Genomic DNA, 90,770 nt, shown 5'->3' on the forward strand with positions numbered 1-90,770 from the left:
GGGACGGCAGCGCCTTCCACACCCAGATAATACACAGTACGCCCATCACCGCCGCCGCGTTAAAGACGTTACGCCAGCCGATGATCCCGCCGAGGAAACTGCCCAGCGGCGCGGCGATCACCAGCGCGATGGAGACCGCGCCGAAGATAACGGACAGCGCTTTTGGCACGGTACGCGCGGGCACCAGGCGCATGGTCAGCGAGGCGGACATCGCCCAGAAGCCGCCGAGTCCCAGCCCCAGACAGGCACGACCGAGCAGCAGCAGGGTAAAGCTTTCCGCGAAGGAAACCAGCAGGCAGGAGAGCGTCAGCAGGACGCTGAAAAGAATAACCACTTTGCGACGATCGATGGTGCCGATCGCCTGGGTGATAAACAGGCTGGCAAACATCGCCACAAAGGCGGTCACGGTGACGGACTGCCCTGCCACACCCTCGGAAATACCCAGATCCTGCGCCATCGGCGTCAGCAGGCTGACCGGCAGAAACTCGACGGTAATCAGGCAGGCGACGCAAAACGCCACGGAGAAAACCGCCGACCAGTTGGGGCGTGAAACCTCTTTGGCCTGCGGTGTGGTCGTGGGCTGAGTATGTTCTGTCATGGCATCACCTGAAGATAAAAACGTGCGGAAAAGTCGCGCAGTTTATCATCAAAAGTGTGACGAATTTAACGTTTCGACAACTTTTGTATTTTTAGTGCAGGTAAAACACGCCCTCTTCCGGCAGGAAGAGCTGGTTATAGCGTAGCTGAAAGGCATTAAGCTCCTGCGGGTCGGGCTCCATCTCGCGCATAAAGCCGAGCGCCAGACGAATTTGCGCATCGGTGATCGGCGCGGCCAGGCGGGCTTTACGCAGCAGACGGTGCCAGGTGTGCAGGTTCTCTTCACTGCCGTCGACGATGCAGACCTGCCAGATGAGCAGCACCTGAGCGGCATTTTGCAGATGCGCCTCGTCGGGGCGCTCAAGGTAACGGATAAACTCATTGCCCGGCGTTTTACCGAACTGGTCGATCATCGACTCGAGCGACACCGGGGTGATCCCCAGCCGCTCGCTTAATCGTTTGATGGCGCGGCGGGAATCTGAAGTCAGGACACGAAATCCCACCACAAACACCACGGCAAGCGTTGCCAGCATTATCCAGACCATGCGTTCTCCTTAGACTAGCCGCTCATCATAGCGGGAAACGCACGGCGTCGACAGCGGGCAAAACGCTATTAGTGCCGTGAAAAGAGGTGGAAAATCATTCTGAAAGCGGATCGCCGCGCTGAAGCCCTTTCAGCAGCGCCTCGTGGAAGCGTGCGGGGTCCTGCATCTGCGGCGCGTGGCCCATGTCGTTAAACTCGACCAGCGTCGCGCGCGGGATGCGCTTCGCCGTCTCTTTCCCAAGCACCGCATAGTTGCCGAGCGTCTTGCGGATCTCCGGCGGGGCGAGATCTTTCCCGATGGCGGTGTTGTCCTTCGTGCCGATCATCAATAATACCGGCATCTTAAGCTCGCTAAATTCATAGACAACCGGCTGGGTATAAATCATGTCGTAGAGCAGCGCCGAGTTCCACGCCACGCGCGCTTTGCCCGGCCCGTTGTTCAGCCCGGCAAGCATGGTGACCCAGCGTTCGTATTCCGGCTTCCACTCCCCGGCATAATAGGTGTTTTTCTCGTACTGACGAATGCCGTCGGCGCTGACTTTTAGCTCGCGTTGGTACCACTGGTCAACCGTGATATGCGGCACGCCGCGCGCTTTCCAGTCTTCCAGACCTATCGGATTGACCATCACCAGCTGCTCCACCTGCTGCGGCCACATTAGCGCGTAGCGCGTCGCCAGCATGCCGCCGGTAGAATGTCCGATAACCGTCACGCGATCGACGCCAAGCGATGCGAGCAGCGCGTGGGTGTTATCCGCCAGCTGCTGGAAGGTGTACTGATAATGCTCCGGCTTGGTGGATTTACAGAAACCAATCTGGTCGGGTGCGATCACGCGATACCCGCTGGCCGATAGCGCGCGGATAGTGCCGTCCCAGGTGCCGGCGCAGAAATTTTTGCCGTGCATCAGTACTGCGGTGCGGCCGTTGGGCTTTTCCGGCTTAACGTCGAGGTAAGCCATCTCCAGAGACTGGTTCTGCGAAGTGAAGGTAAAGTGTTTTACCGGCCAGCCGTAGTCAAAACCTTCCAGCTTTTCGCCGTAGGAAGGGGTATCCGCGGCCATTGCGGGGGACGCCAGCGCCATCAGCAGCGCCAGGCAGGACAATCGTCGGGTCAACATGCAAGCTCTCCGTTAGCAAAAGGAACTAGGGCTGCACGAAAGGCGGCAGCAAAAACACTGTAGAGCATGGAGAGGAGCGGGTGTGTAAAGCGGGGTAAAGGTAGGACGCGCAAATAAAAAAAAGCCCGGCATCACACACCGGGCAAAGAAGTTACCTGCACACTCAGGCCGCTTTTAATTTCTGCGCACGATTCTCACGGCGAATCTTACGTTCTTCCAGCACCGCCACCATTGCCATCAGGACGATACAGCCAATTGCTGCCGCATCCAGCGCCGCAAAGGTACCCGCCCAGCCGGTGAGGCCGAAAATCGGCGTGCCGTCGGCAATCATTCCCAGACCCAGCTTGGCGAAGCTGTCGCCGATCAGGTAAGCGAAGGTGCCTTTAATCCCATCGGCTGCGCCGATCGCTTTTTTCGGTACAAACCCGACCGCCGCCACGCCAATCAGCAGCTGCGGGCCAAATACCAGGAAGCCGAGCGCGAACAGTGACGCCAGGTAAACGTACTGGTTGCTGGCATGCTGGTACACGCCCAGCGTGGCGATAATCAGCGCCAGCGCGACGCAGGCCACCAGCGCGCGACGACCGTTGGCGAGATCCGAGAGCCAGCCCCACAGCAGCGTGCCGACCAGCGCGCCCACTTCAAACAGGGTAAAGCCCTGAATGGCGACCTCTTTAGAAAGCTTCAGCTCCTGGAAGGCATACACCGTCGACCACTGGTCGATGCCGATACGCACCACGTACAGGAAGATGTTGGAGAAGCAGAGCAGCCAGATCACTTTGTTTTTCAATACGTACTCAACAAAGATCTGCCATTTGGTCATCTCGTTTTCTTCAGTCTCTTTGTCCTCTTCGCTGATCTCCTCGCCGAAGAGCTCTTCGGCTTTGCCAAGGCCGTAAGATTCCGGGGAGTCGCTGCCGAAGCGCAGACCGATAAAGCCGACAATCAGGGCGATGATCGACGGGAAGATAAACATGCCGATCACGTGGCCATCGAACAGATAGTTCGCGCCGAACAGCGCCACGCCTGCTGCACCCGCCCCGCCGAGGTTGTGGGAGATGTTCCACATGCCGAGGTATGAACCGCGCTTACGGCGCGGGGTCCATTTGGTGATGGTGGAGTAACTGCACGACCCGCCGGTACTCTGGAAGAAACCGCTCAGGGCATAGAAAGCGATCATCAGGAACAAGCTCACAGAGCCTGCACCCATGCTGGCGCTAAAGCCGAGCATACAGATGGCGGAGAGGATCAGCATAAACGGCAGGAACTGCTTGGTGTTTTTGCCGTCCGCGTAGTAGGAAACGACCGTCTTGCCCACGCCGTAGGTAATAGAGAAGCCCAGGCCAATCATCCCCAGCTGCGTCATGCTCAGCCCGTAGGTCGAGATCATGTCGTTCTGCGCAATGTTAAAGTTTTTGCGGATCAGGTACATGGTCAGGTAGCCGATAAAGACCACCAGATAGGACTGCATGAACGGTTTGAACCACATCTTGCGCCGCACGTCGAGCGGCAGATCCAGGGTCGGCTTGCGCACCTGATTGAGGAAGGCCAGCATGGTTGGTTTACTCCTGAGCTGATTTTTGCAGCATTGTAAAAATCAGCCGGGAGAGATGCCTGAGACAGCGTCCAGGTAAAACCGGGAAAATTTCTTAGTTTTGCGCCACTCAGGGTGAAAAGGTGAGGCGCATCACATCACGCTGGCTTCACGCGGAGCCTGCGCATGCAAAAACGGCAGCAGCAGCAGCGCGGAGATCCCCGCAGCGATGGCGATCGCCGCGAAGAAACCGCTCCAGTGCCAGATGTCGATCACCCGCGCCAGCGGCCAGCCGGAGAGCGATGCGCCAAGATAGGCAAACAGCCCGACAAACCCCGTCGCCGCACCCGCCGCCTCTTTGTGCGAACACTCCGCCGCGGCCATGCCGATCAGCATCTGCGGGCCAAACACGAAGAAGCCGATGGTGAAGAAGCAGGCCGCCTGCATCACGTAGCTGGCGAACGGCATCAGCCACAGCGAACCGACGGAGAGCAATATCCCGGCAGCGAAAATCAGGTTCATCGGGCCGCGGTTGCCGTTAAACAGCTTATCCGAGCCCCAGCCCGCCACCAGCGCACCGATAAATCCGCCCAGTTCGAACATCGTCACCGCCGAGTTGGCGGTGACCAGATCCACCCCGAGCTTCTCTGACATGTACAGATTGCCCCAGTCGTTAATGGCTGCGCGCACCACATATACCAGCACGTAGCAGAGCGACAGCAGCCAGATGTAAGGGTTTTTCAGCACGTATTTGGTGAGAATTTCTTTGCGGGTCAGCCCCGCGCCTTCCTGCTGCTGGGCAATCTCCATCTCGTCGCGCCGCCAGTCGCCCACCGCAGGCAGGCCAACGGTTTGCGGCCTGTCGCGCAGACGCCAGCAGAGGAACAGTCCGGCGACAATTGCGAGGCCACCGGCAATCATCATCCCCGCGCGCCAGCCATAGTGCAGCGCCGCGGCACCCACCACCATCGGGATCAGCGCCCCGCCGACGTTATGCGCGGTGTTCCAGACGGCCCACCAGCCGCCGCGCTCGTTGCGCGAATACCAGGCAGTGAGCAGGCGGGCGCAGACCGGCGCGCCCCAGCCCTGGAAAAAGGCGTTCAGCGCCCACAGCAGGGCAAAAGCCCACAGCGAGGTGGAAAAGCCAAACAGAATATTCACCACGCCGGTGGCAATCAGCCCAACGCCCATAAAATAGCGCGCGTTGGAGCGATCGCTGACGATGCCGGAGAAGAACTTCGACAGGCCGTAGGTGATGTAAAACAGCGTCGCCAGCAGGCCGATATCGGTGCGCGTCATCACGCCGCTGGCGAGAATTTCCGGCGCGGCGGCGTTGAAGCTTTTGCGGGTAAAGTAGAACAGCGCGTAGCCGAGCCAGATGGTCATCAGGATATGGCGACGCCAGTAACGGTAGCGGGCATCGATTTCCGCTTTGTTGCTTAGCGGGGCGGCGCTGGCGGGGGTTTTAAACATGGTGCGTCCTTAACGGCAAACTGACGCTGACGCGCGTCCCGTGGGTGCAGGAGATCGTCAGCGTGCCGCCCAGCGCCTTTACGCGCTCGCGCATGCCCGCCAGGCCAAACCCCTGCTGGCCGGAGCCCGGCGGCAGGCCGCAGCCGTCGTCTTCAATCACCAGCATCAGGCGCTCGTCCTGCTGCCAGCCCTGGATCGTCACCGCGCTGGCGCTGGCGTGTTTGACGATGTTGTTCAGCCCTTCCTGGCAGACGCGGAACAGCGTCACGCGCTGGCCTTCGCTCAGCGCAGGTTCGTTAATGCGCCAGTCGAGATGGCTGACAATGCCACGGCTTTCCAGCTCCATCTCGCGCATCAGGGAGCGTATCGCCTGTTCAAGCGACAGGTCGTCAAGCTGACGCGGGCGCAGTCGCCCTAACAGGCGACGAACGGAATCATAGACCCCCAGCGAAAGCTGTTCGATATGCGCCCCGCCCTGCTTCACGCCCGCGTTTTCCGCTGCCAGACGCTGAACAATGCCCGCCTGAGTGCGGATAGCGGTGATGGTCTGGCCGATATCGTCGTGCAGCTCACGCGCCACCTCCTGCCGCACGCTCTCTTCCGTCTCCAGCAGACGCTCCGCCAGACGGCGGTTGCGCGCCAGTTCGGCTTGCAGAGACTGGTTGAGCTCGCGCAGGCGCTGTATACCCGCGCCGAGCAGCAGCCCGGTCAGGCTTTGAGCCAGCAGGGAAAGCAGCAGGTCCACCGGATGATCGTGCCAGGTCTGGCTGGCAATCAGCGCGATGGCGTTCATCAGCGTGGCGATCAATGCGCCCTGCCAGCCGTAGTGCCAGGCAAGGGCGATGATCGGCAGCGCCAGACAAAACGGCGTGAAGCGTGAAAGCTCTGCGGGCAGGCCGAGCTGGAGCCACAGGCTCACCACAAACAGCAGCAGATACCAGATGAGGTGCCGGGCGCGCCAGTTCACCGGTTGGGAAACCAGCGCCGGGCCGAGCGGCTGCCAGACGGTGCTTGTAAGGTAATGCCAGAAAACCAGGCAGGTCGGGGCCAGCGTCAGGCCGCCGGTGAGCGTCAGCAGCAGGGCGTTGAGCCCCTCCTTTTCACCCACCCACGGCAGGGACTGCAACAGCGCGGCGGCAATCAGCGCCGCTCCCTGACGCAGCAGCGTGCGCCAGTCGCGCTGGTGACGGTAGCGGGAAATCAGGGCGACCGGGATAAGCGTGAGTACGCTTCCGGTCATCAATAAAGGCAGATGCGTCAGCGCCACTTCCTGCGCCAGCCAGATCAGCATCAGCCACTCTGCGCCCAGCAGTACCGGCCAGTAGCCGCGCGGGCATTGCAGCATCAGCCCCAGCCGCAGGCCAAAGGGAAACAGCAGCACCGCCAGCTCCGGACGTTCCACCAGATGCAGGCTGATACTCCACAGGCAGAACCACGCGGCGGAGAAGATAAAAAAGCTGGCGACGACAGCGATCAGCCGCGAAAACAGGGAGTTCATTGCCAGCCGTCAAACATACGGCGCGCCAGCTCGACATCGTTACTGACGTTGAGCTTTTCCATCAGGTTGGCGCGATGAACGTGAACGGTCTTTGGCGACAGCCCCAGCTCTACGGCAATCTCTTTCACGGACATGCCCTGGGCAAGTTTCTCTGCCACCTGGCGCTCGCGTTTGGTGAGCGGATCCTGACGTCCGGCCGCCAGCTTGATGGCGATATCCGGCGTTAAATAGCAGCCGCCGGTGGAGACGGTGCGCACGGCGGCGATCAGTTCGTCCGGGCTACAGCGTTTTGAGAGGAACCCGCGCGCGCCAGCGTTGAGCGCCTGCTCGACCAGCGCCGGGCTGTCGTGGACCGAGAGCATGATCGTCGCCATCCCTTTCGGCAGCTGGCTTAACAGCTCCAGACCGGAGAGATCCGGCATCGAGATATCGCAGATACAGACCTGCACTCCGCGCCCCGGCAGGCCCACCAGCGCTTCACGACCGGAGCCAAACTCGGCCACGACCTGAAAATCGGGTTCGAGGTTGAGAAGCTGGGCAAAGCCGGAGCGGACGATAAGGTGGTCGTCGATAAGCGCGATGGTGGTCATGGTTTGATCCTGCGGTCTAAAAACGCCGGATGGCGCTGCGCTTATCCGGCCTACAAGAGCGAAAGACGCTTACCTTAAGCGATCTACTCGAAAAACACCGCAATTTTGTTAAACATGGTGGGATCGGACTGGTTGCGCGCCACTTTGGTGACATCTTCCAGCTTGTCGATCTGCGCCATCATCTGCTCCAGACGCTGGTCATCGTTGACCAGTAGCCAGATGCGGCTGTGCTCGCTGCCCTGAATCGGCAGACAGAGAATGCCTTCCACGTTAAACGCCCGGCGGGCAAACAGCCCGCAGACGTGGGTCATGACGCCAGGATGGTTGCGGACGGTGAGTTCCAGAATGACGTTTTCATGTTGTTTCTGCATGGTTTATTCCCCCACCATCTCAGTATTTGCCGCACCCGGCGGCACCATCGGATACACTTTTTGTTCAGGGTCGATACGCACGTGGATCAACGCCGGGCCCGGACGCGAAATCGCGTCCTGCAACGCCGCATGGGCATCCTCTTCGGCGTTCAGATCGCAGGTATGCAGGCCAAAACCGGCGGCAATCTGCATAAAGTTAATCATCCCCGGATAGGTCGCCGCAAACACGCCCTGCTTGTAGAACAGACTCTGCTGCTGGTGTACCAGACCCAGCGCCTCGTTGTTCATCAGAATGATTTTAACGTCTAACTGGTTTTCGGCCGCGGTGGCCATCTCCTGAATATTCATCATCAGGCTGCCGTCACCGGAGAAGCAGATTACTTTGCGGTCAGGATTCGCCAGCGCTGCGCCCACGGCTGCGGGCAGGCCGAAGCCCATGGTGCCGAGGCCGCCGGAGGTCAGCCACTGGCGAGGACGATTCAGCGGATACGCCTGGGAGGTCCACATCTGATGCTGGCCGACGTCGGTGGTGATAATCGCACTGTCGTCCACGCAGGCGGCAACGGCGTTGATAAGACCATAGTGGCTCAGCGGGTCGCCTTCGGTTGGGATGGCGCCAGGGAACTCGCGTTGCAGATCGGTTACCAGCTGACGCCAGTCGGCGCGGTCGGCTGCGTCCGTCTGCGGGATCAGCTGCGCGAGCACTTCAGCCACGTCGCCCTGAATCGCCACGTGTGGTTGCTTGATTTTACCCAGCTCGGCGCGGTCAATATCTACGTGGATGATTTTGGCGTTCGGGCAGAACTGCTCCGTTTTGCCAATCGCCCGGTCATCAAAACGAGCGCCCATCACAATCAGCAAATCCGCCTCTTGCAGGATGTAGTTGGTACTGCGCGCGCCGTGCATGCCCAGCATCCCTAAAGACAATGGGTGCGCTTTGGGCAGCATGCCCAGCGCCATCAGCGTCATAGTGGTGGGCAGGCTGGCTTTTTCTGCGAACTGACGAATTTCATCCGCGGCGTTAATTGCCCCGCCGCCCAGATAGAGTACCGGGCGTTTCGCCGCGTTAATCATGGCGGCGGCGTTGCGCACGCTCTCAGCGCTGAATTCCGGCGCGGGGGCACGGTCGCCCGGTTCGGGCAGGACATCGATCTCGATCTCTGCGGTCTGGACATCCTTAGGAATGTCTATCCACACCGGGCCTGGACGGCCAGACTGCGCAATGCGAAACGCATCGCTGATCACCTGAGGAAGCTCGCTGATATCGCGAACTAAATAGTTATGTTTGGTGATGGGGATAGAGATGCCGTAGGTATCCACTTCCTGGAACGCATCGGTACCGATCATCGAAGACGGCACCTGGCCGGTAATGCAGATCAGCGGAATGGAGTCGAGGCGCGCGTCGGCGATGGCGGTCACCAGATTAGTGGCGCCCGGCCCGCTACAGGCCATACAGACCGCCGGTTTGCCCTGGGTTCGCGCCATGCCCTGCGCGATAAAGCCCGCGCCCTGCTCGTGGCGCGCCAGCACGTGGCGGATCTGTGTGCTTTGGCTTAACGCATCATACAGCGGCAGCACGGTTCCACCCGGGATGCCCGCAACCGTGGTGATGCCCTGCCGTTCCAGCAAATGAACGATCAGCTGCGCGCCTGTAAAACGCGTCTTTGTGGATGTTGTGCCCGAACTTGCCATGCTCCAGTCCTTTTCTTCTGGGCCGACTTTCCGGGGAAGGCTCTTAAACGAAAAACCCCGCCCGGTTTGCGCCGGCGGGGTTTTGGATTCGTGTGTTGATCCAGTCCCTACGGCGCATTGCCGACGACCACCACCACACGCACGACGACCACTGCGGCAGGTTGCGCAGTTTTTAGTAGGGTCGACGTGAAGATGGATGAAGTCATTGGGGACCTGTGTTTGGATTCATTGAATGAATTTATACAAACACAGGTTTTCGGATGTGACAATGGAAATATTTTCATCTGCGCAAAAATGCGTCAGGGATCACGTTTCTTTTGTTGGGTAGCTTCACTCAAAAAGTCGGTTTTTACTCACTCAATGAACAGCGCAGGTGATACCCCAAATCTGGCCGCCAGCTTTTTAATATGGTTCAGAGTAAGCTGTCTCTGACCATTCAGAACTCGTGAAACCATCGATTTACTGCCAATTTCATCCTGAAAATCCGAAATGGTCAGTTTGTACTGATCCATAAGGGTTCTTAATACCGCAATCCCCACCGGAACTGATTCCATCTCCTGACGTAAGGTGACAATCTCGGGTCGGTTCGCTTCATAGCGACTTATTCTTGCACATACGATATCAAGCAAAGGACTACCGGGTTCATTCATGAGCAGATACTCAACCAGCTCAAGTGCATTCTGGTAATCTTTCTCGTTCGGATGTTCACCCAGTAAAGGCACAGCCGCGACAAGGGCATGCGTTGCTTTTAATGCATCAGCGACGATCATCATTTCTTCCCCTTAGTGCGTTGTTTCTCCGTGAAACGGTCATATTCCTTATGAGTAAAAACATGGCGCACATAGAACTTTTGGCTTTCAAAGAATATGAGAGCCACTACTCTGAGATTGTTATTTGCAATATCAATCACATAATGCTTATCCAGATACTTAAAGTTATCCAGCGTCGGAAACAATTTTTTCAGCGCAGCAGGTGTCGGGCAATGGATCTTTTCGATAGTGCGACCTAAAAACAGGAGCTCTTCCTTGTGCTGCGGAAACTGTATTACCGCATCATAAATTGCCTTCATAGAGATTAAATGCAAAGTGCATGCCTGCTGCGTCCGTTGCCATTATGGCAACAATATCATGCATTGCCAATGTGTCAACAAACCTCGTTGTGCCGTCTAACGTCTGAAAACAAAAAACCCCGCCGTAGCGAGGTTTTTATCAGGGTTTTGCGGTTGGTTGCCGCAGAACACACTGTGTTACGTCAACGCGAAAAGTATACGCGATCGAAGATGAACGCGCAATTCCGGCACGGATTTTGACGTTTTTGAGTATGGATCGCCTTCCAAATTTTGTCCATAAAATACTGTTCATGCATACAGTATTTATCTATACTGAGGGTGTTCGCAGTGAGCGAGGGGGCCGCAGTTTACCGGCGCAACGAAGTCCTGGCTGAAACGGGTGGTGCCGTCAGTGCCTTAACCCCTGAAGTGAGCACACTGTGTTACGTCAATCCAGGTGCTGGCCACAGGCGGCGGAAAGGTACGCCAGCATCGTGCTCCTTTTAACCAAAAGGAGACGCGTATGAGCGTCGTGGATATGGTCATACTTATCCTCAAACTCATTGTTGCTCTATTGCAACTGCTTGATGCTGTCCTGAAATACGTTAGGTGATTCAGGTTCAAGTCGCACCTGAGAGGGGCGGGCAACCGCCCCTCTTTAATAACGAGGGAATGCTATGTCGCGTCTGTTAATTGAGCCTGTCACGCCCGATGAACCCGGGTATATCGCCCTGAAGGCGGAGAGTATCGCGTTGAATTTCAATATGCTGCGCAGGCTGGAAGAGAACTGGCAGCGGGGTGAAAACCGCTTTAACGCGCCGGGCGAAAAACTGCTGGGGGCGTTTCTTAACGGCAGGCTGGTGGGCGTCTGCGGCCTCAACCGCGATCCGTTCAGCCAGCAGCCGCGCGCCGGACGTATTCGTCATCTCTACGTCAGCGAAAAGTGCCGTGGGCAGGGCATTGGTAAACAGCTTTTGACCGTGGTGATGGCGGATGCCAGCATCTGGTTTGATTTTCTCAATACTCATGCGCCCGAAACCGCGTACGGATTTTATCATCGGGCGGGCTTCAGCCTGGTGTCAGACGAGCCCCGGGTAACGCACCGCCTTTTTTGCGCAGTGTAAGCGGCTGGCAGCATCGACGGGTGAATGTTACAGTTTGATGACATTTCGCCAACCGATACGCCATGACCATCACCGTTTTCTGCATTTTACTGTTCGCCGCACTGCTGCATGCCAGCTGGAACGCCATCGTTAAAGCCGGAACGGATAAGCTCTACTCGGCGATAGGCGTTAGCGGTTCAGCCGCACTTATTGCCCTGATTTTACTGCCCTTCTCTCCCCAGCCGACTGCCGCAAGCTGGCCATATTTGTTCGTCTCCTGTGCGTTACAGGTGGTGTATACGGTACTGGTGGCAAAAACCTATCAGGTCTCCGACATGAGCCAGACCTACCCCCTTATGCGCGGCACCGCCCCGCTGCTGGTGGCGCTGATCAGCGTCCTGGCGCTCGGCGATCGTCTCTCCTGGCTCGCCTGGTCCGGCATCGGGGTGATCTGCCTGTCGATTCTGGCGATGGCGATGAACGGGCGCATGCAGTCACGAAAAGGGATCTGGCTGGCGCTGCTGAACGCCTGTTTTATCGCCGGGTATACGCTGGTGGACGGCACCGGGGTGCGGCTCTCAGACACCGCGCTGGGCTACACGCTGTGGACCTTCTTTATGAACGGTTTTTGCCTGCTGAGCTGGGCGATGGTGGCGCGGCGTCGCGAAGCGTCCAGCTACCTGCGCCTGCACTGGAAAAAAGGGCTGCTCGGCGGCGTCGGGACGATGGGATCTTACGGTCTGGCGCTCTGGGCGATGACCCAGGCGCCGCTGGCAGTGGTCGCCGCACTGCGTGAAACCTCTATTCTGTTCGGGGCGTTAATCGCATTTGTGCTTTTAAAAGAGAAGGTTGCCGGCCTGCGCATCGCGGCGGCACTGGGTATTGCTGCCGGTGCGGTCCTGCTACGCCTGGCGTAATTCACTGGCAACATTAGTTGCCGATATTGTTTACAAATCCTGCCTTCACGTCTTCTGTCATTCATCACAGTAATGCTTAAATTGTCATCTCTCTGTGGTAGATTCCTCGCGCATTTACGGGAATGCGTAGTCACTTATTCTTTATTTATCTCTTTTGGCAAAAGTATTCAGCGACATGAAAAAACAACGGAACGTGAACTTATTGTTGATGCTGGTGTTACTGGTGGCCGTCGGGCAGATGGCGCAAACCATCTACATACCGGCGATAGCCGATATGGCAAAAGATCTGAGCGTCCGCGAAGGTGCGGTACAGAGCGTGATGGCTGCCTACCTGCTGACCTATGGCGTTTCACAGCTGGTTTATGGCCCCCTGTCCGATCGCGTCGGGCGTCGTCCGGTCATACTGGTAGGCATGAGCATTTTCATGGTGGCGACGGTGATTGCCATTACCACGCATAGCCTGACCGTCCTGATTGCCGCCAGCGCCCTCCAGGGTGTGGGCACCGGCGTCGGCGGGGTCATGGCGCGTACCCTGCCGCGTGATATGTACCAGGGCACACAGCTTCGCCACGCCAACAGTCTGTTAAATATGGGTATTCTGGTCAGTCCGCTGCTGGCCCCGCTGATTGGCGGCCTGCTGGACACCGTCTGGTCCTGGCGCGCCTGCTACGCCTTCCTGCTGGTGCTGTGCATCATTGTCACCTTCAGCATGGCGCGCTGGATGCCGGAAACCCGCCCAAAAGACGCGCCGCGCACGAAGCTCATCGCCAGCTACAAAACGCTGTTTGGTAATGGGGCGTTTACCTGTTATCTGTTGATGCTGATCGGCGGCCTGGCGGGCATTGCGGTGTTTGAAGCCTGTTCCGGCGTGCTGCTGGGCGCAGGCCTTGGCCTGAGCAGCATGGTGGTGAGTATTCTGTTTATTCTGCCGATCCCGGCGGCGTTCTTCGGCGCATGGTTCGCCGGACGTCCGAACAAACGCTTCTCCACGCTGATGTGGCAGTCGGTGATCAGCTGTCTGCTGGCGGGGCTGATGATGTGGATCCCGGGGCTGTTTGACGTGATGTCGGTCTGGACGTTGCTCATCCCGGCAGCGCTGTTCTTCTTTGGCGCGGGCATGCTGTTTCCCCTCGCCACCAGCGGCGCGATGGAGCCGTTCCCGTTCCTCGCAGGCACGGCAGGCGCGCTGGTGGGCGGTTTGCAAAACATCGGTTCCGGCGCGCTGGCCTGGCTTTCGGCTATGATGCCGCAGACCGGGCAGGCGAGTTTGGGCCTGCTGATGACGCTAATGGGGCTGCTGATTTTGCTGTGCTGGCTGCCGCTGGCGTCGCGTGTCCCGCATCACGAACAGCCTGTCTAACCGCATGATGGCCCGGTTTCTCGCCGGGCTTTTCACATCCGGGCGCAATCATCGCCTGCAATAGCCGTTCTGGCGCAGGCCGCCACGCCCCCTCTTCCCCGTCATAAAACTGGAAATCCGCGTTAAGCGCATACGGAATTTTCGCCTTTTGCAGCTCGCAGGCCATAAAGGTGGCGAAGGCCATTTGCGAAGCGGTTGGCGTGAGGTGGTTTGACTCCCCCACGCCCCAGCCCCCAACCCAGCTGACGTGCCCGGTTTTTTGTTGCCAGTGCAGCGCGGCGTTGATTCGGTTACGGATAGCCGCTTTTTCAGCCGCGGTTCCGGACGTCCACGGGTATTTGCCGTTCGTTTTCAGCGGACCCCAGGGGAAAATATGCCACTCCGCCAGCAGGTAATTCTGGCTGTGCGCGGGCAGCTTCAGGCTGGATAAATCCTCCGGCGCAGCGCGCAGACGAGGGGCGATAAAAATCATGCGGCTGGCATCAATGGCATGAATGTCCTTGATCGCTTTCTCATACACCCGGTTGAGCGAAGTAACGTTGTGGTTAAGCTTGTCCGCCGGTTCGTAGATCAGGTCAAAGCCCAGCAACGGCGAGCGCTGACCAAAATAGTGCGCCACGGCAATCCACCAGTTGATCACCTCTTTTTCGGTATCCGCTTTCGGGTCGTTTTTATATTCATCGGCCTGATAAGCGATGATGGGAATGACGCCGTATTGCTCGCAGGCCTCCACCAGCTTACGCAGGTGAATCAGTCGCGCTTCCGTCGGTTCGCCCGCCACCCGAATACGGACATGACGTATGCCTTTCACCTGGAAATCACGGACCACCAGCGGATCGAATTCGCGGATACCGCGCTCGGTGCGGGCCCAGTCTACATCCATTCCGACACCCAGCATCTGCGCATAACGGGCAGCCGTCAGCGGCGGTTCAGAGGCAATGGTCCAGCCGGAAGAGATCAGTAACGCGGTAGCTATGAGAGGCTTCAACACGGTTTACCCTGGATAAATCAAAAGCATTACCTGTATTTAGCACGCTTTTTCACATTTGGCGTAGCGCGAAAGCGTAATAATTCTTCAGCCCGCCAGCGCTCTTAGCCAGCCGATAAAGGCGTCAATTTTCGGCCACTGACGGCCGGGAAGCGTTGAGACGTAATAATGCTGATGGCACCTGAGGGTTTTGCCATCAAAAGGGGTAATCAACTCCCCCCGTTCGAGTCGTTTTTGCACCAGCCGCTTTCTCCCCATCGCCACCCCCACGTTATTAATGGCCGCGATAATGGCTAAATCAGAACGATCGAAGCCAATACCTGATGATGACGGCATATCCACCGCGAAATGCTGCGCCCAGCTCAGCCACTCGTCCGTACCGGAATCATTGCTCCAGGCCTGACGGTCGTGCAGTAGCGTGCAGTGGCTGAGGTTATGGGGGTTTTTCAGCAGTTCATGCTCACGGGCATACGCCGGCGAGCAGACGGGCAAAATCTCTTCGTCCATCAAAAAGTGGTGAGAAAGGTGGTTTGGCGGCGTATCGTCGAAATAGAGCGCAAGATCGATGCCGGTTCGCTGCATGTTAACGTACTCATTGCCGGTCAGAATGGTGAGTGAAATCGACGGGTAGCGGCGGGTAAAATCCCCCAGCATCGGCACCAGCCAGCACTGGGCGATCGACGGCCGGGAGTACACCGTTAGCGTACCGGACAGCGCCTGGTTTTTGATATCCAGAATCTCCTGATTCAGGGTATCGAGGGACGATTTCAGCGTCCAGTAAACCCGCTTCCCTTCCTGCGTCAGCTCGACTTTGCGGTGTGAGCGGACAAACAGCTGAATGCCCAGCTCCTCTTCCAGCAGGTTGATGCGGTGGCTCACCGCGCTGGGGCTGAGCGACAGCTCCGCCGCCGCCAGAGCGAAAGACTCATGCCGGGCCGCCACTTCAAAGGTGTACATTTTCGACAGCTGCCAGCCGTTTAACAGCCGGTTTCTTGCTTCATTCGCATCGGTCATCACAATTCTCGCGCGTTATATCTGCGCTCAGCATACCGCTCAAGCATGAATTTATGTGAACCAACGGCAAAATAAGTGCGCTTTTTAGAGTTCAGTCACTCAATTGATCCAATCTGGCTCATCTGAACGCCAATTTATATCGTTTGTCAGCCCATGCCGTTTTTTCGTCCAATACCCCCAGATGACATAAGGGTGAGGTGAGATATGGGATCTCAGGTCTGGGTTGTGGCAACGCTGCTGGTCAGCATTGTGTTGATTGTTTTAACCATCGTTAAGCTGAAGTTTCACCCGTTCCTCGCGCTGCTGCTGGCGAGCTTTTTCGTCGGCGCGATGATGGGGATGAGCCCGCTGAATATGGTGAATGCCATTGAGAGCGGGATTGGCGGTACGCTGGGCTTTCTGGCAGCGGTGATTGGTCTTGGCACTATTCTCGGCAAAATGATGGAAGTCTCCGGCGCGGCTGAGCGCATCGGAATTACGTTGCAGCGCTGCCGCTGGCTGTCGGCGGACGTGATTATGGTCCTGGTCGGCCTTATCTGCGGCATTACGCTGTTTGTGGAAGTGGGCGTGGTACTGCTGATCCCGCTGGCGTTTTCCATCGCCAAAAAGACCAACACGTCGCTGCTCAGGCTGGCCATTCCGCTCTGTACCGCGCTGATGGCGGTCCACTGCGTGGTGCCTCCGCATCCGGCCGCGCTGTTTGTGACCAATAAATTAGGGGCAGACGTCGGGGCGGTGATCGTCTACGGTCTGATGGTGGGCCTGATGGCGTCTCTGGTAGGTGGCCCGCTGTTCCTGAAGCTGCTCGGCGATCGTCTGCCCTTTAAGCCGGTTCCGGCGGAATTTTCGGACCTCAAGGTGCGGGAAGAGCACACTCTGCCGTCGCTGGGCGCCACGCTGTTCACCGTGCTGCTGCCGATTGCCCTGATGCTGGTGAAAACCATTGCCGAGCTGAACATGGCAAAAGAAGGCTCGCTGTATACCCTGCTGGAGTTTATCGGCAACCCCATCACCGCGATGTTTATCGCCGTATTTGTCGCCTACTACCTGCTGGGGATCCGCCAGCATATGGGCATGGGCGCAATGCTGACCCATACGGAGCACGGCTTCGGTTCAATCGCCAACATTTTGCTGATTATCGGTGCGGGCGGCGCGTTTAATGCCATCCTCAAAACCAGCGGACTGGCGGACTCACTGGCACATATTCTCTCGAACCTGCACATGCATCCTGTCCTGCTCGCCTGGCTGGTGGCGCTGGTGCTGCATGCCGCCGTAGGCTCCGCCACGGTCGCGATGATGGGGGCCACGGCGATAGTCGCGCCGATGCTGCCGCTCTACCCGAACGTAAGCCCGGAGATCATCACTATTGCCATCGGTTCCGGCGCCATTGGCTGCACGATCGTGACAGATTCACTCTTCTGGCTGGTGAAGCAGTACTGTGGCGCGACCCTGAATGAGACCTTCAAATACTATACGACGGCGACGTTTATCGCCTCGGTGCTTGCACTTGGCGGCACATTCCTGCTTTCTTTCATTATCTGAGCGCGAAGAGACGTATTATGGAAAACGCAACTATCACTACTTTAACCGCACAGTTTCCTCTGGTTGAGGATCTGATTGCCCTGAAAGAAACCACCTGGCTCAACCCGCGCGCCACCACGCTGGCGGAAGGGTTGCCGTATGTCGGGCTGACCAAAGCCGACGTGGACGACGCGCACGCTCGCCTGAAACGCTTCGCGCCGTATCTGGCGAAAGCCTTCCCGGAAACGGCGGCAACGGGCGGGATTATCGAATCCGAACTGGTCGCCATTCCGTCGATGCAGGCACGGCTGGAGAAAGAATCTGCTCAGTCAATTCCCGGTACGCTGCTGCTGAAAAAAGACAGTCATCTGCCGATCTCCGGCTCAATTAAAGCCCGCGGCGGCATCTATGAGGTGCTGGCCCATGCGGAAAAACTGGCGCTGGAAGCCGGGTTGCTGAGCATCGACGACGACTACAGCATTCTTCTGGAGCCGCGCTTTAAAGCTTTCTTCAGCCAGTACAGCATCGCGGTGGGCTCAACCGGCAACCTGGGGATGTCCATTGGCATGATGAGCGCACGCATCGGCTTTAAGGTCACGGTGCATATGTCAGCCGACGCCCGCGAGTGGAAGAAAGCCAAACTGCGCAGCCACGGCGTGATCGTCGTGGAATATGAGCAGGATTACGGCGTGGCGGTGGAGCAGGGACGCAAAGCGGCGGAAAGCGATCCGAACTGTTTCTTTATTGACGATGAAAACTCCCGCACGCTGTTCCTGGGCTATGCGGTTGCAGGTGAACGCCTGAAAGCGCAGTTTGCCGCGCAGGGGCGCGTGGTGGATGCCGATCATCCCCTTAATGTCTATCTGCCGTGCGGCGTCGGCGGCGGGCCTGGCGGCGTGGCGTTTGGCCTGAAGCTGGCCTTTGGCGATAGCGTGCACTGCTACTTCGCGGAGCCAACGCACTCGCCGTGCATGCTGCTGGGTGTCTACACCGGACTGCACGATGAAATCGCTGTACAGGATCTGGGTATCGACAACGTAACGGCAGCAGACGGTCTGGCGGTAGGTCGCGCGTCCGGCTTCGTGGGCCGCGCGATGGAGCGTCTGCTTAACGGGTTCTATACCCTTTCCGACCAAAGCATGTACGACATGCTCGGCTGGCTGGCGCAGGAGGAAGGGATTCGCCTGGAGCCGTCGGCGCTGGCGGGGATGGCCGGGCCGCTGCGCGTGAAGGCGAATGCCAACACCACGCACCTGGTCTGGGCGACCGGCGGCGGCATGGTGCCGGAAGACGAGATGGCGAAGTATTTAGCAAAAGGCCGTTAATCACAGGCCCGGTAAGGCATAGCCGACACCGGGCCTAAAGGCTTACAATTTGCTGAATATGGGTTACCGCAAACAACAGAGACAGCGACAGCACAGCGAGCGCGATCAGGAACTTATCCCGCACCGCCTTCGGCTGCACGAAGTCATTCTGCACCACGTCCATCAGGTTACGGCTGCGGGTGTAGCGCCATAAAATGATGGCTACCAGCGCCAGCACAACAATGGAGATCCAGAATGGCGCCCCCGTGCGGTGCCAGTTGTGCTTAATGGCAAGAGCGATCAGCGCGCCATACCCCAGCAGCGTGCGCAGCCAGGCCAGCGAGGTTCGCTCCGGCTGAAGCCCGGGGTCCGCTTCCCGCCGCGCTTTGCGGCTATCCGGCATAGAACACCAGTAACATCACTATGCCCGCAACCATCAGCAAAATCGTACTGATGATGAGCAAACCGCGCGTGTAGGGGAGATCCTGCTTCAGACGCATGGCCTTTTCATTTTTCAACCAGCGCAGATAGCCGTAGATCGCCAGCACGCCGGCAATCAGGCACAGCAGCAGAGCCAGCACTTCGCGAATCAGCGGGGTGGCAAAATCGGGAGCGAGCTGATCCAGGCCGACGCCTGCGGCCAGAAAGCCCAGCGCGGTACGGATCCACGCTAAGAACGTGCGTTCATTAGCCAGTGAGAAGCGGTAGTCCGGCGCTTCACCGAGGCGGGAAATGTTCATGAAGGTTCCTTGTCGTACAGCATGCAGGCTTCAGCATAGCGTAATTCAGCCAGGACAAGGAGACCGGCATCAGGCAATGCCGGTCAGAAAGATTAGTGCAGCGCTGGCCAGTAATCCTTATTAGCTTCAATAAGATCGTCCAGAATCGCTTTCGCCACCGTTGCGCTCGGTACGGTTTTCGACAGGGTAATCGCCTGCCAGAGTTTCTGATACGAGCGCTGCTCCCAGGCGTCCACCACCAGTTTTTCTACCGCCACCTGCTGGCTCATGAGCCCTTTCTGGAAGTGCGGAATATCACCTACGGTCAGCGGCTCCGGTCCGTTGTGGCCGACCAGACAAGGGATTTCGACCATCGCGTCGGCGTCAAAGTTATGGATAGCCCCATTGTTAGGCACAATCAGCAGCATGCGTTCCTGGGTATTGAAGGCGATCGCGGTCGCCAGATCGACGATGTACGACGCATGTTCGTCGATTTCCAGTTCACCGGCAGAGGAATGACCGGCTTCGATAATCGCCCGGCATGAACTGAATACATGCTTCTCACGGTGATCCATCACTTCATTGGCGCGGGTACGCTCCGGGTTGGAATGGGCGACCACATAGTCCGGGAACAGGTAATACTTCAGGTAGGTGTTCGGCATCGTGTCCGGATCCAGCGCCTGTACATCTTTGGCCTTGGCGAAGGTATCGTTCCAGCTCGCTTCAGTATGCGCATCTTCCGAAGGCGGAACATAACCGTTTTTCGCCACGTATTCGCGCAGTTTCGGCATCAGATCGTTGCCGTTCAGATCTTCAATCGACGTCCACCAGCCGAAGTGGTTCAGACCGTAATAGCGCACGCGCATCTCTTTGCGGTCTTTCAGGCCGACAATTTGCGCCATACGCCCTTCAATGCCGATCGGCATGTCGCAGATGTTGAGAATTTTCGCGTTCGGACGCAGGCGGCGCGTGGCTTCTGCGACAATCGCCGCCGGGTTGGAGTAGTTCAGCATCCACGCATTCGGGGAGTACTGCTCCATATAGTCTACCAGTTCAAGCACGCCGCCAATGGAGCGCATGCCGTAGGAGATGCCGCCCGGCCCGCACGTTTCCTGGCCCAGCACGCCGTGGCGCAGCGGGATTTTTTCATCTTTTTCACGCATGGGGTATTTGCCAACGCGAATATGCGCCATCACGAAATCCACATCGGTAAACGCCGCTTTCGGATCGGTGGTGTAACTAAATTCAATCTCTGGCGCCTGCTCCCTGAGGATGATTTTGCACGCCTCGGCGATGACCTCCTGACGTGCTCCGTCATTGTCATAGAACTTCAGCGCACGCAGCGGGAAACGGTCACGGTTGGCTAACAGCATCAGGACGATACCAGGCGTGAATGTACTGCCGCCGCCTGCAATAACAACTGAGAATTTTTTCATGATATAGCCTCTGTCAGAGTGGTTTGTTCGTTTGTTAAAGGGGTTTTCATCAGCGATTCCAGCTGGTCGCGCACCTGAGGAACGTGCAGACCGACAATCACCTGAATGCCGTTGCCGCGCCGCACCACACCGTGTGCGCCCAGGGCTTTGAAGACGTCGTCGCTTTGGGTTTTTGTCATATCCATCAGGGCGATACGCAAGCGGGTGGCGCAGTTATTGATACTTTCGATATTTGCTGCACCGCCGAGCGCCTGTAAGAATCCGGCAGCCTGTCCGACCTGCTGGCTGGCTGGCGCCGGGGCGGTGGTTTGCCCGCGTGCGGCCTTATAGTCGGCCTTGTTGTAGAGTTTTATTTCGCTCTCTTCCCGGCCCGGCGTTTTCAGATTCAGACGTACGATTAGCGTCCTGAAGACCACGAAGTAGATCCCGGTGAAGCAGAGGCCGATGCCAATCTGGGTGAATACCGTCGACGCGTGATGATGGAACATCGGGATCCAGTTTTGCGGCAGGAACTGGTCCAGCAGACCGCCCCCCATATTCCCCACCACCCCGAAGGTATACATCACCGTCGCCATCGTTGCGGCCAGCACGGCGTGGATGGCAAACAGCAACGGCGAGATAAACAGGAAGGTGAACTCCAGCGGTTCGGTAATGCCCACCAGCACGGCGGTAAGCGTGGCCGGGATCAGCAAGCCTGCCACTTTGACGCGGTTCTCCGGCGAGGCGGTATACCAGATAGCCAGCGCAATACCGACTGAGCCAAACACCTTAGCGTTGCCGTGCAGCGCAAATCCGCCCTCCGGGAACAGCGTTTTCAGCGGCACAGTGCTCTGGCTGAATTCCTGAAGGTGCTGTGCCCAGTAGACCTGAATGCCGCCTTCTACCGCAGCCGGGCCGAAGATAAACGGACCGTAGACAAAGTGGTGTAATCCGGTTGGGATCAGAATGCGTTCCAGGAAGGTATAAACCCATACGCCCAGCGCGCCAGCGGTACGTAGAAAGGCCTGCAACGACTCAATGCCCATCTGTACTTTCGGCCACCCCAGCAGCGTCAGCCAGGCGCAGGGGATCATGACGAAGAACGCGAGGATAACGACAAACGAGGTGCCCTGAAAAATCCCCAGAAAGACCGGCAACGGCTTGTCGAAAAATCGGTTGTGGAGGGCGGTGACGAGCCCGGAAATGATAATTGCCCCGATGATGCTGGTATCAAGCGTTTTGATTCCGGCAATCATCGCCAGCCCGCTGCCGGCAGTGGGTTCAGCAGAGAAGTCGACGCCAAAGAAGTGACCCCAGGTCATCCCCATCGCATTGATAAAATAGTTCCAGGTCAGGAAGCTAATCAGCACCGCCAGACAGGCGCGGCCCTGCGCCTGCTTTGCCAGGCCAATCGGTAAGCCGACGGCAAAAATCAGCGGCATGTTACGGAACACCGCCCAGCCGCCCTCTTCGATGATGTGAACAATTTGCGCGAACAGATTATCAGGCGCGGTTAAGGCCTCGCCGACAAACAGCGGGTTGCGAAGCATGATGGCGATCCCAACCACGATCCCGGCAAAGGGAAACAGCAAAACCGGGGTGAACATGGCGCCGCCAAAACGTTGTATTTGACTGAGCATTTTTAAATCCTCATGAAACAACCTGTAGGGGATAGAGGCCTTTATGGTTTTTTACTGGCCTGAGGTGAGCATAAGAACTTACTGATGCGGGAACATGGCGTGCCGCTGCGATTCGTGATCGCTTTCATGGTTTTAATTTGAACAATCAGGTCTACTTTTTAAACTAAACATGGACAAGTTAAGACGTATTCCACGCCATGATGTGCGCAGAGAGGTCTACTGGTGATCTACAAATCAATTGCCGATCGGCTACGGCTGCGGCTGAATTCCTCGGACTACAACATCGGCAGTCCGTTACCCGGAGAAAAAGTGCTGGCAAAGGAATTTGGCGTAGCCCGGATGACCATCCGCAAGGCGCTGGATCTGCTGGTAAGCTGGGGGCTGGTTGAACGTCGACACGGCAGCGGGACGTTCGTGGCGCGCAAAGACGTTCATCATGAAACGACTAACCTGACCGGGCTGGTGGAGGTATTGCGCCAGCAGGGGAAAGAAGTGCAGAGCAAGGTGTTGCAGTTTGAAGTGATGCCCGCGCCGCCCGCCATCGCCAGCCAGCTGCGGATTCAGGTTGATGAGCGGATCTATTTTTCAAGGCGGGTGCGTTACGTGGACGGGAAGCCGCTGATGCTGGAGGACAGCTTTATGCCGGTGAAGCTGTTCCGCAATCTTTCCCTGGCGCATCTGGAAGGGTCAAAGTTTGATTACATCGAGAAGGAGTGTGGGATCACCATCAGCGGCAACTACGAGAGCCTGACGCCGGTGCTGGCAGATAAACAGCTGGCCGGCTACATGAACCTGCCGGAACAGACGCCGCTGCTGCGCATCACCTCCCTTTCCTACAGCGACAGCGGCGAGTTCCTCAATTATTCCGTGATGTTCCGAAATACCAGCGATTACCAGGTGGACTACCATTTGCGGCGTATCCACCCGGAAGACGTATTAGCCCATCCCCCAGAACAGCACCGCCAGTAGCTGCGGTGTGATGATGCGCAGAAACATCACCAGCGGATAAACCGTGGCGTAGGACAACGCCGCCGCACCGCTGGTAGCGTGCAGGTTGTTGGCGAACGCCAGCGCGGGCGGGTCGGTCATCGAACCGGCCAGCATGCCGCACAGCGTGAGATAGTTCATTTTAGCGAACATACGCGCCAGTATCCCGACCGTTATCAGCGGAATGGCGGTAATAAATATGCCGTATCCTACCCAGCTCATCCCTTCGCCGTTTATCAGGGTATCGACAAAATCGCCGCCGGATTTCAGCCCCACGACCGCCAGAAACAGCACGATGCCCAACTCTCGCAGCGCCAGGTTAGCGCTCGGGGGCATAAACCAGTAGAGCTTACCGACAGAGCCGATACGCCCGAGGATCAGCGCCATAATGAGCGGCCCGCCTGCCAGACCCAGCTTCAGTGCTACCGGGAAGCCGGGCACGTACAGGGGGATGGAGCCAAGCATGACGCCAAGCCCGATGCCGATAAAAACCGGCAGCATCTGCACCTGCTGGAGTTTTTGCTGGGCGTTGCCCACCATGTCCGCTACGGCATCAATGGATGAAGGACGCCCGACGAGGTTGAGAATATCACCGAATTGCAGGCTGGCATCCTGGCTGGCCACCAGCTCGACGCCGGCGCGGTTAAGCCGGGAGATCACCACGTCATAACGTTCTTTAACCTGCAAGTCGCGTATTTTCTTGCCCAATACCTTCTCATTGGTCACCACCACACGCTCCACGCGCATGTCTGTTCCACGGGTTGAAAGCGAAGTATCCACCTCCTGACCAATCACCAGCCGGGCATTGTTTAAATCCGCCGGTTGCCCTACCAGATGCAGGAGATCGCCGTGTTGAATAAGTGTGTCGGGTGAAGGCACCATCAGCGTGTCATCACGTTTCAGACGGGAACAGATGATGGTCGCGCTGTTCAGAATGGGAACATCCTGAATCGCCATATTGTGCAGGTTAGGGTTCTCGACGCGAATATTGATAGTTTTAATTCGCGCATGGCCGTTGGTTAATGTGCTTTCATGCTCTTTCGCCTCGCGCTCGACGTTAATGCGGAACAGCACGCGCACCAGCCACATTGAGAGCAAAATACCGCAAATGCCAAACGGATAGGCCATGGCGTAGCTCATTCCCATCTGATCGACAACACCAGCAGGGATACCCAGGTCGCGCAGAATTTGCTGGCCCGCCCCGAGCGCGGGCGTATTCGTGACGGCTCCGGAGAAGATGCCCAACACGACGGGCAGCGGAATAGCGAAGAGTTTATGCAGAATGGCGGTCACCAGCCCACCCATTACGACGATGCCGAGGGCAAAGAGATTCAGGCGTAAACCTGAGACGCGCAGGGAAGCGAAGAAGCCCGGCCCAACCTGAATACCAATGGTATACACAAAGAGGATCAGGCCGAACTCCTGGATGAAATGCAGCATATCAGCGCTGAGCACCCACCCAAGCTGATCGGCAAAGTGGCCGACAAAGATCCCGCCGAACAATACCCCGCCTATGCCAAACCCGACGCCGCGGATTTTGATATTACCCAGCCATAGCCCCACTACCGCGACAAGAGCCAACACGCTAACGGTTAACGCGATATCACTCATGATCCACATCCTGTGTATAACCCTGGTTATGCTATGGATTCTCTCAGAGCTGGCTGCGGTTGTATGGGCGATGGCGCACAAAAAAGCCGAAGGTAAAAGCAAAACGGTCACCCGAAGGTGACCGTTTTTAGTGTTTGCACCCTCTCCCTGTGGGGAGAGGGGCGGGGTGAGGGCACCAGCCCGCACACGATTCGTTTTGTAGGCCGGGTAAGGCGTAGCCGCCACCCGGCAAAAACGTGTATTAGCTGTTCAACGCCGGGCGTTCGCTAATGGCGATGCGCTGAGGCGCAATGGCTTCCGGCACGTTACGGGTGAGATCAATGTTCAGTAGCCCGTTAGTAAACGTCGCACCGGATACTTCCATATGGTCTGCAAGGGTAAAGCTCAGGCTAAATGGCTGAGTGACAAGCCCCTGATGCAACCATTTGGTTTCGGTGTCTGGTTTTTCCGGCGACCCTTTCACGGTCAGGCGCGTACCCTCAAGCTGGATATCGAGGTCTTCCTGCCGGAACCCGGCCAGCGCAAGCGTGATGCGGTAGTGGTTATCATCGCTTTTTTCGATGTTGTACGGCGGAAACGTCTGCTGTTCGGTTGCGCTTTGCAGGGCGTTAGCCAGTTTGTCAAAACCGATCCACTGACGCAGCAGGGGGGAAAAATCATAGTTACGCATACTAAATCTCCTTCTGAGAAGCGAGTTCGGCACAGTTTAATTTTGTGCGCAGTTGTTCCTGCAAATCCTGATGGATTCGCATATGCTCCCGTTACGGCAAGCAAGTCTGTGTGGGCCGCTCATGCGACCCGCGTAATTAGTTAATTTCGATACGGCGCGGTTTTTTCTCTTCGGGAATCACGCGTTCCAGTTCGATAAACAGCAGGCCGTTAACCAGGTTCGCGCCCTTAACGTGAATGTTCTCAGCTAACTGGAACTTGCGTTCAAAGTTACGCTCGGCGATGCCCTGGTAAAGGTAGGTACGTTCTTTCTGCTCGGCCGTATGGGAACCTTTCACCACCAGCAGGTTGTCCTGCGCGGTGATCTCCAGTTCGTTTTCTGCAAAACCAGCAACAGCAATCGCGATGCGATAGTGGTTTTCGTCAACCAGCTCGACATTGTAGGGAGGGTAGCCGTTGCTCTGGCTTTGGTTATTTTCTAAATGGTTAAACAGGCGGTCAAAACCAATTGCAGAACGGTATAGCGGAGAAAGATCGAAGTTACGCATAAATAAGACTCCTGAAATCAGCGAGGAATTATTGCCTTCCACCATGGACAGGCCTTTGTGCCCCCCGAACACCCATCAGGCGAGTTCGTTATCGGGTCACATTCTTAAAATGGGTCTGGAACCGGGCTTTTCAAGCCTATTTATATGAGATTTTTTTGCACTTTGCTGGTTGTCGCATAGACTCTGGGACAACAGCACAAAGGGTTAAATTGCGATGACTGCCACAGTGCGGGATTAACGAGCTATCCATTTTGGATAAGGCTCGCTATAACCCTGAGTTGTAGGTCGATGCAGTGCCATTAACGATGACTGAGTGATGATGAAAAATGTTCTGATAAAGCTGACGACGTTCAGCGGGGTTGTTTTACTTTGCGGGTGTTCGAGCGTGATGTCTCACACCGGCGGTAAAGAAGGAACATATCCGGGGACGCGTGCCAGCGCGGCGATGATCTCCGATGACGATACCAACTGGGGCACCAAATCCCTGGTTATCCTGGATATGCCGTTTACGGCAGTCGCGGATACGCTTCTGCTGCCGTGGGATATGTTCCGCACCGACAGCTCAGTGCGCTCGCGCGTTGAGAAAAGCGAGCAGGAAAATCTGGCGACCAATTCTGTTATCCCGCCCGCAGCGATGGCTCCACGCTAATTCTGTGCGGTTTCCGTTAGCCACAGCTGGCGGAAACCGTCCTTCTCTTCCATCCATGCAATAAAACGACCGTCCGGGGAAAAAACCACAGCGTCAGCAGACGGCGGATTGCCGTGATCGGACGTCAAAAACATTACGTCCCCGGTCTGCGCATCGCAGCAGGCAATGCGGCCTGCCAGCACAAATCCCAGGCTGTTTCCGGAAGGATGCCAGTTAAACGCCGACTGAATATCACGCTCAGTGTGGGTTAACTGACGCGGCTCGCCGCCCTCAGGGGAGATAAGCCACAGCTGCACGACGCCGTTATCGTCTCGCATTAAAAACGCAATCTGCGTCCCCTGCGGATTACTGCGCACCCAGTGGCGCGGTACGTTCACCAGCCCCGGATATGCCTTCTGATGGGTGAAGGTGAGGCGTCGTTGCATAACGCCCACAGGCGGCGCGGGCATGGTATCAGGCGTCCCCTGCAACGGCGCATCCCCCGCCCGTTTCCAGCCCTGCTCGTCGTTGGGGAGATCGACAATAAACAGTTCGGGCACTTTCTCGCCTTTCGCAGACAGGGTATCGCCGATAAACGCCAGCCTGTCGTTGCCCACCCAGCCCTCTTCATAGGCGCGGTTGATCTCATCGCTGCCCGGTTTCGGGTTCGGCGTTGTCCGGCTTACCAGTACGCTCCAGAAGGCGCCAGCATATTCACGTGGATGGTTCCCTTGTGGGTTCACCGGACCAAAAGGCGTCGCCACCCCGACGTTACGCAAATCCAGCTTCGGATCGCGCGCGTGCAGCACATGGTCGTTATAGGTAAAGCTGACGAACTGCCCGTTCGGACTAAAAACGTGGACGTGGCTGCCGCCACGCAGCGCGCCTGCCGTGTAAGGTGCGGTGATATCCATCGCATCAAGATTGTTCACCTGACCATTGTGCGCAATCACCCCCTGACGATGGTGAAAATCATACTGCCAGTCTGCATCCGGGTGTTTGGGGCCGTGGATAAAAACATATTTGTCCTGCGTCGGATGAACGGTCACGACGCCGACATGCGCACCGTCAGCGGCACGGTAGATTACCTCCACCTCGCCTGTACTGACGTTCACCCGCTCGATGGTTTCACCGGTAAATGACGCGCCGGACGGGCGCACATCATAGACGAGCCACTGGCTGTCCGGCGTCCAGGCGTTGATGTTGGTGAGCTGATGGTTGCGTGAAGCGAAGGTGATTTGTTTCATGAAAATACCCTGATGCGCGGTTATCGCATCAGGGTAAAACATCGGAAGGGATTAGCCTACTCGTTTCACGTCGCCGACCAGCAGGATGTAGGAGAGCGCACCGATCAGCGCCACGACAGAGATATACACCAGAGCTGGTCCAAAGCCGTAGTCCTGCGCCAGGTAACCGATGACCAACGGCACGGTGATCCCGCCCAGGCCGCCAACGAAGTTAAACACGCCGCCGGTCAGGCCGATCAGACGCATCGGTGCCAGAGACGACACCAGCGACCAGGTAATGGAGGCAAAACCGTTTCCGAAGAACGCTACTGCCATCAGAGTCATGATCCACACCGGATCGTTGGTGTAGTTCGCCCCCATGATGCAGGTAGAGATCAGCAGCCCGCAGATAATTGGCGTTTTACGCGCAACGCCCAGCGAGAAGCCTTTTTTCACCAGCTTGTCCGCCAGCCAGCCCGAGAGCAGCACGCCGAAAAACGCCGCCAGGAACGGTACGGTGGTCATAAAGCCTGCCTTCAGCGCGGTAATACCCTTCTCCTGCGTCAGGTAGTTCGGAAACCAGGTGAGGAAAAACCACAGCGTGGAGGTTACCGCGAACTGTCCCAGATATACGCCAACCAGCTTCCGGTGGAAAACCAGCTTCCAGTCCGCTCTGGTCAACGGCTGGCGCGCCTCTTTTTTCACTGGCGCATCGCCGTCCACCAGGCCACCGCCGTCGCGGATGTAGTCCAGTTCGGCTTTGGAAATGCTTTTGGTCAGACGCGGCGGTTGATACACCTTAAACCAAATTAACGACCAGATAATGCCGATCCCGCCGGTGACGATAAACACCCAGTGCCAGCTCAGCAGCTCCTGGATCCAGATTAACAGCGGCGTCAGAAACGCCAGGCCAACAAATTGCCCGGAGGTGTAGAAGCCGACGGCAGAAGCGCGTTCGTGTTCAGGGAACCAGCTGGTCACCATGCGGTTGTTGGTCGGGAACGCCGGCGCTTCAAACACCCCGGTGATGGCGCGCAGGCCAATCAGCGACATCAGCCCGGTGGCGAACCCCTGGAACAGCGTCGCCACAGACCAGCCTAAAATGGCGATAAAGTAGGTCAGACGCGACCCCACGCGGTCAAGGAACCAGCCGCCGGGGATCTGGCAGAGCGTATAAAGCCAGGCAAACGCCGAGAAGACGTAGCCCATTTCCGTTTTGGTGATGCCAAACTCTTCCTGAATATGGGCCGATGCCACGGCAAGGTTGGCGCGGTCGACATAGCAAATGACCACGGTAATAAAGATCATGATCAGCGTCAGGTAACGACGACGCCCGGTTTTTGCAGCAGTAACTGGAATATCCATCGCAATCTGTCTCCAGATTTTGGGCATAGCGAAGCCGCTCACCATGCCCTGTAATTTACAGAGGGTGTATTTGTTTTTTTTAATTACAAACGTAAACGGAATGCGCTAAATAATTCGTGCTGGGGGAAGGCGGCAAGTTTTCGCATCCCCGGGAGCATACAAAAGTATGTGACGGGGGTAAGAAAACGCTGCCAACGCATCACCAGCGCGAAGTATGACGCGCATTTACCACTCGGCTACGGAACCGTCTTCATGACGCCACAGTGGGTTACGCCAGTCCGGCGCACTTTTACTCAACTCAATGACTTTGGCTTCGTCGATCTCCACGCCAAGGCCCGGCTTCGTTAACGGTTTAAAGAAACCGCCCTCCATGCAGAAGTCTTCTTTGTTTTTTACAAAATCGAGCAGCTCCGCGCCCTTGTTATAGTGAATGCCCATGCTTTGTTCCTGGAACACCGCATTACGGGAGACGAAGTCGACGTGCAGGCAGGCCGCCAGCGCAATCGGCCCAAGCGGACAGTGCGGCGCCAGCGCCACATCGTAGGCTTCTGCCATTCCGGCAATTTTGTAGCATTCGGTGATGCCACCTGCGTGGGAGAGGTCCGGTTGCAGGATCGCAATGCCGCCCGCTTCCAGCACGCGTTTAAACTCGAAGCGCGAGAACATGCGTTCACCCGCCGCGATGGGAATGTGCGTCTGTTCAGCCAGCTTCGGATAGTATTCCGCCTGCTCGGCCAGCACCGGCTCTTCGATAAACAGCGGGCGATACGGTTCCAGCTCTTTGATCAGCACTTTGGCCATTGGCGCGCTGACGCGGCCGTGGAAATCCAGGCCAAACTCAATCTCGTTGCCGAAAGCCTCGCGGATTTGCGCCACGGTGTTCACCGCCCGGTCTACCGCGCGCGAGTTGTCGATAACGCCCATCTCTTCGCAACCGTTGAGTTTGAAGGTGTCAAAACCGATGTTGCGCAGCTGTGTAATGCCGTCGATCACTTCCGCAGGACGGTCGCCACCGACCCAGCTGTAGGCTTTGATCTTGTCGCGCACCAGGCCGCCCATTAATTGCCAGACCGGGGCATTCAGCACTTTACCTTTGATATCCCACAGCGCCTGGTCAATACCGGCGATGGCGCTCATCAGGATCGGACCGCCCCGGTAAAATCCCGCCCGGTACATGACCTGCCACAGGTCGTTGATGCGCGCCGGATCCTGACCAATCAGGTATTCGCCCAGCTCGTGAACCGCGGCTTCAACGGTTCGCGCTCGGCCTTCAATCACCGGCTCGCCCCAGCCAACCACGCCTTCATCGGTTTCGATTTTCAGGAACATCCAGCGCGGGGGTAAACGGTACGTGGTGAGTTTGGTTATTTTCATTTCACTGCCTCTCGGTACGCTTTCACAAATGCTGCCGCCTGCTGTGCGGTACGCTTTACGGACTGCCCGGCACGATAGAGATCGCTGCCCAGCCCCGCGCCCACACAGCCCGCTTTTATCCACTGCTCCAGGTTTTCCGGCGTGACGCCGCCCACGGCAAAGACCGGCACGCTGGCGGGTAAGACCGCTTTCAGCGCTTTGATGTAATCCGGACCAAAGGCCGACGACGGGAAAATTTTGAGCGACTGCGCGCCCGCGTCGAGGGCAGTAAACGCTTCTGTGGCCGTCGCGCATCCCGGACAGACGGTCATGCCGTATTCCACCGCCCGGCGGATCACCTCAGGGTTGATATTGGGTGTGACGATAAGCTTGCAGCCCATCTTCGCCAGTTTATCCACTTGCTCCGGCTGTAATACGGTGCCTGCGCCAATCAGCGCGTTATCACCGAACGCCTCCACCACGGCCGGAATACTTTTTTCCCATTCCGGTGAGTTGAGGGGGATTTCCACCGCGTCGAACCCGGCGTCGATCACCGCGCCAACGTGCGCTAACGCCTCATCGGGGGTAATACCGCGCAAAATTGCGATAAGGGGGAGATCAGTTTGCCACTGCATGAGCGATGCTCCTTATGCCTGCCTGAAATGCCGTGTCGCCTTCCACCGCAGCAACATCCCGTCCGATAGCGTGGAACGCCTGGCGGTAACGAGACATCAGCGATGAACCCGCGACGAGCGTGATGGCCTGCTGCCCGACGAACGCGTCGCTCAGGGTGGCGACTTCTGCGCCAATCAGCAGGCCGGACAGAAATTCGCTGACCTGTTCGCGCGGAAGACTTCCCAGCACGTGCGAGGCGCGAACCTCAAAAAGTTGCGGCAAAACGGCAGGGGAGTCGATCCCGCGCTCAAGCCCGGCGGCAAACGCTTCCGGCGAAGGGATCTGCTCCGGCAAACCGGTCCCCACCAGCGAATGCTTAAGCAGCAAGTGGTGCAGTTCGCCGGTCATCACGGTGCGGAAATCATGAATTTGCTCAGCATCCGTTTGGACCCATTTACAGTGCGTCCCGGGCATGACGTAGACAGAAGAAGGGGAAAGGGTGCGCGCCCCGAGCAGCTGCGTCTCTTCGCCGCGCATCACGTTATGGTTATCGTCGCGAGAGACGCATAAACCGGGAATAATCCAGACATTGTCGCCAACGGTCGTTAACTTCTCACCCACGGCGGCGAAATGCACCGGAACTGGCAGGTAAGGTGCGACCTTCCAGCCCGCGTTACTGCCGACCATTCCGGCCATCACCACTGGCGTAGTACCGTCGCGCCAGTTTTGTGTCACTTCTGCTAACACCGCTGCGGGGGATTTACCGTTCAGGCGCGTCACACCTGCTTCTGATTGCCTGCTTTCCAGGCAGTGCTCACCGTGGTAGAGCCAGGCGCGCAGATTGGTCGATCCCCAGTCGATTGCGATGTAGCGTGATGTCATGTGATTTCCTTCAACCTTCGTGTCGAGCTGGCGATCATGGTCAACGCCGCCTGCTCTGCCGCATCGCCGTCCTGATGCCGTATCGCATCGAACAGCGCTTTATGTTCCTGAAGCGTTTTCGGCATGTTGGCCTCATCGCCCATCCAGGTACGTTCAAATACTGCTCGCTGTAGCGAGCTGATCGCCACGCTAAGCTGCTGTAAAACCGGGTTATGCACCGACTGCAATACCGCTTCGTGGTAACGAATGTCCGCTTCGTTGAACGCCTCCCGGTTCTGGTTATTGGCGATCATGTCGTTTAAAGCCGACTCAATCTGTGCCAGGTCACCTGACGTTGCGCGCTCAGCCGCCCAGCGGGCGATGGCCGGTTCCACCAGATTTCGGACTTCGCTCATCGCGCCGATAAGCCGTGGGTCGTAGTCGTTTTCCAGCACCCATTGCAGAACATCGGTATCGAGGTAGTTCCACTGGTTACGCGGCGCCACAAACGCGCCGCGATAGCGCTTCATTTCAATCAGCCGCTTCGCCATCAGCGAGCGGAACACTTCCCGGATGATGTTGCGCGAGGTTTCAAACTCCTCGCACAGTTCCGCCTCTGCTGGCAACGGCGAACCGGGAACGTATTTGCCACCCACAATCTGAGTGCCCAGCGTAATGACAATGCGATCGGTTTTATTGAGTGTCATGGGGAGTCCTTGAGCTCTGTAAGTCCATCACTACTTTACCGCGACCGCTGAATTTCGCCTCACTTTTGCAGTACAAACGTGAGTCCTTTCGCCTTTGCCTTGACTGCAATGTAGTACAATTAATTCATGTTGTACTACAATCAAGATCACAAAAAGAACAATTCGATAAATTCAGGGCCAAAAAAAGCCCCGGTTGATAACCGAGGCTAATGTTTTCCAGCGACTGCTAGGACAAAACGAATTTCTCGATAGCCCAGGCAACGCCGTCTTCCAGGTTGGATTTCGTGACGAAATTCGCCACCTCTTTCACCGAGGGGATCGCGTTATCCATCGCCACGCCCATGCCTGCATACTCGATCATTGCGATATCATTTTCCTGGTCGCCCAGCGCCATGATCTCTTCAGGCTTGATGCCCAGCGCATCGGCAAGCGATTTGACGCCCGTGCCTTTATTGACGCGTTTATCGAGGATTTCAAGGAAGTACGGCGCACTTTTCAGCACGGTGTATTTCTCTTTTACCTCAGCCGGAATGCGCGATATGGCTTTGTCGAGAACCGCAGGTTCATCAATCATCATCACTTTCAGGAACTGCGTCGCAGGATCCATTTTCTCCGCTTCGCAGAACACCAGTGGAATGGTTGCAACGTAGGACTCGTGCACCGTGTAGTAGCTGATATCGCGGTTGGCGGTGTAAAGCGTGTTGCGATCGAGCGCGTGGAAATGAGAGCCCACTTCACGGGACAGTTTTTCCAGGAACAGATAGTCGTCGTAGCTCAGCGCCGTTTGCGCAACCGTGCTGCCATCCGCGGCTTTCTGCACCAGCGCGCCGTTATAGGTGATGCAGTAATCGCCAGGCTGGTTCATGTGCAGCTCTTTCAGGTAGCTGTGCACGCCCGCATACGGACGCCCCGTGGTCAGTACCACATTCACGCCCTTTGCGCGTGCCGCAGCGATCGCGTTTTTAACGGCTGGAGAGATAGTGTGGTCTGGCAGCAGCAGCGTGCCGTCCATATCGATTGCAATGAGTTTAATGGCCATGAGGTCCCCGGGATAAATGAGTGCTACCTCATGCTAACGCGATTCCACTCAAAAAACACGGTAAGAAAGGAGGATGGGTCGGGAGAGGAAATTCCTCTTTTGCGGCCAAAGAATTTCCCCTCACCCCGGCTCTCTCCCCATAGGGCGAGGGAGAAAAGGCGGTACCGTACGTACCCTCTCCCCTTTGGGAAGAGGGTTAGGGTGAGGGGGATAGAGCTTAGATATCGATGTTCGCCGCTTTCAGAGCGTTCTCTTCGATGAAGGCGCGGCGTGGTTCAACTGCATCGCCCATCAGGGTCGTGAACAGCTGATCCGCTGCGATTGCGTCTTTAACAGTAACGCGCAGCATGCGACGACTTTCCGGATCCATGGTGGTTTCCCACAGCTGATCCGGGTTCATTTCGCCCAGCCCCTTATAACGCTGAATAGAGAGACCACGACGGGACTCTTTCACCAGCCACTCCAGCGCCTGTTCGAAGCTGGCTACCGGCTGACGACGTTCGCCACGTTCAATGAATGCATCGTCTTCGATCAGACCGCGCAGCTTCTCGCCGAGGGTGCAGATACGACGGTATTCCGGACCGGTGACAAATTCGTGCTCCAGCGGGTAGTCGGTATCGACGCCGTGGGTACGCACGCGGACGATCGGCTCGAACTGCTGCTCAGCGTTCTGCTGAACGTCAAACTTCCACTGGCTGCCGTGTTGCTCTTTCTCGTTCAGCTCGCTCACCAGGGTGTTCACCCAGCGGGTGACGGTCTGCTCGTTACTCAAATCGGCTTCGGTCAGGGTCGGCTGATAAATCAGCTCTTTCAGCAGCGCTTTCGGATAGCGACGCTCCATACGGCCAATCATTTTCTGCGTGGCGTTGAACTCGGAGACCAGACGTTCCAGCGGCTCACCGGCCAGCGCAGGCGCGCTTGAGTTAGCGTGCAGGGTCGCACCATCAAGGGCGATCGCGATTTGGTACTGGTCCATCGCGTCGTCATCTTTAATGTACTGTTCCTGCTTGCCTTTCTTCACTTTATACAGCGGCGGCTGCGCAATGTAGACGTGGCCGCGTTCAACAATTTCCGGCATCTGACGATAGAAGAAGGTCAACAGCAGCGTACGAATGTGCGAGCCGTCGACGTCCGCATCGGTCATGATGATGATGCTGTGATAGCGCAGTTTATCCGGGTTGTACTCGTCGCGACCGATACCGCAGCCGAGTGCGGTGATGAGCGTTGCCACTTCCTGAGAAGAGAGCATTTTGTCGAAGCGCGCCTTCTCAACGTTGAGGATTTTACCCTTCAACGGCAGGATCGCCTGGTTCTTACGGTTACGGCCCTGCTTCGCAGAACCGCCCGCGGAGTCCCCTTCCACAAGGTACAGTTCGGACAGCGCCGGGTCGCGTTCCTGGCAGTCAGCCAGCTTGCCCGGCAGGCCTGCCAGATCCAGTGCGCCTTTACGGCGGGTCATTTCACGCGCTTTACGCGCCGCTTCACGGGCACGCGCCGCATCAATAATTTTACCCACCACGATTTTCGCGTCGGACGGGTTTTCCAGCAGATATTCGCTCAGCAGTTCATTCATCTGCTGCTCAACGGCTGATTTCACCTCAGAGGAGACCAGCTTGTCTTTGGTCTGTGAGGAGAACTTCGGATCCGGCACCTTCACGGAGACCACGGCAATCAGACCTTCACGCGCATCGTCGCCGGTGGCGCTGACTTTCGCTTTTTTGCTGTAGCCTTCTTTGTCCATGTAGGCGTTCAGGGTACGGGTCATCGCCGCGCGGAAGCCCGCAAGGTGAGTACCGCCGTCGCGCTGTGGAATGTTGTTGGTGAAGCAGTAGATGTTTTCCTGGAAACCGTCGTTCCACTGCAAGGCCACTTCCACGCCGATACCGTCTTTTTCAGTAGAGAAGTAGAAGATATTCGGGTGAATTGGCGTTTTGTTTTTGTTCAGATACTCAACGAACGCCTTGATACCGCCTTCGTAGTGGAAGTGGTCTTCTTTGTTGTCGCGTTTGTCGCGTAGACGAATCGACACGCCGGAGTTCAGGAACGACAGTTCACGCAGGCGTTTCGCCAGGATGTCGTATTCGAATTCGGTGACGTTGGTGAAGGTTTCAAGGCTCGGCCAGAAACGCACCATAGTCCCGGTTTTCTCGGTATCCCCCGTGACGGCCAGCGGTGCTTCAGGCACGCCGTGCTGATAGATCTGGCGATGAATTTTGCCTTCGCGCTGGATCACCAGCTCCAGCTTCTGCGACAGGGCGTTTACTACGGATACGCCAACGCCGTGCAGACCGCCGGACACTTTATAGGAGTTATCATCGAACTTACCGCCTGCGTGCAGAACGGTCATGATCACTTCCGCAGCCGAGACGCCCTCTTCCGGGTGGATACCGGTTGGGATACCACGGCCATCATCGGTAACGGAGACGGAGTTGTCCGCATGAATGGTGACCACGATGTCTTTACAGTGACCCGCGAGCGCTTCGTCGATAGCGTTATCTACCACCTCGAATACCATGTGGTGCAGACCGGTGCCGTCATCCGTGTCGCCGATATACATACCCGGGCGCTTACGCACCGCATCCAGCCCTTTCAGGACTTTGATACTGGAGGAGTCATAAGAATTCGACATCAACGTTTCTCGCTCATTTCAACTTGGGTTAATCCGTTATTTTACCCTTTTCCACGGTAAACATCTTCGAATTTTCGTCCGACATGTCTATAACGTGTTCAGCGCTAATGGCGCTGACGAAAACCTGCGACTGCGTGGCTTTTAAGCGGCTGGCAAGCAGTCCGCGCCGCGAGTCGTCAAGTTCCGAGGCAAAATCATCTATCAGGTACAGGCAGCGTCGCCCGCTCTCGCGAGTCAGGAACTCCCCCTGTGCCAGGCGCAGCGCGCACATAAGGAGCTTGAGCTGCCCGCGCGAGAGCGTGTCTTCTACCGGCGCACCGTCGGCACGAATGCGGAAATCCGCCTTGTGCGGACCGTGCGCGGTGTAGGTCAACATGCGATCGCGTTCGAAGCTTCTCTCTAGCACCTCGGCATAATCCGTCTCTTTTTCCCAGCCGCGCTGGAAAGAGAAGGTGAGAGAGAACTCGGGTAAAAACTGTTTGCAGGTATCGGCCATGTCTTCGGCGATACCAGCGCTGTATTCGGCACGCCAGCGGCTGATTTGTTCCGCAAGAGGGATTAACTCCATGTCCCACGGACGCAGCTGGGCGTAACGGGTGACCTGGCGCAACGCGGCGTTACGCTGCTTGAGCAGACGCTTCAGGTTGCTCCAGGCGTTAAAGAAACCGGCTTCATTGTGAAAGCATCCCCAGTCGAGGAATGCTCTTCTGTATTTGGGGCCGCCGTTGAGTAAAGTAAACCCCTCGGGCGTAATCAGCTGCATCGGCATGAGCAGCGCCAGCTCCGCCACTTTGTGCCCGTCGGTGCCGTCGATGCGCACCTTGCTGTCGCCCTGCTTGTCTTTGGTCAGGCCGATGGCGGTTTCCCGCTCTGCGCCCTGCAATCGCCCATGCAAAACAAAGGACTCCTGCTCATGGCGAATGACGCGGCCTATCTGCAAACTGCGAAACGCCCGACCGTGGCCGAGCGTATAAATGGCTTCCAGCACGCTGGTTTTGCCGCTGCCGTTTGCGCCAACCAGGAAGTTAAAGCCGGGGGATAAAGCGAGATCCGCGCTTTCGATATTGCGAAAGTCGCGGATCAACAGACGGGTGAGCGACATTACAGTCTCATTGGCATGACAACATAAGCCGCACTTTGGCTGGCCGCATCTTCAATCTGTACGCTCGAAACGGAGTCAGTCAGCAGGATGCGAACGTTCTCGCATTTCAGTGCATTCAGCACATCCAGCACATAGCTGACGTTGAAGCCGATTTCCATCTCAGCCCCGGCGTAGGTGACGTCCAGAATCTCTTCTGCCTCTTCCTGCTCCGGGTTGTTGGCGGTGATTTTGATTTGGTTTTCACTCACGTACAGACGTACGCCGCGGAATTTCTCGTTGGAGAGAATAGCGGCACGCGCAAATGCCTGCTTGAGGATGTCGCAACCCGCCTCCAGCGTTTTGTCCGGGTTCTTCGGCAATACGCGGCGATAATCCGGGAAACGACCGTCAACCAGCTTCGATGTGAAGACAAAATCGCCCACATGTGCGCGAATGTTATTGCTGCCGATCTGCACGCGCAGCGGCGCGTCGCCACCGTCGAGCATACGCATCAGCTCAATCACGCCTTTACGCGGTACGATCACCGAATGGTTTGGCAGCGAGTCGCCAATCGGCATGGAACAGACCGCCAGACGGTGACCGTCGGTAGCCACGGTACGCAGCTCCTCACCTTCGGTTTCGAACAGCATGCCGTTTAAGTAGTAACGAACGTCCTGATGCGCCATGGAGAACTGCGTGGCCTCAATCAGACGCTTCATCGTCGCCTGCGGCAGGGTAAATTCAACTTCGCTCTGCCAGTCATCCAGGTTCGGGAAGTCCGCAGCGGGCAGCGTGGAGAGGGAGAAACGGCTGCGGCCAGAGCGCACCAGCATGCGGTCGCCCTCCAGCTGCACGGCGATTTCAGCGCCTTCAGGCAGCCCACGGCAAATATCAAAGAATTTACGTGCCGGAACCGTGGTCGCGCCTGCGTCGTGCGGCTGAGTCAGCGTAACGCGCGCGATCATTTCCATTTCCAGATCTGTGCCGGTCAGCGACAGCGTACCGTCCGCGACCTGAAGCAGCAGGTTTCCAAGAATAGGCAGCGTAGGGCGGCCGCCTAATGGGCCACTCACCTGTTGCAGCGGTTTTAATAAATGTTCACGTTCAACGGTAAATTTCATAGCGTCACGATGATAATGTTCTGATTAAATTGGAAAAATCTTCTTTTATGTCGTGGCTTTCTTCGCGTAGCTGCTCGATCTTGCGACAAGCGTGCAGCACGGTCGTATGGTCACGGCCACCAAACGCATCACCGATTTCCGGCAGGCTATGGTTGGTTAGCTCTTTTGCCAGCGCCATCGCCATCTGACGCGGACGCGCCACCGAGCGGGAACGACGTTTAGACAGTAAATCTGCCACTTTGATCTTGTAGTACTCAGCCACGGTCTTCTGAATATTGTCGATAGTGACCAGTTTTTCCTGCAAAGCCAATAAATCGCGCAGCGCTTCACGCACAAAATCGATGGTGATCGCACGACCGGTGAAGTTGGCGTTGGCGATAACGCGGTTCAGCGCCCCTTCCAGTTCACGCACGTTGGAACGCAGGCGCTTGGCAATGAAGAACGCCACTTCACCCGGCAGGCGAATGTCGTTCTCATCGGCTTTTTTCATCAGGATCGCGACGCGGGTTTCCAGCTCCGGCGGCTCGATCGCCACGGTCAGGCCCCAGCCGAAGCGGGATTTAAGACGATCTTCAACGCCGTTGATCTCTTTGGGATAACGATCCGAGGTCAAAATGATCTGCTGATTGCCTTCCAGCAGGGCGTTAAAGGTATGGAAAAACTCTTCCTGCGATCGTTCTTTATTGGCAAAGAACTGAATGTCATCGATCAGCAGCGCATCAACGGAACGGTAGTAGCGTTTAAACTCTTCGATCGCGTTGTTTTGCAGGGCTTTTACCATGTCCTGAACGAAGCGTTCGGAGTGCATATACACCACTTTGGCATTGGGCTTACGCGCCATAATGCCGTTACCCACCGCGTGCAGCAGGTGCGTTTTACCGAGACCCGTGCCGCCATACAGGAACAGCGGGTTGTAAGCGCCACCAGGGTTATCGGCAACCTGGCGAGCCGCCGCGCGCGCCAGCTGGTTCGATTTACCTTCAACGAAGTTATCGAACGTGTGCTTCACGTTAACGTTAGAGCGGTAGGTGGGCTCAGCGGGGGCCGGAACGTTATCCCAGCCCTGACGAGCCGGTGCAACGCGAGGCGCAGGCGCGGGCGCCGCCTGTGCAGGGGCCGCCACATTGACAACTTCACGAACGGTTTGGGTAACCGGCTTTGTGCCCACTTCAAAACGCAGCTGCGGGGCATCTGACCCGCAGAAATCGTTCAGCAATCCATTGATATTATTAAGGTATTTATCCCTTACCCAATCGAGCACGAAACGGTTTGGCGCATACAAAGCCAGCGTGTTATCGCTCAGTTCCGCCTGCAACGGGCGGATCCACATACTGAATTCTGTGGCTGGTAACTCATCCTGCAATCGGGCAAGACACTGCTGCCAAAGCGAAAGTGACACGGCGGACTCCACTCGAACAATAAAAGAAAGCTATTGAATATTCATGATTGTTGGCGCACATCGACATGACCCCATCAGGGTGATGTGCGAACCGCTATCTGCGGTTATACACGCTATCGCTGATACAACCTGAACGATGTTGTGTTTATGTCCGACCAGGATCGCTGGATCCCGATCGGGACCGCGGATCATAGCCTAAACTGAGCCAGAGATCTTCTGTTTCTCACAGATTCTTCCCGATTTATCCACAGGAAGATCCGGAATCGGGTAAGTGTAAACGATCCTGACGCGAGTGCCTCGCGATTTAGCCCGCATATTGGAAAATTTAATGAGCACAGACAATTTTGGGTTTAAATGATCTAACGAAGATCCTGGACGATCCTTGCGCTTTGTTGGTGAGCCCGTATAATCCTCGCCCCGGCGCGTGATGCTCATCTTCCTGCGTCGTCCGTTGCTCATTTTCCACGCGAAATCGTGCGGAAATACGCAGGGATTTAAGGAAAGAGAATTGACTCCGGAGTGTACAATTATTACAATCCGGCCTCTTTAATCACCCACGCTGAGGCGTTAGTCGTTCGAAACTCGTTCGGGTATACGCAAAAGTCAGTGAATTTATTCAAGTTTAGGTAGAAATCGCCATGAAACGCACTTTTCAACCGTCTGTACTGAAGCGCAACCGTTCTCACGGCTTCCGTGCTCGTATGGCTACTAAAAATGGTCGTCAGGTTCTGGCACGTCGTCGTGCTAAAGGCCGCGCTCGTCTGACCGTTTCCAAGTAATAAAGCTAACCCCTGAGTGGTTAAGCTCGCATTTCCCAGGGAGTTACGTTTGTTAACTCCCACTCATTTCACTTTCGTCTTCCAGCAGCCATTACGGGCTGGCACGCCGCAAATCACCATCCTCGGCCGCCAAAATTCGCTGGGGCATCCCCGCATCGGTCTCACAGTCGCCAAGAAAAACGTTAAGCGTGCGCATGAACGCAACCGGATTAAACGTCTGACGCGTGAAAGCTTCCGTTTACGTCAACACGAACTGCCTTCAATGGATTTCGTGGTGGTGGCTAAAAAAGGGGTTGCCGACCTCGATAACCGTGCTCTCTCGGAAGCGTTGGAAAAATTATGGCGCCGCCACTGTCGCCTGGCTCGCGGGTCCTGATAGCCCTCATTCGGGTCTATCAACGCCTGATTAGTCCGCTACTCGGGCCACACTGCCGTTTCACGCCAACATGCTCAAGCTACGGAATTGAGGCATTGCGCAGGTTTGGAGTGATAAAAGGCAGTTGGTTGACGGTGAAACGCGTATTAAAATGCCACCCTTTACACCCAGGTGGAGACGACCCCGTCCCTCCAGGACCTTTTGATACCAGAGAACACTAACGATGGATTCGCAACGCAATCTTCTTATCATCGCTTTGTTGTTCGTGTCTTTCATGATCTGGCAGGCATGGGAGCAGGATAAAAATCCTCAACCCCAGCAGCAGACCACGCAGACCACGACCACCGCAGCGGGTAGCGCCGCCGACCAGGGCGTACCGGCCAGTGGCCAGGGGAAACAGATTACGGTTAAGACCGATGTGCTTGAGCTGACTATCAACACCCGTGGTGGTGATGTTGAGCAGGCGCTGCTGTTGACCTACCCGAAAGAGCTGAAGTCTAACGAACCGTTCCAGTTACTGGAAACCACGCCAGAGTTTATCTACCAGGCGCAGAGCGGCCTGACCGGTCGTGATGGCCCGGATAACCCGGCTAACGGTGCGCGTCCACTGTATAACGTCGAGAACGACACGTTTGTGCTGGCTGATGGTCAGAACGAACTCGTTATCCCGATGACCTACACCGACGCGGCAGGCAACACCTTCACCAAAACCTTCACCCTGAAACGCGGTGAGTATGCGGTGAACGTGGGCTACAGCGTACAGAACGCCGGTGCGAAACCGCTGGAAATCTCTACCTTTGGTCAGCTGAAGCAGTCCATCAACCTGCCGTCACACCGTGACACCGGAAGCAGCAACTTTGCGCTGCATACCTTCCGTGGCGCGGCATACTCCACGCCAGATACCAAGTACGAGAAATACAAATTCGACACCATTGCCGATAACGAAAACCTGAACGTCAGCTCTAAAGGCGGTTGGGTCGCAATGCTGCAACAGTATTTCGCGACGGCGTGGGTACCGAATAACGACGGTACGAACAACTTCTACACCGCGAACCTCGGCAACGGTATTGCAGCCATCGGCTACAAATCTCAGCCGGTTCTGGTGCAGCCGGGTCAAACCGGTAAACTGGCAAGCACCCTGTGGGTCGGCCCGGAAATCCAGGACAAAATGGCTGCCGTTGCGCCGCACCTGGATCTGACCGTTGATTACGGTTGGTTGTGGTTCATCTCTCAGCCGCTGTTTAAGCTGCTGAAGTTCATCCACAGCTTCCTGGGTAACTGGGGCTTCTCCATCATCGTTATCACCTTTATCGTTCGTGGCATCATGTACCCGCTGACGAAAGCGCAGTACACCTCCATGGCGAAGATGCGTATGCTACAGCCGAAGATTCAGGCTATGCGTGAGCGTCTGGGCGACGATAAACAGCGTCAGAGTCAGGAGATGATGGCCCTGTATAAAGCAGAGAAAGTGAACCCACTGGGTGGTTGCTTCCCGCTGCTGATTCAGATGCCAATCTTCCTTGCGCTGTACTACATGCTGATGGGTTCCGTTGAGCTGCGCCACGCGCCGTTCGCCCTGTGGATCCATGACCTGTCCGCACAGGACCCGTACTACATCCTGCCGATCCTGATGGGCGTGACGATGTTCTTCATTCAGAAGATGTCTCCGACCACCGTGACCGACCCGATGCAGCAGAAGATCATGACCTTTATGCCGGTCATCTTCACCGTGTTCTTCCTGTGGTTCCCGTCAGGTCTGGTGCTGTACTATATCGTCAGCAACCTGGTGACCATCATCCAGCAGCAGCTGATTTACCGCGGTCTGGAAAAACGTGGCCTGCATAGCCGCGAAAAGAAAAAGTCCTGATCCGTTAAGTTAACGCTAAAATAAGGGCGGTCGATTGACCGCCTTTTTTATTTGTATTGAACGAGAGCAATCATGAGCCATAACGACACTATCGTCGCCCAGGCAACCCCACCGGGACGCGGTGGTGTAGGCATTCTGCGTATCTCCGGCCTGAAGGCGCGCGAGGTGGCCGAAGCGGTGCTGGGTAAACTGCCGAAGCCGCGCTACGCTGATTATCTACCGTTTAAGGATGCCGACGGCACGCCGCTGGACCAGGGCATCGCGCTGTGGTTCCCCGGCCCAAACTCCTTTACCGGCGAAGACGTGCTGGAGCTTCAGGGTCACGGCGGCCCGGTGATCCTCGACCTGCTGTTAAAACGTATTCTGACCCTGCCCGGCCTGCGCATTGCGAAGCCGGGCGAGTTCTCCGAGCGTGCCTTCCTGAACGATAAGCTCGACCTGGCGCAGGCCGAGGCGATTGCTGACCTGATCGACGCCAGTTCTGAACAGGCAGCCCGCTCCGCGCTGAACTCATTGCAGGGTGCATTTTCCGCACGCGTGAATCACCTTGTGGAAGCACTTACTCACCTGCGGATCTATGTTGAAGCAGCTATCGACTTCCCTGACGAGGAGATCGATTTCCTCTCCGACGGTAAAATCGAAGCCCAGCTCAACCAGGTGATGAGCGACCTCGACGCGGTACGCGCCGAAGCGCGCCAGGGCAGCCTGCTGCGTGAAGGGATGAAGGTGGTGATTGCTGGTCGCCCTAATGCGGGGAAATCGAGCCTGCTGAACGCCCTGGCGGGCCGTGAAGCGGCGATCGTGACCGACATAGCCGGTACTACCCGCGACGTCCTGCGCGAGCATATCCACATCGACGGGATGCCGCTGCACATCATCGACACCGCTGGCCTGCGCGATGCGAGCGATGAAGTTGAGCGTATCGGTATCGAACGCGCCTGGCAGGAAATCGAGCAGGCCGACCGCGTGCTGTTTATGGTGGACGGCACCACGACCGACGCCGTTGACCCGGCTGAAATCTGGCCAGACTTTATCGCCCGTCTCCCGGCTAAACTGCCGATCACCGTGGTCCGCAACAAGGCAGACGTTACCGGCGAAACGCTGGGCATCAGTGATGTGAATGGTCACTCACTTATTCGCCTGTCGGCCCGTACTGGTGAAGGCGTGGAAGACCTGCGTAACCATCTCAAACAGAGCATGGGCTTTGACACCAGCATGGAGGGGGGCTTCCTGGCACGCCGTCGTCACTTGCAGGCCCTGGAAGAGGCGGCTCGCCACCTTGAACAGGGTAAAGCCCAGCTGATAGGCGCATGGGCCGGTGAACTGCTGGCGGAAGAGCTGCGTCTGGCGCAGCAGAACCTGAGTGAGATCACCGGGGAGTTTACGTCGGATGACTTGCTGGGGAGGATTTTCTCGAGCTTCTGTATCGGCAAGTAATTCCCGCTCATATAAGGTGATTTCCTTCCAGGAAATCACCATTGTCCAAATGGCAACTCGCTTAATCGTTCCATGCCCCCTATCCTGCATGCCTGCATCCATGGGGGATTTATGGCTCGTTTTCTGTTTTGTAGTTTTGCGCTGGTTCTGTTGTATCCGTCCGGAATAGATATGTATCTGGTGGGATTACCGCATATTGCCCGCGATCTGGGTGCCAGCGAGGCGCAGCTTCACATCGCGTTTTCGGCCTACCTCGCGGGGATGGCATCGTCGATGGTATTTGCCGGGAAAATCGCGGATAAAGCCGGACGTCAGCCTGTCGCCATTACAGGTGCGATTGTCTTCGCGCTGGCATCGATACTGTGTTCCGTCGCCCAGGAAAGCACCCTGTTCCTGACTGGACGATTTATTCAGGGCATTGGCGCGGGCGGCTGTTACGTGGTGGCGTTTGCCATTCTGCGCGATACCTTAAGCGCCCAGCGTCGCGCCAAAGTGCTGTCGATGATGAACGGCATTACCTGCATCATCCCGGTGCTGGCTCCCGTCGTGGGCTACCTGATCATGCTGAAATTCCCGTGGCAAAGCCTGTTCTGGACCATGGCAGCCATGGGCGCGCTGGTATTTGTCCTGTCGATTGCCGTGCTGAAAGAGACCCACCCGGGTTCGCAGAACATTGTCCATACCGCAAGCATTCACCCGGCCGAGAAGCTCATCAACCGATTTTTCCTGAGTCGCCTGACTATCACTACGCTCAGCGTGGCGGTGATCCTCACCTATGTAAACGTTTCCCCAGTGTTACTAATGGAGACCATGGGCTTCGATCGCGGTGAGTATTCTACGGTGATGGCGCTAACCGCGATGGTCAGCATGGCAGTTTCATTCTCGACGCCCTTTGCGCTCAATCTTTTCCGCCAGCGCACGCTAATGCTCACCTCACAGGTGCTGTTTCTCGCCGCAGGCCTGATTCTGGCAATCGCTACCTCACACGCTGTGATGCTGGTGGGCATAACCCTGATTTGCGCCGGATTCTCCGTTGGCTTTGGTGTGGCGATGAGTCAGGCGCTTGGCCCGTTCTCGCTACGGGCAGGCGTGGCAAGCTCGGTACTGGGCATTGCGCAGGTCTGCGGTTCGTCGTTGTGGATTTGGCTGGCGGCGGTGATCGGCCTGAACGCGCTGAATATGCTGATCGGGGTTCTGATTGGCTGTAGCATACTCTGCATTACCTTACTTATGGTCATCCAGCCCGCAGCGCACTATGAAGAAGCCCATCAGCAATCTCGATCTTAATCTTTTACTTTGCCTGCAACTGTTGTTGCAGGAGCGCAGCGTCACCAAAGCCGCGAAGCGGATGAACGTGACGCCTTCCGCAGTAAGTAAATCACTGGCGAAGCTGCGCGACTGGTTCGACGATCCGCTGTTTGTGAAAACGCCCTTAGGGCTATTGCCCACGCCGCTGACGGTGAGCCTGGAACAGGATTTGGCCGACTGGATGCAGATTGGCAACCAGATCCTCGATAAATTCCACCATAGTTCTCCTGGCGGGCTCAAGTTTGTACTCGCCGCCGAAACGCCGCTGATGCTGATCCGCTTTAATGACCTACTGGAACAGGTGAACCAGCGCTATCCGCAGGCGACGGTGAAGCTGCGCCAATGGGATTACGATTCGCTGGACGCCATTACGCGCGGGGAAGTGGATGTTGGCTTCACCGGTCGCGAAACGCACCCACGCTCGCGGGAACTGCTGAAGCTGATGCCGTGGTTTATCGACTATGAAATCCTTTTTAGCGACCGTCCGTGCGTCTATCTGCGCGAGGATCATCCCGCGCTCCAGGAAGCGTGGGATCTGGAGACGTTTCTGCGCTACCCGCATATCAGCATCTTCTGGGAACGCAGTGACACCTGGGCGCTCGACGAGGTGCTAAGAGAGATGGGACGGGAGCGTAATATCGCCATGAGTTTGCCCGGATTTGAACAGTCGATGTTTATGGCGGCCCAGCCAGATCACAACTACATTGCCACTGCGCCGCACTACTGCCATCACTACAATCAACTTCACCAGCGTAATCTGGTCTGTCTTCCCATTCCCATCGATGAGGCGCAGGCAGAAAAGCTCACCGTACCCTTCACGCTGATCTGGCATAAACGGAACAGCCATAATCCGAAAATCCTCTGGCTACGCGAGACGATCAAAGCGCTGTATACCGCGCCAGGGCAGGTTTTTGCCTAAGATAATGTAAAGTTCGGTCCTCAGGCTTCTCTTATTTCCATTTACTGATTAAAACAAAAGCTGAGTTAAGCGATAATCATGTAACCGTTTAACCGATTACGACCATTATCAAGGAGCGAAAAATGGCTACGCACTTTGCACGAGGAACACTAACGGAAGGGCATCTCGTATCGGCCAGAATTTCTACAGCCTGCCACAGTGAGGCGCTCAAGCTACCTGAACACCGCAGGACGCGGTTTTTAGCCTCCAGAGCGCTCCTCGCAGAACTGCTTTTTATGCTGTACGGCACCAGCGAATTACCGGACATACTCACCCAGCCAGAAGGTCGCCCGGTTTTTGCGGACCCGGCACTCCCCCATTTTTCCATTGCGTATACCGGAAACATTGTTGGCGTCGCGCTGACGACTGAAGGTGATTGCGGCCTGGATATGGAGCTGCAACGCGTCACGCGCAGCTTCCATGGTGCTAACGCGCTCGATGAATACCCGCTCTCCAGCAATGAAAAGCTGTGGATACGTAACCAGAACGACCCCGTTGAAGCCAGAGCGCAGCTCATCACCCTTCGCCAGAGCATCCGCAAACTGAGCGGCGCGGCGTCAGACGATGCCAGTCTGTTGCAATTGCTCCCCGGCTCCGGTCGCCTGCGTGCCACAAAAGCCTCGCTGGTAGAGGCGCTCAGCGATGCTGAGGATGTACTGATCTGGTCTGTTGCGGTGAGCCCTGCCATCGAACGGCTGAAAATCTGGGAATTTGACAGTACTCGCGGTTGGCGTAGTCTTCCGGATGTACCAGAGCGCGCCAACGAGCCCGCCGCCCGCCTGATGCGATTAACCAGTTTACCGGCAGAAAAAGCATCCACCCATAGCTGATCCGTCCAGGATCATCATGATGAAACAGGAGTAATCATGTCTGATACGTTGAAAGTTGTTACGTTACTGGGAAGCCTGCGCAAAGGTTCTTTTAACGGGATGGTTGCCCGTACGCTGCCGCAGCTGGCGCCTGCGGGAATGGAAATCAGTGCCCTGCCGTCCATTGGCGACATCCCGCTTTATGATGCTGACGTTCAGCAAGAAGAAGGGTTCCCGCAGAGCGTGGAAGCGATAGCCGAGCAGATCCGTCAGGCTGACGGGGTGGTGATTGTGACGCCTGAGTATAACTACTCGGTGCCGGGTGGACTGAAGAACGCCATTGACTGGTTATCCCGTTTACCGGAGCAGCCGCTGTCAGGCAAGCCGGTGCTGATCCAGACCAGCTCAATGGGCGCCATCGGCGGCGCGCGCTGCCAGTATCACCTGCGTCAGATCCTGGTGTTCCTGGATGCGATGGTGATGAACAAGCCGGAATTTATGGGCGGTGTGATTCAGAATAAAGTCGACCCGCAGACGGGTGAAGTGGTGGATCAGAGTACGCGTGACCATCTCTCTGGTCAGCTGACGGCATTTGGGGATTATATTAAGCGGGTGAAGGCGTAAGCCCTCACCCTAACCCTCTCCCACGAGGAGAGGGAGCAAACACCAGGGCCCTTTTCTTCGAAAAGGGCTTGCTGTTTATTTGGCATCAATAAACACAATCTTCAGCACAAACAGCAGCGCCACAATAATCACGCACGGGCTGAGTTCGCGGAAGCGGCCTGTACCGATCTTCATCACACAGTAAGAGATAAAGCCCAGCGCGATACCTTCGGTGATCGAGAAGCTGAACGGCATCATCACCGCGGTAATAAATGCCGGAACGGCTTCCGTCAGATCTTCCCACTTCACGCGCGCCAGGCTTGAGGTCATCAGCACGCCGACGTAAATCAGCGCGCCGGCTGCCGCGTATGGTGGCACCATCCCCGCCAGCGGAGAGAGGAAGATCACCAGCAGGAACAGCAGACCTACGACTACCGCAGTCAGGCCGGTACGGCCGCCTACGGAGACGCCGGAAGAGGATTCAATGTAAGCGGTAACAGACGAGGTGCCGATGAAAGAGCCGGCGACGGAGGAGATGCTATCCACATACAGCGCCTGCTTCATGCGCGGGAATTTGCCTTTTTCATCCGCCAGACCCGCTTTATCGGTCACGCCGATCAGCGTACCGGATGAGTCAAACAGGTTGACCAGCATGAAGGAAAAAATCACCCCCGCCAGGCCCAGATTCAGCGAGCCAGCCAGATCGACGTGACCGATAACGGTAGAGACGCTCGGTGGTGCAGAGACGATACCACTGTAATGCACGTCGCCCAGCATCCAGCCCAGCAGCGTGGTCACGATGATAGAGACCAGCACCGCAGCATGGATGTTGCGCGACGCCAGGATCGCGATGATAAAGAAGCCCAGCACGCCCAGCAGCACGCTGTGAGAGGTCAGGTTACCAATGCTCACCAGGGTTTCCGGGTTCGCCACGATCACACCGGCATTTTTCAGCCCCATCATGCCGATAAACAGACCGATACCGCTGGTGATACCCACGCGCAGGCTCACCGGGATGTTCGCAATCATCCAGTAGCGCACGCGGAAGATGGTCAGCAGGAGCAGGCCAACCGCACCCCAGAAAATAGCGCCCATCCCAACCTGCCACGGCAGGCCCATCGCCTGAACCACCACGAACGCAAAGAACGCGTTCAGACCCATCGCCGGGGCCAGCGCCACGGGCAGATTAGCGAAAACGCCCATCAGGATGCTGCCAAGGGCGGCGATCAGACAGGTGGTAACAAAGACGGCGCTGGTATCCATGCCAGCCACGCCCAGAATTTGCGGGTTAACAAAAACGATATAGACCATCGTCAGGAAGGTAGTAAAACCGGCGATCACTTCGGTGCGTGCCGTTGTGCCGTGCTCGCGCAGTTTGAACACGCGCTCAAGCAGCCCCTGACCAGATGTCTGGGTAGTGTGTTGTTGACTCATCATCAATTTCCGAACAAGGAGGGAAAATTCGTCGCTATCCTATACCAAAATGCGACAATAGTGGCGGTTACGGGATACTTTTTTCATTGATTTTGCTTATACGGCAACGATTGCGTCCCGGTGAACTGCCGTACGAAAACGTTAAACTTGTTAAAAGGGAAAGGCATGTCCGGAATTGAAGCGGTATTTTTCGACTGTGACGGTACGCTGGTCGACAGTGAGGTCATTTGTTCCCGCGCGTATGTTGCCATGTTCCAGGAATTTGGCATTACGCTCGATCTCGACGAGGTGTTCAAACGCTTTAAAGGCGTGAAATTGTACGAGATCATCGACATCATTAACGAAGAGCACGGGGTGGATCTGGCAAAAGCGGATCTGGAACCGGTGTACCGCGCCGAGGTCGCACGCCTTTTCGACGCCGAGCTGGAGGCTATCGTCGGCGCTAACGCGCTGCTGGAGGCGATGACGGTGCCGATCTGCGTGGTCTCTAACGGCCCGGTCAGCAAAATGCAGCACTCGCTCGGCAAACTGGGCATGTTGCATCACTTCCCGGAAAAACTGTACAGCGGCTACGATATCCAGCGCTGGAAGCCCGATCCGGCGCTGATGTTCCATGCGGCGAAAGCGATGAATGTGAACGTGGAGAATTGCATTCTGGTGGATGACTCGTCCGCGGGTGCGCAGTCGGGCATTGACGCCGGGATGGAGGTGTTTTACTTCTGTGCCGACCCACATAACAAGCCGATCGATCATCCAAAAGTGACGACCTTTACCGATCTGGCGCAGTTGCCAGAGCTGTGGAAGGCGCGTGGGTGGGATATTACTCGCTGAGTTTTCCCCTCACCCCGGCCCTCTCCCAAAGGGAGAGGGAGAAAAACCGCATTGTCCCCTCTCTCACAGGGAGAGGGAGAAAACCGCATTGTCCCCTCTCCTTTTGGGAGAGGGTTAGGGTGAGGGTAAAAATCACTCTTTCGGATCTTTCCCGGCCAGCAGCTTGTCCAGCTCGTCGCCGCCCACGTGCCGGAAATCCTGCCCTTTCACGAAGTAGAAAATGTATTCGCAAATGTTCTGGCAGCGATCGCCGATACGCTCGATGGAGCGCGCGCAGAACAAGGCGGTCAGCACGCTTGGAATGGTGCGGGAGTCTTCCATCATGTAGGTCATCAGCTGACGCACGATGCCTTCATACTCCTGGTCGACTTTCTTGTCTTCCCGGTAGATACGTACCGCTTCGTCCAGATCCATGCGCGCGAAAGCGTCCAGCACGTCGTGCAGCATCTGCACGGTGTGACGACCGAGAGACTCCAGGCTCACCAGCAGCGGCTGGTGCTGCTGGGAGAATTTCTCCAGCGCGGTGCGGCAGATTTTATCCGCCACGTCCCCTATACGCTCCAGCTCGGCGATGGTTTTGATGATCGCCATCACCAGACGCAGGTCGCTCGCCGTCGGCTGACGCTTCGCAATGATACGCACGCAGGCTTCGTCGATAGCGACTTCCATCATATTGACGTTGTGGTCGCCTTCAATAACGCGCTTCGCCAGCTCGCTGTCCTGGTTGTGCATCGCCGTGATCGCATCAGAAAGCTGCTGCTCGACCATGCCGCCCATGGTCATCACCTGGGTGCGAATGCTTTCCAGCTCTGCGTTAAACTGGCCGGAAATGTGTTTATTAAGATTGAGGTTGTCCATGGTTTCTCCACATGCACTAAGGCAAATCAACCGTAGCGGCCAGTAATGTAATCTTCGGTTTGTTTCTTCGCCGGACGGGTAAACAGCGCGTCCGTATCGCTGAACTCAATCAACTCGCCCAGGTACATAAACGCCGTGTGGTCAGAACAACGTGCAGCCTGCTGCATATTGTGGGTCACGATCACCACGGTGTAATCCTGCTTCAGCTCGGTGATCAGCTCTTCAATACGGCCGGTTGAGATCGGGTCCAGGGCTGAACACGGCTCATCCAGCAGCAACACTTCCGGGCGAATGGCGATACCGCGCGCAATGCACAGACGCTGCTGCTGACCACCGGAGAGAGAATATCCGCTCTGGTGTAATTTATCTTTGGTTTCGTTCCATAATGCGGCCTTGGTCAACGCCCACTGCACGCGCTCGTCCATATCCGCACGGGAGAGCTTCTCAAACAGGCGCACGCCAAAGGCGATGTTGTCATAAATCGACATCGGGAACGGCGTGGGTTTCTGGAACACCATACCCACTTTCGCTCGCAGCAGGGCGATATCCTGGGTATTGGTCAGAATGTTGTCACCGTCCAGCAGAATTTCACCTTCTGCACGCTGCTCAGGATAGAGCGAATACATTTTGTTAAAGGTGCGCAGCAGCGTGGATTTGCCACAGCCAGACGGACCGATGAATGCCGTCACCTGGTTCTTCGCGATATCCAGGTTGATATTCTTCAGGGCATGGAATTTGCCGTAGTAGAAGTTCAAATCACGAACCTGAATCTTACCCGGGGCAGTATCAACCATACTCATTGACTCATTTCCTCATTCGGCGCCGCGAGCTGCCGCGCCGTAAAAAATTAACCGTGTTTCTTCTTCGCGAAAATGACGCGCGCCAGAATGTTCAGCAACAGTACGCAAAGGGTGATGATCAGCACCCCGGCCCAGGCCAGCTGCTGCCATTCCGCGAATGGGCTCATTGCAAATTTAAAGATCGTCACCGGCAGGTTGGCGATCGGCTGCATCATATCCGTGCTCCAGAACTGGTTGGAGAGAGCGGTAAACAGCAGCGGTGCGGTCTCACCGGCGATACGGGCGATAGCCAGCAGGATACCGGTCATGATCCCCGAGACGGACGCTTTCAGAGTGATCGCCGAAATCATCTTCCATTTTGGCGTACCCAGCGCGTAAGCCGCTTCACGCAGGCTGTCCGGTACCAGTTTCAGCATGTTTTCAGTGGTACGGATAACGATAGGCACCTGCAACAGCGCCAGCGCAATCACACCCGCCCAGCCGGAGAAGTGTTCCATTTGCGCCACCACGATGGTGTAAACAAACAGACCCACAACAATCGACGGGGCAGACAGCAGAATGTCGTTAATAAAGCGGATAACTTCAGCGATCCAGGACTTGCGGCCATATTCTGCCAGATAGATCCCCGCCATGATGCCCAGCGGCGTACCGAAAACGGTCGCCCACAGGATCAGCAGGCCGCTGCCCGCCAGGGCGTTTGCCAGCCCCCCACCCGCCGTGTTCGGCGGCGGCGTCATCTCGGTGAACAGCGCCAGGGACATTCCATCAATACCCCGGGTGATGGTGGACATCAGGATCCAGATCAGCCAGAACAGCCCGAACGCCATCGTCGCCATGGAAAGCGTCAGCGCAATGCGGTTTTTAATCCGGCGCTTTGACTGCATTTTGCGACGGGATTCCGCAAGCTGAGCGGTGTTTTGCATATCGAGAGTCGCCATTAGCGTGCCCCCTCGTTTTTAGCCAGACGCATAATCATCAGCTTGGAGATAGCCAGTACGATAAAGGTGATAACAAACAGAATCAGGCCCAGTTCCATCAGTGCCGCGACGTGCAGCCCGGATTCCGCTTCGGCAAATTCGTTCGCCAGCGCAGAGGTAATACTGTTACCCGGCATATAAAGTGAGGCGCTGTCGAGCTGGTAGGTGTTGCCGATGATAAAGGTGACCGCCATGGTTTCACCGAGCGCGCGGCCTAAGCCCAGCATAATGCCGCCAATCACCCCATTTTTGGTGAACGGAAGGACGATGCGCCAGATGACTTCCCAGGTGGTGCAGCCGATGCCGTAGGCCGACTCTTTCATCATCACCGGGGTTTGTTCGAATACATCGCGCATAACCGCCGCAATGTACGGAATAATCATGATGGCAAGGATCACGCCTGCCGCCAGAATACCGATACCGAATGCCGGGCCGGAGAACAGCGCCCCCACAAACGGAATGGCAGAGAGAACGTTACCGACCGGCTCCTGGAAGTACGTTGCAAACAGCGGCGCAAAGATAAACAGGCCCCACATGCCGTAAACGATACTTGGGATGGCGGCCAGCAGTTCAATGGCGATACCCAGCGGGCGTCGCAGCCAGCCTGGTGCCAGCTCTGTCAGGAACAGGGCAATCCCGAAACTCACCGGAACCGCAATCAGCAGGGCGATAAAAGAGGTCACCAGCGTGCCGTAAATCGGCACCAGCGCACCGTAGATATCGTTCGGCGCATCCCACTCTTTCGTCCACAGGAAGGCGAAACCAAATTTTTGAATGCTCGGCCAGGAGGAGAAAATCAGGGACACGATAATGCCGCCCAGCAGCAATAGCACAATCAGCGCAGCCAGTTTCACCAGCACGCTGAAAATCATGTCGCCTTTTTTACCCGGAGGGTTAAATGCAGGCTTGGTTGCAGCCATAAATTACTCTTCTTTATGAGACGTCTTACGAATATGCCCGGTGGCGCTGGCGCTTACCGGGCCTACAGGATGAACCGTAGGGCGGGATCGCTGCGCGCCTCCCGCCATCTTCGTCAATAATATCCTGTTAGTACAGCGCTTTACCGCTGCTGTCTTTCACGTTGGTTTTCCATGCAGCACGGATCTGCTCAACCACGCTGTCCGGCAGGCTGGCGTAATCCAGGTCATTCGCCTGTTTGCCGCCGTTTTTGTATGCCCAGTCGAAGAACTTCAGCACTTCAGCACCCTGCTCAGGCTTCTTCTGTTCTTTGTGGACCAGAATGAAGGTGGTAGACGTGATAGGCCATGCATCGTCGCCTTTCTGGTTAGTCAGATCCTGAGCGAAGGATTTGCTCCAGTCAGCGCCTTTGGCGGCGTTGGCGAAGTTCTCTTCGGTCGGGCTAACCGGTTTACCATCGGCAGAAACCAGCCTGGTGTACGCCAGGTTGTTCTGCTTAGCGTAAGCGTATTCTACGTAGCCGATAGAGCCAGGCAGACGCTGTACGAAGGCGGCGATACCGTCGTTACCTTTACCGCCCAGACCGGTTGGCCAGTTAACGGTAGAGCCGGAACCGACTTTAGATTTCCACTCTTCGTTCACTTTAGCCAGGTAGCTGGTGAAGACGAAGGAGGTACCGGAACCATCAGCACGACGAACCACAGCGATGTTCTGCGAAGGCAGTTTTACGCCCGGGTTCAGTTTGGTGATGGCTTCGTCATCCCATTTTTTGATTTTACCCAGGTAGATATCACCCAGGGTTTTACCGTCCAGCACCAGCTCGCCTGATTTCAGGCCAGGAATGTTAACGGCCAGCACAACGCCGCCAATCACTGTCGGAAACTGGAACAGGCCTTCCTGATTCAGTTTCTCATCAGACAGCGGAGCGTCGGATGCGCCGAAATCAACGGTATTCGCGGTAATTTGTTTTACGCCACCGGAGGAGCCGATACCCTGATAGTTAACCTTGTTGCCGGTTTCTTTCTGGTAGGTATCTGCCCATTTGGCATACACCGGCGCAGGAAAGGTTGCACCAGCGCCAGTCAGGCTTGCTGCTGCGAAAGCAGAGAAAGCGCTCAGAGATAAGGTCGCGGCGACAACAGTTGCGACAGTGGTACGCATAACTTTCATAATGTCTCCTGCAAGGATTTCGTAAATCATTGTTTAAGTGGCTACGATGAGCAAAATAGGACAAACAGGTGACAGATAAATGTACGAAATATGACAGTTTTATGACAATGAAAATCAATACGCTAACCTTATGATTATTAGCATTATTAATTCATTAGATGGTCATAATTTTGTCATTATTTTTTGCACCAGGGCGGGTACGGTAGGGGAATTATGACAACAGCTGTCATAAACAGCCGTTGTCTTGTTAATGGCCGATCTCAATCGTCAGCGTGGCGGTTGCGCTGAAAGGGCCGGGTTTAGGCCTGACTCCGGTCGCACTGGCCGGCGCGCCAGAAAAAGTCATGCGGCCCGTTGTCTCTCCCATAATATCAGGTACTTTTGTGGTTTCGGTGATCAGCGCGCCACCGTTCCCGCTCACCTCCCGGTTCTGTTTATCATAAACCCTGACGGCAACATCGGGATTGTCCGTGCCGATCAGCGCCTCATCCGATCCCGTAGCCGCATGCAGCGACGTTTCTAACGTGTCGTAAAACATCATGTTCGTGCATTTAATGTTCACCGTTCGGGTGATTTTACGTGAGGCGATCGCCTCGCCTTTCCTGGTGGGAAATTCCGATGCGAGGATGCCCTTAAAATCGAAAACGATCGGTTGCCCCTCATCTATTTCACATGACTGAGGTACCGTTACCGAGCCCTGGATAATCACATCGGAGATAACTTCATTCGAGACGGTATTGGGGTCGATGGTGGCGTAGAGATTCGCCACCACGGTTGCCGGAATCGTCATTACGCCAGTGAAGGCTTTTTTAACATAGAAGTAGATCATACCCGAGCCACCGCTAAAGAACGTCGTTGCCGAGCTAATGCCGTCATGACACTGGTAATGACCCTCTGTTTTATTCGGCAGATGATCGAAGGGCACGGAGGTGAACCCTACCCCCAGTATGTAAATGCTTAATCCAATATCAACGTTATCGTTGAGCGAGAAGTAGTCAATATTATTTCGTCGCCCAGCGGGCACCAGCGCCGGGTTAACACGGCTGGTGATGTAGGCATGACTGTAACTTTCATTTTTCCCGGTCAGGCAGTAACACGTTCCTTCAAAGGAAGAGTTATGATTACTGACGTCCACCATCTTCGTTATGCCTGCGATATTATCGGTAATCGTAAATTGTTCATTAAAGTTGAGGTAGTTATGGTACCTCCCATTATCTGCCACGCAGTATCCGGTGGGCGCGGCCTGCACGAAACAGGTGATAAAAAAGAGGGCGAACAGCCCGTAGCGTAGTTTCATGTGGATCCTTTATCGACAAACAACGGGAAGCTGCACCAGCCCGGCGTCAGGCTGCTGGTGGATGACGTAATCCACTCGGCAGGTCTTTCCGTCGTTGAGCGTGAGCGTGAATTGGCCTGTCTCCGGCATCCCGGCAAGGTAAAGTTCGCCATCGTTACCCACGAAGCCTGTCATGCTGCTGTTCGTACCCGTGGCCCTCCCGGTTGCACCGAAGGGCGCAGGCCTGCCGTTGGGAAGGAGTACGTTGAACAGCACCCGGTAACCGATATGGGTGACAAACTCGGCCTTTACTACTGCACCGCGCGTCGGCACCAGGTTTTGCACGCTTTTTTCCAGCTCGACGTTGCCGGATGCAAAGTCTCGATATCCCAGTGCAATGCGGTTTTCGTCATATGGCGAAAGCTGTGTTTTCACGGTAAACCCGCGCCAGTCCGTCGCTACACCGCTGGCATTGTCGACGGTTAACCCGGCGGCCCCCGGCGCTTTAATCAGCGCCACGGTTTCGCCCATCTCCTGTGAGAAGGTTACGCCTTCCTCGTGAATCAACACGCCACCGCTGACGCCGTAGCTCAGGCTTTGGGCTTCGTCGCTCCAGGCGTAATTCGACCTCATCGATCCGTAGGTGCCGTCCAGGTTCAATCCGGCATTGCCGCCTGCGGCGCCGCGGGTTTCATTTACCGACTGCTGAATGTTCCAGCTCAGGCTACCGTCCTCAAGCAGCTTGCCGTTGAGGCCTGTCTGATGGGAAGGGCTGCCGTGAGCGCTCTGAGTGTAGTTGTAGCTGGCGTAACTTTGCGGTAGCCACGCCGCTAGCGGCAGCGAGAGTGACAGCATAAACACATGTTCACTTTCGTCGTCCTGCTGCCATTCGCCCGTCCGTTGACCTGGCGTATCGGTATAGTTCCAGGAGACGTTCCACATCACCTGCCGCCAGCTGTTGCTGTAACCGACCTGAATCAGGCGTTCCACGCCGTCCGTTTGCCAGTACTGTTCTCTGCTGAGCGTGAGATAGACGTTGCCATAACCGTCAGAGAAAGGCTGAGTCCAGGTGCCTTCTACGCGGCTGCGCCGGTTCCCCGTCTGCCAGAAACTGTCGCTGTCACCCCGGCGGGATGCCCATTCATCAAGCGTATAAAAGCCCTCAGTTGAGTAGCGATAGCCCACAATGCGCAGGCTGGTATTGGTGACATCGAAAGTTTTTGAGAACAGGAAACGCCAGGACTGCCCCTGCTCGGCCTCATCAGAAAACTGCGACCGGGCGTGGGTCATGTCCACAGATACGGCGCCGATAGCCCCCAGATCTTTGCCGATGCCGGCGGCCATGGCCTTATAATCTTCAGCCAGCTGCGTACCGCCATACAATGTCACTCCCCATCCTATGCCGCGTAGCGCCTGCGCCTGCATCACGTTCGGAGAGAAGGTTGTGTCATCCCGCCGCTCGCCGACGCTGATATCGACGTCCGTTTGCCCTTCGCGGCGTAAAATCGCCAGCGAGGCGTAGGGTTGTACAAAGTGCTGTTCACTGCCGTCTTCTTCTTTGATGGTGACGTCCAGGTCACCGCCGCTGGATGTGGTATTGAGATCGGTCAGCGAAAAGGGCCCCTGCGGTACTGCCGACTGGTAAATCATGTAGCCGTTCTGGCGGATAGTGACCACGGCGTTCGTTTTTGCCACGCCGCGAATCACCGGCGCAAAGCCGTTCTGGCTGTCGGGAAGCATGTCGCTATCAGTGTAGAGACGGACGCCTCGCACCTGGGAACTGTCGAAGAGATCGTTCGCAGTCCAGGTGTCGCCCACCATAATCTGACTGCGCAGGCTGGCAATATCATGCTGTAAGTACGTGCTCAGCGAATGATAGGTGCCGCTGCTGTTGACGGCGTTTAACGCGCTGTAGTTACGCAGCCGCCAGCCGCCCAGGTTGATGCCGCTGCGCAAATTCAGGTAATAAAGATCGTCGCTGCCGTAGTCTGACTTCAGCGTCTGGGTGGTGGAAAAATCGTAGTTCAACATCAGGGCGTTGATCCCCCGATCCCAGCGCGAGGGTGAAATGGCATCACGCGCAGTAACATCTAAGTAGATCTGCGGAACTGAAGCCTTCAACACGAGCTTTTCACCGTCGAGTTTCCACATCGCGCCAGGCAACGCTGGCACAGGTGCGCAACGTTCAGCGTCGATCGCATCCAGCGCTTTGATGGCATTCACCTTCAGGCCGAACGACGCCAGCGTGCTTTTTACATCCACAAAGCATGGGGCCAGCTCGCTCTCGGGATCGCGACGGAAAAACCGGACTGCGCGGCGCTCAATAAACCGCTCGTTTATAAAGATATCAACCTGATACTCGCCCTCTGGCAGATTATCCGGGCGATTGAACTGGCTGATATCAACGTCGACGGGTCGATCCAGCTCCAGCAGACGCACGTTAAATACCGGCTGGGCAGCGCTGGCGTAAAGCGGATAGCCCGCCCACAGGGAAACCAGAGGCAAAAACAAATAATAAGAACGTTGCAACACAGACAACCTCACCCAGGTTTAAAGAGGTTGCTGAATAGCGTCGCTAATCGCGCCATAATCATTGATGCTATGCCAGATGAGTTTTTTTCCCGTGCCGGCAGGCAGCGCCAGCTGAAGCGTCTCAAACGGTTTAATTATTGCCAGATCCAGCGGTTTGCCATCAACCGTCACGTCGATTACGTTAATGTGAATGGCCGTCGGGTTAGTGACCACCAGCACGTTACTCTGCCGATGCCATTGCACCTTTTGGCTGGCCGTTTCTGGCCTCTCTTTTATACCTTCTGGTCGCCAAAAAAGTTTTAGCCGCGTTTTGATGGCAATCTCCAGCTTGCTGCTCTCTTTGCTGGTCGATGGCGGAATATTTTTAACGTTCAGCCAAAAAACAGACTCCCTGTCCGACGGTAATTCACCCTGCGTTTTAAGAATGCGCAGCACGCGCTCCTGACCAGGCTCCAGGCGTGAGACTGGGGGAATAACCGTAAAGGGTGGCTTGCCCTTATCGGCGTGATTAAAAGGATCGACCCATGTCTGAATGAGATAAGGCAACGCAGTATCCTTATTTATTACAGAGATCGTGGTATCAACTTTATTTCCAGGAAAGATAACTCTGGTGCCGCCAATAATAATACCGGCCCCTGAAGGCGCAACAGCAAAAATGGAAAAGAGAGTTGCAAATAAAATGACAAAACGCCTGCACATATTATACCCCGTGGCAAGCCTGGCGAAACCATCAATAACGGGCACAGATTGCCCTCCCTCGCCAGGCCTGATTGTATTTTTACAGACAGTTGTTAAAGCAATTAATTATTATAGGTAATCGTAAATTCCGAATCCGCATTGGCGAGGCCCGCCGTTACGGTTGCAGCCGTGGCAATATAGCGAGCCATAAACGGCAGCGTTGCTTTCCCGGATACGATATCCGCAGGCGTAGACTGGTTGTAGAGTTTCAGCAGGCTGTTGTCAGCGCGGTTATAAATTGCGACAGCAACACCGTTCGCGCCGCCTGCTGTCAGCTTCAGATAACCGTCGCCGTCTTCGGTGCCGTCAAAACGGGCGGAGGCTTTTTTATACGTATCCGGACAGTTCAGCAGATCGATCTGGAATGCCTGCACTGAAGCCGTTGAGCCTACGCCGGTGAAAGTCGATTTATTCACTTTACCTAAATCAACGGTTTGATCTTTGGTAGCGGTAGACACCTCACAGGTACTATCGATAATTTCGCCAGTGAAATGGATGATACCATTGCCGTTTGCCGCATAAGCCTGCGCGCCGAAAAGTAAAGAAGAAAGTACGACCGCACCTTTTAATAACGCTCTATTCATTATTACACCATCCTGAATTATATATCCGATTGTAATATTCCCATGACAAATAATGTCACGATGCTTAAGCGGCGCCCATTAAACGCCTTAAAATATAAAATAACAAGTGTGAATATAAATTAATTTATTATTGTTTTGTGAATAATGGAATATTTCAAGGCGGCACTGGCAATTAATATTATATTAATTACCAGTATGACGTAATTAAATCTTAGTGGGTTATATAATAAATTCTTTTATTTTGATTTGAAATTTCAGAATAAATTTATAATTCGATCAAAAAATAGCCCCACAATCATAGATTTATGGGGCTATTTCACATCAATACATAAAATTATTCAACCGTTACGGACTTCGCCAGGTTACGCGGCTGGTCAACGTCGGTGCCTTTAATTAGCGCCACGTGATAAGCCAGCAGTTGCAGCGGAACGGTGTAGAAGATTGGCGCAATCACCTCTTCCACATGCGGCATCTCAATGATGTGCATATTGTCGCTGCTGGCGAAACCGGCATCTTTATCCGCAAAGACGTACAGTACACCGCCACGGGCGCGCACCTCTTCGATATTAGATTTCAGCTTCTCCAGCAGTTCGTTGTTCGGTGCCACCACGATAACCGGCATATCGGCGTCGATCAGCGCCAGCGGGCCATGTTTCAGTTCACCTGCCGCGTAGGCTTCAGCATGAATATAAGAGATCTCTTTCAGCTTCAACGCGCCTTCCAGCGCAATCGGATACTGATCGCCACGACCCAGGAACAGGGAGTGATGTTTGTCAGAGAAATCTTCAGCCAGCGCTTCAATGCGTTTGTCCTGAGACAGCATTTGTTCAATACGGCTCGGCAATGCCTGAAGGCCATGCACAATGTCGTGTTCAACGGAAGCATCCAGACCTTTCAGACGCGCCAGTTTCGCCACCAGCATCAGCAGAACGGTCAGCTGAGTGGTGAATGCCTTGGTGGAGGCCACGCCGATTTCGGTGCCAGCTTTGGTCATCAGCGCCAGATCGGATTCACGTACCAGCGAGGAGCCCGGCACGTTACAGATGGCCAGCGAGCCCAGGTAACCCAACTCTTTTGAAAGACGCAGCGCTGCCAGGGTATCTGCCGTTTCGCCAGACTGAGAAAGGGTAATCATCAGGCTGTTACGACGCACCGCAGATTTGCGATAGCGGAACTCAGAGGCGATTTCCACATCGCACGGCACCCCCGCCAGGGATTCAAACCAGTAGCGAGAGACCATGCCGGAGTTGTATGAGGTACCGCAGGCTACGATCTGAATGTGCTCGACTTTGCCCAGCAGCTCGTTGGCGTTGGCGCCCAGCTCGCTCAGATCCACTTCGCCGTGGCTGATGCGCCCGGTCAGCGTGTTTTTAATAGCGTTTGGCTGCTCGTAGATCTCTTTCTGCATGTAATGGCGATAAGCGCCTTTGTCGCCCGCGTCGTATTGCAGGTTTGATTCGATCTCCTGACGCTTAACCTGCTCGCCTTTAGTGTCGAATACGGTCACGTTGCGACGTGTCACCTCGGCAATATCGCCCTCTTCAAGGAAGATAAAGCGACGGGTAACCGGCAGCAGCGCCAGCTGGTCGGAAGCGATGAAGTTTTCACCCATGCCCATACCAATCACCATTGGGCTACCGGATCGCGCGGCCAGCAACGTGGACGGATCGCGGGAATCCATGATCACCGTACCGTAAGCACCGCGCAGCTGAGGGATCGCGCGCAGCACCGCATCACGCAGTGTACCGCCCTGTGCCAGTTCCCAGTGGACAAGGTGAGCAATCACTTCGGTGTCGGTTTCAGAGACGAAGGTATAGCCGCGCGCTTTCAGTTCTTCGCGCAGCGGTTCGTGGTTTTCGATAATGCCGTTATGCACAACCACAATGTGTTCAGATACATGCGGGTGTGCGTTACCTTCAGACGGTTCGCCGTGGGTCGCCCAGCGGGTGTGTGCAATACCGGTACCACCGTGCAGCGGATGTTCTTCCGCGGCCTGAGCCAGCATTTGCACTTTTCCGAGACGGCGCAGACGGGTCATATGACCTTCTGCATCGACAACAGCCAGACCGGCAGAGTCGTAACCACGGTATTCCAGACGACGTAAACCTTCGAGAAGGATTTCAGCAATATCACGCTGCGCAACTGCGCCAACAATTCCACACATAGTTTTAGATTCCGAATTTAGGCATGATGCCTGCGTTGTCGCTGACCTGTATTTACCCTTTACGGGCGCCCCGAGCCTTGTAGAGAGTGGGGTTATTTTTATGGGTACTGCCTGTGGGGGGAGATATATATTTACCTCCTCTCCCGGGTTTGCCTGATGACAGCTACGTCTTATCAGGCTTACTCAATCGTAAGGCGAGTAAGCGTAGCGCCACCCGCCTTGTTGTTACTTTTTCTTCACCGGACGTTTCCAGCCCTGCTTACTGACCTGCGGCACGCGGCTTAACACCAGCTCGTTCTCGGCCACATCGCGCGTGACGGTGGTCCCGGCAGCAATGGTCACGCCATTACCCACGGTAACAGGCGCCACCAGCTGGGTGTCGGAGCCAACAAACACATCATCGCCGATGATGGTTTTAAACTTATTGGCACCGTCATAGTTACAGGTGATCGTCCCTGCACCAATGTTTACGTTATCGCCAATTTCTGCATCGCCCAGATAGGTCAGATGACCCGCTTTAGAGCCTTTGCCCAGACGCGCTTTTTTCATTTCGACGAAGTTACCTACGTGAGCACCTTCCAGCAGCTCAGCGCCCGGGCGCAGACGTGCAAACGGGCCAATGGTACATGCCGCCTCAAGATGGGCATCTTCCACCACGCTATACGGGCTAATTTCGCAGTCGTCACCGATAACGCTGTTTTTAATCACACAGCCAGTGCCGATTTTGACGCGATTGCCCAGCGTGACGTTACCTTCCAGGATAACGTTAGTATCAATTTCAACGTCGCGCCCGTGGTTCAGCGTACCGCGCAGATCGAAACGCGCCGGATCGCGCAGCATGACGCCCGCGAGCAACAGTTTTTCTGCCTGCTCAGACTGGTAAATACGCTCCAGGCGGGAAAGCTGGAGACGGTTGTTAACCCCGTCTGTTTCGCTGATGCGAGCCGGGTGAACGGCAGCAATCTCCCGCCCTTCCTGGTATGCCATCGCAATAATATCGGTGATGTAATACTCACCTTGCGCGTTATTGTTATTAAGCTTAGACAGCCAGCGCTTCATATCCGCACCGTTCGCAATCAGGATGCCGGTGTTGATCTCCTGAATCTGGCGCTGTTCGTCAGTGGCATCTTTATGCTCAACAATCCCCGTCACGTTGCCGTTTTCGCGGGTAATACGGCCATAACCACTGGGATCGTCCAGCACGACGGTTAACAACCCAATACCACCCTGCGGTTTGGCTTCGCGCAGGCGAGAGAGGGTTTCAACGGAGATCAGCGGGACGTCGCCGTAGAGCATCAGGATATCTTCATCATCAGAGAAGAAGGGTGCAGCCTGCTGCATTGCATGACCCGTACCCAGCTGTTCTGCCTGTAGCACCCAGTTGAGATTGTCGTCACGCAGCGTTTTTTTCAGCAAATCGCCGCCATGTCCATAAACCAGATGCACCTGGCTGGCGCCTAGTTCATTAGCTGCATCAATAACATGCTGCACCATTGGCTTTCCTGCCAGCGTGTGGAGCACTTTAGGCAGATCGGAATACATGCGGGTACCTTTGCCTGCGGCAAGGATCACCACGCTCATCGCACTGTTTAACATACGCATCCTGACTGTAGTTTGTGTGAGAAGTAAAAACGTTTGATGCTTAAAATTCTACATCTTTTTCATCATGAATTAAGGCCGAAAAAAAAAGCCAGCCTGGGATCCAGACTGGCTTTTGTGCTTTTCAAGCCGGTGTTACATCGCTTTTTTGGTCAACTCGATAACGCGCAGTTTCGCGATCGCTTTGGCCAGCTCCGCAGACGCCTGAGCGTAATCCACGTCACCATGAGAGCTGCTAATGTGCTCTTCAGCCTTACGCTTCGATTCCAGGGCTCGTGCTTCGTCGAGATCCTGGCCACGAATAGCGGTATCGGCCAGAACGGTCACACTGCCTGGCTGCACTTCAAGAATGCCGCCGGACAGATAGATAAACTCTTCATGACCGAACTGTTTAACGATGCGGATCATACCAGGCTTAATGGCGGTGAGCAGCGGTGCGTGACCCGGGAAAATACCCAGTTCACCTTCACTACCCGTTACCTGGATTTTCTCGACCAGACCAGAGAACATTTGTTGCTCTGCGCTGACGACGTCCAGGTGGTAAGTCATTGCCATATCACCCTCCGATTAAGGCGTTAAAGTTTTTTGGCTTTTTCCACAGCTTCTTCGATGGAACCAACCATGTAGAACGCCTGCTCTGGCAGGTGATCGTATTCGCCTTCCATGATGCCTTTAAAGCCACGGATGGTGTCTTTCAGGGAAACGTATTTACCTGGAGAACCGGTGAATACTTCCGCAACGAAGAACGGCTGGGACAGGAAGCGCTGGATCTTACGCGCACGTGCTACCACCAGTTTGTCTTCTTCAGACAGTTCATCCATACCCAGGATGGCGATGATGTCTTTCAGTTCCTGATAACGTTGCAGCAGGGACTGTACGCCACGCGCGGTGTCGTAGTGCTCCTGGCCAACAACCAGTGGATCCAGCTGACGGCTGGTGGAGTCCAGCGGGTCAACGGCCGGGTAGATACCCAGAGACGCGATCTGACGGCTCAGTACCACGGTTGCATCTAAGTGAGCAAAGGTGGTGGCTGGGGATGGGTCAGTCAAGTCATCCGCAGGTACGTATACCGCCTGAACGGAGGTGATAGAACCAGTTTTGGTAGAGGTGATACGTTCCTGAAGAACACCCATCTCTTCTGCCAGCGTCGGCTGATAACCTACGGCTGAAGGCATACGACCCAGCAGTGCAGATACTTCGGTACCGGCCAGGGTGTAACGATAGATGTTATCAACGAACAGCAGAACGTCACGGCCTTCGTCACGGAACTTCTCAGCCATCGTCAGACCAGTCAGCGCAACGCGCAGACGGTTTCCTGGTGGCTCGTTCATCTGGCCGTAAACCAGGGATACTTTGTCCAGAACGTTGGAGTCGGTCATTTCGTGGTAGAAGTCGTTACCCTCACGAGTACGTTCACCTACGCCCGCAAACACGGAGTAACCGGAGTGCTCGATCGCGATGTTACGGATCAGCTCCATCATGTTTACAGTTTTACCAACACCCGCACCACCGAACAGACCAACTTTACCGCCCTTCGCAAACGGACACATCAGGTCGATAACTTTGATACCGGTTTCCAGCAGTTCCTGAGAGCTGGACAGCTCTTCGTAGGAAGGTGCCGCGCGGTGGATAGCCCAACGCTCTTCTTCACCGATGTCGCCTTTCATGTCGATTGGCTGACCCAATACGTTCATGATACGACCCAGTGTTGCTTTACCTACCGGGACTTCGATCGGATGCTCAAGGTCTTTCACTTCCAGACCACGACGCAGACCGTCGGAAGAACCCATCGCGATGGTACGCACGATACCGCCGCCGAGCTGCTGCTGAACTTCCAGCACCAGGCTCTCGTTACCATTCTGTACCTCAAGCGCGTCGTACACGCGTGGTACGGCGTCCTGAGGGAACTCGACGTCCACCACGGCGCCGATTACCTGGACAATCTTTCCAGTAGCCATCTTGAATCCTCTACGTAATTCGTAAACCTGGTTAAACCGCGGCGGCCCCCGAGACGATCTCGGTGAGTTCCTGAGTAATGCTGGCCTGACGAGCTTTGTTGTAAACCAACTGCAGCTCTTTAATCAGGCTGCCGCCATTATCGGTCGCGGCTTTCATCGCCACCATTCGTGCGGCCTGCTCGCTGGCCAGGTTTTCTACAACGCCCTGATAAACCTGAGATTCAACGTAACGACGCAGCAGGGTATCCAGCAGCGGTTTCGGATCGGGTTCATACAGGTAATCCCAGGCTTTCTGCTTCAACTCGTCATCTTCTGATGCCGGTAACGGCAACATCTGAGTGATCGTAGGCACCTGAGACATGGTGTTAATAAATTTGTTGCTGACAACGTACAGTCTGTCCAGACGGCCTTCATCGTAGGCCTGCAACATCACTTTAACCGGGCCGATCAGTTCGGACAGGGACGGGTTATCACCCATACCGGTCACCTGAGCGACAATGTTGCCACCAACGGAGTTAAAGAAAGAGACGCCTTTAGAGCCAATCAGTGCCAGATCGCACTGAACGCCTTTATCGGACCAGCCTTTCATATCCGCCAGCAGTTTTTTGAACAGGTTAATGTTCAAGCCGCCACACAGACCACGGTCAGTCGACACCACCAGATAGCCCACGCGCTTAACGTCGCGTTCTTCCAGGTAAGGGTGCTTATATTCCAGATTACCGTTTGCAAGGTGACCAATCACTTTGCGCATGGTCTCTGCATAAGGACGGCTGGCCGCCATGCGATCCTGCGATTTACGCATTTTGGAAGCGGCGACCATCTCCATCGCTTTAGTGATCTTTTGCGTGTTCTGGACGCTTGCGATCTTACTACGTATCTCTTTTGCGCCGGCCATGAGCTTCTCCTCAATGCCAGACGGCTTGTCCTGAGACAAGCCGCCGGACGATTACCAGGATTGGGTTGCTTTGAAGGAATCGAGGATAGCTTTCAGCTTGCCTTCGATTTCGTCGTTATAGCCACCGGTCTGGTTGATCTCTTGCATCAGCGGAGCGTGATCACGGTCGACGTAAGCCAGCAGAGCGGCTTCGAAGCTACCGATTTTCGCCAGTTCCACATCTTCGAGGTAACCGCGTTCAGCCGCGAACAGCACCAGGCCCTGCTGCGCAACAGACATTGGAGCGTACTGTTTCTGCTTCAGCAGCTCGGTCACTTTCTGACCGTGGCTCAGCTGTTTACGGGTTGCTTCATCCAGATCGGATGCGAACTGAGAGAACGCAGCCAGTTCACGATACTGTGCCAGCGCGGTACGGATACCACCGGACAGTTTCTTGATGATCTTGGTCTGAGCAGCACCACCCACACGGGATACGGAGATACCCGGGTTAACCGCCGGACGAATACCGGAGTTAAACAGGTTAGTTTCCAGGAAGATCTGACCATCGGTAATGGAGATTACGTTGGTCGGAACGAACGCAGAAACGTCACCCGCCTGGGTTTCAATGATCGGCAGCGCGGTCAGAGAACCTGTTTTACCCTTCACTTCACCTTTGGTGAAGTTCTCGACGTACTCCGCGTTAACGCGGGAAGCACGCTCCAGCAGACGAGAGTGGAGGTAGAATACGTCGCCAGGGAATGCTTCACGTCCAGGTGGACGACGGAGCAGCAGGGAAACCTGACGATAAGCAACAGCCTGTTTAGACAGGTCATCGTATACGATCAGTGCATCTTCACCGCGGTCACGGAAGTATTCGCCCATTGCACAACCCGCGTATGGCGCCAGGTATTGCAGTGCAGCAGATTCAGAAGCGGTAGCCACAACCACGATGGTGTTAGCCAGCGCGCCGTGCTCTTCCAGTTTACGAACCACGTTAGAAATGGTGGACGCTTTCTGGCCGATAGCCACGTACACACATTTGATGCCGGAGTCGCGCTGGTTGATGATGGCATCGATCGCCATCGCGGTTTTACCGGTCTGACGGTCACCGATGATCAGTTCACGCTGACCACGACCGATTGGGATCATGGCGTCAACGGACTTATAACCTGTCTGAACAGGCTGATCTACGGACTGACGATCGATAACGCCTGGTGCGATAACTTCGATTGGGGAGAAGCCATCGTGCTCAACCGGACCTTTACCGTCGATTGGCGCACCCAGGGTGTTAACAACGCGACCCAGCAGGCCACGGCCAACCGGCACTTCCAGAATACGGCCAGTACACTTAACCTTCATGCCTTCGGCGAGGTCAGCGTATGGACCCATCACAACGGCACCTACGGAGTCGCGCTCCAGGTTCAGTGCGATAGCGTAACGGTTACCCGGCAGGGAAATCATCTCACCCTGCATACAATCGGCCAGGCCGTGGATGCGGATAACACCGTCACTTACAGAAACAATAGTACCTTCGTTGTGAGCTTCACTCACAACACTGAACTGAGCAATGCGCTGCTTGATCAGTTCGCTGATTTCGGTGGAATTCAGTTGCATGCTCCAGTCCCCTTAAGACTGCAAGACGTCTGCAAGGCGCTCAAGACGGCCGCGTACGCTGCCATCAATGACCATATCACCCGAGCGGATGATTACGCCTGCCATTACAGACTTATCGATTTTGCAATTCAGCTTAACTTTGCGTGACAGACGTTTTTCCATCGCGGCGGTGATTTTCGCAAGCTGTTCGTCACTCAGTTCAGTCGCGGAAGTCACTTCGACTTCTGCGGTAGCTTCACTGAGGGCACGTAAGTGCTCAAACTGCTCAAGAACATCCGGGAGCACACGGAGACGACCATTTTCCGCCATCACCTTAATCAGGTTCTGGCCGTTGGCATCCAGTTGCTCTCCGCACACGGCGATAAACGACGCGGCGAGGGTTTCAGGCGCTAGCGCACCAGAAAGCAACTCGGCCATTTGTTCGTTTTTCGTCACCTCAGCGGCAAACGCCAGCATATTCTGCCAGCGATCGACATTTTGGTGTTCGACAGCAAAGTCAAAAGCTGCTTTGGCGTAGGGGCGAGCTACCGTAACAAATTCAGACATCAGCCCCTCCCTCCTTACAGTTCAGCGACAAGTTTGTCCACGATGTCGCTGTTAGCAGCTTCATCCACGGAACGTTCGATGATCTTCTCGGCGCCAGCAACAGCCAGAATCGCAACCTGCTTACGCAGTTCTTCACGAGCACGTTTACGCTCAGCTTCAATTTCAGCCTGAGCCTGTGTCACGATCTTAGTACGTTCCTGTTCTGCTTCAGCTTTGGCTTCGTCCAGGATCTGAGAACGGCGTTTGTTAGCCTGTTCAATGATTACCTGAGCTTCAGCTTTCGCTTTTTTCAGCTGGTCTGTCGCGTTGGCCTGTGCAAGGTCCAAATCTTTCTTAGCGCGTTCTGCGGAAGCCAGACCGTCAGCAATTTCTTTCTGACGTTTTTCGATGGCAGCCATTAAAGGCGGCCATACATACTTCATGCAGAACCAGACAAAGAGAATAAACGCGATGGCCTGGCCGAGGATTGTTGCGTTCATGTTCACAGCACAATACCTCTTAAATTTCTGTGGCTTGGGGTTTTAAAACAACTACTACGCGACAGCAAACATCACGTACAGACCCAGACCTACAGCGATCATTGGGATTGCATCCACCAGACCCATAACGATAAAGAACTGAGTACGCAGCAGAGGAATCAGATCAGGTTGACGCGCTGCGCCTTCCAGGAATTTACCTCCGAGGATGCCGATACCGATCGCAGCACCGATAGCCGCCAGACCCATCATCACAGCGGCAGCCATGTACAGCAGATCCATATTCAGGTTTTCCATGACAGTCTCCAGTTTGTTTCAATTAAAACGTAGTAGTGTTGGTAAAAAATCAGTGCTCTTCAGACGCCATCGACAGATAGACGATCGTCAGAACCATGAAGATAAAGGCTTGCAGCGTAATGATCAGGATGTGGAAAATGGCCCATGGCACATTAAGAATCCACTGTGACCACCACGGCAGAAGACCCGCGATCAGAATGAAAATCAGCTCACCCGCATACATGTTGCCGAACAGTCGCAGACCTAGTGAAACAGGTTTGGACAGCAGGCTAACGCCTTCCAGGATCAGGTTGACCGGAATAAACGCCCAGTGGTTGAACGGCTGCAAGGTAAGCTCTTTCACAAAGCCGCTTACGCCTTTCATTTTGATGCTGTAGAACAGAATGAGGATAAATACGCCCAGCGCCATCGACAGGGTGATGTTCACGTCGGCAGACGGAACCACGCGCAGTGCAGGCAGACCGAGAACGTGCTCACCGATCCAAGGTAAGAAATCGATAGGCAGAAGGTCCATCAGGTTCATCAGGAATACCCAAACGAACACGGTCAGGGCCAGCGGAGCAATCAGCTTGCTCTTACCATGGTACATGTCTTTCACGCTGCCATGGACGAAGCCGATGATCATCTCGATGAACGTCTGGAATTTCCCTGGAACACCGCTGGTCGCCTTTTTAGCAACGCTGCGGAACATGGCCAGGAACAGAAGACCCAAAACCACCGAGAAGAACATGGAGTCGATGTTGATCGTCCAGAAGGTGGCCGGGGGGTTATGTGGATCCACCAGCGAGAATGTACGCAGGTCCATCTGAAGGTTATTCAGATGGTGACCTATGTAATCCTGCGGCGTCATATTTTCTGAAGCCATGATGCCTTTTACCCTTTGTTATTGATTACAGCTGGAGCCAGAACTTGTACCACCAGCACCAAAACCCACGTTGCTATCAGCGGCATGAATACCACTTTCAAAACCGCCAGCGCCATCACCAGTAGAGCAAAGGTCAGCAACACCTTACACACTTCGCCGAGAGCGAAGGACCAGGCCACGCGGCCTTTGGCGGGTGTATGCGCCTGATGACGCCAGGCAAAAATCATAAACAACACGTTTGGCAGTACTACCGCCAAACCTCCGCACGCGGCGGAAATGCCCCAGAAGGGGTCTTTGAGGCTAAACAGCAGTCCACTTGCTATCACAGCCAGAAACTGAATGAACAGAAGCTTACGAGCAACGTTTCTACTCAAGAGCGACACAGACATCACGTTTTTACTCCTGCTCCCTTCGAGGTATGCCGCGTGTCGTATAAAACGTCCTTTAAGGCTCAGAGTCAAGCATCAAAAAGCGGTCAAATTATACGGTGCGTACCCGTGATTTCAAACATTAAGTAGCGAAAAGGTGAATAAATGTTTAAATATTTTTCCCCAGTGCTATTTTTCAACTTTTGACCTTAGTGCCGTGCTTCAGGCAAAACTGCAAACAGCGCGAAAACGTTGATGATAAAGCGTGCACGAGATCACAAAATGCACATTTGCGATAAAGTGGTATTTATCAAAGACGTAAAACGTTTAATTTCATCTTTATGAAATTAAAGCAAAAAACCAGTAACTATTTTTAAAACACACCCGTATACAACAAAAACCTTTTATTGACATTCTTAATAAATATTTAACATTACATTCTTGTTGCCCGCTCCCACTTTTAGCAGACTGATATTTTCATTGTTGATTATCTTCATGGTGAATGAATCACCTCAGGTTAATAGCAAGAAAATCCATGGTAACAACAAGGTTAAATTAACAACGGCCAAATCTGACTGGATGTGCTGCTTTTTAACACGATCGGAACAGCACAAATTCCACATTTTTAATTAAATTTTTAAAAAGAGTTTGGCTTAATTATCACCAAATGTCGTTCACCCTCGAGCTGAGGGATTTGGAGTTTCTCAATGGATTCGACAGCAAAACCGTCCGGAAGCTGCTCGATTTCGTCTCCCGGAAGTTGCCCTTTCAGCGCATAAAAACGTCCGTTCTCCGCCGGCAGGTGTTTGCACCAGCTCACCATGTCATTGAGTGAGGCAAACGCACGGCTGATAACGCCGTCAAACGGTGGCTCAGCCGGAAACGCCTCTACCCTGCTCTGCACGGGCGTGATGTTTTCCAGCTTTAGTTCATGCTGAACCTGGCGTAAAAAGCGTACGCGCTTGCCAAGGCTGTCCAGCAGTGTGAAATGACTTTCTGGTCGAACAATAGACAACGGAACGCCCGGCAAGCCAGGACCGGTTCCCACGTCGATAAACCGTTCACCGTTCAGATACGGTGCCACCACGATGCTATCGAGAATATGGCGAATCAGCATCTCGTTGGGATCGCGTACGGAGGTAAGGTTGTACGCTTTGTTCCATTTGTTCAGCATATCGACATAGGCCACCAGCTGATTTTTCTGATGATCGGTGAGCGAAATACCTGCCTGTTCCAGCAGACGAGAGAGTTTATTGAGCACGGTGAATACCTGTTGGGAAACTTAAGTGGCGGGTGGCGCTTCGCTAACCCGCCCTATGGGTTCAGTAGGCCCGGTAAGCGCAGCGCCACCGGGCAATTTTCAGAGCATTACGCGCTGCGGCGCAGCATGCCCTGCTTTTTCAGCCACACCAGCAGAATCGAAATCGCGGCAGGTGTGACGCCGGAGATGCGTGAGGCCTGGCCAATCGACACAGGTTTGTGATCGTTCAGCTTAGCGATCACTTCGTTAGACAGGCCCGTCACCTGACGGTAGTCCAGCATTTCCGGCAGCAGCGTGTTTTCGTTGCGCTGCTGTTTTTCGATCTCATCCTGCTGACGCGCAATGTAACCTTCGTATTTCACCTGAATTTCGACCTGCTCAGCCGCTTCTGCATCTTCAAGACCCGGGGCGAACGCGGTGAGTTTCACCAGATTTTCGTAGGTCACTTCCGGACGGCGCAGCAGATCTTCACCACTGGCTTCACGCGAGAGCGGCGCAGTTAAGTGAGCGTTCACTTCGGCAGCGGTTTCTGCCTGTGGATTAACCCACGTGGTTTTCAGGCGCTGACGTTCCTGTTCGATACGCTCCAGCTTCTCGTTAAAGCGCGCCCAGCGTTCGTCATCCACCAGACCCAGCTCGCGACCGATTTCGGTCAGACGAAGATCGGCGTTGTCTTCGCGCAGCATCAGGCGATATTCCGCACGAGAGGTAAACATGCGGTACGGTTCTTTAGTCCCCAGCGTGCAGAGATCGTCGACCAGTACGCCCAGGTAAGCCTGAGAACGCGCCGGTGCCCAGCCCTCTTTCTCGGCAGAGAAGCGAGCGGCATTCAGACCGGCAAGCAGACCCTGTGCGGCGGCTTCTTCATACCCGGTGGTGCCGTTAATCTGGCCTGCGAAGAACAGACCCTGGATGAATTTGCTTTCCAGCGTCGGCTTCAGGTCACGCGGATCGAAGAAATCGTACTCAATAGCGTAGCCTGGGCGAACAATCTTCGCGTTTTCCATGCCCTGCATTGAACGCACAATCTGCATCTGCACGTCGAACGGCAGGCTGGTGGAGATGCCGTTTGGGTAAATTTCGTTAGAGGTCAGCCCTTCCGGTTCGAGGAAGATCTGGTGCTGGTTACGATCGGCAAAGCGCATCACTTTGTCTTCGATCGACGGGCAATAACGTGGGCCGATCCCTTCGATCACGCCGGCGTACATTGGGCTGCGATCGAGGTTATTGCGGATCACGTCATGGGTTTTTTCATTGGTGTGTGTGATGTAGCACGGCACCTGCTGCGGATGTTGCGCCGCATTGCCCATGAACGAGAACACCGGCATCGGGTTATCGCCATGCTGCTGTGCCAGCACGCTGAAATCAATGGTGCGTGCATCAATACGCGGCGGCGTACCGGTTTTCAGGCGGCTTACGCGCAGCGGCAGCTCACGCAGACGACGAGACAGCGGAATCGACGGCGGATCGCCAGCACGGCCACCGCTGTAGTTGTCCAGACCAATATGGATTTTACCGTCCAGGAATGTCCCGACGGTCAGCACCACCGCTTTTGCGCGGAACTTGAGACCCATCTGGGTCACAGCGCCGACTACACGATCGTTCTCTACGATAAGATCTTCCACTGCCTGCTGGAAGATCATCAGGTTCGGTTGGTTCTCCAGCGCGGTGCGTACAGCCTGCCGGTAAAGAACGCGGTCTGCCTGTGCACGGGTGGCGCGAACAGCGGGACCTTTACTCGCGTTTAGTATCCTAAACTGGATGCCGGCATGATCGATCGCTTTCGCCATCAGGCCGCCAAGCGCATCCACTTCTTTTACCAGGTGTCCTTTCCCAATGCCGCCAATCGCCGGATTACAGGACATTTGTCCCAGCGTGTCGATATTGTGTGTCAAAAGCAGGGTCTGCTGACCCATTCGCGCTGCGGCCATTGCGGCCTCAGTGCCTGCGTGACCCCCGCCAATGATGATGACGTCAAAAGGATCCTGATAAAACATGGTGGTCTGCCTCGCGTAAAGCGGTATGAAAATGGATTGAAGCCCGGGCCGTGGATTCTACTCAACTTTAGTCTTTCGAGAAAGCATTGGGATCCTGGGCTATTAAAAAGAAGATCTTTTTATTTAGAGATCTGTTCTATTGTGATCTCTTATTAGGATCGCAGACCTTTGTGGATAAGTCCGATCCCATAAATAAGATCATGCAGTTAGGAAGGATCGTTTGCTGTGAATGATCGGTGATCCTGGACCGTATAAGCTGGGATCAGATCGCCACTTTATACACAGGTCAAAAACTAAACCAACGTTGTTCTTTGGATAACTACGGCTTAATACGAGCTTTTAACCAGAGTTATCCACATCTGATCGCACGATCTTTAATCGTTTTTGAGTAAATTTTTCCATTCCGCGAGCCAGATCTCAGCTGGATCTTCGGGAATGTCATGATCGAGGATGTTGATCTTCAGCGTTTCACCCAGCTGTTTTGCTCCGCAGGCGGTCACCGCAGCTTCAACTTTCTCTATGGCGCCACAGAAAGTGTCATATTCACGGCTGCCGATCCCCACAGCGCCAAACCGGACGTTTGACAGATCGGGCTGTTGTTCCAGCAGTTCGTCATATAAAGGTTGCAGGTTATCCGGCAGATCGCCCGCGCCGTGCGTGGAGGTGATCAGCAGCCAGACCCCGTCAGTCGGGAGATCTTCCAGCAGCGGTCCGTGCAGCGTTTGTGTAGAAAAGCCCGCATCTTCCAGCTTCTCAGCCAGATGTTCCGCTACATATTCCGCACCGCCCAGGGTGCTGCCGCTGATAAGAGTAATGTCCGCCATTGATCGCTCGCTCAGATAAAGAGGCGGCCATTGTACGCTGTGAACGAGCTGGGATCTACCTGTGGAAAATGTGGGAATGAAATTGCCCGATCACGGGCGGATAGTACGCATGATCGGGTTTTGCAGGGAGATCAGGGTTTCGGTGGACTGAATTTCATCGATTGTTTGGATCTTGTTGATAAGTACCTGCTGGAGGGCGTCGATGGATCGGCACATCACCTTTATAAAGATGCTGTAGTGCCCGGTGGTGTAGTACGCCTCGGTGACTTCATCCAGCGCGTTCAGTTTCTCCAGCGCGGAGGGGTAATCTTTGGCGCTTTTCAGAATAATGCCAATGAAGCAGCAGACGTCGTAGCCGAGTTGCTTCGGGCTGACGTCAATGCGTGCGCCGGTGATGATCCCTGCCTGCTTCATTTTCTCGACGCGAACGTGAATGGTCCCCGGGCTGACGCCAAATTGTTTCGCCAGTTCGGCATACGCGGTGCGTGCGTTGGCCATGAGCGCCTCCAGGATGCCGCGGTCCAGATTGTCGATCTGATAATTTTCCATAGGTTTTTCTTATGAAGATTAATGATTCCTTCTATTCTAGCGTCTTATTTTAACGAATCAAAAGTGAAGGCGGCTTTTTGTTGATGGGTTATTGAATTAAGCGCCTTTTCTGTTGCTTAATCATTATCAACAGGACGCAGGAGTATAAATAATGAAAACCGCTTACATCGCAAAACAACGCCAGATCAGTTTCGTTAAATCCCATTTTTCCCGCCAGCTGGAGGAGAAGCTTGGCCTTATTGAAGTTCAGGCGCCGATTCTGAGCCGCGTGGGTGACGGGACGCAGGATAACTTGTCTGGTTGCGAAAAAGCGGTACAGGTAAAAGTGAAAACACTGCCAGATGCCCAGTTCGAAGTGGTTCATTCCCTGGCGAAGTGGAAGCGTCAAACCCTGGGACAACACGACTTCAGCGCGGGCGAAGGGCTTTACACGCACATGAAAGCCCTTCGCCCCGATGAAGACCGCCTCTCCCCGATTCACTCTGTCTACGTTGACCAGTGGGACTGGGAGCGCGTAATGGGAGATGGCGAACGTCACGTCGGTACGCTGAAATCCACCGTTGAGGCCATCTATGCGGGGATCAAAGCAACCGAAGCGGCCGTAAGCAAAGAGTTTGGTCTGGCTCCGTTCCTGCCGGAAACGATCCACTTTGTTCACAGCCAGGAATTGCTGAGCCGTTTCCCGGTTCTGGATGCCAAAGGCCGCGAGCGGGCGATCGCCAAAGAGCTGGGCGCGGTATTCCTGATCGGCATTGGCGGGAAGTTGTCTGATGGTAAACGTCACGACGTGCGTGCGCCGGATTACGATGACTGGAGCACCGTGGGCGAAAGCGAATATGCCGGTCTGAACGGCGATATTCTGGTCTGGAACCCGGTTCTTGAAGATGCGTTTGAACTCTCCTCGATGGGGATCCGCGTGGATGCTGAAGCACTGAAGCGTCAGCTGGCCGTGACCGGGGATGAAGATCGTCTGCAACTGGAGTGGCACCAGGCACTGCTGCGCGGTGAAATGCCGCAGACCATCGGCGGCGGTATTGGCCAGTCTCGTCTGACCATGCTGCTGCTGCAACTGTCCCATATCGGTCAGGTGCAGTGTGGTGTCTGGCCGCAGCAGGTACGTGAAAGCGTCGGTTCTCTTCTTTAATTAACGCCGCCAGCGTCTGAGCAGGCGGCTACGCAACCCGGTATCAAAGCGCCAGATGTGATCGAAAATGCGCATGATGCCGGGTTTTCCATGTGCAGACATCGCCACGGCATGGAACCGGTGCTGATGCACCCGCTGTAACTCCTTCACCTTATTCACCACGTCATCCGGCAGCCGCTGGGCAATAAAATCGGAAATCACCACCGCATCCGCGTCGTACCAGTCACCGCCCTGCATGCGCTCAATGATGCTGCGAAAACAGCTGGCCAGATCGGTGCCGCCGCGAAAGCGCTGGCTTAAAAAGCGGATCGCCTGCTCCAGCCCCTGTGGGCTGGTCAGTTCATACCCCACAACTTCGCTGGAAAAGAGCATGACGTAGCAGCGACGACGATCGGCGAGTGCCACGCGCATCAGGGCCAGGCAGAATGCTTTTGCGCACTGTTCATTAAAGCCCCCCATCGATCCAGACGTATCGACGCAAACAATGAATGGGCCGCGCGGCTGTTCGTCAAAATCGTGGTGCACAACCGGACGCTGGCTGATCTTCTCGCGCCAGGCTTCACCGTGCAGTCGATAGGTAATGAGCTGTTTTTCCACCAGCCGGCGATAAAACTCATACTCCAGTTCGGTCATTCCCAGCGTGCTGAGTTCCGTAGGCAGCAGGCGCAGGATGTCATCGCTTTGCTGTAACCCGTCCACCTGCTCCGGTACGGTGGAGGGTTCGCGTACCAGCGTGCGGAAGGTCTCCATCGGCGCATCTTTCTTTGGGACCGACCGGGCCTCCCGGGAGCGGCCGAGCTGTTCTGCGAGCTTCATCAGCTCCGGCTGTTGTGCCAGAAAGTCACCGTACTTCACGATCAGCTGATAATCGCCCCGCTTTAACTGGCCGGCACTCATATCCCAGAGTCGACCGGCGGCGTTTTCATTCTCCACCAGCACCTGTTCTAACTGGCCGCTCAGAGTCATTCGCTCCTGGACCTCACTGAGCAACTGTTCGCGCTCTTCGTCCAGCAACTGCTGATTAAGCGCCGTGGCCTGAACCACGAGGCTCAGACGCCAGCGCTGTAAAAACAGGGTATGCAGGGCGGGAGTAAAGCTGGGGTTGTCCGTGACCAGCGCTCTGGCCTGGCTGGCAAACGGGGAGTGAACGTTATCCAGCAGCGTCAGGGTTTGCTGAAGCTGAGCAATAAACTGCGGCGTTGAAAGCCGCTGGCACTGCTGGTAACCAGCCACTTCCTCTGTCAGTTCCGGCGGAACTTCCGTCTCCTTAAACCGCTGACGCAGGTTATCGCGCCAGCGGGGAAGATCGTCCGTCATTGCTTTTCGGAGCTTCGGAAATTTTTCAAAGAAGGCCGCCAGCTGCGGTGAAGCGAGCAGGGTAATGACGACCTCTTCGATCAACCCCTCCTCGCTAACCGCCAGCATGACGTTAAGCGTGTCCAGCGTTAGCATTGACGCGCCTGTTTGATCTGCGCGCTGACATCCTGCAAGCTGGCTTCAATGCGACCTAACCAGTCGCTATGGATAAAGAGGCATTTCTGCTGCTCGCTGAAGCGCGTGTGCTGCTGATGCCATTCGTTATCCAGCGCGTCGAGCTGCTGTTTGATCTCCTCCGGAACAGTATCGGAGGCCGTGCCCGGCATCGCCAGGCGCGATCCCTGAAGGCTGACGTCGCGGATCACAAGGTGCTGGCTGCTGTCGACTTCCATCGACAGCGGCTGTGCAAAGCCGATACCGTTGAGTTTACCGCGGATCTCACCGCCTTTATCCAGCCACTGTACCAGCGCAACGCGTTCGATCGTCACATGCACAACCTGCATATCATGAAGCTTCAGCGGCTGCTGAAGAAGAAGCGTGAGCGAGGCGTCAGTCAGCCCGGCTGGCAGTTCGTAGTGCGGTTTACGGGCAAACATCCCGCCAAGACGGTTCACCTTCAGCGCGGTCTTGTCACTTTGCTGCTGCTGGAGCTGAAGGCGACGTTGGGCAATCGCCCCCAGTTGATTAAGCATGGATTGCTGGCCCCACGCGTGTCTGGTCATCAAAACGTCCAGCTGCTGCTGCATCAGATTCATTCCTTCTGCGTCATGCCACAGGCAGTCTTTCAGCAGGATCAGATCGATGGGAGCGACAGCATCGCGGCCGCTAAACAGCGCGCTTGCCTGGAGCAGGCGGATGGCTTTTTTCCAGCGACGATCGGAGACATACGGCGCGGAGGGCAGTAAATCAAGCTGCTGGCGCAGCATGAAGATCAGCTCAAAAACGGGATCGGGCAGTTTTATCTTGCCGATCTCCTCCTGCCACTGGTGGTATTCCTCGTCCGTGACCTGCAATGACGCTGCCACCGGGTTTTCGTTTTCATCCTGCTGGCTTACCAGCATAGAACGGAAGTTTGATTTATCCTGGACTTTATCCAGCCACAGGCGGATCAGCATACGGTCATACAGCGCTTCCAGGCTGCTGTCGGCTTCGGGCAGTTCGTTTGACGCGGCCACCAGCAGGCGCATGGGGATCTTCTCTTCGCTGGCGCCGTTGCGGAATCGGCGTTCGTTAATTGCCGTCAGCAGGGTATTCAGAATGGCCGGGCCGGCTTTCCAGATCTCATCAAGAAAAACGATTTCCGCTTCCGGGAGATAGCCCGCCGTCAGACGTTCATAGCGTCCCTCATCTTTTAGCGCCTGAATGGAGAGCGGGCCGAAAACTTCTTCCGGCGTGGAGAAGCGTGTCATCAAATACTCGAATGCGCGCGCGTTCTGGAAAGCGAATTTGAGGCGGCGTGCGATCAGACTTTTGGCAATGCCCGGCGGCCCCAGCAGAAACACGCTTTCCCCGCTTAGCGCCGCCAGTAAGCAGAGGCGAATGGCGTGGCTACGCTCGTAAAGGCCTTTCTCAAGCGCATTGCTGAGGCGGGAAATTCTTTCTGCTAATAAATGTGAGTGAGCCATAATAGTTTTGCATCCTTTCGCCGTCGTGGCGGCTAATTGAAGCGAGTATAGACGTTTCGGTCTGGCCTGGTAATAGGTTGAAGTGCGGCGCTATTTTCTTTGCGCTACATTAACGCGGCTGTATTTAGGGGTACGATTTTGCATTGAATCGTGCATACTGTGCGCTTTTTGTGGGCCAAGGGACTAAGCACACATTTGTTATTCAAACGAAAAGACTAGTCTATGAGCACTGATAATAAGCAATCATTACCCGCAGTAACGCTTGCGGCGATCGGGGTTGTCTACGGTGATATTGGCACCAGCCCGCTTTATACGCTTCGTGAATGTCTGTCCGGTCAGTTTGGTTTTGGTGTAGAGCGTGACGCCGTATTTGGTTTCCTTTCGCTCATCTTCTGGCTGCTGATCCTGGTGGTCTCCCTTAAGTATCTCTCTTTCGTTATGCGGGCTGATAACGCGGGCGAGGGCGGTATTCTGACCCTGATGTCCCTTGCCGGGCGCAATACGTCTGCAAGAATGACCTCCGTACTGGTCATCATCGGCCTGATTGGCGGCAGCTTCTTCTATGGGGAAGTCGTGATTACGCCAGCGATTTCGGTGATGTCGGCCATAGAAGGGCTGGAGATTATCGCGCCACAGCTTGATACGTGGGTGGTGCCACTCGCTATTATCGTGCTGACGTTGCTGTTTGCTATACAAAAACACGGTACCGGGCTGGTGGGTAAGCTATTCGCGCCTATCATGCTGGCGTGGTTCCTGATCCTGGCGGCGCTGGGCTTACGTAGTATAATCGCCAACCCGGATGTCCTGCACGCGTTGAACCCAATGTGGGCGGTGCATTTCTTCCTTGAATATAAAGTGGTGTCGTTTGTGGCGCTGGGCGCGGTGGTGCTTTCCATTACGGGTGTTGAAGCGCTGTATGCGGATATGGGCCACTTCGGGAAACTCCCTATTCGCGTCGCCTGGTTTAGCGTGGTATTGCCTTCACTGGTGCTGAATTACTTCGGTCAGGGCGCGCTGCTGCTTGCTCATCCTGAAGCGATTAAAAACCCGTTCTTCCTTCTGGCGCCGGACTGGGCGCTGGTTCCGATGCTGATCCTGGCGACGCTGGCGACGGTCATTGCCTCTCAGGCCGTTATTTCCGGCGTCTTCTCCCTGACGCGTCAGGCCGTGCGTCTGGGGTATCTCTCTCCTATGCGCATTATTCATACCTCGGAAATGGAGTCCGGTCAGATCTACATTCCGTTCGTCAACTGGCTGCTCTATTTCGCGGTGGTGATTGTTATCGTCAGCTTTGAGCACTCCAGTAACCTGGCGGCGGCGTACGGTATCGCGGTGACCGGAACGATGGTGTTAACCTCTATTCTCTCCACCACCGTGGCGTACCGTAACTGGCACTGGAATAAGTTCCTCGTGGGGCTGATCCTGGTTGGCTTCCTCTGCATCGACGTGCCGCTGTTCTCTGCGAACCTCGACAAGATTGTCTCCGGTGGCTGGCTGCCGCTGACGCTGGGCCTGGTGATGTTTATTGTGATGACGACGTGGAAGAGCGAACGTTTCCGCCTGCTGCGTCGTATGCATGAGCACGGTAACTCTCTGGAGGCGATGATCGCCTCGCTGGAGAAATCTCCGCCGGTGCGTGTGCCGGGCACGGCGGTGTATATGTCTCGCGCGCTGAACGTGATCCCGTTTGCGCTGATGCATAACCTCAAGCACAACAAAGTGCTGCACGAGCGCGTGATCCTGCTGACGCTGCGTACTGAAGATGCGCCGTACGTTCACAACGTGCGTCGCGTTCAGATTGAACAGCTGTCGCCAACCTTCTGGCGCGTGGTGGCAAGCTACGGCTGGCGCGAAACGCCGAACGTGGAAGAGGTGTTCCACCGCTGCGGTCTGGAAGGTCTGAGTTGCCGCATGATGGAGACGTCGTTCTTTATGTCCCACGAGTCGCTGATCATCGGCAAGCGACCATGGTATCTGCGCCTGCGCGGCAAGCTGTATCTCATTCTGCAACGTAACGCCCTGCGTGCGCCTGATCAGTTTGAGATCCCGCCTAATCGCGTGATTGAGCTGGGAACGCAGGTCGAGATTTAAGTCTCCGTGCGGCCTGATGCCCGCTCCCCGACCCTCTCCCACAGGGAGAGGGCGCAACCATAAAAAACGGTAACCGTCAGGTTACCGTTTTGCATTTACCTCCTCTGCATTTTACTTAGCGAAACGTTTCGACGTTGATCACAAATCCGTTACGTCATGATGGTTTTCTGAACACTTCTGCGGCTACACTGTTTTTAGCGAAACGTTTCGCTAGTGGAGCAAAAAATGAAGAAAGGCAAAGTACTCAACTCAGAAATCTCATCGGTGATTTCCCGTCTTGGGCATACCGATACGCTGGTGGTTTGCGATGCAGGCTTACCGGTTCCGCGCAGCACAACCCGTATCGATATGGCATTAACGCAGGGCGTACCCTCGTTCATGCAGGTACTCGAAGTGGTCACCGCGGAGATGCAGGTTGAGGCGGCCATTCTCGCGGCGGAAATCAAACAACATAATCCGCAACTCCACGAAACGTTGCTCAGCCACATTGAGCAACTGCAACAGCACCAGGGAAACACCATAGAAATTCGTTACACAACGCACGAGCAGTTCAAACAACAAACCGCAGACAGTCAGGCGGTGATTCGCAGCGGGGAGTGTTCCCCGTATGCGAATATCATTCTCTGTGCTGGCGTCACCTTCTGAGGCCATCATGGACGCATTACTGCAACTCAAAGGGATCGATAAGTCGTTCCCGGGCGTAAAAGCCCTCTCTGGCGCGGCGCTGAACGTTTATTCCGGGCGCGTCATGGCGCTGGTGGGCGAAAACGGCGCGGGCAAATCCACCATGATGAAAGTGCTGACCGGTATCTACCAACGCGATGCCGGTTCGCTGCTGTGGCTGGGTAAAGAGACCACCTTCAACGGCCCGAAATCCTCTCAGGAAGCGGGCATCGGCATCATCCACCAGGAGCTGAACCTGATCCCGCAGCTCACCATTGCGGAGAACATCTTCCTCGGCCGTGAGTATGTGAACCGGTTTGGCAAAATCGACTGGAAAACGATGTATGCCGAAGCGGATAAACTGCTGGCGAAGCTGAATCTGCGCTTTAAGAGCGACCGCCTGGTGGGCGACCTCTCTATCGGCGATCAGCAGATGGTGGAAATCGCGAAGGTGCTGAGCTTCGAGTCAAAGGTCATCATCATGGATGAACCGACCGACGCCCTGACCGATACCGAAACCGAATCCCTGTTCCGCGTTATCCGCGAACTAAAATCCCAGGGGCGCGGCATTGTTTATATCTCTCACCGCATGAAAGAGATCTTCGAGATCTGCGACGACGTCACCGTGTTTCGCGACGGGCAGTTTATTGCCGAGCGTGAAGTGGCCACCCTGACCGAAGATTCGCTTATCGAAATGATGGTAGGGCGTAAGCTCGAAGACCAGTATCCGCGTCTGGATAAAGCGCCGGGAGAGATCCGCCTGAAGGTGGATAACCTCTGTGGGCCGGGCGTCAACGACGTTTCCTTTACCCTGCGCCAGGGCGAGATCCTCGGCGTCGCGGGCCTGATGGGCGCGGGGCGTACTGAACTGATGAAAGTGCTCTATGGCGCACTGCCGCGCACCAGCGGCTACGTTACCCTTGACGGCCATGAGGTGGTCACCCGCTCGCCGCAGGATGGCCTGGCGAACGGCATCGTCTATATCTCCGAAGACCGTAAGCGTGACGGCTTAGTGCTGGGCATGTCGGTAAAAGAGAACATGTCCCTGACTGCGTTAGGCTATTTTAGCCGCAGCGTCGGCAGCCTGAAACACAAAGATGAGCAGCAGGCGGTCAGCGATTTTATCCGTCTCTTTAACGTTAAAACCCCATCGATGGAGCAGGCGATTGGCCTGTTGTCCGGCGGGAATCAGCAGAAAGTGGCGATTGCCCGCGGGCTGATGACGCGCCCGAAAGTGTTGATCCTCGATGAGCCAACCCGCGGCGTGGACGTGGGCGCAAAAAAAGAGATCTATCAGCTGATTAACCAGTTCAAGGCCGACGGTCTGAGCATCATTCTGGTCTCTTCCGAGATGCCAGAAGTATTAGGCATGAGCGATCGTATTATCGTCATGCATGAAGGGCATCTCGGCGGTGAATTCACTCGCGAGCAGGCCACCCAGGAAGTTCTGATGGCTGCCGCTGTGGGCAAGCTTAATCGCGTGAATCAGGAGTAAGAAGATGACTACCCAGGCTGTTTCTGGTCGCCGCTATTTCACAAAGGCGTGGCTGATGGAACAAAAATCGCTGATTGCCCTGCTGGTGCTGATCGCGATTGTCTCGACCATGAGCCCGAACTTTTTTACCGTCAATAACCTGTTCAACATTCTTCAGCAGACCTCCGTCAACGCCATTATGGCGGTGGGGATGACGCTGGTGATTTTGACCTCGGGTATCGATCTGTCCGTCGGTTCCCTGCTGGCCCTCACCGGCGCGATCGCCGCGTCGATTGTCGGTATTGAGGTCAACGCGCTGGTGGCCGTTGCCGCTGCGCTGGCGGCAGGTGCGGCAATTGGCGCCGTAACCGGCGTGATTGTGGCGAAAGGTCGCGTTCAGGCGTTCATCGCCACGCTGGTGATGATGCTGCTGCTGCGCGGTGTGACCATGGTGTATACCAACGGCAGCCCGATTAATACCGGCTTTACCGATAATGCCGATCTGTTTGGCTGGTTCGGTATCGGTCGCCCGCTGGGCGTCCCGACCCCGGTCTGGATCATGGCTATCGTCTTCCTGGCGGCGTGGTACATGCTGCACCATACCCGTCTGGGTCGTTATATCTATGCGCTGGGCGGTAACGAAGCGGCAACGCGCCTGTCAGGTATCAGCGTTAATAAAGTCAAAATTATCGTTTACTCCCTGTGCGGCCTGCTGGCGTCTCTGGCGGGCATCATTGAAGTGGCGCGCCTCTCCTCCGCACAGCCAACGGCGGGGACGGGCTATGAGCTGGATGCCATCGCGGCAGTGGTTCTGGGCGGTACGAGCCTTGCGGGTGGTAAAGGTCGCATTGTTGGGACATTGATCGGCGCACTGATCCTCGGTTTCCTGAATAATGGTTTGAATTTGTTAGGTGTTTCCTCCTATTACCAGATGATCGTTAAGGCAGTGGTGATTTTGCTGGCGGTACTGGTAGACAACAAAAAACAGTAACTGACGACACTACAGGACATCTTAGATATGAACATGAAAAAACTGGCTACCCTGGTTTCTGCTGTCGCGCTGAGCGCAACCGTAAGTGCTAACGCCATGGCGAAGGACACCATCGCGCTGGTTGTCTCTACCCTGAACAACCCGTTCTTCGTCTCTCTGAAGGATGGCGCGCAGAAAGAAGCAGACAAACTGGGCTACAACCTGGTAGTGCTGGATTCTCAGAACAACCCGGCGAAAGAGCTGGCAAACGTTCAGGACTTAACCGTTCGTGGTACCAAAATCCTGCTGATCAACCCAACCGATTCCGACGCGGTCGGTAACGCCGTGAAGATGGCAAACCAGGCGAAGATCCCGGTGATCACCCTGGACCGTCAGGCAACGAAAGGGGACGTAGTCAGCCACATTGCGTCTGATAACGTACTCGGCGGTAAAATTGCCGGTGACTATATCGCTAAGAAGGCAGGTGAAGGCGCGAAAGTGATCGAATTACAAGGTATCGCCGGGACTTCCGCGGCCCGTGAACGTGGAGAAGGTTTCCAGCAGGCTGTAGCGGCGCACAAATTCAACGTGCTGGCGAGCCAGCCGGCAGACTTCGACCGTACAAAGGGTTTGAACGTCATGCAGAACCTGCTGACCGCGCATCCTGATGTGCAGGCGGTATTCGCACAGAACGACGAAATGGCGCTCGGTGCACTGCGTGCGCTCCAGACTGCGGGTAAATCAGATGTGATGGTTGTCGGATTTGACGGCACGCCGGATGGTGAAAAAGCAGTAAATGATGGCAAACTGGCTGCGACCATCGCTCAGCTGCCTGAGCAGATTGGCGCGACTGGCGTGCAAACTGCCGATAAAGTGCTGAAGGGCGAAAAAGTTCAGGCCAAATATCCTGTTGACCTGAAACTGGTCATTAAGCAGTAAAGGCGATTCAGGCAGTCGCTGGCTGCCTGAGGGACACCAAATAAAAGAAAAGTGTGGCATACGCCACCGGGTAAGACCGGTGGCGCTCTCAGATGGACACCTCAATACATGAAAACCGCAGGCAACCTCGTCGTCCTTGGCAGTATCAATGCCGATCACATTCTTAACCTTGAAACGTTCCCCACTCCGGGCGAAACCGTCACCGGCAATCAGTATCAGGTGGCGTTCGGCGGTAAGGGCGCAAACCAGGCGGTTGCTGCCGGGCGCAGCGGGGCGAATATCGCGTTTATCGCCTGTACGGGTGATGACGATACCGGCGAGCGCGTACGTAAACAGCTGGCAAGCGACAACATCGACATTGCGTCTGTCAGCGTGGTTGCAGGGGAATCTACCGGCGTGGCGCTGATTTTCGTCAATGCGGAAGGTGAGAATGTCATCGGTATTCATGCGGGGGCGAACGCCGCGTTAACGACTGAACGCGTCGACGCGCAGCGTGGAATCATCGCCGGAGCGGAAGCCCTGCTGATGCAGCTGGAGTCACCGGTTGAAAGCGTGCTGGCCGCTGCGAAAATTGCGCATGAAAATCATACGTCTGTCGTACTTAACCCTGCGCCTGCCCGTGTATTATCAGACGAGCTGCTGGCGCTGGTGGATATCATCACCCCGAACGAAACCGAAGCGGAAAAGCTGACGGGTATCCGTGTCGAAAATGATGACGATGCAGCGCGTGCCGCGCTTGCACTGCATGAAAAAGGCATCGGCACCGTAATAATCACCCTCGGCAGCCGTGGGGTGTGGGCTAGCGTCAATGGCGAAGGCCGTCGCGTACCGGGCTTTAAGGTCAAAGCTATTGATACTATCGCCGCAGGAGACACCTTCAACGGTGCACTGGTAACGGCGCTGCTGGAAGGAAAAGCAATGGATGACGCGATCCGCTTCGCGCATGCCGCCGCTGCGATTGCGGTGACGCGTAAAGGCGCTCAGCCTTCTGTTCCTTGGCGTAAAGAGATTGATGAATTCTTAAGTCAGCAGGGGTAACGCTTGGCCACAATGAAAGATGTCGCCCGTATGGCGGGCGTTTCTACCTCGACCGTCTCCCACGTAATCAATAACGATCGCTTCGTCAGCGAGGCGATTCGGGAGAAAGTTGACGCTGCAATTAAAGAACTCAACTATGCGCCGTCTGCGCTGGCCCGCAGCCTGAAGCTCAACCAGACGCGCACCATCGGCATGCTGATCACGGCCAGTACCAACCCTTTTTATTCTGAACTGGTGCGCGGCGTGGAGCGCAGCTGCTTCGAGCGCGGCTACAGCCTGGTGCTGTGCAATACCGAAGGCGATGAGCAGCGCATGAACCGTAACCTGGAGACGCTGATGCAAAAACGCGTCGACGGGCTACTGCTGCTCTGTACCGAAACGCATCAACCTTCTAAAGAGATCATTCAGCGCTACCCCTCTATTCCCACGGTCATGATGGACTGGGCGCCGTTCGACGGCACCAGCGATCTGATCCAGGATAACTCGCTGCTGGGTGGCGATATGGCGACTCAGCATCTGATCGATAAAGGTCATACCCGCATTGCCTGTATTACCGGCCCGCTGGATAAAACCCCGGCGCGCTTGCGTCTGGAAGGCTATCTTTCGGCCATGGAACGGGCGGGGCTTGCCATTCCTGATGGCTATCGCATCACTGGCGATTTCGAATTTAACGGTGGATTTGAAGCAATGCAGAAACTGCTGGCGCAAGAGCCGCGTCCGCAGGCGGTGTTTATCGGTAACGATGCGATGGCATTCGGAGCTTACCAGGCGCTTTATCAGGCGGGATTACGTGTTCCGGACGACATGGCTATCGTCGGTTACGATGATATCGAACTGGCGCGCTACATGACGCCGCCGCTGACCACCATTCATCAGCCGAAGGATGAACTGGGTGAGCTGGCCATCGATGTGTTGATCCACCGCATGGCCCAGCCCACGCTACAACAGCAACGTTTGCAGCTTACTCCTGTTCTGATGGAACGCGGTTCGGTTTAGCCTTCTCTTTGTGACGCTCGTTAATCAGGTTCCGGCCATCTTTCGGTTTTAACAACATAAAGACCACCGCCGATACCACGGTAAGCGCGCCCATGGTGATGAAGGTATAGTGGAACTGCTCCACGGTATTTGTGCCGTCAAACCCTTCATAAAACCGCAGTACCGCCGCGCTCACGGCAACTCCGAGGCTGATTGACAGCTGTTGAGTGACCGCCAGTACGCTGTTGCCGCTGCTGGCGTTCTCGTCGGTGAGGTCCGCAAGGGTGATGGTGTTCATCGACGTAAACTGCGTCGACATGGCCATTCCCAGCACAAACAGCGGCAGGATCAGCATCCAGATTGGTAAGGCCGCAGATTGCAGGGAGAACTGCGCAATCATCAATCCGATAAAGATCGTCACGCCAACCAGCGTCTTACGATAGCCAAACCAGCGCAGCACCTGCGTAACCGTCGATTTTGCCAGAATTGAGCCCATCGCTGTGGGGGCCATCATGCAGCCAGCAATCAGGGCCGGATAGCCGAAACCGACCTGGAGCATCAGCGGCATCAGGAACGGTACGCAGCCCGTGCCCAGACGTGAGGCAATGTTGCCCGCAATCCCGACGGAAAACGTTCGGGTGTTAAACAGAGATAAAGAAATAAGCGGTGTCGGATGGCGACGCGCATGACGTATATATAGAAGGAACAGCAATATACCGCTGAGGATGACGGCCAGCGCCAGCCACGTCGCTACGATTTTCTCACCAAAGAGCTCCATCCCGCTGGAGAACAGAACCAGGCTCAGGCCAAACAGGAAGAAGCCGCCCATATCGAAGCTGCGTCTTGGCGTGGTGAAGTTCGGCATATATTTGCGGGCATAAATCAGCCCTGCCACACCAATCGGAATATTAATCAGGAAGATCCAGTGCCAGCTTGCCCAGGTCACCAGTACACCACCAAGAACCGGGCCAAGTATCGGGCCGACCAGCCCCGGCATCGTCACAAAGTTGAGTACCGGGAGCAGTTCGCTGCGCGGATAGGCGCGCAATAACGCCAGTCGCGCGACGGGCATCATCATCGCGCCGCCTATCCCCTGTAGAACGCGGAAGATAACCAGTTCCGTCAGTGAGGTGGAGAGGGCGCAAGCCAAAGAACCGAGGGTGAACAACGTTACCGCCAGCATGAACACTTTACGCGTACCGAAACGATCGGCCAGCCAGCCGCTGACCGGAATAAGCATCGCCACCGTCAGGGTATAACTGATGATGGCGGATTGCATCGCCAGCGGGGAGCGGTTAAGGCTTTGGGCTATGGCGGGAAGGGCGGTATTGAGGATAGTGGCATCCAGTGCCTGCATAAAGAACGCCATGGCTGCAATCCACGGCAATCCGGCCATACTGCGTGCTTTTTTCTCTGTCATTTATTTACCTGCTGGTGGGTTGGCGCGGCCAGCAACGCCTGACACGCACTCAGGGCTCGCTGCCCGTCGCTCTCCTGAATGGCATCGACAATCGCCTGATGCAGATCCAGCTTCACCACCTCATCCTGTGTGATAGAGGTAAAGTAAGTGTGGTACACAGAATGGAATAAAGAAGCAAAGGAGGTCAGGAAAGGATTGGCGCTCATATTATAGATATGTTCATGCCAGGCCATATCGACCTCTATCCAGCGCTCGCGGTTAAAGTGCTTTTTCAGGTTCACCATCTCTTCCATGAAAGTATTGAGCTGCGCTTTTTGCTCTGCCGTGCCGAGCGTGGCGGCAAGTAGACAGGCCTGAGGCTCAAGACTGCTGCGCATGACCAGAAAGTGATCTACGACCTCGTTAAAGTTATCTTCGGTCATCCACCAGGTGAGTAATTCCTGATCGAGAAAGTTCCAGTTTCCTTGAGGCATAACGCGGGTGCCAATGCGCGGGCGTGGAAGCACCATACCTTTCGCCGTTAATGTTTTTACCGCTTCGCGAACGGCGGTACGGCTTACGCCAAACTGCTCGCCCAGTTCCATCTCGCTGGGCAGGATGCTACCTGGCGCATATTTACCCGCTAAGATCATCTGCGCAAGTTTCTCTGCCAGCACATACGACAGGTTTTTTTGGGCTGCCAGCTGTTGTGCGCTTAATGGCATCGCTTTTATTCCTTAAATAGTGATGCGGCTAATTATGCCATCTCAGGTGTGATTGTGGTTGCAGATACATCAAATAGAACAATTTGTAGCTTGATCTCATCGCTTTTGGTGAAAAAAAACACGGTCAGAAACTTTTTTTAAATTTCCTCTTGTCACTTCGGAAGAACTCCCTATAATGCGCCTCCACTGACACGGAACAACGGCACGCAAGCCGCCGGGTCAGCAGAGAAAAGCAAAATAAACGCTTGACTCTGAAGCGGGAAAGCGTAATATGCACACCCCGCGCCGCAGCGAAAACGAAGCGGCACTGCTCTTTAACAATTTATCAGACAATCTGTGTGGGCACTCAAAGTGACATGGATTCTTAACGTCGCAAGACGATAAATGAATACCAAGTCTCAACGAGTGAACACGTAATTCATTACGAAGTTTAATTCATTGAGCATCAAACTTTTAAATTGAAGAGTTTGATCATGGCTCA

The 90,770-nt window shown here is 55.5% G+C and carries 86 protein-coding genes, 2 pseudogenes and 1 other annotated feature (1 of these 89 cut by a window edge); of the genes and pseudogenes, 27 read left to right on the forward strand and 61 right to left on the reverse strand.

The features are described from left to right. The 12 genes from nepI to G6Q29_RS16435 form a co-directional block, all read right to left on the reverse strand. Positions 1-598, reverse strand: partial view of a purine ribonucleoside efflux pump NepI gene (gene nepI, locus G6Q29_RS16380; protein ID WP_165466444.1) — the 5' portion only. Its footprint begins 593 nt before the window's first position; the window shows 598 of its 1,191 coding nt (coding positions 1-598); it begins with the start codon at positions 596-598; the stop codon falls past the left edge of the window. A gap of 91 nt (positions 599-689) precedes the next feature. After that, the gene (locus G6Q29_RS16385; protein WP_165466445.1) at positions 690-1,142 is read right to left on the reverse strand and encodes a DUF1198 domain-containing protein; all 453 of its coding nucleotides are present in this window, start codon (positions 1,140-1,142) and stop codon (positions 690-692) included. A gap of 94 nt (positions 1,143-1,236) precedes the next feature. Then, on the reverse strand, positions 1,237-2,256 hold the full coding sequence (locus G6Q29_RS16390) for an alpha/beta fold hydrolase (protein ID WP_165466446.1): 1,020 nt from the start codon (positions 2,254-2,256) through the stop codon (positions 1,237-1,239). 163 nt (positions 2,257-2,419) lie between these two features. Further along, positions 2,420-3,811, reverse strand: coding sequence for a hexose-6-phosphate:phosphate antiporter (gene uhpT / locus G6Q29_RS16395; RefSeq protein ID WP_165466447.1), 1,392 nt, complete (start codon positions 3,809-3,811; stop codon positions 2,420-2,422). 132 nt (positions 3,812-3,943) lie between these two features. Further along, complete coding sequence (locus tag G6Q29_RS16400; RefSeq protein ID WP_165466448.1) at positions 3,944-5,263, reverse strand: MFS transporter; 1,320 nt, start codon at positions 5,261-5,263, stop codon at positions 3,944-3,946. Beyond that, positions 5,256-6,761, reverse strand: a complete 1,506-nt coding sequence (gene uhpB, locus G6Q29_RS16405; protein ID WP_165466449.1) for a signal transduction histidine-protein kinase/phosphatase UhpB — start codon at positions 6,759-6,761, stop codon at positions 5,256-5,258. Before uhpB ends, G6Q29_RS16400 begins: the two co-directional genes overlap by 8 nt. After that, positions 6,758-7,351: a transcriptional regulator UhpA gene (uhpA, locus tag G6Q29_RS16410; RefSeq protein WP_165466450.1), complete on the reverse strand. Its 594-nt coding sequence runs from the start codon at positions 7,349-7,351 to the stop codon at positions 6,758-6,760. The genes uhpB and uhpA overlap by 4 nt, the downstream gene beginning before the upstream one ends. A gap of 83 nt (positions 7,352-7,434) precedes the next feature. Then, entirely contained in the window at positions 7,435-7,722 is a 288-nt protein-coding gene (gene ilvN / locus G6Q29_RS16415; protein ID WP_006808802.1) for an acetolactate synthase small subunit, read from the reverse strand. Between the two features lie 3 nt (positions 7,723-7,725). Then, positions 7,726-9,414, reverse strand: a complete 1,689-nt coding sequence (gene ilvB, locus G6Q29_RS16420; protein WP_165466451.1) for an acetolactate synthase large subunit — start codon at positions 9,412-9,414, stop codon at positions 7,726-7,728. Between the two features lie 107 nt (positions 9,415-9,521). Then, positions 9,522-9,620, reverse strand: a complete 99-nt coding sequence (gene ivbL / locus G6Q29_RS16425; protein ID WP_057979964.1) for an ilvB operon leader peptide IvbL — start codon at positions 9,618-9,620, stop codon at positions 9,522-9,524. Between the two features lie 147 nt (positions 9,621-9,767). Continuing rightward, complete coding sequence (locus G6Q29_RS16430) at positions 9,768-10,187, reverse strand: helix-turn-helix domain-containing protein (protein WP_165466452.1); 420 nt, start codon at positions 10,185-10,187, stop codon at positions 9,768-9,770. After that, a complete protein-coding gene (locus tag G6Q29_RS16435; RefSeq protein ID WP_165466453.1) occupies positions 10,184-10,498 on the reverse strand; it encodes a type II toxin-antitoxin system HigB family toxin in 315 nt (104 codons plus the stop codon). Before G6Q29_RS16435 ends, G6Q29_RS16430 begins: the two co-directional genes overlap by 4 nt. 487 nt (positions 10,499-10,985) lie before the next feature. Here G6Q29_RS16435 and tisB point away from each other — a divergent pair, with 487 nt between their 5' ends. The 4 genes from tisB to emrD all read left to right on the forward strand — a co-directional run bounded on the left by tisB (position 10,986) and on the right by emrD (position 13,842). Continuing rightward, positions 10,986-11,075 carry a type I toxin-antitoxin system toxin TisB gene (gene tisB, locus G6Q29_RS16440; RefSeq protein ID WP_165466454.1) on the forward strand — a complete coding sequence of 30 codons (90 nt, stop codon included), beginning with the start codon at positions 10,986-10,988 and terminating at the stop codon, positions 11,073-11,075. Positions 11,076-11,139: 64 nt separating this feature from the next. Beyond that, on the forward strand, positions 11,140-11,586 hold the full coding sequence (locus G6Q29_RS16445) for a GNAT family N-acetyltransferase (RefSeq protein ID WP_144427615.1): 447 nt from the start codon (positions 11,140-11,142) through the stop codon (positions 11,584-11,586). A gap of 62 nt (positions 11,587-11,648) precedes the next feature. Then, complete coding sequence (locus G6Q29_RS16450; RefSeq protein WP_165466455.1) at positions 11,649-12,482, forward strand: EamA family transporter; 834 nt, start codon at positions 11,649-11,651, stop codon at positions 12,480-12,482. Between the two features lie 175 nt (positions 12,483-12,657). Further along, complete coding sequence (gene emrD / locus G6Q29_RS16455; RefSeq protein ID WP_165466456.1) at positions 12,658-13,842, forward strand: multidrug efflux MFS transporter EmrD; 1,185 nt, start codon at positions 12,658-12,660, stop codon at positions 13,840-13,842. Here the strand turns inward: emrD and G6Q29_RS16460 are convergent. Both G6Q29_RS16460 and dsdC read right to left on the reverse strand, forming a co-directional pair. Next, positions 13,748-14,833, reverse strand: a pseudogene (locus G6Q29_RS16460) (cellulase family glycosylhydrolase); the annotation flags it as partial. The gene emrD and the pseudogene G6Q29_RS16460 overlap by 95 nt on opposite strands. An 84-nt stretch (positions 14,834-14,917) precedes the next feature. Next, positions 14,918-15,844, reverse strand: coding sequence for a DNA-binding transcriptional regulator DsdC (dsdC, locus tag G6Q29_RS16465; protein ID WP_165466457.1), 927 nt, complete (start codon positions 15,842-15,844; stop codon positions 14,918-14,920). Positions 15,845-16,048: 204 nt separating this feature from the next. Between dsdC and dsdX the strand changes: the two genes are divergently transcribed. Together dsdX and dsdA are read left to right on the forward strand one after the other, a co-directional pair. Then, positions 16,049-17,386, forward strand: coding sequence for a D-serine transporter DsdX (gene dsdX / locus G6Q29_RS16470; RefSeq protein WP_165466458.1), 1,338 nt, complete (start codon positions 16,049-16,051; stop codon positions 17,384-17,386). A 17-nt stretch (positions 17,387-17,403) separates the two neighbouring features. After that, positions 17,404-18,690 (forward strand): D-serine ammonia-lyase, encoded by a 1,287-nt coding sequence (gene dsdA, locus G6Q29_RS16475; RefSeq protein WP_165466459.1) that lies wholly within the window; start codon positions 17,404-17,406, stop codon positions 18,688-18,690. 34 nt (positions 18,691-18,724) lie between these two features. On the opposite strand, the gene G6Q29_RS16480 is transcribed toward dsdA, so the two are convergent. The 4 genes from G6Q29_RS16480 to G6Q29_RS16495 form a co-directional block, all read right to left on the reverse strand. Next, entirely contained in the window at positions 18,725-19,072 is a 348-nt protein-coding gene (locus G6Q29_RS16480; protein WP_165466460.1) for a DUF202 domain-containing protein, read from the reverse strand. Beyond that, the gene (locus G6Q29_RS16485) at positions 19,062-19,409 is read right to left on the reverse strand and encodes a YidH family protein (RefSeq protein ID WP_165466461.1); all 348 of its coding nucleotides are present in this window, start codon (positions 19,407-19,409) and stop codon (positions 19,062-19,064) included. Before G6Q29_RS16485 ends, G6Q29_RS16480 begins: the two co-directional genes overlap by 11 nt. A 92-nt stretch (positions 19,410-19,501) precedes the next feature. Beyond that, positions 19,502-20,824, reverse strand: coding sequence for a 6-phospho-alpha-glucosidase (locus tag G6Q29_RS16490; protein WP_165466462.1), 1,323 nt, complete (start codon positions 20,822-20,824; stop codon positions 19,502-19,504). Further along, complete coding sequence (locus G6Q29_RS16495) at positions 20,821-22,443, reverse strand: alpha-glucoside-specific PTS transporter subunit IIBC (RefSeq protein WP_165466463.1); 1,623 nt, start codon at positions 22,441-22,443, stop codon at positions 20,821-20,823. The genes G6Q29_RS16490 and G6Q29_RS16495 overlap by 4 nt, the downstream gene beginning before the upstream one ends. A gap of 222 nt (positions 22,444-22,665) precedes the next feature. Between G6Q29_RS16495 and G6Q29_RS16500 the strand changes: the two genes are divergently transcribed. Then, positions 22,666-23,412, forward strand: a complete 747-nt coding sequence (locus G6Q29_RS16500) for a GntR family transcriptional regulator (protein WP_165466464.1) — start codon at positions 22,666-22,668, stop codon at positions 23,410-23,412. Here the strand turns inward: G6Q29_RS16500 and G6Q29_RS16505 are convergent. The 3 genes from G6Q29_RS16505 to ibpA all read right to left on the reverse strand — a co-directional run bounded on the left by G6Q29_RS16505 (position 23,380) and on the right by ibpA (position 26,258). Continuing rightward, complete coding sequence (locus tag G6Q29_RS16505) at positions 23,380-25,041, reverse strand: putative transporter (protein WP_165466465.1); 1,662 nt, start codon at positions 25,039-25,041, stop codon at positions 23,380-23,382. The two genes, G6Q29_RS16500 and G6Q29_RS16505, sit on opposite strands and share 33 nt — an antisense overlap. A gap of 241 nt (positions 25,042-25,282) precedes the next feature. After that, positions 25,283-25,711 carry a small heat shock chaperone IbpB gene (gene ibpB, locus G6Q29_RS16510; protein ID WP_006808781.1) on the reverse strand — a complete coding sequence of 143 codons (429 nt, stop codon included), beginning with the start codon at positions 25,709-25,711 and terminating at the stop codon, positions 25,283-25,285. A gap of 136 nt (positions 25,712-25,847) precedes the next feature. Next, positions 25,848-26,258: a small heat shock chaperone IbpA gene (ibpA, locus tag G6Q29_RS16515; RefSeq protein WP_008500162.1), complete on the reverse strand. Its 411-nt coding sequence runs from the start codon at positions 26,256-26,258 to the stop codon at positions 25,848-25,850. Next, positions 26,252-26,323 (reverse strand) — a sequence feature (ROSE (Repression Of Heat Shock gene Expression) occurs in the 5'-region of heat shock genes and acts as an RNA thermometer to modulate expression.). Its footprint overlaps the gene before it by 7 nt. 251 nt (positions 26,324-26,574) lie before the next feature. Between ibpA and G6Q29_RS16520 the strand changes: the two genes are divergently transcribed. Continuing rightward, on the forward strand, positions 26,575-26,907 hold the full coding sequence (locus tag G6Q29_RS16520; RefSeq protein WP_165466466.1) for a YceK/YidQ family lipoprotein: 333 nt from the start codon (positions 26,575-26,577) through the stop codon (positions 26,905-26,907). Here G6Q29_RS16520 and G6Q29_RS16525 read toward each other — a convergent pair. The 11 genes from G6Q29_RS16525 to dnaA all read right to left on the reverse strand — a co-directional run bounded on the left by G6Q29_RS16525 (position 26,904) and on the right by dnaA (position 40,282). Continuing rightward, on the reverse strand, positions 26,904-28,133 hold the full coding sequence (locus tag G6Q29_RS16525) for a DUF3748 domain-containing protein (protein ID WP_207309802.1): 1,230 nt from the start codon (positions 28,131-28,133) through the stop codon (positions 26,904-26,906). The genes G6Q29_RS16520 and G6Q29_RS16525 overlap by 4 nt on opposite strands. Positions 28,134-28,184: 51 nt before the next feature. Beyond that, positions 28,185-29,522, reverse strand: a complete 1,338-nt coding sequence (locus G6Q29_RS16530) for an MFS transporter (RefSeq protein ID WP_165466468.1) — start codon at positions 29,520-29,522, stop codon at positions 28,185-28,187. A gap of 180 nt (positions 29,523-29,702) precedes the next feature. Next, on the reverse strand, positions 29,703-30,851 hold the full coding sequence (gene dgoD, locus G6Q29_RS16535) for a galactonate dehydratase (RefSeq protein WP_165466469.1): 1,149 nt from the start codon (positions 30,849-30,851) through the stop codon (positions 29,703-29,705). After that, positions 30,848-31,465, reverse strand: a complete 618-nt coding sequence (locus G6Q29_RS16540; protein WP_165466470.1) for a 2-dehydro-3-deoxy-6-phosphogalactonate aldolase — start codon at positions 31,463-31,465, stop codon at positions 30,848-30,850. The genes dgoD and G6Q29_RS16540 overlap by 4 nt, the downstream gene beginning before the upstream one ends. Then, a complete protein-coding gene (locus G6Q29_RS16545) occupies positions 31,449-32,327 on the reverse strand; it encodes a 2-dehydro-3-deoxygalactonokinase (RefSeq protein WP_165466471.1) in 879 nt (292 codons plus the stop codon). Before G6Q29_RS16545 ends, G6Q29_RS16540 begins: the two co-directional genes overlap by 17 nt. Continuing rightward, positions 32,324-33,013, reverse strand: coding sequence for a D-galactonate utilization transcriptional regulator DgoR (dgoR, locus tag G6Q29_RS16550; RefSeq protein WP_003861109.1), 690 nt, complete (start codon positions 33,011-33,013; stop codon positions 32,324-32,326). Before dgoR ends, G6Q29_RS16545 begins: the two co-directional genes overlap by 4 nt. Before the next feature lie 226 nt (positions 33,014-33,239). After that, on the reverse strand, positions 33,240-34,052 hold the full coding sequence (yidA, locus tag G6Q29_RS16555) for a sugar-phosphatase (protein WP_165466472.1): 813 nt from the start codon (positions 34,050-34,052) through the stop codon (positions 33,240-33,242). A 217-nt stretch (positions 34,053-34,269) separates the two neighbouring features. After that, entirely contained in the window at positions 34,270-36,681 is a 2,412-nt protein-coding gene (gyrB, locus tag G6Q29_RS16560; RefSeq protein WP_003861119.1) for a DNA topoisomerase (ATP-hydrolyzing) subunit B, read from the reverse strand. A 28-nt stretch (positions 36,682-36,709) separates the two neighbouring features. After that, positions 36,710-37,783, reverse strand: a complete 1,074-nt coding sequence (gene recF / locus G6Q29_RS16565; protein ID WP_165466473.1) for a DNA replication/repair protein RecF — start codon at positions 37,781-37,783, stop codon at positions 36,710-36,712. Beyond that, complete coding sequence (dnaN, locus tag G6Q29_RS16570; RefSeq protein ID WP_165466474.1) at positions 37,783-38,883, reverse strand: DNA polymerase III subunit beta; 1,101 nt, start codon at positions 38,881-38,883, stop codon at positions 37,783-37,785. Before dnaN ends, recF begins: the two co-directional genes overlap by 1 nt. Before the next feature lie 4 nt (positions 38,884-38,887). Continuing rightward, positions 38,888-40,282, reverse strand: a complete 1,395-nt coding sequence (dnaA, locus tag G6Q29_RS16575) for a chromosomal replication initiator protein DnaA (RefSeq protein ID WP_003861124.1) — start codon at positions 40,280-40,282, stop codon at positions 38,888-38,890. Between the two features lie 358 nt (positions 40,283-40,640). Here dnaA and G6Q29_RS21895 point away from each other — a divergent pair. The 10 genes and pseudogenes from G6Q29_RS21895 to G6Q29_RS16620 form a co-directional block, all read left to right on the forward strand. Beyond that, positions 40,641-40,691: pseudogene (locus G6Q29_RS21895) on the forward strand (hypothetical protein); the annotation flags it as partial. 229 nt (positions 40,692-40,920) lie between these two features. Beyond that, positions 40,921-41,061: a 50S ribosomal protein L34 gene (gene rpmH, locus G6Q29_RS16580; RefSeq protein WP_000831330.1), complete on the forward strand. Its 141-nt coding sequence runs from the start codon at positions 40,921-40,923 to the stop codon at positions 41,059-41,061. Between the two features lie 16 nt (positions 41,062-41,077). Then, positions 41,078-41,437, forward strand: a complete 360-nt coding sequence (gene rnpA, locus G6Q29_RS16585) for a ribonuclease P protein component (RefSeq protein ID WP_006808764.1) — start codon at positions 41,078-41,080, stop codon at positions 41,435-41,437. Next, positions 41,401-41,658, forward strand: a complete 258-nt coding sequence (gene yidD, locus G6Q29_RS16590; RefSeq protein ID WP_001307474.1) for a membrane protein insertion efficiency factor YidD — start codon at positions 41,401-41,403, stop codon at positions 41,656-41,658. Before rnpA ends, yidD begins: the two co-directional genes overlap by 37 nt. Positions 41,659-41,660: 2 nt before the next feature. Then, positions 41,661-43,304, forward strand: coding sequence for a membrane protein insertase YidC (yidC, locus tag G6Q29_RS16595; RefSeq protein WP_165466475.1), 1,644 nt, complete (start codon positions 41,661-41,663; stop codon positions 43,302-43,304). A gap of 72 nt (positions 43,305-43,376) precedes the next feature. Continuing rightward, positions 43,377-44,741 carry a tRNA uridine-5-carboxymethylaminomethyl(34) synthesis GTPase MnmE gene (gene mnmE / locus G6Q29_RS16600; RefSeq protein WP_165466476.1) on the forward strand — a complete coding sequence of 455 codons (1,365 nt, stop codon included), beginning with the start codon at positions 43,377-43,379 and terminating at the stop codon, positions 44,739-44,741. 111 nt (positions 44,742-44,852) lie between these two features. Next, positions 44,853-46,028 (forward strand): MFS transporter, encoded by a 1,176-nt coding sequence (locus G6Q29_RS16605; RefSeq protein WP_165466477.1) that lies wholly within the window; start codon positions 44,853-44,855, stop codon positions 46,026-46,028. Continuing rightward, positions 45,997-46,968: an HTH-type transcriptional regulator YidZ gene (gene yidZ / locus G6Q29_RS16610; protein WP_165466478.1), complete on the forward strand. Its 972-nt coding sequence runs from the start codon at positions 45,997-45,999 to the stop codon at positions 46,966-46,968. Before G6Q29_RS16605 ends, yidZ begins: the two co-directional genes overlap by 32 nt. A 122-nt stretch (positions 46,969-47,090) precedes the next feature. Then, a complete protein-coding gene (locus tag G6Q29_RS16615) occupies positions 47,091-47,837 on the forward strand; it encodes a 4'-phosphopantetheinyl transferase family protein (protein WP_165466479.1) in 747 nt (248 codons plus the stop codon). Between the two features lie 36 nt (positions 47,838-47,873). After that, positions 47,874-48,440, forward strand: a complete 567-nt coding sequence (locus tag G6Q29_RS16620; RefSeq protein ID WP_003861147.1) for an NADPH-dependent FMN reductase — start codon at positions 47,874-47,876, stop codon at positions 48,438-48,440. Positions 48,441-48,515: 75 nt separating this feature from the next. On the opposite strand, the gene adeP is transcribed toward G6Q29_RS16620, so the two are convergent. Further along, on the reverse strand, positions 48,516-49,853 hold the full coding sequence (gene adeP, locus G6Q29_RS16625) for an adenine permease AdeP (protein ID WP_165466503.1): 1,338 nt from the start codon (positions 49,851-49,853) through the stop codon (positions 48,516-48,518). A gap of 165 nt (positions 49,854-50,018) precedes the next feature. On the opposite strand from adeP, the gene yieH reads away from it, so the two are divergent. Beyond that, a complete protein-coding gene (gene yieH, locus G6Q29_RS16630) occupies positions 50,019-50,684 on the forward strand; it encodes a 6-phosphogluconate phosphatase (RefSeq protein WP_165466480.1) in 666 nt (221 codons plus the stop codon). A 132-nt stretch (positions 50,685-50,816) separates the two neighbouring features. Here yieH and phoU read toward each other — a convergent pair whose 3' ends face one another. The 24 genes from phoU to asnC form a co-directional block, all read right to left on the reverse strand. Further along, positions 50,817-51,542 (reverse strand): phosphate signaling complex protein PhoU, encoded by a 726-nt coding sequence (gene phoU / locus G6Q29_RS16635; RefSeq protein ID WP_003861153.1) that lies wholly within the window; start codon positions 51,540-51,542, stop codon positions 50,817-50,819. Between the two features lie 26 nt (positions 51,543-51,568). Then, positions 51,569-52,342, reverse strand: a complete 774-nt coding sequence (pstB, locus tag G6Q29_RS16640) for a phosphate ABC transporter ATP-binding protein PstB (RefSeq protein ID WP_003861154.1) — start codon at positions 52,340-52,342, stop codon at positions 51,569-51,571. Between the two features lie 47 nt (positions 52,343-52,389). Further along, positions 52,390-53,280, reverse strand: coding sequence for a phosphate ABC transporter permease PstA (gene pstA / locus G6Q29_RS16645; RefSeq protein WP_003861156.1), 891 nt, complete (start codon positions 53,278-53,280; stop codon positions 52,390-52,392). Next, positions 53,280-54,239 (reverse strand): phosphate ABC transporter permease PstC, encoded by a 960-nt coding sequence (gene pstC / locus G6Q29_RS16650; protein WP_006808756.1) that lies wholly within the window; start codon positions 54,237-54,239, stop codon positions 53,280-53,282. The genes pstA and pstC overlap by 1 nt, the downstream gene beginning before the upstream one ends. A 127-nt stretch (positions 54,240-54,366) precedes the next feature. Continuing rightward, the gene (pstS, locus tag G6Q29_RS16655; RefSeq protein WP_165466481.1) at positions 54,367-55,407 is read right to left on the reverse strand and encodes a phosphate ABC transporter substrate-binding protein PstS; all 1,041 of its coding nucleotides are present in this window, start codon (positions 55,405-55,407) and stop codon (positions 54,367-54,369) included. Positions 55,408-55,654: 247 nt separating this feature from the next. Next, the gene (locus G6Q29_RS16660; RefSeq protein WP_165466482.1) at positions 55,655-56,704 is read right to left on the reverse strand and encodes a fimbrial protein; all 1,050 of its coding nucleotides are present in this window, start codon (positions 56,702-56,704) and stop codon (positions 55,655-55,657) included. Positions 56,705-56,713: 9 nt separating this feature from the next. Beyond that, positions 56,714-59,215, reverse strand: coding sequence for a fimbria/pilus outer membrane usher protein (locus G6Q29_RS16665; RefSeq protein WP_431732539.1), 2,502 nt, complete (start codon positions 59,213-59,215; stop codon positions 56,714-56,716). 18 nt (positions 59,216-59,233) lie between these two features. Beyond that, positions 59,234-59,914: a fimbria/pilus periplasmic chaperone gene (locus G6Q29_RS16670; RefSeq protein WP_165466504.1), complete on the reverse strand. Its 681-nt coding sequence runs from the start codon at positions 59,912-59,914 to the stop codon at positions 59,234-59,236. A 101-nt stretch (positions 59,915-60,015) separates the two neighbouring features. Continuing rightward, a complete protein-coding gene (locus tag G6Q29_RS16675; protein WP_165466484.1) occupies positions 60,016-60,537 on the reverse strand; it encodes a fimbrial protein in 522 nt (173 codons plus the stop codon). A gap of 334 nt (positions 60,538-60,871) precedes the next feature. Next, the gene (gene glmS / locus G6Q29_RS16680; RefSeq protein WP_165466485.1) at positions 60,872-62,701 is read right to left on the reverse strand and encodes a glutamine--fructose-6-phosphate transaminase (isomerizing); all 1,830 of its coding nucleotides are present in this window, start codon (positions 62,699-62,701) and stop codon (positions 60,872-60,874) included. Positions 62,702-62,926: 225 nt separating this feature from the next. Beyond that, positions 62,927-64,297, reverse strand: a complete 1,371-nt coding sequence (glmU, locus tag G6Q29_RS16685) for a bifunctional UDP-N-acetylglucosamine diphosphorylase/glucosamine-1-phosphate N-acetyltransferase GlmU (RefSeq protein WP_165466486.1) — start codon at positions 64,295-64,297, stop codon at positions 62,927-62,929. 138 nt (positions 64,298-64,435) lie between these two features. Continuing rightward, a complete protein-coding gene (locus G6Q29_RS16690; protein WP_006177560.1) occupies positions 64,436-64,855 on the reverse strand; it encodes a F0F1 ATP synthase subunit epsilon in 420 nt (139 codons plus the stop codon). A 20-nt stretch (positions 64,856-64,875) separates the two neighbouring features. Further along, entirely contained in the window at positions 64,876-66,258 is a 1,383-nt protein-coding gene (gene atpD, locus G6Q29_RS16695) for a F0F1 ATP synthase subunit beta (protein ID WP_003862362.1), read from the reverse strand. Between the two features lie 31 nt (positions 66,259-66,289). Then, complete coding sequence (gene atpG, locus G6Q29_RS16700) at positions 66,290-67,153, reverse strand: F0F1 ATP synthase subunit gamma (protein ID WP_014881884.1); 864 nt, start codon at positions 67,151-67,153, stop codon at positions 66,290-66,292. Between the two features lie 51 nt (positions 67,154-67,204). Beyond that, on the reverse strand, positions 67,205-68,746 hold the full coding sequence (atpA, locus tag G6Q29_RS16705; protein ID WP_080329736.1) for a F0F1 ATP synthase subunit alpha: 1,542 nt from the start codon (positions 68,744-68,746) through the stop codon (positions 67,205-67,207). 12 nt (positions 68,747-68,758) lie between these two features. Continuing rightward, entirely contained in the window at positions 68,759-69,292 is a 534-nt protein-coding gene (atpH, locus tag G6Q29_RS16710) for a F0F1 ATP synthase subunit delta (protein WP_003862369.1), read from the reverse strand. Positions 69,293-69,306: 14 nt separating this feature from the next. After that, positions 69,307-69,777, reverse strand: coding sequence for a F0F1 ATP synthase subunit B (atpF, locus tag G6Q29_RS16715; protein WP_003862370.1), 471 nt, complete (start codon positions 69,775-69,777; stop codon positions 69,307-69,309). A gap of 48 nt (positions 69,778-69,825) precedes the next feature. After that, positions 69,826-70,065, reverse strand: coding sequence for a F0F1 ATP synthase subunit C (gene atpE, locus G6Q29_RS16720; protein ID WP_000429386.1), 240 nt, complete (start codon positions 70,063-70,065; stop codon positions 69,826-69,828). 49 nt (positions 70,066-70,114) lie between these two features. Beyond that, positions 70,115-70,930, reverse strand: coding sequence for a F0F1 ATP synthase subunit A (gene atpB, locus G6Q29_RS16725; RefSeq protein WP_165466487.1), 816 nt, complete (start codon positions 70,928-70,930; stop codon positions 70,115-70,117). Positions 70,931-70,938: 8 nt separating this feature from the next. After that, complete coding sequence (gene atpI / locus G6Q29_RS16730; RefSeq protein WP_003862375.1) at positions 70,939-71,319, reverse strand: F0F1 ATP synthase subunit I; 381 nt, start codon at positions 71,317-71,319, stop codon at positions 70,939-70,941. Between the two features lie 616 nt (positions 71,320-71,935). Continuing rightward, positions 71,936-72,559, reverse strand: coding sequence for a 16S rRNA (guanine(527)-N(7))-methyltransferase RsmG (gene rsmG, locus G6Q29_RS16735; protein ID WP_165466488.1), 624 nt, complete (start codon positions 72,557-72,559; stop codon positions 71,936-71,938). Between the two features lie 107 nt (positions 72,560-72,666). Further along, positions 72,667-74,556, reverse strand: a complete 1,890-nt coding sequence (mnmG, locus tag G6Q29_RS16740; RefSeq protein WP_165466489.1) for a tRNA uridine-5-carboxymethylaminomethyl(34) synthesis enzyme MnmG — start codon at positions 74,554-74,556, stop codon at positions 72,667-72,669. 374 nt (positions 74,557-74,930) lie between these two features. Next, positions 74,931-75,380 (reverse strand): FMN-binding protein MioC, encoded by a 450-nt coding sequence (gene mioC / locus G6Q29_RS16745; RefSeq protein ID WP_003862381.1) that lies wholly within the window; start codon positions 75,378-75,380, stop codon positions 74,931-74,933. 90 nt (positions 75,381-75,470) lie between these two features. Next, the gene (gene asnC / locus G6Q29_RS16750) at positions 75,471-75,929 is read right to left on the reverse strand and encodes a transcriptional regulator AsnC (RefSeq protein ID WP_003862383.1); all 459 of its coding nucleotides are present in this window, start codon (positions 75,927-75,929) and stop codon (positions 75,471-75,473) included. Between the two features lie 151 nt (positions 75,930-76,080). On the opposite strand from asnC, the gene asnA reads away from it, so the two are divergent. Then, the gene (gene asnA, locus G6Q29_RS16755; RefSeq protein ID WP_165466490.1) at positions 76,081-77,073 is read left to right on the forward strand and encodes an aspartate--ammonia ligase; all 993 of its coding nucleotides are present in this window, start codon (positions 76,081-76,083) and stop codon (positions 77,071-77,073) included. On the opposite strand, the gene viaA is transcribed toward asnA, so the two are convergent. Beyond that, entirely contained in the window at positions 77,074-78,525 is a 1,452-nt protein-coding gene (gene viaA / locus G6Q29_RS16760; RefSeq protein ID WP_165466491.1) for an ATPase RavA stimulator ViaA, read from the reverse strand. Further along, on the reverse strand, positions 78,519-80,015 hold the full coding sequence (gene ravA, locus G6Q29_RS16765) for an ATPase RavA (protein ID WP_165466492.1): 1,497 nt from the start codon (positions 80,013-80,015) through the stop codon (positions 78,519-78,521). The genes viaA and ravA overlap by 7 nt, the downstream gene beginning before the upstream one ends. A 222-nt stretch (positions 80,016-80,237) precedes the next feature. Here ravA and kup point away from each other — a divergent pair, with 222 nt between their 5' ends. From kup to rbsR, 7 genes are all read left to right on the forward strand, one after another. Then, entirely contained in the window at positions 80,238-82,106 is a 1,869-nt protein-coding gene (gene kup, locus G6Q29_RS16770) for a low affinity potassium transporter Kup (RefSeq protein WP_062933812.1), read from the forward strand. Between the two features lie 225 nt (positions 82,107-82,331). Further along, positions 82,332-82,751, forward strand: a complete 420-nt coding sequence (rbsD, locus tag G6Q29_RS16775; RefSeq protein ID WP_165466493.1) for a D-ribose pyranase — start codon at positions 82,332-82,334, stop codon at positions 82,749-82,751. A 7-nt stretch (positions 82,752-82,758) separates the two neighbouring features. Then, positions 82,759-84,264, forward strand: a complete 1,506-nt coding sequence (gene rbsA / locus G6Q29_RS16780; RefSeq protein WP_165466505.1) for a ribose ABC transporter ATP-binding protein RbsA — start codon at positions 82,759-82,761, stop codon at positions 84,262-84,264. 4 nt (positions 84,265-84,268) lie between these two features. After that, positions 84,269-85,234, forward strand: a complete 966-nt coding sequence (gene rbsC / locus G6Q29_RS16785; protein ID WP_003862395.1) for a ribose ABC transporter permease — start codon at positions 84,269-84,271, stop codon at positions 85,232-85,234. Positions 85,235-85,261: 27 nt separating this feature from the next. After that, positions 85,262-86,152 carry a ribose ABC transporter substrate-binding protein RbsB gene (gene rbsB / locus G6Q29_RS16790; protein WP_003862397.1) on the forward strand — a complete coding sequence of 297 codons (891 nt, stop codon included), beginning with the start codon at positions 85,262-85,264 and terminating at the stop codon, positions 86,150-86,152. A 108-nt stretch (positions 86,153-86,260) separates the two neighbouring features. Beyond that, positions 86,261-87,190, forward strand: a complete 930-nt coding sequence (gene rbsK / locus G6Q29_RS16795; RefSeq protein WP_165466494.1) for a ribokinase — start codon at positions 86,261-86,263, stop codon at positions 87,188-87,190. A 3-nt stretch (positions 87,191-87,193) separates the two neighbouring features. Then, entirely contained in the window at positions 87,194-88,186 is a 993-nt protein-coding gene (rbsR, locus tag G6Q29_RS16800) for a ribose operon transcriptional repressor RbsR (RefSeq protein ID WP_003862402.1), read from the forward strand. Here rbsR and mdtD read toward each other — a convergent pair. Together mdtD and G6Q29_RS16810 are read right to left on the reverse strand one after the other, a co-directional pair. Continuing rightward, positions 88,152-89,585: a multidrug transporter subunit MdtD gene (gene mdtD, locus G6Q29_RS16805; protein WP_165466495.1), complete on the reverse strand. Its 1,434-nt coding sequence runs from the start codon at positions 89,583-89,585 to the stop codon at positions 88,152-88,154. The two genes, rbsR and mdtD, sit on opposite strands and share 35 nt — an antisense overlap. Next, positions 89,582-90,289 (reverse strand): FadR/GntR family transcriptional regulator, encoded by a 708-nt coding sequence (locus G6Q29_RS16810; protein ID WP_165466496.1) that lies wholly within the window; start codon positions 90,287-90,289, stop codon positions 89,582-89,584. The genes mdtD and G6Q29_RS16810 overlap by 4 nt, the downstream gene beginning before the upstream one ends. Between the last annotated feature and the right edge of the window lie 481 nt (positions 90,290-90,770).

Origin of the sequence: Enterobacter cloacae (assembly GCF_011078175.1) — a bacterium.
Lineage (GTDB): Bacteria > Pseudomonadota > Gammaproteobacteria > Enterobacterales > Enterobacteriaceae > Enterobacter > Enterobacter cloacae_Q.

Excerpts from the sequence above, each read along its gene's own strand:
- asnC (WP_003862383.1), bottom strand. The coding sequence starts at position 75,929 with ATGGAAAATTATCAGATCGACAATCTGGACCGCGGCATCCTGGAGGCG.
- G6Q29_RS16490 (WP_165466462.1), bottom strand. The coding sequence starts at position 20,824 with ATGAAAAAATTCTCAGTTGTTATTGCAGGCGGCGGCAGTACATTCACG.
- yidA (WP_165466472.1), bottom strand. The coding sequence starts at position 34,052 with ATGGCCATTAAACTCATTGCAATCGATATGGACGGCACGCTGCTGCTG.
- G6Q29_RS16530 (WP_165466468.1), bottom strand. The coding sequence starts at position 29,522 with ATGGTGAGCGGCTTCGCTATGCCCAAAATCTGGAGACAGATTGCGATG.
- G6Q29_RS16615 (WP_165466479.1), top strand. The coding sequence starts at position 47,091 with ATGGCTACGCACTTTGCACGAGGAACACTAACGGAAGGGCATCTCGTA.
- mdtD (WP_165466495.1), bottom strand. The coding sequence starts at position 89,585 with ATGACAGAGAAAAAAGCACGCAGTATGGCCGGATTGCCGTGGATTGCA.
- atpE (WP_000429386.1), bottom strand. The coding sequence starts at position 70,065 with ATGGAAAACCTGAATATGGATCTGCTGTACATGGCTGCCGCTGTGATG.
- G6Q29_RS16385 (WP_165466445.1), bottom strand. The coding sequence starts at position 1,142 with ATGGTCTGGATAATGCTGGCAACGCTTGCCGTGGTGTTTGTGGTGGGA.
- pstA (WP_003861156.1), bottom strand. The coding sequence starts at position 53,280 with ATGGCGACTCTCGATATGCAAAACACCGCTCAGCTTGCGGAATCCCGT.
- G6Q29_RS16430 (WP_165466452.1), bottom strand. The coding sequence starts at position 10,187 with ATGATGATCGTCGCTGATGCATTAAAAGCAACGCATGCCCTTGTCGCG.
- G6Q29_RS16810 (WP_165466496.1), bottom strand. The coding sequence starts at position 90,289 with ATGCCATTAAGCGCACAACAGCTGGCAGCCCAAAAAAACCTGTCGTAT.
- rpmH (WP_000831330.1), top strand. The coding sequence starts at position 40,921 with ATGAAACGCACTTTTCAACCGTCTGTACTGAAGCGCAACCGTTCTCAC.
- atpI (WP_003862375.1), bottom strand. The coding sequence starts at position 71,319 with ATGTCTGTGTCGCTCTTGAGTAGAAACGTTGCTCGTAAGCTTCTGTTC.
- G6Q29_RS16670 (WP_165466504.1), bottom strand. The coding sequence starts at position 59,914 with ATGTGCAGGCGTTTTGTCATTTTATTTGCAACTCTCTTTTCCATTTTT.
- rbsK (WP_165466494.1), top strand. The coding sequence starts at position 86,261 with ATGAAAACCGCAGGCAACCTCGTCGTCCTTGGCAGTATCAATGCCGAT.
- G6Q29_RS16520 (WP_165466466.1), top strand. The coding sequence starts at position 26,575 with ATGATGAAAAATGTTCTGATAAAGCTGACGACGTTCAGCGGGGTTGTT.
- uhpA (WP_165466450.1), bottom strand. The coding sequence starts at position 7,351 with ATGACCACCATCGCGCTTATCGACGACCACCTTATCGTCCGCTCCGGC.
- G6Q29_RS16445 (WP_144427615.1), top strand. The coding sequence starts at position 11,140 with ATGTCGCGTCTGTTAATTGAGCCTGTCACGCCCGATGAACCCGGGTAT.
- yidD (WP_001307474.1), top strand. The coding sequence starts at position 41,401 with ATGGCGCCGCCACTGTCGCCTGGCTCGCGGGTCCTGATAGCCCTCATT.
- G6Q29_RS16540 (WP_165466470.1), bottom strand. The coding sequence starts at position 31,465 with ATGCAGTGGCAAACTGATCTCCCCCTTATCGCAATTTTGCGCGGTATT.
- G6Q29_RS16480 (WP_165466460.1), bottom strand. The coding sequence starts at position 19,072 with ATGCCGGATAGCCGCAAAGCGCGGCGGGAAGCGGACCCCGGGCTTCAG.
- rbsD (WP_165466493.1), top strand. The coding sequence starts at position 82,332 with ATGAAGAAAGGCAAAGTACTCAACTCAGAAATCTCATCGGTGATTTCC.
- G6Q29_RS16690 (WP_006177560.1), bottom strand. The coding sequence starts at position 64,855 with ATGGCAATGACTTACCACCTGGACGTCGTCAGCGCAGAGCAACAAATG.
- asnA (WP_165466490.1), top strand. The coding sequence starts at position 76,081 with ATGAAAACCGCTTACATCGCAAAACAACGCCAGATCAGTTTCGTTAAA.
- pstC (WP_006808756.1), bottom strand. The coding sequence starts at position 54,239 with ATGGCTGCAACCAAGCCTGCATTTAACCCTCCGGGTAAAAAAGGCGAC.
- yidC (WP_165466475.1), top strand. The coding sequence starts at position 41,661 with ATGGATTCGCAACGCAATCTTCTTATCATCGCTTTGTTGTTCGTGTCT.
- atpH (WP_003862369.1), bottom strand. The coding sequence starts at position 69,292 with ATGTCTGAATTTGTTACGGTAGCTCGCCCCTACGCCAAAGCAGCTTTT.
- G6Q29_RS16495 (WP_165466463.1), bottom strand. The coding sequence starts at position 22,443 with ATGCTCAGTCAAATACAACGTTTTGGCGGCGCCATGTTCACCCCGGTT.
- G6Q29_RS16485 (WP_165466461.1), bottom strand. The coding sequence starts at position 19,409 with ATGAACATTTCCCGCCTCGGTGAAGCGCCGGACTACCGCTTCTCACTG.
- rbsA (WP_165466505.1), top strand. The coding sequence starts at position 82,759 with ATGGACGCATTACTGCAACTCAAAGGGATCGATAAGTCGTTCCCGGGC.
- yidZ (WP_165466478.1), top strand. The coding sequence starts at position 45,997 with ATGAAGAAGCCCATCAGCAATCTCGATCTTAATCTTTTACTTTGCCTG.
- dsdC (WP_165466457.1), bottom strand. The coding sequence starts at position 15,844 with ATGACCGATGCGAATGAAGCAAGAAACCGGCTGTTAAACGGCTGGCAG.
- pstS (WP_165466481.1), bottom strand. The coding sequence starts at position 55,407 with ATGAAAGTTATGCGTACCACTGTCGCAACTGTTGTCGCCGCGACCTTA.
- G6Q29_RS16450 (WP_165466455.1), top strand. The coding sequence starts at position 11,649 with ATGACCATCACCGTTTTCTGCATTTTACTGTTCGCCGCACTGCTGCAT.
- ilvB (WP_165466451.1), bottom strand. The coding sequence starts at position 9,414 with ATGGCAAGTTCGGGCACAACATCCACAAAGACGCGTTTTACAGGCGCG.
- G6Q29_RS16675 (WP_165466484.1), bottom strand. The coding sequence starts at position 60,537 with ATGAATAGAGCGTTATTAAAAGGTGCGGTCGTACTTTCTTCTTTACTT.
- ibpB (WP_006808781.1), bottom strand. The coding sequence starts at position 25,711 with ATGCGTAACTATGATTTTTCCCCCCTGCTGCGTCAGTGGATCGGTTTT.
- G6Q29_RS16545 (WP_165466471.1), bottom strand. The coding sequence starts at position 32,327 with ATGACATCACGCTACATCGCAATCGACTGGGGATCGACCAATCTGCGC.
- viaA (WP_165466491.1), bottom strand. The coding sequence starts at position 78,525 with ATGCTAACGCTGGACACGCTTAACGTCATGCTGGCGGTTAGCGAGGAG.
- G6Q29_RS16525 (WP_207309802.1), bottom strand. The coding sequence starts at position 28,133 with ATGAAACAAATCACCTTCGCTTCACGCAACCATCAGCTCACCAACATC.
- mioC (WP_003862381.1), bottom strand. The coding sequence starts at position 75,380 with ATGGCGGACATTACTCTTATCAGCGGCAGCACCCTGGGCGGTGCGGAA.
- phoU (WP_003861153.1), bottom strand. The coding sequence starts at position 51,542 with ATGGACAACCTCAATCTTAATAAACACATTTCCGGCCAGTTTAACGCA.
- G6Q29_RS16620 (WP_003861147.1), top strand. The coding sequence starts at position 47,874 with ATGTCTGATACGTTGAAAGTTGTTACGTTACTGGGAAGCCTGCGCAAA.
- ivbL (WP_057979964.1), bottom strand. The coding sequence starts at position 9,620 with ATGACTTCATCCATCTTCACGTCGACCCTACTAAAAACTGCGCAACCT.
- atpG (WP_014881884.1), bottom strand. The coding sequence starts at position 67,153 with ATGGCCGGCGCAAAAGAGATACGTAGTAAGATCGCAAGCGTCCAGAAC.
- G6Q29_RS16400 (WP_165466448.1), bottom strand. The coding sequence starts at position 5,263 with ATGTTTAAAACCCCCGCCAGCGCCGCCCCGCTAAGCAACAAAGCGGAA.
- dsdX (WP_165466458.1), top strand. The coding sequence starts at position 16,049 with ATGGGATCTCAGGTCTGGGTTGTGGCAACGCTGCTGGTCAGCATTGTG.
- dgoR (WP_003861109.1), bottom strand. The coding sequence starts at position 33,013 with ATGACACTCAATAAAACCGATCGCATTGTCATTACGCTGGGCACTCAG.
- ibpA (WP_008500162.1), bottom strand. The coding sequence starts at position 26,258 with ATGCGTAACTTCGATCTTTCTCCGCTATACCGTTCTGCAATTGGTTTT.
- dgoD (WP_165466469.1), bottom strand. The coding sequence starts at position 30,851 with ATGAAAATAACCAAACTCACCACGTACCGTTTACCCCCGCGCTGGATG.
- G6Q29_RS16390 (WP_165466446.1), bottom strand. The coding sequence starts at position 2,256 with ATGTTGACCCGACGATTGTCCTGCCTGGCGCTGCTGATGGCGCTGGCG.
- pstB (WP_003861154.1), bottom strand. The coding sequence starts at position 52,342 with ATGAGTATGGTTGATACTGCCCCGGGTAAGATTCAGGTTCGTGATTTG.
- dnaN (WP_165466474.1), bottom strand. The coding sequence starts at position 38,883 with ATGAAATTTACCGTTGAACGTGAACATTTATTAAAACCGCTGCAACAG.
- kup (WP_062933812.1), top strand. The coding sequence starts at position 80,238 with ATGAGCACTGATAATAAGCAATCATTACCCGCAGTAACGCTTGCGGCG.
- emrD (WP_165466456.1), top strand. The coding sequence starts at position 12,658 with ATGAAAAAACAACGGAACGTGAACTTATTGTTGATGCTGGTGTTACTG.
- uhpT (WP_165466447.1), bottom strand. The coding sequence starts at position 3,811 with ATGCTGGCCTTCCTCAATCAGGTGCGCAAGCCGACCCTGGATCTGCCG.
- G6Q29_RS16505 (WP_165466465.1), bottom strand. The coding sequence starts at position 25,041 with ATGAGTGATATCGCGTTAACCGTTAGCGTGTTGGCTCTTGTCGCGGTA.
- rbsC (WP_003862395.1), top strand. The coding sequence starts at position 84,269 with ATGACTACCCAGGCTGTTTCTGGTCGCCGCTATTTCACAAAGGCGTGG.
- uhpB (WP_165466449.1), bottom strand. The coding sequence starts at position 6,761 with ATGAACTCCCTGTTTTCGCGGCTGATCGCTGTCGTCGCCAGCTTTTTT.
- glmS (WP_165466485.1), bottom strand. The coding sequence starts at position 62,701 with ATGTGTGGAATTGTTGGCGCAGTTGCGCAGCGTGATATTGCTGAAATC.
- atpB (WP_165466487.1), bottom strand. The coding sequence starts at position 70,930 with ATGGCTTCAGAAAATATGACGCCGCAGGATTACATAGGTCACCATCTG.
- G6Q29_RS16660 (WP_165466482.1), bottom strand. The coding sequence starts at position 56,704 with ATGAAACTACGCTACGGGCTGTTCGCCCTCTTTTTTATCACCTGTTTC.
- G6Q29_RS16605 (WP_165466477.1), top strand. The coding sequence starts at position 44,853 with ATGGCTCGTTTTCTGTTTTGTAGTTTTGCGCTGGTTCTGTTGTATCCG.
- atpA (WP_080329736.1), bottom strand. The coding sequence starts at position 68,746 with ATGCAACTGAATTCCACCGAAATCAGCGAACTGATCAAGCAGCGCATT.
- recF (WP_165466473.1), bottom strand. The coding sequence starts at position 37,783 with ATGTCGCTCACCCGTCTGTTGATCCGCGACTTTCGCAATATCGAAAGC.
- atpD (WP_003862362.1), bottom strand. The coding sequence starts at position 66,258 with ATGGCTACTGGAAAGATTGTCCAGGTAATCGGCGCCGTGGTGGACGTC.
- tisB (WP_165466454.1), top strand. The coding sequence starts at position 10,986 with ATGAGCGTCGTGGATATGGTCATACTTATCCTCAAACTCATTGTTGCT.
- mnmG (WP_165466489.1), bottom strand. The coding sequence starts at position 74,556 with ATGTTTTATCAGGATCCTTTTGACGTCATCATCATTGGCGGGGGTCAC.
- mnmE (WP_165466476.1), top strand. The coding sequence starts at position 43,377 with ATGAGCCATAACGACACTATCGTCGCCCAGGCAACCCCACCGGGACGC.
- yieH (WP_165466480.1), top strand. The coding sequence starts at position 50,019 with ATGTCCGGAATTGAAGCGGTATTTTTCGACTGTGACGGTACGCTGGTC.
- rbsB (WP_003862397.1), top strand. The coding sequence starts at position 85,262 with ATGAACATGAAAAAACTGGCTACCCTGGTTTCTGCTGTCGCGCTGAGC.
- dsdA (WP_165466459.1), top strand. The coding sequence starts at position 17,404 with ATGGAAAACGCAACTATCACTACTTTAACCGCACAGTTTCCTCTGGTT.
- glmU (WP_165466486.1), bottom strand. The coding sequence starts at position 64,297 with ATGTTAAACAGTGCGATGAGCGTGGTGATCCTTGCCGCAGGCAAAGGT.
- ilvN (WP_006808802.1), bottom strand. The coding sequence starts at position 7,722 with ATGCAGAAACAACATGAAAACGTCATTCTGGAACTCACCGTCCGCAAC.
- gyrB (WP_003861119.1), bottom strand. The coding sequence starts at position 36,681 with ATGTCGAATTCTTATGACTCCTCCAGTATCAAAGTCCTGAAAGGGCTG.
- ravA (WP_165466492.1), bottom strand. The coding sequence starts at position 80,015 with ATGGCTCACTCACATTTATTAGCAGAAAGAATTTCCCGCCTCAGCAAT.
- adeP (WP_165466503.1), bottom strand. The coding sequence starts at position 49,853 with ATGAGTCAACAACACACTACCCAGACATCTGGTCAGGGGCTGCTTGAG.